The organism is Agromyces chromiiresistens (genome assembly GCF_029167465.1).
Taxonomy (GTDB): Bacteria; Actinomycetota; Actinomycetes; order Actinomycetales; family Microbacteriaceae; genus Agromyces; species Agromyces chromiiresistens.
Window position 1 is genome coordinate 1 of sequence record NZ_JARFNL010000001.1, and the last position, 112,533, is coordinate 112,533.

General features: G+C 71.8%; 107 protein-coding genes (1 of these 107 only partly in view). 66 read left to right on the forward strand and 41 right to left on the reverse strand.

The window, feature by feature from the left end; translation table 11 throughout:
• Positions 1–160: 160 nt before the first annotated feature.
• Complete coding sequence (locus PX701_RS00005; protein ID WP_275505131.1) at positions 161–1,078, reverse strand: DMT family transporter; 918 nt, start codon at positions 1,076–1,078, stop codon at positions 161–163.
• Between PX701_RS00005 and PX701_RS00010 the strand changes: the two genes are divergently transcribed.
• On the forward strand, positions 1,077–2,492 hold the full coding sequence (locus PX701_RS00010; protein WP_275505132.1) for an aminotransferase-like domain-containing protein: 1,416 nt from the start codon (positions 1,077–1,079) through the stop codon (positions 2,490–2,492). The genes PX701_RS00005 and PX701_RS00010 overlap by 2 nt on opposite strands.
• 50 nt (positions 2,493–2,542) lie before the next feature.
• Here the strand turns inward: PX701_RS00010 and PX701_RS00015 are convergent, their stop codons facing one another.
• The gene (locus PX701_RS00015) at positions 2,543–3,250 is read right to left on the reverse strand and encodes a YceI family protein (RefSeq protein ID WP_275505133.1); all 708 of its coding nucleotides are present in this window, start codon (positions 3,248–3,250) and stop codon (positions 2,543–2,545) included.
• 118 nt (positions 3,251–3,368) lie between these two features.
• Between PX701_RS00015 and PX701_RS00020 the strand changes: the two genes are divergently transcribed.
• On the forward strand, positions 3,369–3,902 hold the full coding sequence (locus PX701_RS00020; protein WP_231429509.1) for a hypothetical protein: 534 nt from the start codon (positions 3,369–3,371) through the stop codon (positions 3,900–3,902).
• Between the two features lie 2 nt (positions 3,903–3,904).
• On the opposite strand, the gene PX701_RS00025 is transcribed toward PX701_RS00020, so the two are convergent.
• Entirely contained in the window at positions 3,905–4,948 is a 1,044-nt protein-coding gene (locus tag PX701_RS00025) for an LLM class flavin-dependent oxidoreductase (RefSeq protein ID WP_275505134.1), read from the reverse strand.
• Positions 4,949–5,109: 161 nt separating this feature from the next.
• Between PX701_RS00025 and PX701_RS00030 the strand changes: the two genes are divergently transcribed.
• The 5 genes from PX701_RS00030 to PX701_RS00050 all read left to right on the forward strand — a co-directional run bounded on the left by PX701_RS00030 (position 5,110) and on the right by PX701_RS00050 (position 14,504).
• On the forward strand, positions 5,110–7,236 hold the full coding sequence (locus PX701_RS00030; RefSeq protein ID WP_231429511.1) for a M64 family metallopeptidase: 2,127 nt from the start codon (positions 5,110–5,112) through the stop codon (positions 7,234–7,236).
• 25 nt (positions 7,237–7,261) lie between these two features.
• Entirely contained in the window at positions 7,262–7,987 is a 726-nt protein-coding gene (locus PX701_RS00035) for a hypothetical protein (protein ID WP_275505135.1), read from the forward strand.
• Positions 7,988–8,154: 167 nt separating this feature from the next.
• The gene (locus tag PX701_RS00040) at positions 8,155–10,380 is read left to right on the forward strand and encodes an ATP-dependent Clp protease ATP-binding subunit (protein WP_420831031.1); all 2,226 of its coding nucleotides are present in this window, start codon (positions 8,155–8,157) and stop codon (positions 10,378–10,380) included.
• A gap of 288 nt (positions 10,381–10,668) precedes the next feature.
• Positions 10,669–13,914: a M36 family metallopeptidase gene (locus PX701_RS00045; RefSeq protein ID WP_275505136.1), complete on the forward strand. Its 3,246-nt coding sequence runs from the start codon at positions 10,669–10,671 to the stop codon at positions 13,912–13,914.
• A gap of 125 nt (positions 13,915–14,039) precedes the next feature.
• Complete coding sequence (locus PX701_RS00050) at positions 14,040–14,504, forward strand: aromatic ring-opening dioxygenase LigA (protein ID WP_231429519.1); 465 nt, start codon at positions 14,040–14,042, stop codon at positions 14,502–14,504.
• A 60-nt stretch (positions 14,505–14,564) separates the two neighbouring features.
• On the opposite strand, the gene PX701_RS00055 is transcribed toward PX701_RS00050, so the two are convergent.
• On the reverse strand, positions 14,565–15,857 hold the full coding sequence (locus PX701_RS00055) for an MFS transporter (protein WP_231432234.1): 1,293 nt from the start codon (positions 15,855–15,857) through the stop codon (positions 14,565–14,567).
• Between the two features lie 122 nt (positions 15,858–15,979).
• Here PX701_RS00055 and PX701_RS00060 point away from each other — a divergent pair, with 122 nt between their 5' ends.
• Complete coding sequence (locus PX701_RS00060; RefSeq protein ID WP_231429520.1) at positions 15,980–16,453, forward strand: heme-degrading domain-containing protein; 474 nt, start codon at positions 15,980–15,982, stop codon at positions 16,451–16,453.
• 43 nt (positions 16,454–16,496) lie between these two features.
• On the opposite strand, the gene PX701_RS00065 is transcribed toward PX701_RS00060, so the two are convergent.
• Positions 16,497–20,216, reverse strand: coding sequence for a discoidin domain-containing protein (locus tag PX701_RS00065; RefSeq protein WP_275505137.1), 3,720 nt, complete (start codon positions 20,214–20,216; stop codon positions 16,497–16,499).
• A 250-nt stretch (positions 20,217–20,466) separates the two neighbouring features.
• Here PX701_RS00065 and PX701_RS00070 point away from each other — a divergent pair, with 250 nt between their 5' ends.
• Positions 20,467–21,516, forward strand: coding sequence for a zinc-dependent alcohol dehydrogenase family protein (locus PX701_RS00070; RefSeq protein ID WP_275505138.1), 1,050 nt, complete (start codon positions 20,467–20,469; stop codon positions 21,514–21,516).
• 53 nt (positions 21,517–21,569) lie between these two features.
• Positions 21,570–21,980, forward strand: coding sequence for a TIGR03667 family PPOX class F420-dependent oxidoreductase (locus PX701_RS00075; protein ID WP_275505139.1), 411 nt, complete (start codon positions 21,570–21,572; stop codon positions 21,978–21,980).
• Between the two features lie 39 nt (positions 21,981–22,019).
• Here the strand turns inward: PX701_RS00075 and PX701_RS00080 are convergent, their stop codons facing one another.
• Positions 22,020–22,526, reverse strand: coding sequence for a MarR family winged helix-turn-helix transcriptional regulator (locus tag PX701_RS00080; RefSeq protein WP_231429524.1), 507 nt, complete (start codon positions 22,524–22,526; stop codon positions 22,020–22,022).
• Positions 22,527–22,668: 142 nt separating this feature from the next.
• On the opposite strand from PX701_RS00080, the gene PX701_RS00085 reads away from it, so the two are divergent.
• The gene (locus PX701_RS00085) at positions 22,669–24,027 is read left to right on the forward strand and encodes an MFS transporter (protein WP_275505140.1); all 1,359 of its coding nucleotides are present in this window, start codon (positions 22,669–22,671) and stop codon (positions 24,025–24,027) included.
• A 91-nt stretch (positions 24,028–24,118) separates the two neighbouring features.
• Here the strand turns inward: PX701_RS00085 and PX701_RS00090 are convergent, their stop codons facing one another.
• A complete protein-coding gene (locus PX701_RS00090) occupies positions 24,119–24,712 on the reverse strand; it encodes a nitroreductase family protein (RefSeq protein ID WP_231429526.1) in 594 nt (197 codons plus the stop codon).
• A 188-nt stretch (positions 24,713–24,900) separates the two neighbouring features.
• Here PX701_RS00090 and PX701_RS00095 point away from each other — a divergent pair, with 188 nt between their 5' ends.
• The 4 genes from PX701_RS00095 (at position 24,901) to PX701_RS00110 (ending at position 30,438) form a co-directional block, all read left to right on the forward strand.
• The gene (locus PX701_RS00095; RefSeq protein ID WP_231429527.1) at positions 24,901–26,628 is read left to right on the forward strand and encodes a S8 family peptidase; all 1,728 of its coding nucleotides are present in this window, start codon (positions 24,901–24,903) and stop codon (positions 26,626–26,628) included.
• Positions 26,629–26,726: 98 nt separating this feature from the next.
• Positions 26,727–27,272 (forward strand): TetR/AcrR family transcriptional regulator, encoded by a 546-nt coding sequence (locus PX701_RS00100; RefSeq protein ID WP_231429528.1) that lies wholly within the window; start codon positions 26,727–26,729, stop codon positions 27,270–27,272.
• 210 nt (positions 27,273–27,482) lie between these two features.
• Positions 27,483–28,982 (forward strand): APC family permease, encoded by a 1,500-nt coding sequence (locus PX701_RS00105; RefSeq protein WP_275505562.1) that lies wholly within the window; start codon positions 27,483–27,485, stop codon positions 28,980–28,982.
• A gap of 133 nt (positions 28,983–29,115) precedes the next feature.
• Positions 29,116–30,438, forward strand: a complete 1,323-nt coding sequence (locus PX701_RS00110; protein WP_275505141.1) for a flavin monoamine oxidase family protein — start codon at positions 29,116–29,118, stop codon at positions 30,436–30,438.
• A gap of 68 nt (positions 30,439–30,506) precedes the next feature.
• On the opposite strand, the gene PX701_RS00115 is transcribed toward PX701_RS00110, so the two are convergent.
• The 3 genes from PX701_RS00115 to PX701_RS00125 form a co-directional block, all read right to left on the reverse strand.
• Entirely contained in the window at positions 30,507–31,583 is a 1,077-nt protein-coding gene (locus tag PX701_RS00115; RefSeq protein ID WP_231429529.1) for a threonine aldolase family protein, read from the reverse strand.
• 180 nt (positions 31,584–31,763) lie between these two features.
• Positions 31,764–32,885 (reverse strand): ABC transporter permease, encoded by a 1,122-nt coding sequence (locus PX701_RS00120; protein ID WP_275505142.1) that lies wholly within the window; start codon positions 32,883–32,885, stop codon positions 31,764–31,766.
• Complete coding sequence (locus PX701_RS00125; RefSeq protein WP_231429531.1) at positions 32,882–33,766, reverse strand: ABC transporter ATP-binding protein; 885 nt, start codon at positions 33,764–33,766, stop codon at positions 32,882–32,884. Before PX701_RS00125 ends, PX701_RS00120 begins: the two co-directional genes overlap by 4 nt.
• Before the next feature lie 273 nt (positions 33,767–34,039).
• Between PX701_RS00125 and PX701_RS00130 the strand changes: the two genes are divergently transcribed.
• The 3 genes from PX701_RS00130 (at position 34,040) to PX701_RS00145 (ending at position 38,999) form a co-directional block, all read left to right on the forward strand.
• Complete coding sequence (locus tag PX701_RS00130) at positions 34,040–35,368, forward strand: MFS transporter (protein WP_231432236.1); 1,329 nt, start codon at positions 34,040–34,042, stop codon at positions 35,366–35,368.
• Positions 35,369–35,372: 4 nt separating this feature from the next.
• A complete protein-coding gene (locus PX701_RS00135; protein WP_275505143.1) occupies positions 35,373–36,032 on the forward strand; it encodes a M23 family metallopeptidase in 660 nt (219 codons plus the stop codon).
• Between the two features lie 261 nt (positions 36,033–36,293).
• Positions 36,294–38,999, forward strand: a complete 2,706-nt coding sequence (locus PX701_RS00145) for a CocE/NonD family hydrolase (RefSeq protein ID WP_275505144.1) — start codon at positions 36,294–36,296, stop codon at positions 38,997–38,999.
• 71 nt (positions 39,000–39,070) lie between these two features.
• Here the strand turns inward: PX701_RS00145 and PX701_RS00150 are convergent, their stop codons facing one another.
• From PX701_RS00150 to PX701_RS00175, 6 genes are all read right to left on the reverse strand, one after another.
• Entirely contained in the window at positions 39,071–39,649 is a 579-nt protein-coding gene (locus tag PX701_RS00150) for a dihydrofolate reductase family protein (RefSeq protein ID WP_231429534.1), read from the reverse strand.
• Complete coding sequence (locus PX701_RS00155; protein ID WP_275505145.1) at positions 39,649–40,161, reverse strand: SRPBCC family protein; 513 nt, start codon at positions 40,159–40,161, stop codon at positions 39,649–39,651. The genes PX701_RS00150 and PX701_RS00155 overlap by 1 nt, the downstream gene beginning before the upstream one ends.
• Entirely contained in the window at positions 40,158–40,496 is a 339-nt protein-coding gene (locus tag PX701_RS00160) for an ArsR/SmtB family transcription factor (protein ID WP_231429536.1), read from the reverse strand. Before PX701_RS00160 ends, PX701_RS00155 begins: the two co-directional genes overlap by 4 nt.
• Before the next feature lie 74 nt (positions 40,497–40,570).
• Positions 40,571–41,368, reverse strand: coding sequence for a response regulator transcription factor (locus PX701_RS00165; RefSeq protein WP_275505146.1), 798 nt, complete (start codon positions 41,366–41,368; stop codon positions 40,571–40,573).
• Positions 41,365–42,750 carry a sensor histidine kinase gene (locus tag PX701_RS00170; protein ID WP_275505147.1) on the reverse strand — a complete coding sequence of 462 codons (1,386 nt, stop codon included), beginning with the start codon at positions 42,748–42,750 and terminating at the stop codon, positions 41,365–41,367. Before PX701_RS00170 ends, PX701_RS00165 begins: the two co-directional genes overlap by 4 nt.
• Before the next feature lie 187 nt (positions 42,751–42,937).
• A complete protein-coding gene (locus PX701_RS00175) occupies positions 42,938–43,594 on the reverse strand; it encodes an HAD-IA family hydrolase (RefSeq protein WP_231429539.1) in 657 nt (218 codons plus the stop codon).
• Between the two features lie 242 nt (positions 43,595–43,836).
• On the opposite strand from PX701_RS00175, the gene PX701_RS00180 reads away from it, so the two are divergent.
• The 4 genes from PX701_RS00180 (at position 43,837) to PX701_RS00195 (ending at position 46,528) form a co-directional block, all read left to right on the forward strand.
• Entirely contained in the window at positions 43,837–44,352 is a 516-nt protein-coding gene (locus PX701_RS00180; RefSeq protein ID WP_231429540.1) for an EXPERA domain-containing protein, read from the forward strand.
• Between the two features lie 129 nt (positions 44,353–44,481).
• Complete coding sequence (locus PX701_RS00185) at positions 44,482–44,838, forward strand: PadR family transcriptional regulator (RefSeq protein ID WP_231429541.1); 357 nt, start codon at positions 44,482–44,484, stop codon at positions 44,836–44,838.
• The gene (locus PX701_RS00190) at positions 44,835–45,626 is read left to right on the forward strand and encodes a hypothetical protein (RefSeq protein WP_231429542.1); all 792 of its coding nucleotides are present in this window, start codon (positions 44,835–44,837) and stop codon (positions 45,624–45,626) included. Before PX701_RS00185 ends, PX701_RS00190 begins: the two co-directional genes overlap by 4 nt.
• Positions 45,623–46,528: a hypothetical protein gene (locus tag PX701_RS00195; protein WP_231429543.1), complete on the forward strand. Its 906-nt coding sequence runs from the start codon at positions 45,623–45,625 to the stop codon at positions 46,526–46,528. The genes PX701_RS00190 and PX701_RS00195 overlap by 4 nt, the downstream gene beginning before the upstream one ends.
• Positions 46,529–46,591: 63 nt before the next feature.
• Here the strand turns inward: PX701_RS00195 and PX701_RS00200 are convergent, their stop codons facing one another.
• Positions 46,592–46,978: a phage holin family protein gene (locus tag PX701_RS00200; RefSeq protein ID WP_231429544.1), complete on the reverse strand. Its 387-nt coding sequence runs from the start codon at positions 46,976–46,978 to the stop codon at positions 46,592–46,594.
• Between the two features lie 51 nt (positions 46,979–47,029).
• On the opposite strand from PX701_RS00200, the gene PX701_RS00205 reads away from it, so the two are divergent.
• From PX701_RS00205 to PX701_RS00215, 3 genes are all read left to right on the forward strand, one after another.
• Entirely contained in the window at positions 47,030–48,346 is a 1,317-nt protein-coding gene (locus PX701_RS00205; RefSeq protein ID WP_374201077.1) for an MFS transporter, read from the forward strand.
• Positions 48,347–48,453: 107 nt separating this feature from the next.
• Complete coding sequence (locus tag PX701_RS00210) at positions 48,454–49,116, forward strand: DUF4232 domain-containing protein (RefSeq protein ID WP_231429545.1); 663 nt, start codon at positions 48,454–48,456, stop codon at positions 49,114–49,116.
• A gap of 147 nt (positions 49,117–49,263) precedes the next feature.
• The gene (locus PX701_RS00215) at positions 49,264–50,007 is read left to right on the forward strand and encodes a hypothetical protein (protein WP_231429546.1); all 744 of its coding nucleotides are present in this window, start codon (positions 49,264–49,266) and stop codon (positions 50,005–50,007) included.
• 7 nt (positions 50,008–50,014) lie between these two features.
• On the opposite strand, the gene PX701_RS00220 is transcribed toward PX701_RS00215, so the two are convergent.
• Both PX701_RS00220 and PX701_RS00225 read right to left on the reverse strand, forming a co-directional pair.
• Positions 50,015–50,677, reverse strand: coding sequence for an SDR family NAD(P)-dependent oxidoreductase (locus PX701_RS00220; protein WP_231429547.1), 663 nt, complete (start codon positions 50,675–50,677; stop codon positions 50,015–50,017).
• Positions 50,678–50,789: 112 nt separating this feature from the next.
• Positions 50,790–52,241 (reverse strand): DUF6421 family protein, encoded by a 1,452-nt coding sequence (locus PX701_RS00225; protein ID WP_231429548.1) that lies wholly within the window; start codon positions 52,239–52,241, stop codon positions 50,790–50,792.
• A gap of 365 nt (positions 52,242–52,606) precedes the next feature.
• On the opposite strand from PX701_RS00225, the gene PX701_RS00230 reads away from it, so the two are divergent.
• On the forward strand, positions 52,607–53,170 hold the full coding sequence (locus PX701_RS00230) for a hypothetical protein (protein WP_231429549.1): 564 nt from the start codon (positions 52,607–52,609) through the stop codon (positions 53,168–53,170).
• 214 nt (positions 53,171–53,384) lie between these two features.
• The gene (locus tag PX701_RS00235; protein WP_231429550.1) at positions 53,385–53,882 is read left to right on the forward strand and encodes a hypothetical protein; all 498 of its coding nucleotides are present in this window, start codon (positions 53,385–53,387) and stop codon (positions 53,880–53,882) included.
• Positions 53,883–53,937: 55 nt separating this feature from the next.
• On the opposite strand, the gene PX701_RS00240 is transcribed toward PX701_RS00235, so the two are convergent.
• On the reverse strand, positions 53,938–54,444 hold the full coding sequence (locus tag PX701_RS00240) for a GNAT family N-acetyltransferase (RefSeq protein ID WP_275505148.1): 507 nt from the start codon (positions 54,442–54,444) through the stop codon (positions 53,938–53,940).
• Positions 54,445–54,500: 56 nt separating this feature from the next.
• Here PX701_RS00240 and PX701_RS00245 point away from each other — a divergent pair, with 56 nt between their 5' ends.
• Together PX701_RS00245 and PX701_RS00250 are read left to right on the forward strand one after the other, a co-directional pair.
• Positions 54,501–55,271 (forward strand): DNA alkylation repair protein, encoded by a 771-nt coding sequence (locus tag PX701_RS00245; RefSeq protein ID WP_275505149.1) that lies wholly within the window; start codon positions 54,501–54,503, stop codon positions 55,269–55,271.
• An 86-nt stretch (positions 55,272–55,357) separates the two neighbouring features.
• Positions 55,358–55,954: an NADPH-dependent FMN reductase gene (locus PX701_RS00250; protein WP_275505150.1), complete on the forward strand. Its 597-nt coding sequence runs from the start codon at positions 55,358–55,360 to the stop codon at positions 55,952–55,954.
• Positions 55,955–55,990: 36 nt separating this feature from the next.
• On the opposite strand, the gene PX701_RS00255 is transcribed toward PX701_RS00250, so the two are convergent.
• The 4 genes from PX701_RS00255 to PX701_RS00270 all read right to left on the reverse strand — a co-directional run bounded on the left by PX701_RS00255 (position 55,991) and on the right by PX701_RS00270 (position 59,593).
• Positions 55,991–56,809 (reverse strand): alpha/beta fold hydrolase, encoded by an 819-nt coding sequence (locus tag PX701_RS00255; RefSeq protein WP_275505151.1) that lies wholly within the window; start codon positions 56,807–56,809, stop codon positions 55,991–55,993.
• A gap of 70 nt (positions 56,810–56,879) precedes the next feature.
• Complete coding sequence (locus tag PX701_RS00260; RefSeq protein ID WP_275505152.1) at positions 56,880–58,178, reverse strand: serine/threonine-protein kinase; 1,299 nt, start codon at positions 58,176–58,178, stop codon at positions 56,880–56,882.
• Between the two features lie 57 nt (positions 58,179–58,235).
• On the reverse strand, positions 58,236–59,078 hold the full coding sequence (locus PX701_RS00265) for an exodeoxyribonuclease III (RefSeq protein WP_275505153.1): 843 nt from the start codon (positions 59,076–59,078) through the stop codon (positions 58,236–58,238).
• 41 nt (positions 59,079–59,119) lie between these two features.
• Entirely contained in the window at positions 59,120–59,593 is a 474-nt protein-coding gene (locus tag PX701_RS00270) for a DUF6328 family protein (RefSeq protein ID WP_231429557.1), read from the reverse strand.
• Positions 59,594–59,727: 134 nt separating this feature from the next.
• Between PX701_RS00270 and cofE the strand changes: the two genes are divergently transcribed.
• From cofE to fgd, 5 genes are all read left to right on the forward strand, one after another.
• The gene (gene cofE, locus PX701_RS00275; protein WP_231429558.1) at positions 59,728–60,525 is read left to right on the forward strand and encodes a coenzyme F420-0:L-glutamate ligase; all 798 of its coding nucleotides are present in this window, start codon (positions 59,728–59,730) and stop codon (positions 60,523–60,525) included.
• An 85-nt stretch (positions 60,526–60,610) separates the two neighbouring features.
• The gene (locus PX701_RS00280; RefSeq protein ID WP_275505154.1) at positions 60,611–61,351 is read left to right on the forward strand and encodes a GntR family transcriptional regulator; all 741 of its coding nucleotides are present in this window, start codon (positions 60,611–60,613) and stop codon (positions 61,349–61,351) included.
• 134 nt (positions 61,352–61,485) lie between these two features.
• A complete protein-coding gene (locus PX701_RS00285) occupies positions 61,486–62,484 on the forward strand; it encodes a TIGR03557 family F420-dependent LLM class oxidoreductase (protein WP_231429560.1) in 999 nt (332 codons plus the stop codon).
• Positions 62,481–63,305 carry a 2-phospho-L-lactate guanylyltransferase gene (gene cofC, locus PX701_RS00290; RefSeq protein ID WP_275505155.1) on the forward strand — a complete coding sequence of 275 codons (825 nt, stop codon included), beginning with the start codon at positions 62,481–62,483 and terminating at the stop codon, positions 63,303–63,305. The genes PX701_RS00285 and cofC overlap by 4 nt, the downstream gene beginning before the upstream one ends.
• Positions 63,302–64,330, forward strand: coding sequence for a glucose-6-phosphate dehydrogenase (coenzyme-F420) (fgd, locus tag PX701_RS00295; protein WP_231429562.1), 1,029 nt, complete (start codon positions 63,302–63,304; stop codon positions 64,328–64,330). The genes cofC and fgd overlap by 4 nt, the downstream gene beginning before the upstream one ends.
• Positions 64,331–64,439: 109 nt before the next feature.
• On the opposite strand, the gene PX701_RS00300 is transcribed toward fgd, so the two are convergent.
• Positions 64,440–64,922, reverse strand: a complete 483-nt coding sequence (locus PX701_RS00300; RefSeq protein ID WP_275505156.1) for a hypothetical protein — start codon at positions 64,920–64,922, stop codon at positions 64,440–64,442.
• A 283-nt stretch (positions 64,923–65,205) separates the two neighbouring features.
• Between PX701_RS00300 and PX701_RS00305 the strand changes: the two genes are divergently transcribed.
• Entirely contained in the window at positions 65,206–65,394 is a 189-nt protein-coding gene (locus PX701_RS00305) for a hypothetical protein (RefSeq protein WP_275505157.1), read from the forward strand.
• Positions 65,395–65,439: 45 nt separating this feature from the next.
• On the opposite strand, the gene ggt is transcribed toward PX701_RS00305, so the two are convergent.
• From ggt to PX701_RS00330, 5 genes are all read right to left on the reverse strand, one after another.
• The gene (gene ggt / locus PX701_RS00310; RefSeq protein ID WP_275505158.1) at positions 65,440–67,275 is read right to left on the reverse strand and encodes a gamma-glutamyltransferase; all 1,836 of its coding nucleotides are present in this window, start codon (positions 67,273–67,275) and stop codon (positions 65,440–65,442) included.
• A gap of 91 nt (positions 67,276–67,366) precedes the next feature.
• Positions 67,367–67,897 (reverse strand): hypothetical protein, encoded by a 531-nt coding sequence (locus tag PX701_RS00315; RefSeq protein WP_231429566.1) that lies wholly within the window; start codon positions 67,895–67,897, stop codon positions 67,367–67,369.
• Between the two features lie 566 nt (positions 67,898–68,463).
• Complete coding sequence (locus PX701_RS00320; RefSeq protein ID WP_275505159.1) at positions 68,464–69,318, reverse strand: ABC transporter ATP-binding protein; 855 nt, start codon at positions 69,316–69,318, stop codon at positions 68,464–68,466.
• Positions 69,315–70,451 carry a putative F420-0 ABC transporter permease subunit gene (locus PX701_RS00325; protein WP_420831033.1) on the reverse strand — a complete coding sequence of 379 codons (1,137 nt, stop codon included), beginning with the start codon at positions 70,449–70,451 and terminating at the stop codon, positions 69,315–69,317. The genes PX701_RS00320 and PX701_RS00325 overlap by 4 nt, the downstream gene beginning before the upstream one ends.
• Positions 70,451–71,461, reverse strand: coding sequence for a putative F420-0 ABC transporter substrate-binding protein (locus PX701_RS00330; RefSeq protein WP_231429569.1), 1,011 nt, complete (start codon positions 71,459–71,461; stop codon positions 70,451–70,453). Before PX701_RS00330 ends, PX701_RS00325 begins: the two co-directional genes overlap by 1 nt.
• A 276-nt stretch (positions 71,462–71,737) precedes the next feature.
• Between PX701_RS00330 and PX701_RS00335 the strand changes: the two genes are divergently transcribed.
• The 7 genes from PX701_RS00335 (at position 71,738) to PX701_RS00365 (ending at position 78,375) form a co-directional block, all read left to right on the forward strand.
• Positions 71,738–72,718 carry an alpha/beta hydrolase gene (locus tag PX701_RS00335; RefSeq protein WP_275505160.1) on the forward strand — a complete coding sequence of 327 codons (981 nt, stop codon included), beginning with the start codon at positions 71,738–71,740 and terminating at the stop codon, positions 72,716–72,718.
• On the forward strand, positions 72,715–74,145 hold the full coding sequence (locus PX701_RS00340) for a dihydroorotase (RefSeq protein ID WP_275505161.1): 1,431 nt from the start codon (positions 72,715–72,717) through the stop codon (positions 74,143–74,145). The genes PX701_RS00335 and PX701_RS00340 overlap by 4 nt, the downstream gene beginning before the upstream one ends.
• Position 74,146: 1 nt before the next feature.
• Entirely contained in the window at positions 74,147–75,139 is a 993-nt protein-coding gene (locus tag PX701_RS00345; protein ID WP_231429572.1) for an LLM class flavin-dependent oxidoreductase, read from the forward strand.
• A 126-nt stretch (positions 75,140–75,265) separates the two neighbouring features.
• Positions 75,266–76,102 carry an ABC transporter ATP-binding protein gene (locus tag PX701_RS00350; protein WP_231429573.1) on the forward strand — a complete coding sequence of 279 codons (837 nt, stop codon included), beginning with the start codon at positions 75,266–75,268 and terminating at the stop codon, positions 76,100–76,102.
• Positions 76,099–76,935: an ABC transporter permease gene (locus PX701_RS00355; protein ID WP_231429574.1), complete on the forward strand. Its 837-nt coding sequence runs from the start codon at positions 76,099–76,101 to the stop codon at positions 76,933–76,935. Before PX701_RS00350 ends, PX701_RS00355 begins: the two co-directional genes overlap by 4 nt.
• A complete protein-coding gene (locus PX701_RS00360) occupies positions 76,932–77,771 on the forward strand; it encodes an ABC transporter permease (protein WP_275505162.1) in 840 nt (279 codons plus the stop codon). The genes PX701_RS00355 and PX701_RS00360 overlap by 4 nt, the downstream gene beginning before the upstream one ends.
• A 355-nt stretch (positions 77,772–78,126) precedes the next feature.
• Entirely contained in the window at positions 78,127–78,375 is a 249-nt protein-coding gene (locus PX701_RS00365) for a putative antibiotic biosynthesis monooxygenase (protein WP_231429576.1), read from the forward strand.
• Here the strand turns inward: PX701_RS00365 and PX701_RS00370 are convergent.
• Positions 78,372–79,214: a MerR family transcriptional regulator gene (locus tag PX701_RS00370; protein WP_275505163.1), complete on the reverse strand. Its 843-nt coding sequence runs from the start codon at positions 79,212–79,214 to the stop codon at positions 78,372–78,374. The genes PX701_RS00365 and PX701_RS00370 overlap by 4 nt on opposite strands.
• Positions 79,215–79,500: 286 nt before the next feature.
• Between PX701_RS00370 and PX701_RS00375 the strand changes: the two genes are divergently transcribed.
• On the forward strand, positions 79,501–80,340 hold the full coding sequence (locus PX701_RS00375; protein ID WP_275505164.1) for a response regulator transcription factor: 840 nt from the start codon (positions 79,501–79,503) through the stop codon (positions 80,338–80,340).
• A gap of 21 nt (positions 80,341–80,361) precedes the next feature.
• Here PX701_RS00375 and PX701_RS00380 read toward each other — a convergent pair whose 3' ends face one another.
• The gene (locus PX701_RS00380; protein WP_275505165.1) at positions 80,362–80,982 is read right to left on the reverse strand and encodes a GNAT family N-acetyltransferase; all 621 of its coding nucleotides are present in this window, start codon (positions 80,980–80,982) and stop codon (positions 80,362–80,364) included.
• Positions 80,983–81,129: 147 nt separating this feature from the next.
• A complete protein-coding gene (locus PX701_RS00385) occupies positions 81,130–82,224 on the reverse strand; it encodes an ABC transporter substrate-binding protein (RefSeq protein WP_275505166.1) in 1,095 nt (364 codons plus the stop codon).
• A 212-nt stretch (positions 82,225–82,436) separates the two neighbouring features.
• Here PX701_RS00385 and PX701_RS00390 point away from each other — a divergent pair, with 212 nt between their 5' ends.
• From PX701_RS00390 to PX701_RS00415, 6 genes are all read left to right on the forward strand, one after another.
• Entirely contained in the window at positions 82,437–82,577 is a 141-nt protein-coding gene (locus PX701_RS00390) for a hypothetical protein (RefSeq protein WP_231429581.1), read from the forward strand.
• 203 nt (positions 82,578–82,780) lie between these two features.
• Positions 82,781–83,794: an alcohol dehydrogenase catalytic domain-containing protein gene (locus PX701_RS00395; RefSeq protein WP_275505167.1), complete on the forward strand. Its 1,014-nt coding sequence runs from the start codon at positions 82,781–82,783 to the stop codon at positions 83,792–83,794.
• Entirely contained in the window at positions 83,784–85,004 is a 1,221-nt protein-coding gene (locus PX701_RS00400; RefSeq protein WP_231429583.1) for a CaiB/BaiF CoA transferase family protein, read from the forward strand. The genes PX701_RS00395 and PX701_RS00400 overlap by 11 nt, the downstream gene beginning before the upstream one ends.
• Positions 85,001–85,864, forward strand: a complete 864-nt coding sequence (locus PX701_RS00405) for an amidohydrolase family protein (protein ID WP_231429584.1) — start codon at positions 85,001–85,003, stop codon at positions 85,862–85,864. The genes PX701_RS00400 and PX701_RS00405 overlap by 4 nt, the downstream gene beginning before the upstream one ends.
• A 10-nt stretch (positions 85,865–85,874) precedes the next feature.
• The gene (locus PX701_RS00410) at positions 85,875–86,714 is read left to right on the forward strand and encodes a DODA-type extradiol aromatic ring-opening family dioxygenase (RefSeq protein WP_231429585.1); all 840 of its coding nucleotides are present in this window, start codon (positions 85,875–85,877) and stop codon (positions 86,712–86,714) included.
• The gene (locus tag PX701_RS00415; RefSeq protein ID WP_275505168.1) at positions 86,714–87,061 is read left to right on the forward strand and encodes a hypothetical protein; all 348 of its coding nucleotides are present in this window, start codon (positions 86,714–86,716) and stop codon (positions 87,059–87,061) included. The genes PX701_RS00410 and PX701_RS00415 overlap by 1 nt, the downstream gene beginning before the upstream one ends.
• 10 nt (positions 87,062–87,071) lie before the next feature.
• Here the strand turns inward: PX701_RS00415 and PX701_RS00420 are convergent, their stop codons facing one another.
• The 3 genes from PX701_RS00420 to PX701_RS00430 all read right to left on the reverse strand — a co-directional run bounded on the left by PX701_RS00420 (position 87,072) and on the right by PX701_RS00430 (position 89,529).
• Positions 87,072–87,272 (reverse strand): hypothetical protein, encoded by a 201-nt coding sequence (locus tag PX701_RS00420; protein ID WP_231429587.1) that lies wholly within the window; start codon positions 87,270–87,272, stop codon positions 87,072–87,074.
• 80 nt (positions 87,273–87,352) lie between these two features.
• On the reverse strand, positions 87,353–88,327 hold the full coding sequence (locus tag PX701_RS00425) for an EamA family transporter (RefSeq protein ID WP_275505169.1): 975 nt from the start codon (positions 88,325–88,327) through the stop codon (positions 87,353–87,355).
• A gap of 113 nt (positions 88,328–88,440) precedes the next feature.
• Positions 88,441–89,529 carry a 2-phospho-L-lactate transferase CofD family protein gene (locus tag PX701_RS00430; RefSeq protein WP_275505170.1) on the reverse strand — a complete coding sequence of 363 codons (1,089 nt, stop codon included), beginning with the start codon at positions 89,527–89,529 and terminating at the stop codon, positions 88,441–88,443.
• A gap of 53 nt (positions 89,530–89,582) precedes the next feature.
• Here PX701_RS00430 and PX701_RS00435 point away from each other — a divergent pair, with 53 nt between their 5' ends.
• From PX701_RS00435 to PX701_RS00465, 7 genes are all read left to right on the forward strand, one after another.
• Positions 89,583–90,524, forward strand: a complete 942-nt coding sequence (locus tag PX701_RS00435; RefSeq protein ID WP_231429590.1) for a helix-turn-helix transcriptional regulator — start codon at positions 89,583–89,585, stop codon at positions 90,522–90,524.
• Positions 90,525–90,610: 86 nt separating this feature from the next.
• A complete protein-coding gene (locus PX701_RS00440; protein WP_231429591.1) occupies positions 90,611–90,946 on the forward strand; it encodes a DUF7882 family protein in 336 nt (111 codons plus the stop codon).
• Positions 90,947–91,066: 120 nt separating this feature from the next.
• Entirely contained in the window at positions 91,067–91,915 is an 849-nt protein-coding gene (locus PX701_RS00445) for a nitrilase-related carbon-nitrogen hydrolase (RefSeq protein WP_275505171.1), read from the forward strand.
• Positions 91,916–92,005: 90 nt separating this feature from the next.
• Positions 92,006–93,448: a dihydropyrimidinase gene (gene hydA, locus PX701_RS00450; RefSeq protein ID WP_231429593.1), complete on the forward strand. Its 1,443-nt coding sequence runs from the start codon at positions 92,006–92,008 to the stop codon at positions 93,446–93,448.
• Positions 93,449–93,506: 58 nt separating this feature from the next.
• On the forward strand, positions 93,507–94,538 hold the full coding sequence (locus PX701_RS00455; RefSeq protein WP_231429594.1) for a TIGR03842 family LLM class F420-dependent oxidoreductase: 1,032 nt from the start codon (positions 93,507–93,509) through the stop codon (positions 94,536–94,538).
• A gap of 22 nt (positions 94,539–94,560) precedes the next feature.
• Complete coding sequence (locus PX701_RS00460) at positions 94,561–95,886, forward strand: aspartate aminotransferase family protein (protein ID WP_231429595.1); 1,326 nt, start codon at positions 94,561–94,563, stop codon at positions 95,884–95,886.
• Positions 95,887–95,997: 111 nt separating this feature from the next.
• Positions 95,998–97,491 carry a CoA-acylating methylmalonate-semialdehyde dehydrogenase gene (locus PX701_RS00465; RefSeq protein ID WP_231429596.1) on the forward strand — a complete coding sequence of 498 codons (1,494 nt, stop codon included), beginning with the start codon at positions 95,998–96,000 and terminating at the stop codon, positions 97,489–97,491.
• 13 nt (positions 97,492–97,504) lie between these two features.
• On the opposite strand, the gene PX701_RS00470 is transcribed toward PX701_RS00465, so the two are convergent.
• The 4 genes from PX701_RS00470 to PX701_RS00485 all read right to left on the reverse strand — a co-directional run bounded on the left by PX701_RS00470 (position 97,505) and on the right by PX701_RS00485 (position 100,505).
• Positions 97,505–97,987 (reverse strand): CinA family protein, encoded by a 483-nt coding sequence (locus tag PX701_RS00470; RefSeq protein WP_275505172.1) that lies wholly within the window; start codon positions 97,985–97,987, stop codon positions 97,505–97,507.
• A gap of 1 nt (position 97,988) precedes the next feature.
• Complete coding sequence (locus PX701_RS00475) at positions 97,989–98,768, reverse strand: enoyl-CoA hydratase/isomerase family protein (protein ID WP_275505173.1); 780 nt, start codon at positions 98,766–98,768, stop codon at positions 97,989–97,991.
• A gap of 123 nt (positions 98,769–98,891) precedes the next feature.
• Positions 98,892–99,605: a hypothetical protein gene (locus PX701_RS00480; RefSeq protein WP_275505174.1), complete on the reverse strand. Its 714-nt coding sequence runs from the start codon at positions 99,603–99,605 to the stop codon at positions 98,892–98,894.
• A 36-nt stretch (positions 99,606–99,641) separates the two neighbouring features.
• Positions 99,642–100,505, reverse strand: coding sequence for a helix-turn-helix transcriptional regulator (locus PX701_RS00485; protein WP_275505175.1), 864 nt, complete (start codon positions 100,503–100,505; stop codon positions 99,642–99,644).
• Between the two features lie 69 nt (positions 100,506–100,574).
• Between PX701_RS00485 and PX701_RS00490 the strand changes: the two genes are divergently transcribed.
• On the forward strand, positions 100,575–101,171 hold the full coding sequence (locus PX701_RS00490; RefSeq protein WP_275505176.1) for a dihydrofolate reductase family protein: 597 nt from the start codon (positions 100,575–100,577) through the stop codon (positions 101,169–101,171).
• A gap of 51 nt (positions 101,172–101,222) precedes the next feature.
• On the opposite strand, the gene PX701_RS00495 is transcribed toward PX701_RS00490, so the two are convergent.
• Positions 101,223–102,146: a LysR family transcriptional regulator gene (locus PX701_RS00495; protein WP_231429603.1), complete on the reverse strand. Its 924-nt coding sequence runs from the start codon at positions 102,144–102,146 to the stop codon at positions 101,223–101,225.
• 138 nt (positions 102,147–102,284) lie between these two features.
• On the opposite strand from PX701_RS00495, the gene PX701_RS00500 reads away from it, so the two are divergent.
• The 9 genes from PX701_RS00500 to PX701_RS00540 all read left to right on the forward strand — a co-directional run.
• Positions 102,285–102,407 (forward strand): hypothetical protein, encoded by a 123-nt coding sequence (locus PX701_RS00500; RefSeq protein WP_255679833.1) that lies wholly within the window; start codon positions 102,285–102,287, stop codon positions 102,405–102,407.
• Positions 102,408–102,799: 392 nt separating this feature from the next.
• Positions 102,800–103,540, forward strand: coding sequence for a Type 1 glutamine amidotransferase-like domain-containing protein (locus PX701_RS00505; protein WP_275505177.1), 741 nt, complete (start codon positions 102,800–102,802; stop codon positions 103,538–103,540).
• Positions 103,537–104,892: an anaerobic C4-dicarboxylate transporter family protein gene (locus PX701_RS00510; protein ID WP_275505178.1), complete on the forward strand. Its 1,356-nt coding sequence runs from the start codon at positions 103,537–103,539 to the stop codon at positions 104,890–104,892. Before PX701_RS00505 ends, PX701_RS00510 begins: the two co-directional genes overlap by 4 nt.
• Before the next feature lie 19 nt (positions 104,893–104,911).
• Entirely contained in the window at positions 104,912–106,345 is a 1,434-nt protein-coding gene (locus tag PX701_RS00515; RefSeq protein WP_275505179.1) for a threonine/serine exporter family protein, read from the forward strand.
• Between the two features lie 10 nt (positions 106,346–106,355).
• Positions 106,356–106,916: an orotate phosphoribosyltransferase gene (pyrE, locus tag PX701_RS00520; RefSeq protein WP_231429607.1), complete on the forward strand. Its 561-nt coding sequence runs from the start codon at positions 106,356–106,358 to the stop codon at positions 106,914–106,916.
• Positions 106,916–110,494 carry a hypothetical protein gene (locus PX701_RS00525; protein WP_275505180.1) on the forward strand — a complete coding sequence of 1,193 codons (3,579 nt, stop codon included), beginning with the start codon at positions 106,916–106,918 and terminating at the stop codon, positions 110,492–110,494. The genes pyrE and PX701_RS00525 overlap by 1 nt, the downstream gene beginning before the upstream one ends.
• Positions 110,495–110,511: 17 nt before the next feature.
• Positions 110,512–111,471 carry a ribokinase gene (locus PX701_RS00530; RefSeq protein ID WP_275505181.1) on the forward strand — a complete coding sequence of 320 codons (960 nt, stop codon included), beginning with the start codon at positions 110,512–110,514 and terminating at the stop codon, positions 111,469–111,471.
• The gene (locus PX701_RS00535; RefSeq protein WP_275505182.1) at positions 111,468–112,400 is read left to right on the forward strand and encodes a nucleoside hydrolase; all 933 of its coding nucleotides are present in this window, start codon (positions 111,468–111,470) and stop codon (positions 112,398–112,400) included. Before PX701_RS00530 ends, PX701_RS00535 begins: the two co-directional genes overlap by 4 nt.
• Positions 112,401–112,438: 38 nt before the next feature.
• A protein-coding gene (locus tag PX701_RS00540; protein ID WP_374201079.1) for an NUDIX hydrolase crosses the window boundary here: on the forward strand, positions 112,439–112,533 show its 5' end (the start). It continues 601 nt past the right edge of the window; 95 of the gene's 696 nt are visible here — the first part of the coding sequence; it begins with the start codon at positions 112,439–112,441; its stop codon lies beyond the right edge, outside the window.

Genomic DNA, 112,533 nt, shown 5'->3' on the forward strand with positions numbered 1-112,533 from the left:
CGCAGCGCCGATGGTACTGCAGGGGGGACCCTGTGGGAGAGTAGGACACCGCCGGACATTCCTTCGAGAAGAGCCGCCAGCAGAGATGCTGGCGGCTCTTCTTGTTTAACGCCCCGTCTGCCCCGAGCCCACTGCTCGATTCAGTTCGGAGTGCGTAGCGCTACCGCGGAAGCAGTCGGGTGCGCACCGCCAGCGCTGCGCACGCGACGACCGCGAGCCCGCCGAAGAGGGTCGGCCAGCCGATCGGCTCGTTCAGGAGGAGTGCGGCCCACCCGATGTTCATGACCGGCTGTACGAGCTGCACCTGGCTGACCTGGGCCATCGGGCCGATCGCAAGGCCGCGGTACCAGGCGAAGAAGCCCAGGAACATGCTGACGACGGCGAGATAGGCGAAGGCCAGCCACTCGGCCGGTGTCGCCGCCGGCGGCTGCTGCGCGACCGAGACGCCGGTGAAGGCGAGCATGAGCGGCGCGGAGACCACGAGCGCCCACGAGACCGTCTGCCACGAGCCGAGCTCCCGCGCGAGCAGGCCGCCCTCGGCGTAGCCGATCGCCGCGGCGATGACGGCGCCGAACAGCAGCAGGTCGGACCACTGCAGCCCGCCGAGCCCGCCGTGCTGGAGTGAGGCGAACGCGATCGCCGCGATCGCCCCGAGGCCGGCGAAGAGCCAGAACGACCGCGCCGGCCGCTCCTTCGCCCGGATCACGGCTGTCACCGCGGTCGCCGCCGGCAGGAGGCCGACGACGACCGCGGCATGACTCGCAGGGGCCGTCGTGAGCGCGAACGAGCTCAGCAGCGGGAATCCGACGACGACGCCGCCCGCGACGACGGCGAGGCGAGCCCATTGCACGGCGGTCGGCCAGTGCTGACGCGTGAGCGCGAGGGCGGTCGCTGCCAGGGCGGCGGCGACGACCGCGCGCGCCGATCCGATGAAGAGCGGCGAGAGCCCGCCGACCGCGACGCGCGTGAACGGCAGCGTGAACGAGAAGGCGGTGACACCCAGGAGCCCCCACCAGAGTCCGGCGCGCCCTGAAAGCACTGTCGTCGAACGATGGATAACGCTACTCTGGCCTGTCATGAGTCAGAGTAGCACCGAGCGCATCGTCGCCGACCTGCGGGCATGGATCGCTGCGGCGCCGCCCGGGGCGCGGGTGCCGTCGAATCGGGCGCTCATGCACGAGTTCGGAGCGGGCCCGGTGACGGTGCAGAAGGCGATGCGGCAGCTCATCGCGCTGGGCCTCGTCGAGAGCCGGCCGGGCATCGGCACGTTCGTGCGTGCGACGCGCGCGGTTCGGCCCGCCGACTACGGATGGCAGACGGCGGCACTCGGCGCGCCGCCGTCGCGCACGGCCGCGCTGTCGGCGACGCACCGTCAGGTCGCACCCGACGCGATCGCGCTGCACTCGGGCTACCCGGCCCGCGAGCTGCTGCCCGAACGAGCCGTCCGCCAGGCGCTCGCCCGTGCGGCGAGGACCGACGCCGCCATGACCCGGTCGCCGGCTGCCGGCGTGCCGGAACTCAGGGCGTGGTTCGCGAACGAGCTCGCCGCCGCGGCTCCGGCCGGGGTCGCGCACGCGGCACCGCGCGATGCGCTGATCACTGCCGGTAGCCAGGGAGGTCTCAGCTCGATCTTCCGAGCGCTCGTGGGTGCGGGACGCCCGATGTTGATCGAGTCGCCGAGCTACTGGGGAGCGATGCTCGCAGCCGAACAGGCCGGCGTGGTGCTCGTGCCGGTGCCGACCGGGCCGGCCGGGCCGGACCCCGCAGCGGTCGAGCGGGCGTTCGCGGAGACCGGAGCGCGGGCCTTCTACGCGCAGCCGAACTTCGCGAACCCCACCGGGGCGAGCTGGCCGGTCGAGACCGGACGCGCCGTGCTCGAGACCGTCCGACGTCACGGCGCCTTCCTCGTGGAGGACGACTGGGCCCACGATCTCGGTATCGACGCCGGAGTCCGGCCCCTCGCCGCCCTCGACGACGACGGGCACGTCATCTACCTGCGCTCCCTCACGAAGAGCGTGTCGCCGGCGCTGCGGGTCGCGGTCGTGATCGCGCGCGGGCCCGCGCGCGATCGGATCGTTGCAGACCGCGCGGCGGAGGCGATGTATGTCAGCGGCGTCGTGCAGGCCGCGGCGCTCGACGTCGTCACCCAGCCGGGGTGGGCCGCCCACCTCCGCAGCCTCGGCGGGCAGCTCCGGGCGCGTCGCGACCTGCTGGTGCAGAGCCTCCGCGAGCACGCGCCCGACGTCCACGTCGAGGCGGTGCCCGCCGGCGGGCTCAACCTTTGGGCACGCCTGCCCGACGGCACCGACGTCGACGGTCTCGTCCGCGACGCCGAAGCCCGGGGCCTCGCGATCGCCCCGGGGCGCGAATGGTTTCCCGCCGAGCCGTCGGGGCCCTTCGTGCGGTTGAACTACTCGGGCGCGGAGCCGGAGCGGTTCCCGGAGGCGGCGCGGATCCTGGCCCGGAGCCTCGCCGCCACGACGTCGGCCTGAGCACGTGCTCCGGCGCCGGCGCCGGCGCTCGGCTCAGATGGCTCGAGGACTCAGGCGCGCTCGAGCTCGAGCGAGAACTCGACGAAGCCGTCGGGTTCGACCGAGACGAATCCGAGGTTCGGCGCCTCGACCCCGTAGTCGGCGAAGGTGATCGGGATGCTGCCGGCGACCTGCCCGGTCGCGCCGTCGAGCACGGCCTCGAGCTCGACGGTCACCTGCCGCGTCTCGCCGGCGAGGGTGAGTTCACCCGTGGCGGCGACCTGCTGCACCTCGCCGACGACCGGCGCCTCGGCGACCGAGATCGGCTCGGTGAGCGCGAAGGTCGCCGTCGGGAACTCGTCGGTGCGCAGCGCCGTCGAGCGGAAGTAGTCGTCGCGGTTGGCCGAGTCGGTCGCGATCGAGGCGACGTCGACCGTGAACTCGGCCCCGGTCAGGCTGAGCCCGTCGACCGTGAGCGTGCCGTCGACCTCTGCGGTGCGGCCGGTCACGGTCACATCGGTGCCGTTCAGCACCTCGTCGACGCGATAGCCCGCGTAGGAGCCGTCGGCCACGGTCCACTCGCCGCTGAGATCGGTCGTCGAAGCCGAGGCATCCGCGTCGCTCGAAGCGGTGGGCGCCGCGGTGACGCTGGGTGCTGCGTCGGCCTCGCCGACGATCAGGTCGCGGTAGACGATCGGGCCGGCGATCGCGGCGGTCGCGCCGAGGGCGAGTGCCCCGGCGACGATCGAGGCGATGATGATCTTCGTGCGCTTCTGCATGCGGCTCCTGCCGTGATGTCGTGCGTGCGGACTTCGAGCCTCGCGCATGAACGTATGAGAACGCATGGAATGGTCCGAGAAGGTTCCCAGATGACGGCGGATGTCGCAGACTTGCGCCATGAGCGATGACGCTGCCGTTGCGGGGCTCGCGAGCGACGACCCGACCGCCTCCGACCCGCACGTGCTCGGGCCGGGCCTCCTGCCGACGCCGTTCACGGCCGACGAGATCAGGGCGGCGAGCGGTGTCGGGAAGCTGATCCGACTGCTCGTCGAGCTTCCCGGCGGTGAGCGGTTCGAGCGCGTCAACCGGTTCAGCGGATGCGACCCGGAGGGCGCCACGCTCGAGCAGTGGCGCCTCGACGCCGCAGGCGACGTCGACGGGGCGGTGACGAACGAACGCGTGACGTGGCTCGAGCTGCAGGAGCATGCGGCGTTCCCGGCCGACCACACCGAGCGCACGACCGAGGTGATCGAGTCCCCGCTCGGCACGCTCGAGTGCCTTCGCTACGCCACGCGGCACGGCGACGCGGGATCGTCGGTGTCGGTCTTCTGGTTCGCGCCGGGCTATCCCGGCATGCCCGTTCGCTACGAGGTGCCGACGCCCTCCGGCGTCGTGCGCACGACGGTGGTGTCGGTCGAGGTCGAGCGCTGAGCTCAGCCGTCGGTCGTGGGCCGCCAGCCGAGGCTCGGGGCAACGTGCTCCGCGAACGCGGCGACGAGGCGCAGGTTGAACTCGACGCCGAGCTGGCTCGGGATCGTGAGCATGAGCGTGTCGGCCGACTGGATCGCGGCGTCGCGCTGCAACTGCTCGACGAGCTTGTCGGGCGTGCCGGCGTACGTCTTGCCGAACGTCGAGCGCAGGCCGTCGATGTAGCCGACGCCGTCGCCTTCCTCGCGGCCGCCGAAGTACAGCTCGTCCTCAGCGGTCGTGATCGGGAAGATCGAACGGCTCACCGATGTCCGCGGCTCGCCCGGGTGGCCCGCTTCGCGCCAGGCGGCGCGGAACGCCTCGAGCTGCTGCGCCTGCAGCTCGTCGAACGGGATGCCGCGGTCTTCGGTGAGCAGCGTCGACGACATGAGGTTGACCCCGACACGGCCCGCCCACTCCGCGGAGTCGCGGTTGCCGGCGCCCCACCAGATGCGCGAGCGCAGTCCGGGCGAGTACGGCTCGATCCGCTGCAGGCCGCCGGTGCCCGTGACGGGACCGGCGAACGGCGAGGAGCGGTCGGGCTCCGCGAGCCCCTCGCCCTCGATCGCCTGCAGGAACCGGGCGAAGTGGTCGCGTGCGATGTCCGCGCCGCGCGGGTCCTCCGAACCCGTGTACCCGAACGTCTCGTAACCGCGGACGACCGTCTCGGGTGATCCGCGGCTCACGCCGAGCGCGAGGCGGCCGCCGGCGATGAGGTCGACCGCTGCGGCGTCCTCGGCGAGGTGCAGCGGGTTCTCGTAGCGCATGTCGATGACGCCCGTGCCGACCTCGATGCGCGAGGTGCGCGCGGCGATGGCCGCGAGCAGCGGCATCGGCGACGCCTGCTGGCGGGCGAAGTGGTGCACGCGGAAGTAGGCGCCGTCGACCCCGAGCTCGTCCATGCCCTGCGCGAGGTCGATGGCCTGCAGCATCGAGTCGGCCGCCGACAGCTCGCGGCCGCCGCCGAGCGGGCCGTAGTGTCCGAACGAGAGGGTTCCGAAGCGTCGCATGTCAGAGCCAACGCGGTTCGGGGCGGGTGCATTCCGATGCATGGATGCCTCGGCTCAGGGCCATCCCCGATGCCGCGGTCCTGAATATCCCTCATGATCATCTCGTCAACTCAGGGAGCACGGCGGCGGAGTCCGCGGCTCAACGCGAAGGGCGGATGATCATGGCCGACAGCGTCACGGTCCTGCAGGACGTCGGATCGGGTGGGAAGACGCTCGCGATCCTCGGCGACGGGTTCGCCGCGGGCAACGATCAGACCGTCTACAACACGTACGTGCGCGACGTGGTGATGAAACAGGTGTTCGGCAGCGGCTACTACAACGAGGATGCCGCGGCCTGGAACATCCGGCGGGTCAACCTCGAATCGGTGCACTCGGGCGCGAGCACGCGCACCTGGAACCTCAACGGCACCCCGTCGAACCTGGCCGACGACACCTCCACCGAGAGCATCTTCGACACCGCGCTCGGCATCATCTCGAACGGCGAGTGGTGGCACAACTGGTTCGAGAACGGCGCGAACACGAAGAAGCGCATCGACGACGCCGTCGCGAAGTGGGCTCCTGGCGCCGCCTTCACCCTCATCATCGTCAACTCGACGCTGCCGGGCGGCCTGCGCACCGGCTCAGTGCTCAAGGTCACGACCCAGGAGGGCTGGGACACGATCGCGCATGAGATGGGACACGGCTTCGGCGACCTCGAGGACGAGTACAGTGCGACCGGCAAGGGGGCGTACGGATCGGGCGAGCCCGCTCGGGTCAACGTCACGATCGAGACGAGGCGCTCCCGCCTGAAGTGGAAGCAGTTCGTGGCGGGCACGACGCCGGTGCCGACCGGCACGGGCGCGGCAGCGGGCTGGACCGCGGGCACCAAGCCCGCCGGGTGGGACGACGCGTCGGACGCCGGGCTCTTCGAGGGCGGCGCGACGTTCGAGACCGCCATCTTCCGCCCCGTGATCGACTGCCGGATGAACAGCAACACGCCCGACTTCTGCCCGGTCTGCTACACCGAGTTGAAGGACACCTACCACGGCCCGGCGAAGCACAGCTTCACGCGAGCGGTGCCGGGGCGGTTCACGTCGAGCCTCGGTTCGGAGTTCATCGGCGTGGAGGACCGGGCCCTGACCGTGTACCGCGCCAACGGCACACGCTGGGCGCACAAGCGCACGACCGCCGCGATCGTGCCCGGCTCTTGGGAGATCAGGCCGGGCGACCGCTACTTGGCCGGCGACTTCGACGGCGACGGGCGGGACGAGCTCGTCGTCTACAACTCGACCGACTGGGTGTTCCCCTACCTCGCGCTGATCAAGGTCGACGCCGACGGGCGCATGCGCGTGCTCGCGCGCTACGACGGCGACATCCCCGGGTGGGGCGGGTTCGCGCGGCACGACGCGTTCCTCGTCGGCGACTTCGACGGCGACGGACGCGATGACCTGCTCGTCTCCAACTTCGACGACTGGTCGATGCCGTACGTGGCCACGCTCATCTCGACGGGCTCGGGGTTCTCGCAGTCGCACCGGTACGACGGGGACATCCCCGGTTGGGGCGGCCTCGCCGACCACGACGAGATCATGGTGGCGAACGTCGGCGGCACGAGCCGGGACGACCTGCTGATCTGGAACTCGCGCGACTGGTCGAGCGAGTACCTCGGCCTGTTCCGCATGCAGCGCGGCCTGTTCCGGTGCATCCGGATGTGGGAGGACGACCTGCCCGGGTGGGGCGGTTTCGCCGAGCACGACCGGTTCTTCGTCGGCGACTTCAACGGCGACGGCAAGGACGACCTCTACGTCTTCAACGGCTCGGACTGGGCGAACCCCTACCTCGGCATGTTCCGTTCGACGGGCAGCGACTTCGCGTTCGTGCGGATGTTCGACGGCGACGTCCCCGGCTGGGGCGGCATGCGCAGTCACGACCGCTTCCTCCCCGCCGACCTCACGGGCGACGGCAAGGTCGACCTGTTCGCCTGGAACATGGACGACTGGTCGCACGAATACGCGGGCCGCATGATCTCCAGCGGGTCGAACCTGTCGGCGGACTTCCGTGAGGACCGCGTCGGCGAGTGGCGACTCGGTTCCGTCGATCGGTTCGATCGCGTGCCCGAGCGCCACCGGATCCGGGTGACGACGGCGCTCTCGAAATCGATCGTGATCGGACCGTTCACGAGGAAGGGGCCGGACCGCATCCTGGCCCACAACGCCGACTGGACGTCGACCTTCAGCGGCACGGCGCCGCTGGCCATGGACTGCATCTACCACCGGTGGGTGCACGACTACCGCTTCGGCCGCAACTGGTGAGCCGGGCACGAGGAGGGGCGAGATCATGGACGAGACCAGCGAGCGACCGCGCAAGCGGCTCGATGAGGAACCCGGCGGCGCGCGGCGCAACGCCGCCCGCCGAGGGCGGCTCAAGGACGGCCGGCTGCTGTCGGCCGCCTTCAAGGAGCGGACCGGACGCCCGAAGCCCGGCGTCGAGGCATCCCTCGCGCTGTACGGTGAGAAGACGCGGCGCAGGGATTGGGGGCCGCAGGTGGCAGCGCGAATCGAACCGAGCCCGGAGGCGAGGAGCGTTCGACTGCGACTGGAGGTGGAGCGGGGCGAGATCCGCGTGCTCGACAGCACCGTCGTCGATGTCGCGCCGCCCGAGCAGGGCACGGTGCGCGGCACCGCGTTCATCGAGGTGAGGGCGGGCAAGGCCGTCGTCGCCCTGCAGGCCGTCGTCGACCCCGGGCTGAGCATCGGGATCCCGGACCGCACCGATCCCGACGACGCGTTCCGCGGGCACCGCGTCGTCGAGGAGGAGACGTGGGAGGCCGCGGTGCTCGTGCCCCTCGAGGCCGTCGCCGACCGCGACGCAGAGCTCTCGGTCTCGATCTACCGGGCGTCCGAGCGGTTGATCCTCGAGACGGCGTCGGAGTCGCCGCTCGCCCGCCGCTCGCGTCGGGTCGAGGAGCTCGCGGCGTCGAAGCCGATGCGCGCCGCCGACCTGCCGCACCTCAGGACCGATCGCGACGGCCGCAAGCCGGAGCCGCGGGCGAGCGCCGACTGAGCGCCCGCACGGCGGTGCGCCGCGCGACGGCCGCCCCTCGGGCTAGCCACCCCGAGGCATCCGGTCTAGCGTGAAGCGCGGGGGAGATTCCGCGCGATTCCGGAATACCGACCCCCTTCGCAAAGTTGAGTTCAGTAGACTCAAGTTTTGAACGAAGGGACCATCGAGTGGCAAACATGCAGGGCGCGCCGAACTCGCAGGAGGAGCAGAAGTCGGCGCTCGAACAGTTCGGCGTCAACCTCACCGACCTCGCGAAGGCCGGCAAGCTCGACCCGGTGATCGGCCGTGACGCCGAGATCCGGCGCGTGAGCCAGGTGCTGACCCGTCGTACCAAGAACAACCCCGTGCTCATCGGCGAGCCCGGCGTCGGCAAGACGGCCGTCGTCGAGGGTCTCGCCCAGCGCATCGTCGCGGGCGACGTCGCCGAGTCGCTGAAGGACAAGCAGCTCGTCTCGCTCGACATCTCCGCGCTCGTCGCGGGCGCGATGTACCGCGGCCAGTTCGAGGAGCGGCTGAAGGCCGTGCTCAAGGAGATCAACGAGGCCGAGGGCGGCATCATCACCTTCGTCGACGAGCTGCACCTGCTCATGGGCGCGGGCGGCGGCGAGGGGTCCGTCGCGGCCTCCAACATGCTGAAGCCCATGCTCGCCCGCGGCGAGCTGCACCTCATCGGCGCGACCACGCTCGACGAGTACCGCGAGTACATCGAGAAGGACGCCGCGCTCGAGCGCCGATTCCAGCAGGTGTACGTCGGCGAGCCGAGCGTGGAGGACACGATCGCGATCCTGCGCGGGCTCAAGGGCCGCTACGAGGCCCACCACGGGGTCACGATCTCCGACGCCGCGCTCGTCGCCGCGGCATCCCTGTCGAACCGGTACATCACGGCGCGCCAGCTGCCCGACAAGGCCATCGACCTCATCGACGAGGCCATGTCGCGACTCAAGATGGAGATCGACTCGTCGCCCGTCGAGATCGACCAGCTCAAGCGCCAGGTCGATCGCATGAAGCTCGAGGAGCTCGCCCTCAAGAAGGAGAAGGACGACGCCTCGAAGGAGCGGCTCGCGAAGCTGCGCGAGCAGCTCGTGTCGCTCGAGCGCGAGCTCGCCGAGCTCGAGGCACGGTGGGCGCGCGAGCGCCAGGGCCTCAACCGGGTCGGCGACCTCAAGAAGCAGCTCGACGAGGCGATCACCCAGCGCGACCTCGCACTGCGCGGCGGCGACTACCAGAAGGCCTCGCGGCTCGAGTACGAGACGATCAAGAACCTGCAGCGCGACCTCGAGGCGGCCGAGCAGGCGGATGCGTCCGGCAACGCCGGCGGCGAACCGCGCATGGTCAACGAGCAGGTCACCGACGAGGACATCGCCGCCGTGATCTCGGCGTGGACGGGCATTCCCGTCGGCCGGCTCATGCAGGGCGAGACCGAGAAGCTGCTGCACCTCGAGCAGGAGCTCGGCAAGCGCCTCATCGGCCAGAAGCGTGCCGTCGCGGCCGTCGCCGACGCGGTGCGCCGCTCGCGCGCCGGCATCAACGACCCGAACCGGCCGACCGGCTCGTTCCTGTTCCTCGGCCCGACCGGCGTCGGCAAGACCGAGCTCGCGAAGGCGCTCGCCGAGTTCCTCTTCGACGACGAGCGCGCCATGGTGCGCATCGACATGTCGGAGTACGGCGAGAAGTTCTCGGTGTCGCGCCTCGTCGGCGCCCCTCCCGGGTACGTCGGCTACGACCAAGGCGGGCAGCTCACCGAGGCCGTGCGCCGTCGTCCCTACTCGGTGATCCTCTTCGACGAGGTCGAGAAGGCGCACCCCGAGGTGTTCGACGTGCTGCTGCAGGTGCTCGACGACGGTCGCCTGACCGACGGCCAGGGCCGCACGGTCGACTTCCGCAACACGATCCTCATCCTCACCTCGAACCTCGGCTCGCAGTACCTCATCGACCCGGCGCTCAGCTGGAGCGAGAAGGAGCAGGCCGTGATGCAGACGGTGCGGCAGGCGTTCAAGCCCGAGTTCGTGAACCGCCTCGACGACCTCGTCGTCTTCTCGGCGCTCAGCGAGCAGGACCTCGCAGAGATCGTCAACCTCTACATCGACCGTCTCGGCGCCCGCCTGCACGAGCGCCGGCTCGAGCTCGGGGTCACCCCCGACGCGAGGGCCTGGCTCGCCGAGCGCGGCTACGACCCGCTCTACGGGGCGCGTCCGCTGCGCCGGCTCATGCAGCGCGAGATCGACGACCGGCTCGCCCGCGCCCTGCTCGACGGCAGCGTGCGCGACGGCGACGCGGTCGTGGTCGCGCTCGCGAGCGACGGCGAGTCGCTCACGGTGACGAGGGGCGAGAGCGCACCCGTCGCCGGCGACGCCGACGACGAGGTCGTCGAAGCCGAACTGCTCGACGACTAGCGCCGGCCACGAGGCATCCGTTCACCCGGGCGGATGCCTCGTGCCGTACGCCGACGCCATGCGGAACCGTCCTCGCACGGTCGCGGAGCCGTGCGCGAGGGCCGACGAACCTACCCCCAGTCCGGGGGAGTCGCGTGCCATCTGTCCCCCATTGCCGGGCGGCGCGTGTCCCCCACGAGTAACGTGACGGCCGGCTCGACCGAGGGCCACGCCGCGGGGCGACCGGGGGGATCGCTCCGCGGATCCCCGGGCGTCCCTCCGGAGGTCATCGTGTACCGTCTGACCGCCGTGGCTGCCGTCATCGCCGCGACCGCGCTCGTCATCAGCCAACCCGTCGCCGCCTTCGCGGCACCCGGCGCAGAGGCGCCGCCCGATCTCGGCGAGGAGTTCGGCGCCGCGCTCGTCACGCGCGACGGCGCGGGCGATGTCCGCTCGGTGCTCAACCCGACCGGCGCGCTCACCGGGCCGTCGGACGCGGACCCGGCCGAGCTCGTGCTCGGCTACCTCGCCGAGCACCGCGACGCGTTCGGGCTCGACGGTGCAGGGCTCGAGTCGCTCGTCGTCGACGACGTGATCACCGACCCGAACGGGGTCGCCTACGTGCAGCTGCGACAGTCCGTCGTCGGAATCCCCGTGCACCACGCCGTCGTCACCGCGAGCATCGACGCCGACGGGCGGCTCGTGCACGTCGGCGGCACGACCGCCGACGTCGCGCCCATCACGCCGGCGGCCCCCGAGGTGACCGCGGCGGAGGCGATCGCCGAGACGGCGGTCGTGGCCTCAGGCGCCGACGTCACCGCCGCCGACGTGCCGGCGGCCGCGCAGACCACCGAGCGCGAGGTCGTGGAGGTGCCGAACTCGATCGCCGTCGACGGGCTCGTCGAGCCGACCCCGCTGAAGGCGGAGCAGCGCTGGTTCATGGACGACGAGGGTCGCAGCCTGCGACTCGCGTGGGTCACCGACGTCGAGGTGTCGGGCGAAGTGTGGGTCGAGTCCGTCGTCGATGCGGCGACGGGCGAGGTGCTCGCCGAGACGAGCCGCTACGCCGAGGTCGGACCGGAGGGCGACGTCTTCGACGAGGAGCATCCCGAGGCGGCCGGCGCGTCGCGCGAGCTGCACCCGTTCTCGGGCATCAACGGCACCTGGGTCGACGACACCACGACGAGCGGCAACAACGTCGACGCGTACCGCGACCTCGACGACAACGACGCGAACGACGAGTACCAGCCGAACACGCCCGCATCGGGCGACCCCGGCTACCAGGTCTTCGACGCCGCGTTCACCGACGCGTGGGCGACGAACTCGGACGGCAGCCAGGCGAGCCTCGACGCCGACCTCGACGCCATCATCACGCAGCTCTTCTACTACACGAACGTGATGCACGACTACACGTACGAGCTCGGGTTCACCGAGGCATGGCGCAACTTCCAGGTCGACAACTTCGGCAACGGGGGCAGCGACGGCGACCCCGTGCTCGCCGAGGCGCAGGACGGCTGGGACTTCGGCTGCCAGGACAACGCGATGCCGCCCAACGACATCCGCTGCATGAACAACGCGAACTTCGGTACGCCCGGCGACGGGTCGAGCCCGCGCATGCAGATGTACATGTGGTCGCTGCCGTTCCGGGACGGCTCGCTCGACGGCGACGTGATCGCCCACGAGTTCGGCCACGGCGTCTCGACGCGCCTCGTCGGCGGCGGCAGCTTCGACTACGGCGACGACCAGACGGGCGCCCTCGGCGAGGGCTGGAGCGACGTGATCTCGTTCCTGAAGTGGAACGACGCCGTCGTCGGCGAGTACGTCACCGGCGACGCGACGACGGGGGTGCGCAACGTCGCCTACGACACGTCGCCCCTCGTCTACTCGGACTACAACCCGTACGTTCCGGGGCCGAACACGTCGCCGCACGGCAACGGCACGATCTGGGCGACGATGGTGTACGCCGTGCGCGCGTTGCTCGGCGTGCCCGTCACCGAGCAGCTCGTGATCGACGGCATGAAGAACACGGCGGGCGGCGCGAAGCCGACGTTCGTCGACGCCCGCAACGGCCTGCTCGCAGCCGACATCGCGACGAACGGCGGCGACCACGTCTGCGCCATCTGGTCGGCGTTCGCGCAGCGCGGGCTCGGCGAGGGTGCCGTCGCGGCCGGGGCGAACGGGCACGCCGCGCAGGTGAACGACGAGACCCTGCCCGCCGCGTGCGCGCCCACCGCCGACGCGGGCGGACCGTATGCGACCGACGAGGGCACGGATGTCGCGGTGACGGGTGCCGGCTCGAGTGCGGGCAGCGACCCGAGCGCGGGCGCGATCTCGGCCTGGGAGTGGGACTTCGACGGCGACGGCCAGTACGACGACGCCTTCGGCGTCAGCCCCTCGTTCGACCGGGTCGGCCAGGACGGCACGTTCACCATCGGGCTGCGGGTCACCGACCTCTACGGCAACACCGCGACCGACACGGCCGACGTCGGGGTGGCGAACGTCGCGCCGACGGTGTCGATCGACCCGGTCGCGCCGCTCGACGAGGCGACGCGCACCGCGACCATCACGGGCGTCATCACCGACCCGGGATGGCTCGACGACCTGTCGGCGACGATCGACTTCGACGACGGCGCCGGCCCGCATCCGCTGACGGGCGCCGAGGAGCACGCCCGGCCCGACGCGTCGCTCGCGTTCGAGACGAGCCACGACTACGGCGACAACGGGTCGTTCGAGGTGGAGGTCTGCGGCTCCGACGACGACACGACGACGTGCGGGTCGGTCGTCGTGGAGGTCGCCAACGTCGACCCGTCGATCGTGATCGACACCTCGGGCATGCAGACCTACGACGGCGTGCAGGCGTTCGTGCTCGATGCCGGGGGCAGCGCGACCGTACCCGTCACGACGACCGACCCGGGCAGCGACGACCTCACCGTCGTGTGGGACTGGGACGACGGCACCACGAGCGAAGCGACGTCGCTCGTGAACCCGCCGGTGCTCGATCCGCCGAAGTCGCCCACCGTGCAGCCGCGCGATGTCGACCTGTCGGCCGATCACGTCTACGCCGAGGCCTGCCTCTACGACCTCGTCACCGAGGCGACCGACGACGACGGCGGCTCGGATGCCGACGACGCCGCGATCGTCGTGGTCGGCGACGGCGAGAAGTCCAAGCAGCACGGGTGGTGGCTGGGCCAGATGCGCGTGAAGAACGGCAACGACTTCACGACCGCCGAGCTCGAGTGCTACCTCGACATCGCCGTGTTCTTCAGCACCGTGCTCGACACCCCGCTCGACCGCGACGACGCCGCGGCGATCTTCCACTCGCCGCCGAAGAACGACGCGGCCGGCCAGTTCGATCAGTTCCTGCTCGCGGCGTGGCTCAACTTCGCGAACGGGTCGGTCGACCTCGCCACACCGGTCACGGTGCACGGCGTGGCGACGACGTGGGGTGAGGCGATGCTCGAGGTCGAGACGATCCGCACGAGCGTCTCGTCGACGCCGCAGGAGATCCGGCAGGCGAAGGGCGTGCTCGCATCGCTCGCGACGACGAGCGGCTGACTCGTCGGATCGTCGGATCGTCGGCTGCGAGGCATCCGCACAGCGGAGCGGATGCCTCGCCGCCTCTGTCCACGCGGCCGGGGAATCGCTAGCCTTGGCACCGAACGCGGTTCGAAGGGGGCGACGTGACCGAGGAGTTCGAGACGGGCGGAGCGGTGCTCAGCCGTACGCAGGTGAACGTGGTGCGACTGACCGGCCTCGCGGGGATCATCGGGGGGATCCTGCTGATCGTCGTGGCCGTCGTCGCGTGGGTGGGTGTCTCGTCGCAGTTGCGCGCCGAGAACATCGTCATCCCCGATGACGCGCCGATCTTCGCTGGCAAGGTGGTCGACGGACCGATCGACGCGTACGTGCAGGCGGGGGTCATCGACATGCACGCCCGCGACATGGCCGACGGCAAGACCTACTCGGAGCTCGATCAGGACGACCCGCTGCGCACCACCGTGATGAACGCCTCGTTCCTGCGCGCGTCGCTGTTCACCTCGGTCATCGCCTTCGGCATCGCGCTGTTCGCGGGCGGCGTCGGCGTGCTGTTCCTGCTGTTCGGCTGGTCGCTGCGGGTGCTCGTGCCGCCCCTGCCGAAGCGGTAGCGGGTTCGGCGGACCGCGCGATGACGGGCCGCGTGCGCGGGTTCGCGGACCCCGCCGGGTTCAGCCCGCCGCCGGGCCGGCCGGCGACGCGCTCGGGTCGGTCGCCGGCTCGGGCGACGGCTCGGCGACGCCGTTCGCCGACGCGGGTACCCGGCGCTCGAGCGCGAGCGCGAGCACCATGATCAGCACGCAGCCGGCGACCATGGCGGCGATGAACCACGCGCCCTGCCCGACGCCGAGCAGCACGCCGGCGACGACCGGCCCCGTGATCGCGCCGCCCTGGAACGCCGCGGCGTTGATCGCGTTGTAGCGGCCGCGGTTTCGGTCGTCGGCGAGGTCGTTGTAGATCGCCGGCACGGTCGGCTGCAGCATCGTCTCGCCGAAGGCGAAGATGCCCATGAACGCGAGCACGCCGATCGCGGCGGCGAGCGAGTCGGGCAGCAGCCCGGTCGCACCGAGCACGAGCCACGAGAGGGCCCAGACCGCGGCCATCACCTGCATCACCCGGGTGCGGCGGTGGCCCGCGATGAGCTTCAGGACGGTGAACTGCAGCAGCACGATGACGGCGGTGTTGACGGCGAACGAGAAGCCGACGACCTGCGTCGACACCTCGGAGACCTGGCGCGCGTACGCGGGGAACCCCGCCTCCATCTGGCCGTAGCCGATGAACACCGAGATGAAGGTGACGAGCGTCAGCCAGAGCACGGCCGGGCGCTTGAGGATCTCGCGGTAGCCGCCGACCGGAGCCGCGTGCTCGTCGGGCTCGGCGTGCGTGCGCACGTGCCGCAGCGGCCCGAGCAGCAGCGCCATGGGGATGAGGCTCGTCGCCGCGTCGACGAGGAAGATCGCGGTGAACGTGTCGGGGTTGTCGACGTCGACGAAGAAGCCGCCGATGATGCCGCCCACGCCGATGCCGAGGTTGACGAGCGCGAAGTTGACGCCGAAGTACTGCTGGCGCAGGTCGCCCTCGACCACGGTCGCGATGAGGGCGTTGAAGCCTGGCCACGAGACGCCGAAGTTGATGCCGATGAGCACGAGCGCGACCGCGGCGACCGCGGGCGTCGTCGCGAAGGCGAGCAGCGTGCAGCCCGCGATCATCGCGACGAGACCCACAATGAGCACGATCTTGGCGCCGAACCGGTCGATGAGCGTGCCGCCGGGCCCCGTGACGACGAGCCCGGTGATGGCGATGAGGCCCATGAGCGTGCCCGAGACGCCGAGGTCGAACCCGCGCACCTCGTGCAGGTAGATGATCGTGAACGGCAACGTCAGGCCGCGACCGAGGGTCTGGATGGCGACGGTCGACAGCAGCCAACGCCCCTCGGTCGGCAGGGCGGCCCAGAACGATCTCATGCCGGTCACTCGGACATCTTGGCGGATGCCGCCGACATCCCGCGAACCCGGACTGCGGCAGGGCGGATGGTCGCGTCCCGCGTGCGGCTCCGGCACCGATCGGTCGGAGGTACGCTTCGAGCATGACTGCCCTGCTCGACCGCCTCGAGGCGGAGCACGACGAGTTGCGGTTCGCCGCGTTCACCCTCGACGACGCCTGGCGGCTCGGCTCCCGGCTGCGCACGATCGCGGCCGAGCGCGGCCTGCCGATCGCGATCGCGATCTGGTTCGGGCCGCAGCGCGTCTTCCACGCCGCGCTGCCCGGTGCGAGCGCCGACAACGACGGCTGGCTCGACCGCAAGCACCGCGTCGTGGAGCGCTACGGCAAGTCCTCGCTGCTGGTCGGCGAGGAGTTCCGCGCGAAGGGCGAGGACTTCGACACCCACGCCCGCCTCGACCCGCAGCTGTTCGCCGCCCACGGCGGCGTGCTGCCGCTGCGGCTCGTCTCGGGCGCGGTGATCGGCGCCGTCGGCGTCTCGGGGCTGCCGCAGCTCGACGACCACGAGCTCGTCGTCGCGCAGCTCCGCGCGATGCTCGGCGAGGCGCGCGAGCGGTGACGGCCCGGGCGGCGCACGTCGACGCAGCCCGAGCCGCCGACGGTCACCGACTCAGCTGCACGCCCCGAGGGTGGTCGACCGCCCCCGGAACGAGTGCGCGCAGTGCGACCAGACCGGGGTCGCCCTCGGCCCAATCGGTGGTCAGCGCGACGTACCGCGCGGTCGCATCGACCGCCACCGACCCGCGCGTCGCGCCGGCCTCGAGCGAACCGACCTCGCGGAACGTGATGCCGTCGTCGCTCACCGAGACGATCGCCGCCGGGGCCCCGTCGCCGTCCCACAGCGTGGTGACGGTGCCGATCTGGTGCGCCGAGCCGAGGTCGGCGACCATGCGGCCGTCCGCCCCCGGGGTCCACGCGGTGCCGGCGTCGCCGTCGACCGCGCCCTGCGGCGAGGTCATGCCCTCGGGCAGCACGGACGCCGGGAACGTGAGCGCCGCGAGCGCCAGGTCGGGCACCGGGAACGCGGTCGCGCCCGGGAACGACGCCGGCGCCGCGACCTTCGGCTTGCCGATCGGCAGCGTCCGCGTCTCGCCGGTCTCGACGTTCGTGACGTCGATCGTCTTCACGGCTCCCGCTCCGGCATCCCCGCCGTCGGGCCGCGCGACGCGGACCGTGCGGCCGTCGAGCACCGACACCGCGACACCGGCCGCCCGGACCGCGGCCGCGGTCTTCACCGCGGCTCGCGGAGCGAGCACGACCGCGTCGCCCGCGGGCACCGTGACGGTGAGGGTCGAGGCATCCGGCCCGAGCACCTGGTCGCCGGCGAAGAGCGCCACGGTGTCGCCGACGTAGGGGACCGCGACGTCGGTCGTGACGTCGGCCCCGGTGAGGTTGAAGGCGGTGAGGTAGCCGCCGAGCGAGCTCACGAGCAGTCCGTCGGCGCTCGGCTGCGGCGCGGCATCCTGCGCGGCCGTCGCGGCGGCGTCGCCCGGCACCATCTCGACGAGCATCGGACGGTCGCCGCCGCCGAGCCGAAGGGTGTTGATCCCCTCCTTCTCGCTCGACACGGTGATCGGCGCCTGCCCGCCGCGCACGACGTAGCCGGCCGCGCCTTCGACGTTGATCCACGACCCCTCGGTCGTGGCGACCTGGTCGCCCGTGTAGCGGAAGCTCGCGGCATCCTGCCACGTCTCGCCGTCCGCCGACACCTGGATGCGGTACTCGCGACCGGCCGATGCCTCCCAGCCCAGCTGCACCTGCGCGATCGCGGTGGGAGCGCCGAGATCGACCTGGATCCACGAGTCGGCCCGGGTGCGGTCGGCACGCGACACGGCCCAGCGCGAGGCCGGGTCGCTGTCGGTCACGCTCGACGGGGCACGACCCGTGTCCGAGCTCGATGCCGTCGCCGGCTTGCCCGCCGCCGCGTCGACGCCGGTCGCCGTCAGTGCGCGCATCGTGAAGAGGGAGTAGCCGTAGGCGGGGTCGCCCTGCACCCCCTGCATGCGCACGAACCTCGCCTCGACCGGAGCCGGGGCGGTCGCGCCCGCCGGCGTCAGGTCGACGGTGTCGAGGCGTGCGACGTTGGCGTCGGCACTGCCGGTGTAGGCGGTCTGCGTGGTCCAGGTCCGGCCGTCCGACGAGGTCTGCACGAGATAGCGCTCACCGGCGCTCACCTCCCAGGCCAGTCGCACCGAACCGACGCTCTTCTCCGCACCCAGGTCGACCTGGATCCAGGAGTCCGCACGCGTGCGCTCGGCGACGGCGACGGCCCAGCGGGTGGCGGGGTCGGCATCGGTGACCGTCGAGGCCCGACGGGCGGGGTCCTCGCTCGAGGCGGTCGCGAGGCGTCCGGCGGCCAGGTCGGTCGCGGCCTCCGCGCCCGTCCCGTAGGCGTGCAGCGAGTACAGCGAGTAGCCGTAACGGGCGTTGCCCTGCTGGCCCTGGATGCGCACGAAACGCGCCGACACGGGATCGAACGACAGGTCGTCGATCCGGGCGGCGTTCGCGTCGGCCGGGTTCGGCGGCGTCACGACGGGCAGGGTGTCGGTGGCCGACCCCTCGGCCGTGTAGTAGGTGCGCGACCCGTCGAGGCCGTTGTAGCCGCCGAGGTCGAGGTTGCGCACCGAGACGGTGCCGTCCTGCCAGCCGGCGCCGGTCGAGGCGTACAGTGCCGCCCCGTTCGGCAGCGTCACCTGGCCCGCGTAGCCGCCGCCGATCCGGAAGACGGATGCCGTGCCCTCGAAGCCGTCGCGCGGCGCGGTGTAGGTGCTCGTCCGCCGCTCGTCGACGGTCGCCGCCGAGTTCGGGTACAGGTACGGCGTCGAGCCCGACAGCGCGAACAGCCACGAGTCGTGGCCCGGAACCCAGGGGAACTTGAGGAAGCCCTTCTTGCTGGATGCCGCCGCCCACGCGTTCGCGGACTGCTGCACCGAGAGACCGGGGCCGGCGCCGAAGTCGCGCACCCCGGCGAGTCGGGCGAAGAACTCGTCCTGCGGCGCGGGCCGGACGACGCCCTCCGCCGATTCGGCGGCCTCGACGTGCAGCAGGTACGAGATCGCGATCTCGGCGCGCGCCTCGGGTTCGTACTTGGGCTCTCCCGAGAACTTGGCCAGCCGGTCGACCGGCGGGTACGCCTGGTAGGCCTCGAGCGACGCGGCCATGTTCGCCTCGGCGCGCACGGCGTCGGGGTCGCGCAGCACCTGACCGAGGAACGCCATCGGGATCACGTCGCGGCCGTAGAGGTACTCGCGGTCGTTGACCATCGGCATGAACGGCTCACCCTGATTCGACATCACCATCTTGATCGACCGCCAGAGCTCGGCCGAGTTCGGCTGGTGCTTCAGGTACTCGGGGATGGGCTGGTCGTTCAGGATGAACTGGATCGCGTTGCGCCCGCCCGAGCGCCAGATGTCGGACTGGTAGTGCGGGCCGAACGACCCGTGGTTCTCGACGAGGTACGTGTCGTAGATCGTCTGCATCGTGTTCGTCGACACCGGCTTCCCGGCGACGACGGCCGGGTTGTTGAGGTCGGCGGTGGGCTGGCCGGCGGCGTTGCGGGCCCAGTCGCCGAGCTGCTCGTTCCAGCGCGAGGCGTCCGCATGGTCGGGTGCCCAGGCGAGACCCGGCGCGAGCGCCTGGGTGTACACGCCCGCCTCCTCCTGCGCGGTGTCGCCCGCGTGCTTGCCGGTGGGCCAGTCGGCCGTCCACGAGCCCGACAGCGGGTCGTCGCCGTAGTCGAGGTCGGCGGTGTAGGCCGACTGCCCGACGGCGATCGTCTCGAGGTTCTTCTGCGTCGTGGCGTCGAGCCGATCCCACAGCACGCGGCCCGCGTCGAGGAAGTACGACTGGAACGTGGAGTCCCAGAACATCCGCTTGCCCCAGGTGCCGTTCGGGTCGACGAAGCGGTTCTTGGCGGCGTAGTAGCGGATCGTGTCGATCGTGCGCTGGGTGAGCTGGTCCTTCGAGATGCCGGCGATCTCGGCGTCGTAGTCTCCGTGCGTGACGATCACGGCGTTGCCGAGCACGACCGCGAAGTTGAAGTCCTTGGACTGGTACGCGTTGATCGCCGGATCCCACACCGAGTTCACCCAGCGCGTGTGGCGCAGCAGTGCGGCGTAGTAGTCGGCCGCGATCTCATCGGGGGCGCCGAAGGCGGCGGCGTTCGCGACGGGGGCGGCGGATGCCCGGGCTGCGGGCGCGAGGGCGGCGGGCGCGAGGGCGGCGAGCGGTGCGGCGAGGGTCGCCGCGACGGCGAGGGCGACGGTGCGGCGCCATCGGAGCGTCTTCGCGCGAAGAGCGGGTGCGGGGCCGGAGGGGGCCATGGGTGTCTCCTGGATTCAGCGGGCCTTCGGGGTGCCACATGCGGATTCGACAGGAGTCGCATCGTGAGAGATCTCGATATGACAACGCTGTCAGAGTGGGTTCGCTTAGAGTAGCCCGGGGTCGGCGGGGCGTCAAGACGTGCCGCTGTCTCGGTCGGGCGCCCCCCGGCGGATCGCCGGGCGGCGCTTCGTGCCGACGGGGCGGCCGGCCAGGGGTGCCCGGGCTCGAACCGGGAATAGGCTCGAGGGCATGCTCGCCACCGTCATCCACGCTCCCCGGGACATCCGCGTCGAGACCGTGCCCGACCCCGTCATCACGACCGGCGACGACGCGATCGTGAAGGTCGTCGCCGCGTGCGTCTGCGGCTCGGACCTCTGGCCGTACCGCGGCATCACGCCGACGAAGGAGCCGCGCCGCATCGGCCACGAGTTCATCGGCGTCGTCGAGGCCGTCGGCGACGACGTCGTGGGCGTGCAGGTCGGCGACTTCGTGATCGCGCCGTTCTACGTGTGCGACAACACCTGCGTGAACTGCCGCAACGGGGTGTCGACCTCGTGCCTGGGCGGCGGCTGGTGGGGCGGCGACGACCGCAAGGGCGCCTTCGCCGACGCCGGCCAGGGCGAGCGCGTGCGCGTGCCGCTCGCCGACGGCACCCTCGTCGTCGTGCCGGGGCCGGTGCGCGACGAGCAGGTGCCCGGCCTCCTCACCCTCTCGGACGTCATGGGCACCGGACACCACGCGGCCGTCTCGGCGGGCGTCGGGCCGGGCGACTCGGTCGCCGTCGTCGGCGACGGGGCGGTGGGCCTCTGCGCGATCATCGCAGCGAAGCGGCTCGGTGCCGGCACGATCATCGCCATGAGCCGCCACCCCGAGCGGCAGGCGCTCGCCCGCCGGTTCGGCGCGACCCACATCGTCGCCGAGCGCGGCGCCGAGGGCATCGCCGCGGTGCGCGAGCTCACGGGCGGCATCGGCGCCGACCGCGTGCTCGAGTGCGTGGGCACCGAGGAGTCGATGGACCAGGCGCTCCGCTCGGCCCGGCCCGGCGGCATGGTCGGCTACGTCGGGGTGCCGAACGGAGGCCCCGAGCTGCCGGTGCGCCAGCTCTTCAACACGAACGTCGGCGTGAACGGCGGCGTCGCACCCGTGCGCGGCTACATCGAGGAGCTGCTGCCCGACGTCCTGTCGGGCGCCATCGAGCCGGGCCTCGTGTTCGACGTCGAGCTCCCCCTCGCCGAGGCCGCAGAGGCGTACGCCGCGATGGACGAGCGGCGCGCGATCAAGGTGCTGCTGCGCCCGTAGGGCGCGGCGAGCAGATCGAGACCGGCCGCGAACGAGCCCGAGGAGAGGCATCCATGTCGAAAGAACTGAAGCTGAGCGACCGCGTCATCGAGCGCCTCGAGACGGAGGAGACCATCTGGCTCACGACCGTGAACCAGCATGGAACCCCCGTGCCGACGCCCGTGTGGTTCGTGTGGAACGAGGGTGAGCTGATGCTGCTCTCGAAGCCCGACACGCCCAAGCTCGCGAACCTCGCCCGCAACCCGCGCACCGCCCTGCACTTCAACACCGATGAGGTCGGCGACGACGTCGCGGTGTTCACGGGGTCGGCCGAGATCGGCGAGATCGGCGATCGGCCCGAGTGGCCGCGGTACGCCGAGAAGTACGCCGAGGCGATCGAGCGGATCGAGTACACGCCCGAGCGCTACATCGCCGAGTACTCGGTGCCCGTGCGGGTGACGGTCGAGCGCGTGCGCTCCTGGTAGCGGGTCTCGGGACGGCTCGCCGCCCGACCGCCGGTCGGGCTACGCCTCGACGTCGTCGAGGCGGGCGATCACGACCTCGAGCAGGCGGGCGAGCTCGATGCGCTCGTCGTCGCTCAGGTCTTGCAGCACGTCGGTCTCGACGACCGACGAGCCGCGGATCGCGAGGCTGAACAGCTCCCACCCCTCGTCGGTGAGGCTGATGTAGGTGCGGGTGCGGTTCTCGGGGTCGGGCGTGCGCTCGACGAGCCCGCGCTCGGCGAGCTTGTCGAGCCGGTGCGTCATCGACGAGGGCGCGACGTTCGTGAGGTCGGCGAGCTGGCTCGGCGTGAGCGCCTCGCCGGCCTTCGCGAGCGAGGTGACGACCGCCCACTCGCCGGCGGCGATGTCGAGGTCGGCGAGCTGGCGCACGTACCACTGGTCGAGCTTCTTGGTGAGGCTCTGCACGGCGGTGATGACGCGCTGCACCGACTCCTCTCCGCCCGCGGCGACGTACGTCGCGACCGCGCGACGGTGCAGTTCGGGGGCGCTCGGGGTTCGTCGGGGCATACGGGAATTCTCTCACGCATATTTCGGTTGCTAATATTTCGATATCGAATACTTCGCATTCGAAGGGTGAGGGATGCTTCGTCGCCGGCGTCGGCGCGAGGCATCCCTCTGCTCGTCGAGACCTCGGGAGGAGGACACCACCATGCGCGCGCGACTGCTCATTCTGGCCAGCGCCATCGGATCGCTCGGTTGGGGAGCGGTGCTGCCCTACCAGTACGCCTATGCGGCCGACACCCGCGGCTGGGGTGCCCTCGTCGCCGCCGGCGCCTCGTCGCTGTTCTCGATCGGCGCGCTCGTGGCGGCCCCGCTCGCCGGGCGGCTCGCCGACCGCTTCGACCCCGTGAAGGTCGCCGTCATCGCGCAGCTGATCGGCGCCGCGGGCGTCGCCTCGCTCGTCTGGGTCGACGTGCCCGCGCTCTTCCTCGCCGGCATGCTCGTGTTCGGCCTCGGACTCTCGGCCGCCGTGCCCGCCAAGCAGGTGCTCGCCCTGCAGTGGTCCTCGGGCGACGACCGGCGCAAGGTGTTCGCCTACAAGTTCACCGGCGAATCGCTCGGCATGGCCGCAGGCGCGTTCCTCGCGGGGCTCGTCGTCGACCTCGACCGGGCCGACGGGCTCGACGTCGGCTTCGCCATGGCGGCCGGCGGGTTCGTGCTGTCGTCGGCGATCATCGCGCTCGCCGGGCGGGTGCGGCAGGCGGGGCTCGTCGGTGCCGGCGTCGGCACCGCGACCGGTCGCGTGGCCGCGCACACGGGCGCGTTCTCGGCGCTCGACGCGGCGACCGGGGCGATCGCCGCGGTCGACCTCGACGGCGACGGGCACCCCGACGGCGCGGCGCGCTCCCGCGGGGCGCTGCGCAGGATCTTCGCCGAGCCCGCCATGCGCTGGACGGCCGTCGTCACGGTCGCCCTCGCGCTCGGCTTCTACGCCCAGTTCGAGTCGGGGCTGCCCGCCTACGGCATCACCGTGCTCGACGTCGACCCCGCCGCGATCGGCATGGCGGCGGCGGTCAACTGCCTCGTCATCGTCGCGCTGCAGGTGATCGTCGTGAAGCTCACGGCGAAGCGCAGCGCGCCGGTGCTGCTCATGGCCGTCGGCTCGATCTGGGTCGTGTCGTGGCTCATCCTCTCTGCGGCGCAGTTCGCACCCGGCATCGCCTCGGCGCTGTTCGTCATGACCTACGGCATCTTCGCCGTCGGCGAGACGATCTACAGCCCCGTGCTCAACCCGCTGACGGCGCAGCTCGCGCCCAAGGGCATGGTCGGCCAGACGCTCGGCACCATCGGCGCGATGCAGACCGCGTTCTCGGCGGCCGGGCCGCTCGTCGCGGGCGTGCTGCTCGGCGCCGGGCTCACCGACGTCTTCCTCGGCATGCACGTGGTCGTGAGCGTCGTCGCGGTGTTCGCGGCGTGGCGCATCAAGAAGGCGCTCGACCGCAAGCGCGAGCCCGCGGCACGGCGCGACCCGTCGCCGACCACCCCGGTCGACCTCGTCGGGGCCTGACGCGTCGGGGTGCGGCCGTACGCCATGAGGGGCGCAGACGACGGATGCCTCGGGGTCGATCGACCCCGAGGCATCCGTCTCGCTGCGGCGGTTACTCGCCGACCGTGACGAACTCCGCCAGCTGCATGCGGCGGCGCGGCGCGACCTCGCGCTCCCGGAGCACCTCGCCCAGCTGGTCGACGTCGCCGAGGGCGCCGATCGTGGTGATCGAGACGACCTCCTGGTTCTCAGGCAGGCCGAAGGCCTCGTGGATCGCGGCCGCGTCGAAGCCGCCCATCTGGTGGGTGTGCAGGCCCTCGTGCTGCGCCTGCACGGTGAGGTGGGCGACGGCCTGGCCGAGGTCGTAACGCGCCCACGGGCGCTGGCGGCCCTCGGCGTCGACGGTCTCGGCGATGTTCACGATGAGCACGGCGGCCGAGTCGGCCCACTCCTGGTTGAAGCCCGCCATCCGGTCGTGCAGGGTCGTGAAGGCGGCGGTGCCGCGCCGGGCGACGATGAAACGCCACGGCTGCGAGTTGTTCGCCGACGGCGCCCAGCGGGCGGCCTCGAGGATGGTCCGCAGGGTCTCGGTCTCGACGACGGCCTCGGGGTCGAAGGCGCGGGGGCTCCAGCGCTCGACGAGCGGGTCGATGAGGGGTGCGGCCGTGTCGGCCCTGCGGGACGTGAGATCGGTGACGAGCGTCATGGTGCTGCTTCCTGGTTCGTTGCGTTGAGCGGTGGTGCGGGTCGCCGTCGTCCCGATCGATTCGAACGCATGGAACCGCCGAGGTATTCCGGGAGCGTCGTCGAACACTTCGTGGACCCCCTATCGGCCTGGCTCGACCGTGTGCGAGCATGGCCGGGCAAGATCCCGTCAATGAGGAAGGATGCTTCATGCTGAAGATGCGATCCATCGCAGCAGCTTCTGCCATCGCCATCGGCCTGACCGCGCTCGCCGCAACACCTGCCGGAGCCGTCGGAGCCGATGCGGGAGCCGATCACGAGTACGTCGTGGTCTTCGCCCAGGGGGTGTCGAGCGCCGACGCGCTCGCCGCGGTCGAGGCCGCGGGCGGCACCGTCGTCTCGCAGAACGACGCCATCGGCGTCGCCACCGTCCGTGCGGGCGCCGGCTTCGCCGACGCCGCGGCCGACCAGTCGGTCATCGAGGGCACCGCCCAGAACCGCATCATCGGCGATGTGCCGGGCTCCGGCCACGCCGACGCGAAGAAGAGCGACGGCGTCGAGGACGAGGGGCACGCCGCCCCAGGCAAGGCGAAGTCGCACGCGCCGAGCTCGGCCGACGCCGAGCCGCTCGCCGACCTGCAGTGGGACATGCAGCAGATCGACGCGACGGTCGACGGCTCGTACGCCTGGCAGCAGGGCTCGAAGGGCGTTCGGGTCGGCATCATCGACACCGGCGTCGACGGCAGCCACCCCGACATCGCACCGAACTTCGACGCCGACCTCAGCCGCAACTTCACGGTCGACGTGCCCGTCGACGCGAACGGCGACGTGATCGACGGCGACTGCGCCGACGAGCCCGACGGCTCCTGCGAGGATGCCGCCGACGTCGACGAGAACGGCCACGGCACCCACGTCGCCTCGACGATCGGCTCGCCGATCAACGGCCTCGGCATCGCGGGCGTCGCGCCGAACGTGTCGCTCGTGAACCTCCGCGCCGGCCAGGACTCGGGCTACTTCTTCCTGCAGCCCTCGGTCGACGCGCTCACCTACGCCGGTGACCACGGCATCGACGTGGTCAACATGAGCTACTACGTCGACCCGTGGCTCTTCAACTGCTCGAGCCACCCGGCCGACTCTGCGGAGGACCAGGCCGAGCAGCGCACCATCGTCGAGGCGATGCAGCGCGCGCTCGACTACGCGCGCGGCCACGGCGTGACGCTCGTCGCGGCCGCCGGCAACGAGGCGATCGACTACACCAAGGCGGTCACCGACGGGGGCAGCCCCGACTTCGCGAGCGTGCCCGGCGAGGCCGCCTACGTGCGCGACCTGCTCGACCCCGAGTCGTGCATCTCGATGCCGGCCGAGGGCGACGGCGTGATCTCGGTCTCGAGCACCGGCATCTCGGAGCGCAAGGCGTACTACTCGAGCTACGGCAACGGCTACATCGACGTGGCGGCGCCCGGCGGCGACGTGTACGACACCCCTGCGAACACCCGGGACATCACGAAGGGCATCCTCGCCGCCTACCCGGCCTCGCTCGCCGAGGCCGAGGGCGCGATCGACGAGAACGGCGACGTGGTCGTCGACTGGGCGGTCGAGAGCTGCGACGACGAGGGCACCTGCGCGTACTACCAGTACCTGCAGGGCACGTCGATGGCGTCGCCGCACGCGGCCGGCGTCGCCGCGCTCGTCGTGAGCCAGTACGGCGCGGCCGACCCGCTGCGCGGCGGCATCCGGATGAACGCCAACGCGGTCGAGAAGAAGCTGCTGAAGTCGGCGGTCGACGAGGCCTGCCCGGTGCCGGCGGACTTCACCTACACCCGTCACACCCCGGCGGGTGCGACGCTCACCGCGACGCACACCTGCGAGAGCGCCAAGAAGACCAACGGCTTCTTCGGCGACGGCATCGTGAACGCGCTGCGGGCCGTCGGGCACTGACCGGCACGCAACACCTCGGGCGCGGCATCCGTTCATCGCGAACGGGTGCCGCGCCTTCGTGCGCCCGTCGTGTGCGTCCGTGCTCGTACGATGGCGTGGTGATCACCGTCGATGGCCAGGCCGCCCGAGTCCTCACCGCGTACACCGACCTCGTCGTCGAGCGGGGCCTGCGGGGGGCCACGCTCGAGGCGGTGGCGGGCCGGGCCGGGCTCTCGAAGTCGGGAGCGTTGCACCACTTCTCGTCGGTGAGCGCGCTGCGTGCGGCGCTGTTCGTCGAGCTGCGCGCCCAGGCGCGGCGCGACACCGAGCAGATGCGCACCTCGCCGGAGGGGGCCGTGCGGTTCTACCTCGTCTCGTCGCTCGATCGCGACAGCGAGCTCGAGCGACTGATCGAGGCGGCCTACCGCATCGCGCAGACCGGCGACGAGGCGGCGCTCGAGGTCCTGCGCGAGTGCCGGGCCGACTGGCTCGACGCGCTCGAGACCGCGACCGGCGAGGCGACGCTCGCCCGCCTGGTGCTCTTCGCCGGCGACGGCATCAACCACAACGCGCTCATGAACCTCGACGCCGGCGAGGACGTCGTCACGCGCGAGCGGGTCGAGGCGATCATCGCCGCGCTCGAGAGCCTCCGCGCCGGCGGCTGAGGCCGCCCGGCGACCCGGCCGCCTGGCGGGCCTGCAGCGCGGGGCGCGGCCGCGGTCGCGCGGTGGCGAACGCCGTGACCCACGCACAGACCGACTAGTCGGTCGGTCAGGTACACTGTTCGAGCCCCACCCACCCCTCGACGACGAGCAGGTACCACGTTGACGAAGCAGACCGCAGCCCCGGCCGCCTCCGCGCCCGGCGCATCCGCCATTCCCGCCCCCGGCGCTCCGGCACCCGGCACCCCCACGAAGGGCCTCGCCATCGGCAAGCTCGGGCTCTGGGGCTCGACGGTCATCGGCATCGCCTCGACCGCGCCGCTCTTCTCGCTCGCCGCGACCCTCGGCTACGTCGTCATCGCGGTCGGCGCGCAGGCGCCGATCGCCTTCGTGCTCGCGTTCGTGCCGATGCTCTTCACCGCCTACGCGTACCGCGAGCTCAACAACGACGTGCCCGACTGCGGCACCGTGTTCACCTGGGCGGCGAAGGCGTTCGGCCCGCGCACCGGCTGGATGGCCGGCTGGAGCATCGCCGTCGCCGGCGTGCTCGTCATGGCGAACCTCGCCGAGATCGCCTCGGCCTACCTGCTGAGCCTCATCGGCGACGGCTCGCTCGTCGAGAACCGCTTCATCGTCACCGCCTTCGGCTGCGTCATCATCGCCGTCATGACCTGGGTGTCGCTGCGGGGCGTCGAGATCGGCGAGCGCATGCAGCAGGTGCTGCTCGCGATCCAGTACCTCGCGATGGCCGCGTTCGTCGTCGGCTGCCTCATCGGCTACTTCACCGGTACCGCACCCGACCCCACCCCGGTCTCGCTCGACTGGTTCAACCCGTTCCTGGCCGACGGCACCGGCATGGTGCAGGCGATCCTGCTCGCGCTCTTCATCTACTGGGGCTGGGACACGTGCCTCGCCCTCACCGAGGAGACGAAGGACCCGCGTCGCACGCCGGGCCGCGCCGCGACCCTCACGACGGTCATCCTGCTGATCACCTACGTCGGCATCACCGTCGTCGCGATGATGTACGCCGGCCTCGGCGACACCGGCACGGGCCTCGCGAACGAGACCAACGCCGACGACGTGTTCTCCGTGCTCGCGGGCATGGCGATGGGCCCGTTGGGTTGGTTCCTCGTGGTCGCCGTCGCGATCTCGGCGCTGTCCTCCTCGCAGACCACCATCCTGCCGACCGCGCGCGGGACCTTCGCCATGGGCGTCTACAAGGCCCTCCCGGCTCGCTTCGCGAAGGTGCACGAGGCGTCGAAGACGCCGGCGTTCTCGACGATGCTCGTCGGCGTGATCGCGATCGTCTACTACGCCGGCATGAACCTCGTCTCGACCGACGTGCTCGCCGACTCGCTGCTCTCGATGGGCCTCGCGATCGCCTTCTTCTACGCCATCGCGAGCTTCGCGTGCGTCTGGTACTTCCGCCGCACGCTCTTCGCCAGCCGTCGCAACTTCTTCTACCGCCTCGTCTTCCCGCTGCTCGGCGGGGTCTTCATGGCGTGGGCGTTCGTGCAGTCGGCGATCGACATGCTGAACCCCGACTACGGCTACTCGCAGGTCGCCGGTGTCGGCGGCGCCTTCATCGTGGGCATCGGGTCGCTCCTGCTCGGCGTCGTGCTGATGTTCGTCTGGGCGATGTTCCCCGGCTCCCGCGACTACTTCCAGAAGCGCTCGCTCAACCGCGAGACCGAGGTGCTCGCCCCCGAGTGACCGATGCGGCGGACGCCTCGGCGCCGCGCCGCTCGCACGCCGGGTGCACGCGCCGCCCGTCATCCGCTCGCCGCCTGTCATCCGCTCGCCGCCTTCCGCTCACCCGCCTCCCTCTCGAATGGACCAGTAGCCCATGTTCGACACCGTCATCGTCGGAGCCGGCGTCGCCGGACTGACCGCCGCCCGGCTCCTGCACGCCGCAGGTCGCCAGGTCGTCGTTCTCGAAGCGCGCGACCGCATCGGCGGACGCACCTGGACCGACCGCTCGCCGGGCTTCTCCGTCGACCGGGGCGCCTCCTGGATCCACGGGCTCGACGGCAACCCCCTCACGGAGCTCGTCGCAGCGTTCGGCATGGAGACCGCCGAGTTCACGGTCGGCAGCTTCCAGGCCGGCGGGCGCCCGATCGCGAACTACGACGAGGAGCACCGCGAGCTCGACGCCGCGGCGACCGACGCGTGGCTCGACGACGTCGCGGCGGCCGACGAGCGCCTCGCCGCCGCGGTCGAAGCCTCGGAGCACGGCGAGAGCTACGCCGACGTCGTCGAGCGGGCGCTCGCCGGACTCGGCTGGGATCCGGAGCGCACCGAGCGGGTGCGCGCGTTCCACCGCCATCGCACCGAGGAGCAGTGCGGCGCCGACGGCGCCGAGGTCGACGCCCACGGGCTCGACGAAGACGCGATCGACGGCGACGAGGTCGTGTTCCCCGGCGGCTACGACGCGCTCGCGACGGCGCTCGCGGATGGCCTCGACATCCGACTCGGGCAGCCGGTCACGGCGGTGGAGTGGTCGGCGGCGGGCGTGCGCGTCACCACCGCGTCCGAGTCGTTCGAGGCCGGTCGGGTCGTCGTGACGGTGCCGCTCGGCGTGCTCAAGGCCGGGACGATCGACTTCGAGCCCGCTCTGCCCGAGGCGGTGTCCGGCGCGATCGACCGGGTGGGCATGGGCACGTTCGACAAGGTCTTCCTGCAGTTCCCCGAGCGCTTCTGGCAGGACGGCGCGTACGCGATCCGCCAGCTCGGCGCCGAGAGCGCGCCCTGGCACTCGTGGTACGACGTGTCGGTCGTCAGCGGCACACCGATGCTGCTCACCTTCGCGGGCGGCGAGTGGGCCCGCCGCATCGAGCAGATGGCCGACGACGAGATCGTCGCCTCGGTGCTCGAGGGCCTCCGGCGCAACTACGGCGACGCGGTGCCCGAGCCGACCGGCCACTGGATCACCCGATGGGGCTCCGACCCGTACGCACTCGGCTCGTACTCCTACGTCGCCCGCGGCGCCTCGTACGACGACCACGACGTGATCGCCACGCCCGTCGGCGACGTGCTGCACCTCGCCGGCGAGGCGACGTGGGGCGACTGTCCGGCGACGGTCAACGGGGCGCTGCTCTCGGGCCACCGCGCGGCCGAGCGCATCCTCGGCACGACGATCCCGATCGAGCGCCTCGCCGACGGCCGCTGAACCGGTCGGCACGACGACGAGGGCGCGGCATCCGCAGGGGATGCCGCGCCCTCGTGGCGTCGACGGGCCTACGCCGCCGCGAGCTCCTCGCGGATGCCGGCGACGAACGCGTCGATGTCGGCCTCGCTCGTGTCGAACCCGCACATCCAGCGCACCTCGCCGCGTGCGGCGTCCCAGTCGTAGAAACGGAACCCGCGGTCGCGCAGCTTGTCGGCGACACCCTGCGGCAGCGTCGCGAACACGCCGTTCGACTGCGTCGCCTGGCTGAAGCCGAGGCCCGGCAGCTCGCCCGCCGCGATGCCCGCGTCGAGCGCGTCGCGCAGGCGCGAGGCCATCGCGTTCGCGTGCGTCGCGTTGCGCAGCCACAGGTCGCCCTCGTAGAGCGCGATGAGCTGCGCCGAGACGAAGCGCATCTTCGACGCGAGCTGCATGTTGAGCTTGCGCAGGTACTTCAGGCCCTCGGATGCCTCGGGGTTCAGCACCACGATCGCCTCGGCGCCGAGGCATCCGTTCTTGGTGCCGCCCACGCTCAGCACGTCGACGCCCGCGTCGCGGGTGAACGCGCGCAGCGGAACGCCGAGCGTCGCGCCCGCGTTCGACAGGCGCGCGCCGTCCATGTGCACCTTCATGCCGAGCGAGTGGGCGTGCTCGGTGATCGCGCGCACCTCGTCGACGGTGTACGCGGTGCCGAGCTCGCTGGTCTGCGTGATCGACACGACGAGCGGCTGCGCCCGGTGCTCGTCGCCCCAGCCCCACGCCTCCTCGTCGATGAGCTCGGGCGTGAGCTTGCCGTCGGGCGCGGCGACCGTGAGCAGCTTGATGCCGCCGACGCGCTCGGGCGCTCCGCCCTCGTCGGAGTTGATGTGCGCCGTCTTCGCCGAGACGACCGCGCCCCAGCGGGGGAGCATCGACTGCAGGCCGGTCACGTTCGCACCGGTGCCGTTGAACACCGGGAACGCCTCGACGCCCTCGCCGAAGTGGTGCGCGAACACCTGCTGCAGGCGCTCGGTGTAGACGTCCTCGCCGTAGGCCACCTGGTGGCCGTCGTTGGCCGTCTGGATGGCGGCGAGCACCTCGGGGTGCACGCCCGAGTAGTTGTCGGAGGCGAAGCCGCGGAAGGTCGTGTCGTGGAGCGGAGAGTTCACCGAACCATCCTCGCATCCGCGGGCGGGCAGGCATCGTGACGCCGGGCGCACGGAATCGGCGCATTCGCGCCGACGACGCACGGATGCCTCGCGCCGGCGCACGACGTGAAGCGGGCGGATGCCTCGTGTCCCCCGACTCCGAGGCATCCGCCCGCGGCCTGTGCTGCGCGAGCGGGCCGGCTACCCGCGCAGGGCCTCGGCGAGCGGCACGCGGGCGCCCGTCTTGAGGAGGGAGTTGCGGTAGATGCGCTCGCCGATCGCGACCGCGAGCGCCGTCGTCGCGACGAGGATCACGAGCGACACGATGGGCTCCCACCACTCCGCCTGGCCGAGGAAGATGCGCACCGGCATGCCGACGGGCGCCGAGAACGGCACGTAGCTCATGATGCCGAGCACCGTCGGGTCGTCGAAGAAGAACACGACGAGGAAGTAGGGGATCATCACGAGCATCGTGACGGGGGTCGTCACCGACCCGATGTCCTCCGAGCGCGACACCATCGCCGCCGTCGCGGCGAAGAGGGCGGCGAGCATCACGAAGCCGATCGCGAAGAACACGACGAACCAGGTCACCGAACCGCCGAGCCCGCCGAGCAGCACCTTCTGGCCCGTGAGCATGAGCCCGAGGATCGCGAGCACCGCGATCGCGAGGATCTGCCCGAACGCGAGCACGCTGTTGCCGATCACCTTGCCGGTGAGCAGGGCACGCGCCGACACGGTCGACAGCAGGATCTCGACGACACGGGTCTGCTTCTCCTCGACGACCGACTGCGCGATCGTCGTGCCGAACGTGAGCGCCGACATGAAGAACACGATGCCGAAGCCGAAGGCGACGAGATAGGCGAGGCCGGGGTCGACGGCGGCCGGGTCGAGCAGCTCGACGCTCGGGTGCACCGAGAGCGCCTGGACCACGCCCGTCGGCGTCTGGTCGAGCCCGATGACGGTGATGCCGAGGGGGTCGACCGTCTGACCCTGATGAGCGCCTGGCTCGGGCACGACGATCGCGTCGACCTCGCCGTCGCGCAGCAGCTGCTCGCCGGCGGCCTCGTCGTCGACGGGCACGGCCTCGAGCGCGTCGCTGCCGGCCACGGCATCGGCGGCGGTGCCCACCACGGCGACCTTCGTCGGCTCGGACTGCCCGCCGAAGAGGCTGCCGAGCACGACCGAGGCGAGTACGGCGAGCATGAGCACGCCCGTCGAGATGAGGAAGGCCTTGCTGCGCAGGCGCATCGTGATCTCGCGACCCGCGATGAGCGAGACGCTGTCGACGAAGCTCGGCGCCGTCGGCCGGTTCGCGCCGCTCATCGCACGACCTCCTTGAAGATCTGGGCGAGCGTGGTGTGCTCGCGGCTGAAGCTCACGACCTCGCCGCGGGAGACGGCCTCGGCGAGCACGGACTGGCGCGAGGCATCCGAATCGGCCTCGAACACGGCCCAGCCGCCGTCGAAGTCGGCGACCTCGATGCCCGGCCGTTCGCGCAGCCAGCCGAGGTCGCCGCTCGTCAGCAGCTCCCAGCGCTCCGATCCGTGCGCGGTGCGGAGCTCGTCGCGCGTGCCCGACGCGGCGATGCGTCCGTTCGCGATGATCACGAGGTCGTCGCAGAGCCGCTCGACGATGTCGAGCTGGTGCGAGGAGAAGAGCACGGGCACGCCGGTCGCCGCGACGTCGGCCAGCACGGCCTGCACGGTCTCGACGGCCATCGGGTCGAGCCCCGAGAACGGCTCGTCGAGCACGAGCACCTCGGGGCGGTGCACGAGCGCGGCGGCGATCTGCGCACGCTGCTGGTTGCCGAGCGAGAGCGACTCGATCGTGTCGCCCTGCCGTTCGCCGAGGCCGAGGCGCTCGAGCAGCTCGACCGCGTTGCGGGTCGCCGCCTCGGTGCTCCAGCCGTGCAGGCGGGCGAGGTAGACGGTCTGCTCGAGCACGCGCATCTTCGGGTACAGGCCGCGCTCTTCGGGCATGTACCCGAATCGGCGGCGGTCGGTCGCGGTGACGGGCTCGCCGTCGAGCGTCACCGTGCCCCCGTCGGAGGCGAGCACGCCGAGGACGATGCGCATGGTCGTCGTCTTGCCGGCGCCGTTGCCGCCGACGAAGCCCGTGAGGCGGCCGTCGCCGACGGAGAACGAGACGGCGTCGAGCGCGAGGCGCTCGCCGTAGCGCTTGGTCACGTCGTGGAGTTCGAGCATGCCCTCACGGTACGGATGTCCCGGGGCCGGCGGCATCCGCCGGCCGACGGGTTTCCCGGCTCCGTCGCGTGGGGGAGGTCGTGCCGCGAGGGGGTTATGGATGTCGGCGGCCGCGGTTACCCTCGCAGGGTGGGCGAACGGCTCGACGGAACCGAGACGGACCGGCAGGCGACGGCGGCGGCGTCGCCGGCCGGCGAGATCACGCCTGCGGGGGTTCCGCCGCAGGCCGAGGCGCCGACGTCCGCGTCGCAGCCCGAGCCGCCGGCGAACGGCATGCGCACCTTCCTGCACGTGCTCGCCAACACGATGATCGCGAACGTGACGACGAGCTTCCTCTGGTTCGCGCTCACGTTCTGGGTCTACCTCGAGACGAAGTCGGTGCTCGCCACCGGCATCATCGGCGGCGCGTACATGCTGCTCATCGCCGTCTTCGCGATGTTCTTCGGCACGATCGTCGACCGGCACCGCAAGCACCGGGTCATGGTGTTCTCCAGCCTCGTCACGCTCGGCTCGTTCGGCATCGCCGGCGTGCTGTACCTGCTGCAGCCCGAGTCGGCGCTCGTCGACCTCGGCGGCCCGTGGTTCTGGGCGTTCTCCGGCATCATCCTGTTCGGGTCGGTGGTCGAGAACATGCGCAACATCGCCCTCTCGACGACGGTGACCCTCCTCGTGCCCGTCGAGCGCCACGCCAACGCGAACGGCATGGTCGGCACCGTGCAGGGGCTCTCGTTCATCGTCACGAGCGTGTTCAGCGGGCTCGCGATCGGCCTGCTCGGCATGGGGTGGACCCTCGCGATCGCGATCGCGATGACGCTCGTCGCGCTCGTGCACCTGATGTTCGTCCGCATCCCCGAAGAACGTCCGGTCGCCGAGGACGGCCGGGCCCCCGCGGTCGACCTGCGCGGCAGCATCACCGCGATCCGGGCGGCGCCCGGACTCTTCGCACTGATCATCTTCTCGACGTTCAACAACCTCATCGGCGGCGTGTACATGGCGCTGATGGACCCGTACGGCCTGACGCTCTTCCCGGTCGAGGCGTGGGGCGTCGTGCTCGGCGTCACTGCGACGGGATTCATCATCGGCGGGCTCGTGATCGCCAAGTGGGGACTCGGGCAGAACCCCATCCGCACGATGCTGCTCGTCGTGATCGGCATGGGCCTGCTCGGCGCCCTGTTCACGATCCGAGAGTGGTGGGTGCTCTACGGGCTCGGCATCTGGGCGTACATGTGCCTCATCCCGGTGGTCGAGGCGGCCGAGCAGACGGTGATCCAGAAGGTCGTGCCCTTCCGCCGGCAGGGGCGGGTGTTCGGCTTCGCGCAGGCCTTCGAGGCCGCGGCCGCGCCGATCACGGCGTTCCTCATCGCGCCGATCGCCCAGTTCTGGATCATCCCGTACATGGACTCGCCCGACGGGCAGGCGACCTGGGGCTGGCTGCTCGGCGACGGCGAAGCCCGCGGCATCGCGCTCGTGTTCTTCTTCGCGGGGCTCGTCATGGTCGCACTCGCGCTCGTGGCGTTCACGACCCGCTCGTACCGCATGCTCTCGGCCGAGTACCAGACCGGCCTGCCCGACGCGGCGACCGTGCCGCCCGAGCGGCGGTGACGCGGTGCCGCCCGTCGACCTGCGATATCCGTTCGAAGGGCGCTGGCTCACGCAGCACAGCCCCGCCGACCGGGTGCCGAGCCATGGCACCGCCGAGTTCGCCACGTCGTACGCGATCGACTTCGTGCCCGTCGGTGCCGACGGGCGATCGGGGGCGATCACGCTCGCCTCGCTCGTGCGGCCCGAACCGGCCGAACGCTTCCCGGGCTTCGCACGTCCGATCCTCTCGCCCGTCGCAGGCGTGGTCGTCGCCACCCACGACGCCGAACCCGATCACGACGCGTATCGCGGGGTGCCGTCGATCGGCTATGCACTGGGGCAACGCCGTCGTGCGAGCCTCGGGTGGCTCGCCCTGGCCGGCAATCACGTCATGATCCGGGCCGAGGGCGGCATCGTGGTGCTGTGCCACCTGCAGCGAGCGAGCGTGAGCGTACGAATCGGGCAGGCCGTGCGGCCCGGTGAGCAGGTGGGCCGGTGCGGGAACTCCGGCAACAGCACCGAGCCGCATGTGCACCTGCAGGTCGTCGACCGGCTCGACGTCGTGCATGCCCGCGCAGTGCCGATCACGTTCGGCGGCTGGTTGCCGCGCAACGGCGAGGTCGTCGACGCGGACCAGAGCGTTCGGTCCAGCCGATCGCGCAGGCCGACGACCCCACCGGGGTGACGAGCCGCCGTTCCACGTGCCGGTGTTCGTGCTCACGCGCGCACCGCGTCCGTCGATCGAGATGGCGGGCGGCACCACCCTCCGCTTCCGGGACGCGTCACCCGCGGAGGCGCTCGCCGAGGCGACCCGCGCCGCGGGCGGTGCCGACGTGCCCATCGGAGAGGCCGGGCACGCGTGCCGCGCCCGGCCTGCTGCAAGTTTGTTGAACATTCTCGGCCGAATTCCTAGCGCCGGCGTCCACCGCGACGGTAGACAGAGGGCATGTCACCGCTCACTACGGTTCAACTGCCGCCCGCGCGTCGTCGACGCCGGGCCGCCGGCATCGTCGCCGGACTCGCCGTCGCACTCGTCGGCACCCTCATGTTCCCCACCACGGCCGTCGCCGACGACGTGCCCGAATTGAGCATCGTCGACGGCGTCACCGCGCCGGTCTTCGACTACACGCAGGCGATCAGGGAGCGCGTGCTCATCCCGGTCGCCGGCGTCGACCAGGACCTCGACGGCGTCGACGACGTCACCGCGATCGAGATCATCCGTCCCGCCGAGAGCGACGCCGGCCTCAAGGTGCCCGCCATCATCGACACGAGCCCGTACTACACGACGCTCGGCCGCGGCAACGAGTCCCAGCTCATCGCCGACGTCGACGGCGACGGCCTCAACGACCAGTGGCCGCTCTTCTACGACAACTACTTCGTGCCCCGCGGGTACGCGATGATCCTCGCCGAGATGGACGGCACCGCGAACTCCACCGGGTGCCCGATGCACGGCGGGCCGGGCGACATCGAGAGCATGAAGGTCGTCATCGACTGGCTGAACGGCCGCGTCGCCGGCCACTACGCCGACGGCACCGCCGCCGTCGCCGACTGGGACAACGGCAAGGCCGCGATGATGGGCAAGTCGTACGACGGCACCCTCGCCAACGGCGTCGCGGCGACCGGCGTCGAGGGCCTCACGACCATCGTGCCGATCTCGGCGATCTCGTACTGGTACGGCTACTCGCGCACGGGCGGCATCGCGCACAACAGCAACTACCCGGCGAGCCTGTCGAACACGGTCACGAACCCCGATCGCCGCCCGCTGTGCGCCCCGGTGCGCGCGAACCTCAGCGCGATCGACGGCGATGAGACCGGCGACGTCAACCCGTTCTGGGCGGAGCGCGACTACCGGCTCGACATCGACGATGTCCGGGCGTCGGTGTTCCTCGCGCACGGCCTCAACGACGACAACGTGCGCATGAGCCAGGTGGGCGAGTACTGGGAGGCGCTCGGCGAGCACGACGTGCCGCGCAAGATCTGGCTCGCGAAGGTCGGCCACACCGACCCGTTCGACTACAACCGCGTCGAGTGGGTGTCGACGATCCACCGGTGGTACGACTACTGGCTGCAGGGCATCGACAACGGCATCATGGACGAGCCGGTGGCCACGGTCGAAACCGACCCCGAGGTCTACGAGGATGTCGCGAACTGGCCGGTTCCCGGGACGACCGGGGTCGAGGTGCTGCTCGGCGGGACGACCCCCGGGGCAGCCGGCGACCTCCGACTGCAGCCCGGTGACGGCGCCGCGACCGCGACCTTCACGGGGCCGTCCGGATCCATCTCGGAGGGCAACGCGATCAACGCGCCGGAGGGGTCGCAGGCGAACCGTCTCGTCTTCCTGTCCGAGCCGCTCACGAGCGACCTGCGGATCTCGGGCACGGCGCGGGTCGAACTGACCGCTTCGCTCGGCCAGTCGCAGGCGAACCTCAGCGCGCTCCTCGTCGACTACGGCACCTCGACCCGCACCTCCCGGAGCGGCGAGGGCGTCGTGAACACCACCGAGCGCACCTGCTGGGGCGCCGAGAGCGCGAGTGACGACGCGTGCTACCTCGAGGTCGACCGTCGTTCGCAGACGACCGACGTGTGGCGCGCCGCACGCGGGGCGCTCGACTCGTCGAACCGCTTCTCGCTGGCCGACGGCGAGGCCGTGCCCGTGACGCCGGGCGAGGCGACGGCGTTCGACTTCCCGCTCGAACCGTACGACACGACGTTCGCCGCCGGTCACCGCATCGGCGTGGTCGTCACGACGAACTTGTCGGGCTACAGCATCGGGGGGACGGCCAACGCGAGCGTGACGGTCGACACGGCCGTGAGCCGCATCGTGCTGCCGGTCGTCGGCGGGCCCGCCGCAGCGGCCGCGTCGGGCGCCTTCGGCGTCGTCGACCCGGTGTCGCTCGCGTTCGACCTCGGCGGCCACGGCGAGGCGATGCCGCCGCAGGCGGTCGCGTACGGCTCGGCGCCCGTCGAGCCGGCTGCGCCGAGCGAGCACGGGTGGGTGTTCCAGGGCTGGTTCGCGGATGCCGCGCTCACGACGCCGTTCGACTTCGACGCGGTGCTCGTGGACGACGCCGTGGCGTATGCGAAATGGGCGGACGTGGCATCCGTCGCAGTCTCGCTCGAGGTGACCCCGAGTGAGACCTCGGTCGACAAGGGCGACTCGGTCGAGCTGGCCGTCGAGGCGCTCGATGCCGACGGTGCGCCGATCGGCGACGTCTCCGACCTCGTCGCCGTGACGAGCTCGGTGGCGACCGACGTGGTCGACGGAGCCTCGGTCGAGCTGCCGGCCTATGCGGGCGAGCACGTGCTGACCGCGACGCTCGGAGCCGCGTCGGGGTCGGCGACGGTGACGGTGCGCCCCGGTGCGCCGGTCGCCGTCGAGGCGCCGTCGTTCACCGGGACTCCCATCCCGGGGGCGACGCTCACGGCCGATCCCGGCGTATGGGACGTCGACGGCGCCCGGTTCAGCTACCGGTGGACCGCCGACGGCCGGACCATCCCGTGGGCCGACGGCGCCGCCCTCAAGGTGAACCCGTCGATCTCGGGCAAGGAGCTCGTGCTCACGGTCACGGCACGCGCGCCCGGCCTGCCGGCCGGGACGGCGTCGTCCGAACCCGTGACGGTGCTGCCCAAGCCGCACGGCTTCCAGCCCTGAGCACGTTCCGCCCCTGAGTGCCCGGAGGTCGGGAGGCCCATGGCTTCCCGGCCTCCGTGGCGCGACGGCGCTCAGCGCACGCGATAGCGCAGGCTCACGACCCCACCGGGGCGTTCGGCGACGCGGTCGAGCGTCAGGCCCCGGTCGGTCATCGCGGTCGGCGTGAACGATCGACCGTCGCCGAGCAGCACCGGCACGATGCGCAGGTGGAGCTCGTCGACGAGACCGGCCGCGAAGAGGGCGTCGGTGAGGACGAGACTGCCCCACACGATGGTCGTGTCGAATCGCTGCTTCACCTCGGCGGTGCGCTCGGCGCCGTCGCCCGAGAGGATCTCGATCCGGCCGTCGCCCCACGGCGCCTCGGCCAGCGTGTTCGAGACGACGAGCTTCGGCAGCCGATCGATGAGCCCGGCGACGTGCTCGACGGCGGGGTCGGCCTTCGGCCAGTAGTCGGCGAACATGCGGTACGTCGTCGCGCCGAACAGGATCGCGTCGGCCTGCGAGACGTAGGCGAGCTGCTCGGCGTCGTTGAGCTGGGGCTCGCCGTCGTCCCCGGTCGGGATCAGCGCCTCGAAGAACCCGATGCCGCCGTCGGGGTCGGCGGCGTACCCGTCGGCCGTCACGACCTGTTCGACGATGAGGCGGCCCATCAGCTCGCCTCGCTTCCCGACGACGGGCCGGCCCCGTCGAGGTGTTCGGTGAGCACGTCGAACGCCGAGTCCCACCCGTCGTAGACGTTGTCGTCGCCCGCAGCGCCGGCGATCCCCATGAGGTGGAACAGCATCTCGGTGCGCTCGCCGGGGAGTTCGCGGAGGGTCACCGTGATGACCGGCGCGCCGTCGTCGGGATCGCCGGGCGAGCCCCAGGTCATGACGAGGCGCTTCGGGGCGTCGAGCTCGCGGTAGACACCGGCGGTGGGGTACTCGGTTCCGTCGGGCGCGACCATCGTGTACCGGTAGCGACCGCCGACACGTGCGTCGAGGTCGATGCTGCCCGGCTTGATCGTGACGTCGCGCGGGTGCCACCACTCGGCGGCGTCGGCGCGCTCGGTCCATGCTCGCCAGACGAGTTCGCGGGGTGCGTCGAACACGCGGGTGATCGTGAACTGCGGGCGTTCGGCGGAGCCGGAGGCATCCGTCGTCGTGGTCTGGTACTCGGTCATTCCGAATTCTCCTTCATGGTGCGGAGGTGCTCGGCGAGCAGGTCGAAGCGGTCGTTCCACTCGCCGCGGTGTCGTTCGACCCACGCGGACGCCTCGTCGAGGGGCTCGGTTCGGAGGGTGCACGTGCGCCACTGGGCCGTCGCGGTGCGCTCGATGAGGCCGGCGCGTTCGAGCACCTTGAGGTGCTGCGAGATCGCGGGGCGGCTCATCGTGAAGGGCTCGGCGAGCTCGCCGACGGTCGCCGGGCCGACGCGCAGGCGCGAGAGCATCGCGCGGCGGGTCGGGTCGGCGAGCGCCTGGAACACCGCGCTCAGCTCGTCGTTCGCCTCGACCAATGTAAGCAACTCCTTAATTAATGAATTGCTTAACCATAGGTCGGTCGTGGGCGTGCGTCAACCCCGATCCGCATTCAGCCGCGCGGGCGCACCACGCCGTGCTCGTACGCGTAGACGACGGCGTGCACCCGGTCGCGGATGCCGAGCTTCATGAGCACCTTCGACACATGCGTCTTCACGGTCGCCTCGCCGACCCACAGCCGTTCGGCGATCTCGGCGTTCGAGATGCCCTCGGCGAGCAGTTCGAGCACCTCGCGTTCGCGGTCGGTGAGCGTGAGCAGGGCGGGGGATGCCGCGGTCGAGGTGCCGGAGCGCGCCGCCGGCTGCCCCGCGACGCCGTCGCCGGAGGCGTCGCGGTCGGCGACGGGGTCTGCGAACGTCTCGATTCCGGAGCCCGGTTCCCCCTGAGCCGGTCGAGCGGTCGAAGGGTCGCCGCTCCTCGGCCGGCCGGGTCGTGCCGCCTCGATCACCCGCCGTGTGACGTCGGGCGAGAGCAGCGCGTCGCCCCGGGCGACGACCTGCACGGCCTCGATGAGCTGCTCGGGGCTCGAGTTCTTCAGCAGGAACCCGCTCGCGCCCGCATCGAGTGCGGCGAACAGGTAGTCCTCGCGGTTGAACGTCGTGAGCACGAGCACGGCCGCGGTCGTCGCCGCGTCGGCCGTGATGCGCCGCGTCGCCTCGAGGCCGTCCATGCCGGGCATCTGCACGTCCATGCAGACGACGTCGGGGGCGAGTTCCGCGACCCGGTCGAGTGCGGCCCGGCCGTCGGCGGCCTCGCCGACCACCTCGATGCCGTCCTCCGAATCGAGGATCGTGCGGAACCCCGCCCGCACGAGGCTCTGGTCGTCGACGACGAGCACGCGGATGCTCACGCGCCCACCTCCTCGACCCGCCGGAGCGGGAGATTCGCGCGCACGAGATAGCCGCCGCGGGCGCGCGGTCCGAGCTCGAGCGTGCCGCCGACGGCGGCGACCCGCTCGCGCATGCCCAGCTGGCCGAGGCCGGCCCCGGTCGAGGCATCCCCGCGTCGTGCATTGCCGGCGAGCGTGGTCGCCGTGCCCGTGTTCGTGACCTCGACCTCGAGCGCCGCGTCGGTCCAGCGCACCCGGACCTCGGCGGTCGCGGCGGCGCCCGCGTGCTTGCGCACGTTCGTGAGGGCCTCCTGCGCGATGCGGTAGGCGCTGAGGTCGACCATCTGCGAGATCGGTCGCGGCTCGCCGACGATCGACAGCGTCACCGACAGCCCGCCGTCGGACGACTCGGCGACGAGCTCGTCGAGGCGGGCGAGTCCGCGGGTGGAGGTGCTCGTGGCGGCCGCCTCGCCGCCGCCGCCGCGGTCGTCGACCCCGCCGGTGTCGCCGAGGTCGACCGGACCCGTGTCGCCGTCGCTGCGGAGCGTGCCGAGCAGCGCGTGCAACTCGTCGACGGCCTCGCGGGCGCTCGATTCGATCGTCGAGAGCGACGCGGCGGCCGCGGCCGGGTCCTTCGCGAGGACCCGGCGGGCGGCGCCCGCCTGCACGCCGATGACCGAGACGTGGTGCGCGACGACGTCGTGCAGTTCGCGTGCGATGCGCAGGCGTTCGAGCGCGACGGCCTGCGTGCGGGTGCGTTCGCGTTCGGCGGCGAGCTCGCCCGTGCGCTGCTCGAGCTCGGCCCGGGCGCGCGCCGACCGGTAGGCGTTGTCGCCGAAGTACCAGGCGCCACCGAAGAAGAGCAGGTTGGTCAGCACGTTGATGAGGCCGTAGGCGACGTACGGCGAGAGCAGGCCGCCCTCGCGGGAGAGTTCGGGCAGGTGGTCCTGCATGGCCGAGTAGAAGATGAGCCCCCAGAACAGCCAGCCGAACATCACGACGACGATGACCGCGCGCACGATCGTCGCGATGCGGCGGCTGCGGCTCCAGGCGCCGACCGAGTAGATCGCGACGAAGAGTGCGATGTTCGAGAAGAGCGCCTCGCCGACGCCGGTCTGCCCGCCCGCGATGAAGACCGCGGATGCCACGAGCGCGACCGCCTCGGGCCACCGGCGCCGCGCGGCCAGAGGGAGGTTCATGCCGACCACCCAGAGAGCAGAGGCCCACCACGGCGTTCCCTCGCCCCAGCCGGTGGCCCGGTAGAGCACGACGCTGGCGGCGGTGCCGACGGCGAGCACGAGCGCCAGGACGAGGTCGTTGCGGTACCCGCGTCGGTCGGGGCGCGGCCGCACCCATTCCGCGCCCGGCGCGACCGGTTGCGCGTTGATCAGGGATTCGGGCATCCCTCCACGCTAGCGAGCCGTGGTCGCGGCGAGATCCGTCGTGCGGCGGAGATGGGGCGGTCCGGTGCTGCGGTGGTGCGGTGGTGCGGTGGCGCGGTGCTGCGGTGCTGCGGTGCTGCGGTGGTGCGACAGTGGGCGCGGGGTGCGCCCCGTCGCGGTCATCCGCAGCGCGGCTCGTCGCGGTGTCTCAGCGCTGCGTCAGCGTGATGGTGAACGTCGGCCCGTCGACGGTGACCCGCACGGTCGAGAGGTCGGCGACGAGATGATCGGCCCCATGCCGTTCGGCGAGCTGGCCGACGCCGACGACGCGCATGCCGGCCCGGTGGGCGGCGGTGATCCCGGCTCCGGAGTCTTCGAACACCACGCAGTCGTGCGGTGCGACGCCGAGCGCGGCGGCCGCCGCGAGGAATCCCTCGGGATCGGGCTTGCTCTCGGTCACGTTCTCGGCGGTGACCGCGATCGCGGGCATCGGGAGCGCGGCGGCCGCCATGCGAGCGGTCGCGAGTGCGAGCGTGGCCGACGTGACGAGCGCATGCGGCACCCCGGCGAGTGCACGCAGGAGGCCGGCGGCGCCGGCGACGGCGACGACGCCCTCGGTCTCGGTGGTCTCGCGCTCGAGCATCGCGCGGTTGTCGGCGAGGTTCTCGTCGACGGCTCGCGCCGGCAGCAGGATCGCCATGCTCGCGTGCGCCTGCCTGCCGTGGATCACCGGCAGGACGTCGGCCGGATCGAGTCCGTGCTCGACCGCCCAGTCGGTCCACACCCGCTCGACCACGGCGGTCGAGTCGACGAGCGTGCCGTCCATGTCGAGCAGTACGGCGGAGGCGCGGATCACGGTGGTCACGTGGGGAGGCTACACGCGGCGGTCGAGCGCTCGCCGCGGCGCCGATGCCGAGGTATCGACTCCGACCGCCGCCGACAGCGCCGCTGCCGCTGCCGCTGCCGCCGTCGTCGTCGCCCTGCACAGGCAAGTGCTGCCGCGAGTCCTCCACAGGTGCTCGCTGCCGTCGCCGCACTTCGCCCGCGACCGGGCCCCGTGACGACACGCGTGCGCCACGAGGCATCCTCGTTGTACGCTCTCGACCCATGACGGCTGCCCCGACGTCCGCCCCGAACCTGCGCCTGCGCGAGCGCCCCTTCGACTGGTTCTTCATCGTGATCTTCTCGATCTTCACGATCACGAGCCTCATCAGCGACATGCTGCCGACCCTCGGCGTCGACATCTCGCAGCCGTCGTCGAACTTCTTCGTCAACTCGAACTACTGGTACGCGCACGACACCGATCCGCTGTTCGCCGAGCCGCCGACGTGGATGCGCATCGTCACGGGGCTCTCGGCGTTCGTGTACATGCCGTTCTACATCCTGCTCGTGACCTCGCTCATCAAGGGCTGGAACTGGATCCAGCTGCCGAGCGTCATCTACGCGACCATGATCTCGACGATCACGGGCATCATCGTGTTCGGCGTCGAGTTCTTCGGCGAGCCCGAGTGGCAGACGACGAACCCGGTCAAGTTCCTGGCGTTCAACCTGCCGTACGTGCTCGTGCCGATCGTGCTGCTGGTGCGCATGCGCAAGCCGCTGCCGTTCACGAGAAGGTTCTGACGGGGATGCCGCGGCGAGGTGCCCGAGGACGGCGAGGAGTGGGTCGACCTCGCCGCCCGAGGAGCGGGCGGTGGCCGTCGGCGCGACGGAACCCTTGACTATAGGAAGATATCTTCCTATTCTTTCCGCATGGCACGCAGACGTGAAGGGCGACTGTTCGACCTCGAGGTCGACATCCTCGCCGCAGGCATCGACCTGCAGCACGACGACGGCGACTTCTACGGCTTCGCCCTGGCGAAGCGCATCGCCGAACGCAACGAGGCGGCCGCGCTCACGGCGCACGGCACGCTCTACAAGGCCCTCGCCCGCATGACCGAGGCGGGGCTGCTCGAGTCGACCTGGGAGGAGGCCGTGCTCGCCGAGGCCGAGGGTCGCCCGCGCCGCCGCCTCTACCGCGTCACCGGCGCCGGTGAGCTCGCCCACCGCGCCGAGCTCGCCGCGCGCGAGCCCGCACCGGCCGCTCGACCGAAGGCGGCGTTCGCATGAGCGGCGACGGGCTCGACCTGGGCGACGCGTTCGTCGAACGCACGGTCGAGCCGCGCACGGGGGCCGATCGCGTCGACGCCGTCGTGCTCGGCTGGTGCCGCTGGTACACGCGCGACCTCGCGGAGCCGGTCGCGACCGCCCGTCGCGCCGAGCTCGCCTCAGACCTGTACGAAGAGCGCGCCGTCGCCGCCGAGACCGGAGAACGGGGGGTGTCGCGGTCGATCGTGGGGCGTCTGATCCGCGGCATCCCCGCCGACCTCAGCTGGCGGCAGGCGCAACTGCGACGGCTCGCGCTGACCGCGCCGCGCGGCACCTTCCCGCTCGCGATGCCCGCGCTGGCCCACCTCGCGACGGCGCTGCTCCTCGCGTGGGGCGTGCTCGTCGTCTGGCGGACGGTCGCGAGCATGGCCTCGGGCGACTGGGCCGGCGCGTGGGATCTCGTCGCGGCCGGTGTCTTCGGCCTGGCGATGGCAGTGCTCGGGGCGGTGCTGACGGCCGCGCCGCGGTTCCGGTGGCTCGGCGCGCTCTGGCTCGCCGCGGCGAGCTACGTGCTCATCAGGTTCGGCATGTACGCCCTCATCGCGTCGAGCACGACGCTCGGCGCGTTCTATGCGGCCGCGATCGAACAGGCGATGCTCGTGAACCGCGCCATGTCGGCGGCCGGGGTGCTCTTCTTCGTCGCCATGGCGGCGTGGTGGCTGCCGAGTGCCGGAGGCATGTGGGCGCGCCGTCGGCGAAGCGACCCTACCGTCGACGTCGCGCCCACCGGAGAGGAGGCGCGGGCATGAACCTGCAGCGCATCGCCGCGGTCGTCGCGATCTCGGGGGCCGTGATCGGCGGGGCGTCGATCGTCGCCCTGGGTGCGGCCGCCTACGCGGCGAACCAGCCGCAGCCCGAGCGGGTCGCCGAGCCGGGCGCCGGACCGGTCGCCGTGGGCGACGACGGCGAACCGTTGGACGCGACCGAGTCGTACCTCGCGTCGCTGCCCAAGGTCGAGCCGGGCGTGCCGACGCCGCCCCCGCAGGAGCCGAAGGCCCCGCCGAAGCCCGGCACCGGCACCATGGCGGCGAGCTACAACCCGTACCTCGAGCCGAGCGACCCCGACTACGTGACGATGGAGGAGCGGTCGGAGTACCTGGGCGTGCAAGAGCTCATCCGACAGTGCATGGCGGAGCGCGGGTACGAGTACCGCATCGCCCGGTGGTGGCTCGAAGAGGACTCCCAGCCGGTCGGACTCGATTTCGAGACATCCGTGCTGTGGGGTCAGGCGCTGCTGGGGCCCGACCACCCGTACAGTCTCGAAGGCGGGTGTGGCACCGAGGCCGAGGCGGCGGCCGAGGCCGCCCGGGCCGCCGGCACGCCGCTGTCGGCACCGGTGCCGCCCGACGACCCCGACCTGCCGACACCGCGCGAGAAGTGGCTCGGTTTCCAAGACGACGTCCGTCGGTGCATGGCCGACAAGGGCTTCGAGTACCTCTACTTCGAGTGGTGGAATCCCGCCTACCTCACGCCCGACCCGATGGATGTCGATCCCCAGGACGCGATGCCCGACGACCTCACCCCCGAGCAGGAGGCGGAATGGGCGCTCGCGGAGGGCGGCGACGCCGGAACCGGCTCCGCCTACCGCTGGGAGGACGCGGGCTGCTACGGCTACGCCGTGCACGTCAACGGCCGCGACGCCATGCACTGATGCACGACGAGACGGATGCCTCGGGGTCGACGCCGGACCCGAGGCATCCGCCTGCTCAGCGGTTCAGGCCCGCTTCTTCTCGGGCGCGATGCGCGGCAGCAGGTACTTGCCCGAGAGCCAGGCGGCGAGCGCGGTGATGATCCAGACGATGACGGCGGCGAGCACCCACGGCGCGACGCCGTCGAACGTGATGCCGTCGCCGAGGGAGGCGACGAAGAGGGCGACCGCGGTCGAGATGAGTCCGGCGACACCCGCCACCGCGGGGGCGCCGCGGTGGAAGAGGGTCTCGACGAGCCACTCGAGGAGCGCCTGCACGGCGGCGAACACGATGATCGCGACGAGGAACCCCGACCAGTGCAGGTGCATGCCCGGAACGAGCAGCGATGCGATGAAGAGGGCGAGGGCGGCGAGCAGGAGCGAGACGCCGAGCCGGATGAGGAAGCGCACCATGGCGTGAGCGTACCGCTTCCGTGCGGGGCCGGTCGGGAGGATGATGGGCGGGTGAGCGAGCCGACGGCGGTGACCCAGACGGCGCGACGGGTGCAGTCCGTCTACTTCACCCTGCTCATCGGCAACACGCTCGCGGCGTCGTTCATCTGGGGCGTGAACACGCTGTTCCTGCTCGACGCGGGCCTCTCGAATCTCGAGGCCTTCGCGGCGAACGCGTTCTTCTCGGTCGGCATGGTCATCTTCGAGGTGCCGACGGGGGTCGTCGCCGACACCCTCGGGCGACGCATGTCGTACCTGCTCGGCACCATCACCCTCGCCGCCACGACGGCCATGTACTACTGGCTCTGGGTGATCGAGGCGCCGTTCTGGGCGTGGGCCGTGGTCTCGGTACTGCTCGGCCTCGGCTTCACGTTCTTCTCGGGTGCGACCGAGGCGTGGCTCGTCGACGCCCTCACGGCGACCGGGTACACGGGCAGCCTCGAACGGGTGTTCGGCCGCGGCACGGCGCTGTCGGGCGCGGCGATGTTCATCGGCTCGATCACGGGCGGCGCGGTTGCGCAGGCGACCGACCTGGGCGTGCCGTTCATCATGCGCGCGGGCGTGCTCGTCATCATGTTCGTCGTCGCCGCCCTGCTCATGCACGACCTCGGGTTCACACCCGCGGGCCGTGCGCACCCGCTGCAGGCGACGAAGACGGTCTTCAAGGCGTCGCTGACCTACGGGCTCGGCCGCCCGCCGGTGCGATACCTCATGCTCGCGTCGTTCTTCACGACCGGCGTCGGCTTCTACGTCTTCTACGCGTTGCAGCCGTATCTCGTCGAGCTGTGGGGCGACGAGGAGGCGTACTCGATCGCCGGGCTCGCGGCGGCCATCCTGTCGGGAGCCCAGGTGATCGGCGGCTACCTCGCACCGTGGGTGCGGCGTCGTTTCCGCCGGCGCACGACGACCGTCCTGCTGAGCCTCGTCGTGAGCACGGGCGTGCTCGTGGCACTCGGCCTCAACCGGAGCTTCTGGCTCGCGCTCCTGCTGCTCGTGCTCTGGGGCCTCGTCGACGCGGCCGCGGGCCCGGTGCGGCGGGCGTACCTCAACGACATGATCCCGTCGGCCCAGCGCGCGACCGTGCTCTCGTTCGACTCGCTGCTCGGCAGCGCCGGCGGTGCGGTCATCCAGCCCGTGCTCGGCCGGTCCGCCGACCTGTGGGGGTACCCGGGGTCGCTGCTCGTGAGCAGTGCGTTCCAGGTGCTCGCCGTGCCGTTCATCTGGCTCAGCCGCCGCCAGCAGTCGCCGGCCGACGTCGCGACGGGCGTCCCCGACGAGGCGACGGCCGCCGATGCGGCCGAGCCCAAGGGCGGGCCGCAGGCCGACTGACCGGGACGCGTAACGGTTGGGGCGCATCAGGGCCATCCCTCTTCCCGGTGGATGCCTCGGGGGTTAGCCTGTGGCGTCGGCGACGTCGCCGCGGTGAGGAGTGGGACATGTCGGTCAGGGTCACACGCATCGTCGTCGCCCTCGGCGTGCTGCTGGCGGGTGCGATCGCCCTGAGCGGTTGCGCGGGTGCGACGTTCTCGGGCGACTCGAGGGGCGAGCCGACCGCCTCGAGCGCGCCGGCCGCATCCGACTCGGCGACGACGGCTCCCGGCACCGGCGCCGACGCCACCGGTTCCGCCGGCGACCCCGGCGTCGCCGAACGCGACCAGGAGCCGTTCTCGGACGACGCGTTCGCACTCCGTTGCCTCGACGGGCAGTTCGCGCTCGCGGTCGAACCGTTGCCCGACGAGTCGGGCGCCGGCTCCTTCGGGTTCAGCCTCGTCTTCACGAACATGTCCGACGACGCGTGCAGCTTCGACGGCTGGCCCGGCCTCATCGCGATCGCCGCCGACGGCGCCGAGGTGGGCATGCCCGCAGTCGCCGACGCCGGAACGTCGTCACTCGTCGTCGTGCCGGCCGGCGGCGTCGCGACCGCGCACGTCCGGGCGTCGCAGGCCGGCGCGTACGACTGCACGCCCGTCGACGCGTCTGGTGTCCGCGCCCGCCTCAGCCCCGACGGCGCCGACGCCGGGATCGACGCCGCGTACGCCATCACCGTGTGCGACGGCGACGTCTCGACGATGACGATCTCGCCGCTCGTCGTCGGCTGACGTCGCCGGTCTCGCCGCGCCCGTATCGGCGCCCTGCGGAGGCGCATGAAACCGCCTGAGGGGGGTTGTACCCCGTTCGGGGGTCACGTAGCATGGCCGGACGCCTGAGCGCCGACCGGTTGCCGCGGCGCGACGAGGAGGTGCCGAGTGCGCAAGGTCCTCCTGCTGTGCGCCGCGATGGCCGTGCTGCTCGTCGGCTCGGTGTCGCTCGGCGTGGCCGTCGCGCGCACCGGCGCACCCGTGCTCTACGACGCCCGCGTGCAACCGGGGGCGGTCGACGAGCTCGACCCCGAGACGGGCACCGGTCCGCGCGTCCCCGGGGCGGACGCCGGCGACACGAGCGGGGCCGGCGAGGCGACCGCGGGCGACGACGATGCAGGTGCGCGCGGCGCCGATGCGCCGGGCGGCCCGGGCGATCCCGGCAGCGGTCGAGGCCCGACCGAGCCGGTGCCGCGCCACTCGACGACGCCCGAGCCGAACGACCCGGCGCCCTCGCCCGGAACCTCGCCCGATGAACCCGGCGACGAGACGCCGCCACCCGCCGACCCCGTGCCCACGGCCGAAGAACAGGCGGCATGGCTGTCGTTCCAGCAGCTCGTGCGCGACTGCATGACGAGTGCCGGCTTCGAGTACCGCCACTGGAAGTGGTGGGAGGCCGAGTCGCCCGACCCCGAATCGCTCGCGCCGGCGATGCCCGACGACCTCACCGAGCCCGGACAGGCCGCCTGGCGAGAGGCGCTCTACGGCACCGAGGGCGGCGAGGGATGCCTCGTGGTCGCCGTCGAGCACGACCAGGAGGAGTCGGCGACGCCCCCGCCGAGCGATGCCCCCGACGCCGGCGCGCCCGACGCCGGCGCGCCCGACGGCGAATCGTCCGGCGCCGAGGGCTGAGCAGCAGTCAGGCGAGCGTCTCGACGCGCCCGTTCAGCTCCGAGGCATCCTTCGACCAGAGGGCGACGACCTCGTCGGCGAGCCGTTCCTCGAGGCCGGCGAGCCCCTTCACCCGGAAGGTGACGGCAGCACCTGCGGGCGCCTCCTTGGCGAGGCCGTGCGCGAGCGACTGCATCCACGACTCGCTCGCGGCCTTGACGGCCGTGTAGTTCGCACCGCCCGCGGTGGGGCGCTCGACGGTCGTCGAAGAGACGATGGCGATGCGGCCGGCGGGGGAGGCGATGAGGTCGTCCCAGAGCGCCCGGCTCACATGGCGCAGCGCCGAGAAGGAGCGCTCGAGCACGCGGTAGTCCTCTTCGGTCTGCCCCGGAATGCCTCCGCCGCCGCGCCATCCGCCGACGAGGTGGACGATGCCGTCGACGTCGCCCACGCGACCGTGCACGCGCATCGCGAGCGGCCAGACCTGCATCTGGTCGGTGAGGTCGGCGACCTCGGTCACGATGCCGGGCAGCTCCGCCGCCATCTCGTCGAGCCGGCCGCGGTCGCTGCCGACGGCGACGACGCGGGCACCCGCCTCGAGGAGCGCGCGGGCGACGGCCCGGCCCGAGGCGCTCGTGGCACCCGCGATGAGCACGGTGCGCCCTGCGGCGCCGGTGGGGTGGTCGGTCATGTGGGGCTCCTCGTCGAGCTGAGTGGAAGCGTGATCCAGGAGAAAGGAAGCTGCTCAGGACGAAACCGCAGATTCCGTCCTGAGCAGCGTACGTCTTCCTGAAACGGTGGGGTCAGACCTCGGTCTTGGCCGTGATGCCGACGGTCGACTCGATGACGGGCTTCATCTTCTTGTCGAGCGCCTCGAAGAACATCGAGAGCGGGAACTCGTCGTCCATCACGAGGTCGGTGTAGCCCTTGGGCGGGCCGGCGAGCACCTCGCGTGGCAGGCCCTCGGCCCAGACCGACGCCGGGTTCGGCGTGACGACCGACGAGACGAGCTCGTAGGCCTTGAGCCAGTGCACCGTCTTCGGGCGGTCGATCGACTCCCAGTAGAGCAGGTCGATCGCGTCGCCGAGCTCGACGACCGCGTCGGCGACCTTGTCCCAGTCGAAGCTGAGCTCGACGTCGCGCCATTCGAGCACGTGCTTCTTGTGCAGCCAGGCGAACAGCAGCTGGCCGCCGAGGCCGTCGTAGTTGCGCACGCGCGAACCGGTGATCGCGAAGCGGAAGATGCGGTCGAAGATGACCGCGTACTGCACGAGCTTGCCGGTCGAGCGCATCTGCTCCTCGACGTCGGTGAGCTCCTCGCCCTTGGCCAGGCGGGCGTCGAGCCCGCGCTGGATCTTCACCGACTCGCGGAAGGCGGTCAGGTCGCAGCGCAGCTCTTCCAGCGAGTAGAGGAAGAACGGCATGCGCTGCTTGATCATGAACGGGTCGAACGGCAGGTCGCCGCGCATGTGGGTGCGGTCGTGGATGATGTCCCACATCACGAAGGTGCGCTCGGTGAGCTCCTGGTCGGTGAGCATCTCGGCCGCGTCGGCGGGCAGTTCGAGCTTCGTGATGTCGCTCGCGGCGCGCACGACCTTGCGGTAGCGGGCGGCCTCGCGGTCCTGGAAGATGGCGCCCCACGTGAACGGCGGGATCTCGCGCATCGCGACGGTCTCGGGGAAGAGCACCGCCGAGTTGGTGTCGTAGCCGGGCGTGAAGTCGACGAGGCGCAGCGACACGAAGAGCTTGTTGCCGTAGTCGCCGGCCTCGAGGGCCGCGATGAACTCGGGCCAGATCGTCTCGACGACGAGCGCCTCGACGTGGCGGTCGAGCGAGCCGTTCTGCGTGTACATCGGGAAGACGACGAGGTGGCGGATGCCGTCGATGCGGTGACGCTGCGGCTGGAACTCGACGAGCGAGTCGAGGAAGTCGGGGACCTCGAGGCCCGCGGCCTGCCACTTGCGGAAGTCTGCCTGGAGCGCGGTGAGGTACGCGGCCTCGTGCGGGAAGCGCGGCGCGAGCGCGGCGACCGACTCGACGATGGCGTCGACGAGGGCGGATGCCTCGGCCTTGTCGGCCTCGACGGGGACGGAGCCGTCCTTCACCTGGAGCGACTGGAGCTTCGTCGCGGACTCCTTGAGGCGGAGCCAGGACGGGTCGTTCTCGACGCCGTCGGCGAGGGCGATCTGCTCGGGCGTGACGTCCTCGAGGACCTCGGGTTCGCCGACGATGGGGTCGATCGTGATGTTCGACATTGTGAACCTCCGTTCCTCGTTGAGGGATCAGATACTGCTGATGGGTGATGGCGTGCGGCATGAATCGCCGCACAACTCAAGGCTACGAGGCATCCGCTCGCGATTGATTGCGTCCCGACGCGGGAATGCTGCGTTCGGGCTCGATCCGGCGATCGAGATCGCCAAGTCGGCGCAACGGCCGCAGCCGAGCAATCATGAGAATACCTCAGCGCCTGCCCCGACCGCCCTCGGTGCCTGCACGCCTCCGGACCCGCGCCGGAACCGACCGCAGGTCCGGTGGGCGTCCTGATGTCGGGGGTCCCGCCGATCCGTAATTTGAGGATCGTTCAGATCCCCGTCAACCCCCGACAGAACAGGAGAGGACCATGAACATCAAGAAGGGCGGAGCCGCTGCGATCGGCGCCGCCGTGATCATCATCTCGATCAGCGGGTGCGCCGGAGTGCGTTCGCAGGTCGAGCAGGGCTCGGGCGCCGCGAGCATCACCTCGCTGCAGACCCAGCAGGACAGCGCCCGTCGCGAGGCCGCCCTGCAGCGGACCGCCGCCCACGGCGGCGTGCAGCAGCGCGCGACCACCTCGCTCGAGGCGCAGCAGGACGCCGCTCGTGCGGAATCCGCACAGCAGCGGGCCGCTCGTACCGAGAAGGGCGAACAGGCCGTGCAGCAGTCGTTCGACTCGCGCGCCTTCGACGCGGTGAGCCTGCAGCAGCAGGCGATCCGCGAACGCCTCGGAGAGCGTCGCGTCACGGTCTCGATCCCCGAACTCATGCGTCAGCAGAAGCAGGCCGAATCGGTCGGCGAGGCCGGCACGAACGCCGCCGACCAGCAGGGGCAGCGCCTCGCGCAGTACGCCGAGCAGTTCACCGCCCACGAGAACGCGACCCCGGTGCCCACCCCGTCGCCGCGACCGATCTCACCGCGCAATCGATGAGCCGCGACCGAGAGCGGGGCTCGTGCCTGACCGGCCGACCCCGCTCTCGTGCTGCGCTGAGGCAGCGGTGCTGATCGCACGATGCGTTCGTGGAGACGGGGCATAGCCGACCCATAGCCTTCACCCGTATCGTCGAGGCTCGGGTCGCATGCCGTCGGCCCGCGGGGCTCGCTCCCGAGCACCCGTCGTGAACGATCCGAATCGAGTCGCCCGCATGACCACTGCCCGTCCGTCCGCCCCCATTGCGCTGATCCTGCCCACGATCGCGCTCGCCGGCTCGGTGGTCGTCACCGTGATCGGCGCCCTCTCCACGAACTCGGCGACCGCGACCCTGAACGCCGCGCTCACGAGCCAGACCGGCACCGCGGCCGACGTCTACGGCAGCCAGTCGGCGATCGTCGCCTCGAGCGGCCTCGTCACCGCCGGAATCGTCGGAATCGTCGTGTCGCTCGCCCTCTTCGGTGCGCTGATCGGCTTCGGCGCCCTCTCCAAGCCCGCGGCCGAAGCGCCGGCCGACGAGGTCGAGTCGATCGACGACGACGAGTTCGACGCCGAGCCGGTCGCGGCGCCGGTGCTCGACGAGGCGACGGCCGCCGAGCCGGTCGCCGCCGCGCCCGCCACCGACGATGACGCCGCCGCCGAGCCGGTCGCCGCCGGGGCATCCGCACCGGCCGAGGCGCGCGACGCCGGAGACGAGCCCGCGCGAGCCTGACCGCTCCCTCCGTCGAAGGGCCCCCGCACGCCGCGCGTGCCGGGGCCCTTCGCGTTCAGAGGCTCTTCGCCATGTGCAGCGACGCCGCCTCGAAGCCGAGGCTCTCGTACAGCTCGATCGCGGGCAGGTTGTAGGCGAAGACGTTGAGGCCGAGCGTCGGAGAGCCGTGCTCGCGCGCCACCTCTTCGGCGTGCTGCATGGCGGCACGCCCCAGGCCGCGCCGGCGGAAGGGCTCGCGCACGTGCACGTCCCACACCCACCAGGCGTCGCCGCCCTCGGCCCACGGGCCGAGCCAGAGCCAGCCGGCATCCTCGCCGTCGACGAAGATCGCGAGCAGCACATGCCCTGGCTTCATCTCGCCGTCGGCGAAGAAGCGATTCGTCGACGCCTCGACGGCCGCCTTCGCCTCCGACGGGGTGTCGCCGGCGCGCAGCCGCGCCGCCTCGTAGTAGGCCATCGACTCGGGCAGCCACATGCGCAGGTCGTCGCCCGTGATCGGGCGGAATTCGACGACCTGGTCGTCGGCTGCTGCTGGCTCGGTCTCGGTGATCGCTTCGCTCATCGCTCCATCGTGGCCGATGCCCCGCCGAGAGGGAAGGGCCGCGGTAGCGTACCGGCATGACGGATGCCTCGCCCGCGGCCCAGGGCGCCGACGCCGTGCGCGCCGCGCTCGCAGAGGCGGCCGACCCCGACCGGGTACCGCAGCTCGCACGGTTCTTCAAGACCGGCCCCGGAGGCTACGCCGAAGGCGATCGCTTCATCGGGGTGACGGTGCCCGAGACCCGCGCGGTCGTGCGCCGCTTCACCGAGCTGCCCCCCGCCGAGGTCGATGAGCTCCTCGACAGCCCCATCCACGAGCACCGCCTCGCGGCACTGCTCGTCATGGTCGCGCAGTTCGGCCGCGCGAGCCGCACGCGCACGCGCGACGAGGCGGCTCGGCTGCGACTGCACGACGCCTACCTCGCGGCGGTGCGACGCGGTCGCGTCGACAACTGGGATCTCGTCGACAGCTCGGCCGAGGTGCTCGTCGGCGAGGTGCTCTTCACGAGCGCCCCCGTCGAGCAGGTCGAACCTGCGCTCGTCGTCGAGCTCGCGGCATCCCCTTCGGTGTGGCCGCGCCGCGTCGCGGTGCTCGCGACGTTCGCGGCGACGAAGGCGGGCGATGCCCGCCCGGCGCTCGCGATCTCCGAGCGGCTGCTCGACGATCGCCACGACCTCATCCACAAGGCGGTCGGCTGGATGCTGCGCGAGGCGGGCAAACGGGTGGACCGGGCCGAACTCACCCGGTTCCTCGACGAGCACGCGGCCCGGATGCCGCGCACGATGCTCTCGTACGCGACCGAGCACCTGACGCCCGACGAGCGGACGGCCTACCGCGCGATGCGCTGACCTCGCGGATCCCCGCCGGGTCGTGCCTCTGGCGGGTCGCCGCGAGCGGGTGCAGTCTGGAACCCACGAGACGAGGGGGTTCTCACATGCAGGTCGACATCATCCACCACGAGCCGCCCTATCGGGTCGGGGTCTTCATCGGCAGCCTCGCGAGCGACTCGATCAACCGCACGCTCGCGAAGGCGCTCATGCGAATCGCGCCCGAGGAGTTCACGTTCGACGAGATCGTCTACCGCGACCTCCCGCTCTACAGTCGCGACTACGACCCCGACTACCCGCAGGTCGCGCGCGACTACAAGGCCGCGATCCAGGCGTCGGATGCGCTGCTGTTCGTCACGCCCGAGTACAACCGCTCGGTGCCGGGCCCGCTCAAGAACGCGATCGACTGGGCGAGCCGCCCCTGGGGCGAGAACGCGCTGACCGGGCGGCCGTCGGCCGTCATCGGCGCCTCGCCGGGGGCGCTCGGCACGGCGGTCGCCCAGCAGAGCCTGCGCAGCATCCTGAGCTTCTGCAACGCGCCGCAGATGAACGCGCCGGAGGCGTACATCCACGTGACGCCCGGGCTCATCACCCCCGACGGCGAGGTGACGGTCGAGAGCACCGAGGAGTTCCTGCGGGTGTTCATGCGGCGCTTCCTCGAGTTCACGACGCGCGTGCTCACGGTGCTGCCGCGGCCCGACTGACGCGACGGGCGGGTCGGGCCGCGCGGGCGGAGTCGGCTAGAGCCCGTGCTCGTCGAGCCAGCGGCGGAGGGCTGCGCCGACCTCGTCGGCCCGTTCGACGCTCGGCAGGTGCGCGGTGCCCGCGACGCGGATCCCGGTCGCGTGCGGCACGGACTCGACGATCGCCTCGTACTGCACGGCGAAGGGCGTGAGGTCGTGCTCGCCCACGATCGCGAGGGTCGGCACGGCGATCTCGCCGAGGCGCTCGGCAGCGGGCGGGTCGAGCGGCACCTGCTCGCCGTCGTCGGCCACGTGCGCGATGTTCGGCTCGGCGAGCTCGTGCGCCCGGGCGAGGAACGCCGGGTCGAGGTCCGACTCGCCTCGCCCGGTGCCGACGGCGAACAGTGCCGTCTCGAGCCGGATGTACCCGGCCGGGTCGGCCAGCGGGTCGATCGCATCGACCGCGTCCATGCGATGCTGCTCGTCGGGCGTCGGCGCCACGTCGGGGTGGCCGCCGATGCGCGCGCCGATCGTGACGAGGCCGGCGACGCGGTCGGGAGCCGCGAGCGCGACGTCGATCGCGAGCGCCCCTCCGCGACTCGCACCGACGACGGTCGCCCGCTCGATGCCGAGGTGGTCGAGCAGCGCGATCGCGTCGTCGTGGTTGGCGAACGGCACCGAGAAGTCGTGGCTCGTGCCGCCGAACCCGCGCGGGTCGTAGCGCACCACGAAGTGCTGCGCGGCGAGGGCCTCGGCCTGCTCGTCCCACATGCGCAGGGTCGCGATGCCGGCCGGGATCAGCAGCAGGGCGGGGTCGGAGACGGCGCCGGCCGTCTCGTAGCGGAGTCCGGCGCCGGGGAGTTCGAGAACGGGCATCCCATGATGCTAGGGCTCAGGGCGTCGCCCCGGCGAACGGGCGCCGGGGGCGCAACGGCGTCGACCCCGCTCAGTCGTCCTTCTTCCCCTTGCCCTTGTCGTCCTTGTCGCCGTCGTTGCGGTTGCCGCCGCTGTTGCCGGGCCCGCTGTTGTCGTCGTCGGCCTCGGTCGGCGTCGGCGTCGGCGTCGCGGTCTCGCTCGGCGTGCTCGAGCCGGCCGGCGTCGTCGGCGTCGGACCGATGTCGGCTTCGCCGCCCGTGGTCACCGCACCGATGACCGCGTGCGTGATCAGCACGATCGCGACGGCGGCGATCGCGAGGGCGGCCACGACGAGGGCCGGTCGACGCCGACGCGAGCGACGATCGCCCTCGGGGGCATCGCGTTCGTCGGTCGGCATGGCCACGGTGGCCCCGGTGGCTCCGTACGCGCCGGACATGCCGGCAGCCGTCGCGCCGGCCGCCGCCGAGCCGGCCGCGACCGGCAGCACCCGCGTCGGACCCGTCGCCGTGCCGCCGGCGCCGTACGTGTCGAGGCGTCCGGCGGCGACGGCGACCTCGAGCGCCGAGGGTCGCGCCTCGGGCTCGCGCGCGGTCATCGCGCTGAGCAGCGCGACCCAGTCGGCGCCGAGCGCCTCGGGGATCTCGGGGTCGCGGACGAGCCTGGCGCCCGCCGCCTCGGCCGCGGGGCCGGGGAACGCGGTGCGGCCCGTGCGCGCCTCGAGCGCGAGCAGCCCGAGCGAGTACACGTCGGAGGCCGGGCCGGCCGGCGTGCCCCCGACCTGCTCGGGGCTGACGTATCCGGGGGTCCCGACGAGCAGCCCGGTGCGGGTGAGCCGGGCGTCGTCGATGAGCCGGGCGATGCCGAAGTCCGCGAGCTTCGCGTTCCACGTGCGCGCGGGCAGGTGAGCCGGTTCGAGCAGCACGTTCGCGGGCTTCACGTCGCGGTGCACGATGCCGCGGTCGTGGATGACGTGCAGGGCTTCGCCGAGGTCGGCGAGCATCCCGGCCGCGTCGGCCGCGTCGAGCGGCCCGTGCCGAAGCGCCTCGCGGAGGTCGCGTCCCTCGACGAGCTCCATCACGAGGTATTCGCGCCCGGTCGCGGGGTCGCGGGCGGCGTCGTACAGGCGGACGAGCGCTCGGTGCTGGAGGCTCGCCAGCAGCGCGACCTCCGAACGCCGTCTCGCGGCGTCGTCGATGCCCTCCGCGGCCTCGGCGAACAGCTTGACCGCGACGGCGCGGCCGAGCGACTCGTCGTGGGCGCGGTAGACGCTCGCCATGCCGCCTCGGCCGATGAGCGCCTCGAGCCGGTAGCGCCCGCCGAGCACCGCCCCGATGAACGGGTCGGCGCCGGGATGGTGCGTGCTCGTCACGTCTTCGAGCGTATCCCGCGCGCCTGCGTCATGACTGGGGGTTGCGGTCGGGGCGAGTCAGCCGAAGATCATCGGCAGGTCGCCGTCGTCGTCGCCGAGTTCGAGGTCGACGAGCACCGGCACGTGGTCGCTCGGGGCGTCGCCCTTGCGCTCGTTGCGGTGGATCGACGCGCCGGTCACGGCGTCGGCGAACGCCTTCGAGCCGAGGATGAAGTCGATGCGCATGCCCTCGTTGCGCGGGAACCGCAGCTGCTTGTAGTCCCAGTAGGTGAAGAGCCCCTCGGGCACGTGCGGCCGCACCACGTCGGAGAGCCCCGCGCCCTCGAGCGCGAAGAACGCGGACCGCTCTTCGGGCGACACGTGGGTGGTCTGGCCGACGACGACGGTCGGGTCGCCGTTGTCGACGTCGAACGGCGCCACGTTGAAGTCGCCCATGAGCGCGAACGGACGCTCGGGGTGGGCCGTCGTCTCGGCGCGGGTGTACTCGGTGAGCGCGGCGTACCAGTCGAGCTTGTAGGTGAGGTGCGGGTCGCCGAGCGCGCGGCCGTTCGGCACGTAGAGGCTCCAGAGCCGCACGTCGTCGACGGTGGCGCCGATCGCCCGTGCCTCTTTCGGCAGGTCGGGCCCGTCGTGGCCCTTCAGGAAGCCCGGCATGCCGGGGAACTCGATCTCGACGTCGCGGATCGGCGTGCGACTCGCGATCGCGACCCCGTTCCACTGGTTGAGCCCGTGCAGCGCGAGCTCGTAGCCGGCCTGCTCGAACGCCTCGTGCGGGAACTGCTCGGGCTTGCACTTGATCTCCTGCATGGCCAGCACGTCGACGTCTTCGCGCACCATCCAGTCGACGACACGGCCGACGCGGGTGCGGATCGAGTTGACGTTCCAGGTGGCGATGCGCATGGGTTCCAGCGTAGGTCAGGCCGGCGACACCACGAGCCGCGTCAGTCGCCGCTGCGCGCGAGCACCGGCACCACGATCCAGACCGCCGCGACGGCGATGAGCGCGACGGCGATCGCGATGAAGCCGGCCTCGCGGCTGACCGCGACGTCGAAGATGAGCCCGGCGACGCCGACCGCGAGCAGCGACACGACGCCGAGCAGCACGAACAGGATCCGGTTTCCCGTGCGCACGAGGCGATCCTTCTGGCGGCGCCCGTAGAGCATGCGGTGCAGGATCACGGGTGCGAGCCCGAGCACCGTGGCGAGGCCGGCGAGCCCGACGAGCGTCAGGTAGAGCACGAGCTCGTACTCGTCGAGGTCGGCGAAGCGGGGCTGGAAGGCGGCCGCCAGCAGGAAGCCCGAGATGAGCTGCGTGCCCGTCAGCACGGAGCGCAGCTCCTGCAGGATGTCCGCCCAGTTGCGGTCGAGGCGCTCGGTCGGCGTCTCGTTCCGCGCGGCGGAGGTGTCGGTGGCCATACGCGATCGTATCGCCGCGGCATCCGGTCGGTTCAGGCCCTTGCCTGTGACCCGCCCGCTATGGCAGGGCCGGTGAACTGCCAGAATGGTTGCGCCGCCACCCGGCGGCAGCGGAGTCCGATGGGGGAGCGTCCATGGCTGCAGGTTTCAGCGTCGAGGGCGTCGACGGGCTGCCCGAGATCTCGAAGGGCGACGACCTCGCCGCGCTCATCGCGTCGGCGACCGAGCTCGCCGACGGCGACATCCTCGTCGTGACGTCGAAGATCGTCTCGAAGGCCGAGGGGCGCGTCGTCGAGGCATCCGACCGCGAAGCCGCGATCACCGCCGAGACCGTGCGCGTCGTCGCGACGCGCGAGTACGACGGCGGCATCACCCGCATCGTCGAGAACCGGCAGGGCATCGTGGGTGCCGCCGCCGGGGTCGACGCCTCGAACGCGCCCGACGGCACCGTGCTGCTGCTGCCCGTCGATCCCGACGCCTCCGCACGCGATCTCGCGACCGGCCTGCGCGCGCTCACCGGGCACCGCGTGGGCGTCATCCTCTCCGACACGCTCGGCCGGCCCTGGCGCGAGGGGCAGACCGACCTCGCGATCGGCGCGGCCGGCGTGCACGTCTTCGACGACCTGCGGGGCGGCACGGATGCCTCGGGCAAGCCCCTCTCCGTGACGATGCCGTGCGTGGCCGACGAGATCGCCGGCGCCGCCGAGCTCGTGAAGGGCAAGTCGTCGGGGGTGCCGGTCGCCATCGTCCGAGGGCTCGACCGCTACGTCGGCGACCTCGACCTGCCCGGTGCGCGCTCGATCCAGCGGCCGAGCGAGCGCGACCTGTTCCGGCAGGGCGCCGACGAGGCGTACGACGAGGGGTACCGGGCCGGGTTCGACGAGGCCCAGGCCGAGGGGTCGCTCCGCTCCACCTCGGAGGACTTCGGGTAGGCCGCCGCCCCACCGGCGCACTGGCTTCGGCTTTTGGATCCAAGCCCTGTGCCCGCTGCCGGTTCTTCCGATACATTCGGTTGCCATGAGCGAACTCACCGCCCCGACGGGCCGGACCCCGGGCTCCGGGCTCGACGCCGACGCCCTGCAGCAGCTCGCCGGCAAGCACCAGACGGGCTATCGCTCGGTCGGCGTGATGGTCTACGACATCCTGCGCGATGCGATCCTCAACGGCACGCTGCCGCCGGGGCAGAAGCTGCGGCAGGAGACGCTGGCCGAGTCGATCGGCGTCTCGCGACTGCCGGTGCGCTCGGCGCTCATCCAGCTCGAGGCCGACGGGCTCGTCGAGTTCCACGAGCGGCGGGGCGCCGTGGTGAAGTCGCTCTCGGCCGACGTCGCGCGCGAGGTGTACGACATCCGTACACTCCTCGAGGTCGAGGCGCTGCGTCGCTCGATGGCCGAGATGACCCCTGAGCGCCTCGAGCGGCTGCATGCGCTCGGGCGCACCGCCGACGCCGAGGAGGAGGGCGCCGACTTCGTCGACGCGCGCACCGAGTTCTACGCCGAGCTCTACGACGCCGCCCGCCGGCCCGTGCACTGGGAGATGATCGAGCAGCTGCGCCTCAAGGTCGGCCGGTACGTGCTCGGCTGGCGTCTCGTCGACGGCGCGGAGCACGGGCACTCGCATGAGGAGCTCATCGCGGCCGTCGAGGGCGGCGACGTCGAGCACGCCGTCGGCGTGCTGCGCTCCCACCTCCAGCACGTGCGCGACGCGGTGCTCGAGTTGCTCGACCGCGAATCGGCCCCGGCGCCCGCGCGCCGCTGACGCGGACGGCGCGAGTGCGAGGCATCCGCGTGCTCTTGCTTTTTGGATCCAGTATCCGAAACAATGATTCACGACGCACACGAGGAAATGCCTCGGCGTGACGCCGCCCGGTCGACCCGCGAGAGGATGGAGGAGTGTCAGTGCACATCGGCTACGCCGCCATGCTCGAGCAATTCCCTCCCGCCGAGGCGGTCGCGCTCGCCGCGCTCGCCGAGCAGCACGGGTTCACCGGGGTCATGGCGACCGACCACTTCCAGCCCTGGACGCCTCGCCTGGGGCAGGCCTCGCACGTCTGGAGCGTGCTCGGCGCGCTCGGCGAACGCACCCGCGGCGACTTCGGTCCGGGCGTGACGACGCCGACCTTCCGCACCCACCCCGCGGTCGTCGCCCAGGCCAGCGCGACGCTCGCCTCGATGTACCCCGGCCGGCACTGGCTCGGCATCGGCTCGGGCGAGGCGCTCAACGAGCACGTCGTCGGCCAGTACTGGCCCGAGGCGCCCGACCGCATCAACCGCATGTTCGAGGCCGTCGAGCTCATCAGGAAGCTGTTCACCGCCTCGATCGCCGGCCGCGACGTGCGCCACGCCGGCCCGAGCTTCAAGCTCGAGACGACCCGGCTCTGGACGATGCCGCCGGTCGCCCCCGAGATCTACGTCGCGACCGCCGGGCCCGTCACCGCGCGCCGTGCCGGCCGCGTCGCCGACGGGCTCATCACGACGACCGGGCCGATGGACCGGCTCGAGGCGCTGCTCGCGCGCTTCGCCGACGGTGCGCGCGACGGCGGCCGCGACGTGCGGCGCATGCCGAAGATCCTGCAGCTGCACCTGTCGTGGGCCTCGACCGATGGCGACGCGATGCGCAACGCGCTCACCGAATGGCCGATCGCGGGCATGCGGTTCGGGCGCAGCGACATCCGTTCGCCGTTCGAGTTCGAGCAGCTCGCGCGCACGGTGCGCCCCGAGGACTTCGAGGGCCGTATGGTCGTGTCGGCCGACCCCGACCGGCACCGGGCCGAGATCCAGCGGTACCTCGACCTCGGCTTCGATCGCATCTACCTGCACAACGTCGGGCGCAACCAGGCCGAATGGCTCGAGGTCTTCGGCCGCGAGGTGCTTCCGGGGCTGCGCGCATGAGCGGGGCCGGCATGGATGCCTCGGCCGAGTCGCTCCCGCCGGCCGGGCCGACCGCGCAGGCGCGATCGGCCGACTGGACCGTCGTCGTCCCCGTCAAGGCGTTCGCCGCGGCGAAGACCCGGCTCGGGCCCGTCGTACCCGCCGAGGCGCGTGCCGCCCTCGCCAGGGCGTTCGCGCTCGACACGATCGCGGCGGCACGCGCCACTCGCAACGTCGGTCGCATCGTCGTCGTCACCGGCGAGGTCGACCTCGGGTCGCCGCTGCCCGACGGCGTCGAACTCGTGCGCGAACCGCAACCGGCACCGGCCGAAGGCCACGCCCCACCGGACGGCGCCCAGGCGGGCTCGCCCGCCCGCCCCGCCCCGACCGGGCTGACCGCCGCGATCGACGCGGGGGTCGACCACGCCCGCACCCACGGGCTCGCACCGGTCGCGGTGCTGCTCGGCGACCTGCCCTCCCTCCGCACGAGCGAGCTCGAGTTCGCGCTCGAGGCCGCCGCGAGGCATCCACTCGCCTTCGTCGCCGACGCCGACGGAACCGGCACGACCCTCGCGACCGCCGCGGAGGGCGTGCCCATGCGCCCCGCGTTCGGCGAGCAGTCGGCGGCACGGCATCGCGAGGCCGGCTTCGCCGACCTCGCGGGCAGCGCCCCCTTCGCGAGCCTCCGCCGCGACGTCGACACCGTCGAGGCGCTCGAGCGCGCCCTGCAGCTCGGCGTCGGCGGGCGCACGGCCGAAGCGGTCGCCGCGCTCGCCGAGGGATCGCTGCCGCACATCGGGTATCGACCGGCTCAACCAGCAGAAAGAAGGAGCACGACATGACCCTCACCCTCGGATACAAGGCCAGCGCCGAGCAGTTCGACCCGCGCGAGCTCGTCGAGATCGCCGTCGCCGCCGAAGGGCACGGCATGGAGTCGGTGTTCACGAGCGACCACTTCCAGCCGTGGCGCCACACCGGCGGGCACGCGCCGTTCTCGCTCGCGTGGATGGCCGCGGTCGGCGAGCGCACCTCGACCGTGAAGATCGGCACGAGCGTGATGACGCCGACGTTCCGCTACAACCCGGCGGTGCTCGCCCAGGCGTTCGCGTCGCTCGGCGTGCTCTACCCCGACCGCATCATCGCGGGCTTCGGCTCGGGCGAGGCGCTCAACGAGATCGCGACCGGCTTCCGCGGCGCGGGCGAGCAGGACTGGCCCGAGTTCCGCGAGCGCTACGCCCGGCTCCGCGAGTCGGTGCGCCTCATGCGCGCGCTCTGGAAGGACGAGGGGCAGGTCAGCTTCGAGGGCGAGTACTACTCGACGCACGACGCCTCCATCTACGACCGGCCGGATGTCGCGGTGCCGGTGTACATCGCGGCAGGCGGACCGCAGGTCGCGAAGTACGCCGGGCGTGCCGGCGACGGCTTCATCTGCACGTCGGGCAAGGGCGCCGAGCTCTACGTCGACCAGCTCATGCCGGCGGTTCGCGAGGGCCTCGCGGCGCGCGACGACGGTCGCACCTTCGACGAGTACGACCGCATGATCGAGATCAAGCTCTCGTACGAGGAGGACCTCGACACCGCGCTCGACAACACCCGGTTCTGGTCGCCGCTGTCGCTCTCGAAGGAGCAGAAGCACGACATCACCGACCCGGTCGAGATGGAGCGCGCCGCCGATGCGCTGCCGATCGACGTGATCGCCAAGCGCTGGATCGTGGGCACCGACCCCGACCGGGTGACCGAGCAGATCGGGCAGTACATCGACTGGGGCTTCAACCACCTCGTGTTCCACGCGCCCGGGCACGACCAGCGCCGCTTCCTCGAGCTGTTCGAGCGCGACCTGGCGCCGCGGCTGCGGGCGCGCGGCTGAGACGGGCTGCGCGGGCCCGCCCGCCGGTCGACATGTCGGAGGATTCGCTCGTTCAGCGCTGAGTTGAGCGGTTCGCGGCAGATTCTCCGACATTTCGGCCGGGGCGAGCTCAGCTGATCGGCAGACGCTTCGGCGTGAAGGTGGGCTCAGTCGGCTGGGCGCCGCGCCGGGGCAGCCTGGCGGCGGAGTTGAGATAGAGGAACGCGAGCACGCCGAACTCGACCAGGCTGAAGACGCTGACGACCAGGGCGGTCCTGGGGGCGGTCGGGCCTGAGAGTTCGAACACGAGACCCAGCAGGGAGGAGACGGTGACCACGGCGAACAACACGCCGAGGTTTCGCGAGAGTGTCCGTCGCGCGGTCATTTGCCACCACGGTCGAGGGGGCGCGATGGGCTCGCCGCGGCCACGGAAGATGCGGGCGCCGTAGAGCACGGCGACGATCGTCCAGACGGTACTGATCGTCATGAACCAGGCATCGCTCATTCCGATCGCTGTCGCTGCCGGTGCCGGAATCGGCAGCAGGTACGCGGCGACGACATACACGAGCTTCCAGCCCCAGCGGGTGATCCTGAGATCGAGGATTCGGCGCAACGGTGCTCCCTGCAGTGCGGTGGAGCAACGATAGCGTGCCTTCGGCTGAACGACGTGCAAGAATCCCTCGCGTGAGCAGCCACCCACCGCCGCCCGACTCCGTTCAGCCGGGTTGGTAGGCGGACCCCATCGCGGGCGACATGCTGCGTTGGTGGGATGGGGCCGGAGTGGTCGGAAACCGAGTTCAAGCTCGCTCGCCCGGTGATCCCGGCCCTGACGACACAAGTTCGACGGGATCCGGCTCGGCCCATTCGGCCGGATCGGTACGCTGTTCGACATCGCCATGTGCGGAGTGCTCGTCGTCGGCGGACTCGTGATCGCCCTGACGGCGCACCCGTTCGGATGGGGTCTGATGGCCGCCGGCATCGGGCTCGAGCTCGTATTCATCGCCGTGGCGATCGTGGTTCGTCGGGTCACGTGCCGCAGCGCCTCACGAGGGCGATCTGGGGTCGACGAGTCCGAGCGGCGCTGAATCAGCACGAACCGCAGCGATGAGTCCGCTGACGAGCCCCCGCGCTCACCCCGCCGGCTCGACCACCAGCCCCGTGCCGCCGCCGCGGCGCACGGGTTCGGCTGCCGCCGTCATGAGCCCGTCGGCGTCGACCTCGATCGCCGCGACGGCGCCGATCTCGGCCGAGGTCGAGAACGTGTGCCCGTACTCGGCGAGCGCCGCCTCGTAGGCCGCCCGGAACGCCGGCTCCGCCGCGACCGCCGCGGTGTTGCGCTGCGAGGCGCGCGGGGCTGCGACCGCCTCGGGCAGGGTCATGCCGAGGTCGATGCGGTTCACGAGCACCTGCGCGACGGTCGTGATGATCGTCGACCCGCCGGGCGAACCGACGACGTAGCGCACCTCCCCGCCGTCGAGCACGATCGTCGGCGACATCGACGAACGCGGGCGCTTGCCGGGCTCGACGATGTTCGGGTCGGCCGGGTTCGGCACGAAGCTGAAGTCGGTGAGCTCGTTGTTGAGCAGGAACCCGCGCCCGGGCACCGTCATGCCCGAGCCACCGGTCTGCTCGATCGTGAGCGTGTACGCCACCGCGTTGCCCCACTGGTCGACGACCGAGAGGTGCGTGGTCGAGATGTTCTCGGTGTCGAGCGGCTCGTCGAGCGCGGCCGTCGCGCAACCGGCCGCATCGAGCGGTGCAGGGGGAACGGGCTTCACCGACGCGGCATCCGGGTCGATCACGCAGGCCCGCGCGTCGGCGAACGACTGGTTCAGCAGCGTCTCGGTCGGCACGTCGACGAAGGCGGGGTCGCCGACGTAGGCGTTGCGGTCGGCGAAGGCGTGCGCCGTGGCCTCGAGGTACAGGTGCAGCGCCCGCACGGGGTCGGCGCCCGCGAGATCGAAGTTCTCGAGGATGTTCAGCGACTCGCCGACGGTCGTGCCGCCCGACGACGAGGGGGCCATGCCGTAGACGTCGAGACCCCGGTACTCGACGTGCGTCGGCGCCTGCTCGAGCACCTCGTACTCGGCGAGGTCATCGGCGGTCAGATATCCCGGGTAGACCGGCAGGGTCGCATCGGGGGTGGTGATCGGCGCCTGCGCGACGGCGGCCATCTCGTCGGCGAGTGCACCCTCGTAGAACACGTCGGTACCGCCGAGCGCGATCTGGCGCATGGTGCGTGCGAGGTCGAGGTTCTTGAAGACGCTGCCGACCTTCGGTGCGTCGCCACCCGGCAGGAAGAGCTCGGCCGTGGCGGGGAAGGCCGCGAACCTCGCCTGGTTGGCGAGCGTCTGGTCGCGGAACGTCTGGTCGACGACGAACCCCTTCGTCGCGAGCAGGATGGCCGGCTGGAGTGCGTCGCGCAGCGACGTCGTGCCGAACTCGTCGAGCGCGGCCTCCCAGGTCGCGAGGGTGCCCGGCGTGCCGACGGAGAGCCCCGAAGAGACCGCGTCGGCGAACGCGTAGGGCGCGCCCGTCACCGGGTCGATGAAGGCGTCGCTCGGCATCGCGGCGGGTGCGGTCTCGCGACCGTCGATCGTCGACACCTCGCCGGTCTCGGCGTCGAAGTAGACGAGGTACCCGCCGCCGCCGATGCCGGCGCTGTACGGCTCGGTCACCCCGAGCGCGGCAGCGGTGGCCACTGCCGCGTCGACCGCGTTGCCTCCGTCGCGCAGCACCTCGAGGCCGACGGCGCTCGCCGAGGCATCCACCGACGAGACCGCACCGCCGAACCCGGTCGAGGTCGCCGGGGCCGGTGGTGCCGGCCGCCCGGTGACGGCGGTCCCCGCTGCGGCGGTGTCGGCCGTCGCAGCGGTCGGTGCGGCGAACGCCGCGAGCGAGAGCGCCGCGGCGATGGCGATGATGCTGCGGCCGGCCGCGAAGCGGCCGCGATCGACGTTGACCATGGGGACCCCCCGAAGTGGTGACATCTGCGTGTTCGCCCTCACGCTAGACCCGGGGCGCGGGGGCGGCAAGCCCCTTTGTGTCTTCGCGGGGTCAGTGCAGGCCGGGCCGGTTCACGCTCGGCGGGATCGCGCAGTAGTCGTAGTAGTACCGGGTCGGCACGGCCGGATCGCTCACGTCGACGATGACGGACGCACCGGAGTGCGGCAGCTCGTCGCCCGCGAGCGTCCACACCGAGAAGTGCCAGACGCCGCGCACCGTGTCGTCGAGCAGGTGTCGGCCGTCGACGACGAGCACCACGTCGTCGCCCTCGGCGCCTACCAGCGTGCGGGCACGGAAGGGGTCGACGAGTTCGGCCCGCAGGGTCGCCTCGTCGACCGTGCCGACACTGCTGCGCACGACGGTCGTGCCGTGCCGGTGGCCCGCCGTGCTCGCGTCGGTCGGGCCGGGTGCGAGGGCGAGGCGGGCGGCGACCGCCGCCGCCAGTTCATCCGCCAGGCGAGCGGATGCCTCGGGGTCGGCGCCGTCGACCGCGATGAGGCGGCGCCCGCGGCGGGCGTTGTGCAGGAACTCGTCGGCGATCCACTCGATCGTCGGCAGCGGGCCGACCTGCATCGGGCTCATGCGCCAAGGCTACGCCGGTCGTTCGCCGCATTGCCGTGCCGTGCCGTGCCGTGCTCCTGCACGTGCAGCGGGGCCCCGCTCGACCCGGGCTGATGGTCGCCGAATTCGTGCGGTCGGAGATCCGGTAGCGGCGATGCAGCGGTCTCCGCCTCGGCGTGCTGAGGCGCGGTCGCTCCGCGCGCGGTGTGGATGTGTGGATGTGTGGACGTACGCGGTGTGGATTTGTGGACTTGTGGACGTGCGCGGTGTGGATTTGTGGATGTGTGGACGTGCGCGGTGTGGATTTGTGGACTTGTCGACATGCGCGGTGTGGATTTGTGGACTTGTCGACATGCACTGCGGGAGGTGAGGCCCCGCCCTCGGCAGGTCCGGGTTCTGGGCTCGAGGCTTGAGGCTCCGTGCTCGACGCTCCGTGCTCCGTGCTCCGTGCTCTGTGCTTGACGCTCCGTGCTCCGTGCTCTGTGCTCTGTGCTCTGTGCTCGACGCTCCGTGCTCCGTGCTCTGTGCTCCGTGACCTGGGCTCCGGGAGCGTGGTCCGAACGCGTGTGCAGCGCGAGCTCGTGGGTTCAGCCGAGACCGGCGTGCGCGCCCGAGCCGGCAGCGACAGGCGTGGCAGCATGCGACGACCCCGGCGCCGCAGCATGCGACCCCGGCGCCGCGACGGCGATGAGCGGGCGACCCGTGATCGGGTGCTCGACGACCTGCGCGCGCACCCCGTACACCCGCTCGACGAGCTCGGCGGTGAGCACCTCGCCCGGTGCGCCCGCTGCGACGACGCGACCGTCGGCGAGCACGATCACGTGGTCGGCGTACGCGGCGGCGTGCGAGAGGTCGTGCAGCGCCGCGACGACCGTGAGTCCCTCACGGGCGAGCCCGGCGAGCAGCTCGAGGGCGGTGAGCTGCGCCGAGAGGTCGAGGTGGTTCGTCGGCTCGTCGACGAGCAGCAGCTCGGGCTGCTGCGCGAGCGCGCGCGCGAGCACGACCCGCTGACGCTCGCCGCCCGAGAGCTCGGCGACGGAGCGCCGCGCGAACGCGGTCGCGCCGACCGCGTCGAGGGCCCGCGCCGCGATCTCCCGGTCGTCGGCGCCGACGGCGGCGAACGCACCGAGGTGCGGCGTTCGTCCGAGCAGCACGGATGCCTCGACGTCGAGCTGCGCGTCGACCTCGCCCTGCTGCTCGGCGAGGGCGACGAGCCGCGCCCGCTCGCGGCGGCGCATGCCGGGCAGCGAACGGCCGTCGAGGGCGAGGTCGCCCGCCGTCGCGCGTTCGACCGCGGCGACGAGGTGCAGGAGTGTCGACTTGCCCGCGCCGTTCGGCCCGACGAGCGCCGTGAGCGCGCCGCCCGGGAGCGTCGCGTCGATGCCGTCGATGATGGTGCGCCCGGCGCGGTCGAAGTGCACGCGGGACAGGTCGAGGCTCATGTCGTGCTCCTTCTGCGCAGCAGCAGCCAGGCGAACACCGGGCCGCCGATCAGGGCGGTGAGGATGCCGACCGGCAGCTCCCGCGGGTCGAACATGGTGCGGGCCGCGGTGTCGGCCCACACGAGGAAGATCGCGCCGGCCAGCATCGACAGCGGCAGCAGCGCCCGGTGGCCCGGCCCGACGACGAGGCGCACGGCGTGCGGCAGCACGAGCCCGACGAAGCCGATCGAGCCGCTCACCGCGACGAGCGCACCCGTGAGCATGGCGGTGCCGCCGAGCAGCAGCACCCGGCTGCGTGCGACGTTCACGCCGAGCGCGGCCGCGCCCGTCTCGCCGACCGCGAAGGCGTCGAGCGTGCGCGCGCTCGCGACGAGCGGCACGCCGACGACGACGAGGGCGACGCCCGAGATCGCGACCGACGTCCAGTCGGTGCCCGCGAGCGAGCCGAGCAGCCAGTTCAGGATCTCGCGGTAGCTGTCGTTCGTCGCGCTCCAGAAGATGACGAGGCTCGTGATCGCGCCGAACACGCTCGTCACCGCGACGCCGGCGAGCACGGTCGCCGTCGGCGAGAGCCGGGCGCCCGCCGAGCCGCCGGCGCGGCCGGCCCGGCCGGCCCCGAGCGCGAGTCCGAGGGTCGCGAGCAGTGCGACGATCGCGCCGGCGAAGGCGGCGAGCGGCAGCATGAGCGACCAGCCGAGCACGAGCACGACGACCGCGCCCACCGAGGCGCCCGACGAGAGGCCGAGCAGGTACGGGTCGGCGAGCGGGTTGCGGGTGAGCGCCTGCATGACGGCGCCGCAGAGGGCGAGGCCCGCGCCCACCGCGGCGGCGGTGAGCACGCGAGGCATGCGCAGCTGCCAGACGATGCCGTCGCGCAGCGGTGAGAGCGTCGACTCGCCGAACCCGAGGTGGGCGCCGACGCTCGCGAGCGCGTCAGCCGGCGACAGCGCCGCCGGGCCGATCGTGACCGCGACCACGATCGACACCGCCAGCAGCGCCGCGAGCCCGGCGCCCCAGAGGAGGGTGCGAGACGCGCCGCCCCGTCGAGTTGCCGAGTTCTGCGCTTCCCGAGCGGGGGAAGGACGGCTTTCGGCGACTCGACGATCGGTGCCGCGGGTGGCAGGCGCGGACATCAGCCCTCCAAAGCGTCCAGCTGGTCGACGATCGAGGCGACGGCGTCGACGTTGCGCACGCCCGCCTCGGTCGCGGGGAAGTCGACGACGACGTACCGCTCGCCCTGCACCGCAGGAAGCGACGCGGTCGCCGGGTTCTGCTCGAGCGCGGCGATCTTCGCGTCGGCGGTGTTCCACGGCGCGTCGACGAGCACGATCACGTCGGGGTTCGCCTCGACCACGGCCTCCCACGACATGGCCGTCCACGTGTCGTGCACGTCGGCCGCGACGTTCTCGAGCCCCGAGGCATCCATGATCATCTGCGGTGCGCCGATGCCGGCGCCCACGAACGGCTGGTCGTCGCCCGACGAGTACCAGAGCGCGCTCAGCCCGTCCTGCGAGGGGGTGATCGCCTCGAGCGCCTCGCGCTGCGACGCGACGAGGTCGGCCGCGCGGTCGGGCACGCCGAAGATCGCCCCGGCCTCCTCGAACTCGCGGAACACCTCGTCGAAGGTGAGCGGGTCGGGCATGTAGCCCTCGCCCTTGCAAGCGGCTGGGGCGACGTACGTCGCGACGCCGAGCGCGCCGAGGGCGTCGCGCTCGCCGGCGCCCTCGGCCGAGAGGTTCGACTCCCAGCCGGCGTAGACGAGGTCGGGCTCGACGGCGAGGGTCGCCTCCTGCGAGGGCACCTTGTCGCTCAGCACCTCGAGGCCGTCGGCCTGCGACGCGGATGCCTCGGGCACGGGCCCGTCGCTGAAGGCGGTGCCGACGATCTTGTCTTCGAGGCCGAGCGCGAGCATGAGCTCGAGCGTCGACGACTTGATGGTGACGACCCGCTCGGGGGCGGCGTCGAACGTGACCTCGGTGCCGCAGTTGTCGAGCGTGAGCGGGTAGGCGGATGCCTCGCCGCCTGCGCCGTTCGCGGCGTCGGCGGTGCTCTGCGAGGCGCCGGCGGGGCTCGCGCAACCGGCGAGCAGGGCGACGGCGGCGACGGCGGTGAGGGCGAGGGGCAGGCGGGCGTGGCGGTGCATGGGCAGAGTTCCTCCGGGATGGCGTGCAGGCGTGTCCGACGACGGTCGGCGACTCGCGGCCCAATCCCGGGCCACCACGACCGGGCAAGTCAGCCCGGTGGTCGCTTCGAAGCCTAACGCCGTGAGGACTTCGGAATCAATACTGGATTCTGGATCCAAAATGGGTCATGATGTCCTCGCGGGCCTCGATCGAGCATTCGATCAGGGCCGGGGCGACGGTTCGCCCGCCGTGTCCGGGTCCCGCGCAACGCCGCGTCGAGATCCGGGAGGACCCGCATGAAGAGCACCGAGGTCGAGTTCTACAGCGAAGGCGATCGCATCGCCGCGATCTGGCGGACGCCCGACGAGGTCGACGGCCCGCTGCGTGCGATCGTGCAGGGCCCCGGCTGGCTCGGCCTGAAAGACGCGAAGCTCTACGTGCGCTACCACGAGGCGCTCACCGCCGCCGGCTTCGGCGTGCTCGTCTTCGACTACCGCGGCTTCGGCGACTCGGCCGGCGACCGCGGCATCCTCTCGCCCGCCCGCCAGCTGCAGGACCTCGTGAACGCCGTCACCTACCTGACCACGCGCGACGATGTGGACGCCGACGCGATCGGTGCGTTCGGCACCGGCGGCACCGGCGGCGGCAACGCCGTGCTGCTCGCCGACGCCGACCCGCGCGTGAAGGCCGCCGTCAGCCAGGTCCCCGTCGCCGACGGCACCGACTGGCTGCACCGCATGCGGCAGGAGCACGAATGGCTGGCCTTCCTCGCCGGCCTCGAGGAGGACCGTCGGCTGCGCGTCGCGACCGGCGCCGGACGCCTCGTGCACCCCCGCGAGGAGATCATGGTGCCGACCCCCGAGCGCCGCGCCACGACCATCAAGGCCGACGTCGACGACAGGATCCCGAGCGCGATCCCGCTCTCGTGCGCCGACGAGATCCTCGCCTACCGGCCCATCGACGCGGCATCCCGCCTCGAGACCCCGCTCCTCGTGATCGGCGTCGAGGGCGACGCGACCACCCCGACCGATCACGCCGAGCGCCTCTACGCCGCGGCGAAGGGGCCGAAGCAGCTCATCATGCAGCGGCACACCACCCACTACGCGGCGTACGACCGCTACTGGACCGAGACCACCCCGCTGATCGTCGACTGGCTCGACCGCTACGTGCGGCCGAGCGACGTCGAGGTCCGCACCACCCGCTCGCCCGGCCAGGGCGAGACCGCAGAACGACTGGAGGCGCCCGTGGAGGCAACGCGTTCGGAGGCCGTGCGATGAGCATCGACCTGAGAATCTCCGGCGGCATCGTCGTCACCCCGTCGGGGCCCGTCGCCGCCGACCTGCTCATCGACGACGGCCGCGTGGCCGGCATCGTCGGCGCCGGCGTCGCGGCCCCGGCCGACCGCACGATCGACGCGACCGGCCGGCTCGTGCTGCCCGGCATGGTCGACGTGCACGTGCACACCCGCGAGCCCGGCTACGAGCACAAGGACGACATCCTCACGACCTCGCAGCAGGCCGCGGCCGGCGGTGTCACGACGATGTTCGGCATGCCGAACCTCAACCCGCCGACCGTCGACGTGACGACCCTGCGCGACGTGTTCGACCGCTACACGGCGAGCTCGATCGTCGACTGGAACCACAACCCGGCGCCGACGAAGTTCGACGACATCGTGCCGATGGCCGAGATGGGCATCTGCGCCTACAAGATCTACATGGTCGTCGACACGGGCCGCACCTACCCGCACCCGGCCGGCACCGGCATCCACGACCACGGCCACCTGCTGCAGATCATGGACCGCATCGCCACGACCGGCAAGCGCTTCATCGTGCACCCGCACGACCAGGCGCTCATGGACTACATCGAGGGCGAGGTGCTCGCCCGCGGCGAGAACACGCCGCAGGGCTACGCCTCGGCGTACGCCGCCCGCGAGGGCGTCATCTGGGACACGGCGATCGACGTCGTGCTGCGACTCGCCGAGGCATCCGGCTGCCCCGTGCACATCGCGCACATCCAGACGCGCCGCTCGATCGACGCGGTGCGCCGGGCGAAGGCCGCCGGCGTCGACGTGACGTGCGAGGTGAACCACTGGGCGCCGTTCCTCTCGACCTGGAACGACGTCGAGACGCTCGGCCCGTACGCGCTGAGCTACTGGGTGCCCGACGACAACCGCGCCGCGATCTGGGAGGGCATGCGCGACGGCACGATCGACATCGCGAGCTCCGACCACGCGCCGCACACGCGCGAGGAGAAGGAGATCGGCTGGACCGAGATGTGGAGCGCCCACACCGGCACCCCCGGCATCCAGTACTACTACGAGCTCATGCTCGACGCCGTCAACCGGGGCGAGCTCACCCTCGAGCGCGCGGTCGACATGGTCGCCCGCATCCCCGCCGAGAAGTTCGGCCTCGCCGGCGTCAAGGGCTCGCTCGAGGTCGGCGCCGACGCCGACATCGTGATCGCCGACCCGGCCCACGAGTGGACCATCACGAACGACGACGTGCTGTCGAAGATCGGCTGGACCCCGTACGACGGCCGCACCATCTCCGCCCGGATCGAGCGCACCCTCGTGCGCGGCCGGGAGGTCTACGCCGACGGCGTCGTCGTCGGCAAGCCCGGCGACGGGAAGCTCGCGGCCGCACGGGCCGAAGGACCAGCGGCGCACGCCGCCGTGGCGGCCGGCTCGGCCGCAGAAGGGAACTGACATGAAATTCGGACTGCTGCTGCCGCACTTCGGCGAGGAGGCGAGCCGCGAGAAGCTGCTCGAGGGCTCGAAGCTCGCCGAGGAGAAGGGCTTCGACTCGGTCTGGGTGCGCGACCACCTCGTGTTCGAGCCGCACGGCGAGATGGAGAAGCCGAACCGCACCTTCTACGACGCGCTCACGACGCTCACCGCGATCGGCGCCGTGACCGAGAAGCTCGAGCTCGGCACGGGCTCGCTCATCCCGTTCCGCCACCCGCTCGTGACGGCGCTCATGGCCGGCACGATCACCCAGCTCGTCGGGCCGCGGCTCATCCTCGGGTTCGGCGCCGGCACCTTCGACCACGAGTTCGAGGCCGTCGGCTGGGGCGACCTCAACCGCGTCGAGATGGTGCGCTCGAACGCCGAGATCCTGAAGCGGGTGTTCACCGAGAACGACGTCACCTACGACGACGGCATCTTCTCGTTCGAGAACGTGACGATCGAGCCGAAGCCCGTCGGCGGGCCGGTGCCGTTCTGGTACTGCGGCGCGACGCCCGCGTCGGCCCGACTTGCGGCCGAGTACGCCGACGGCTGGATGCCGGGACGCATCTCACTGCGCACGATGGAGAAGCGCATCGAGGTCATGAAGAGCATGACGGATGCCTCGGGGCGGCCGATGCCGACCGTCGCCGTGATCCCGCCGACGTCGATCGAGGACACCCGCGAGGAGGCGCTCAAGCACGTGAACATCCCGGGCCTGCTCGCGTGGGCGAACAAGGCGCGGTTCACGGTGAAGCCGGAGTCGGGCAGCTTCCAGACCGTCGAGGACCTCGAGGGCCAGCTCATCGTGGGCGACCCCGACCAGGCCGTCGAGGAGATCCGGAAGTTCGAGGCGCTCGGCGTCGAGCACCTCGTGTTCGACTTCCGGTTCAAGTTCGACCGCTTCTTCGAGCAGATCGAGCTGCTCGGCACGGAGGTGCTGCCGAAGTTCCGCCAGGGGCAGGCTGCGGCGTGACCCTGCCTCTGCCGGTCGAGTAGCGAGCGAAGCGAGCGTATCGAGACCATCACACGGGTCTCGATACGCTTCGCTCCTCGACCGGCGATGAAGCCATCGACACGAAACCTCAACGAGGAGGAGCGAATGACGACGACGACCGAACCACGCGTGCCGGAGGCATCCCCGTCGGCACCGTTGATCTCAGTGCGGGACCTCTCGGTCGCGTACGACGTGGCCCGCACCGGAAAGCGCCTCATCGCGATCGAGGGCGTCGACCTCGACGTGCACGAGGGCGAGTTCGTGACGGTGCTCGGGCCGTCGGGCTGCGGCAAGACGACGTTCATGAACGTCGTCGCCGGGCTCGTGAAGCCGTCGACGGGCACCGTGCTCGTCGACGGCTCGCCCGTCACCGGGCCCGGGCCCGATCGCGCCGTCGTGTTCCAGGACTACGCGCTGCTGCCCTGGCGCACCGTCTTCGACAATGTGAAGTTCGGGCTCGAGATGCAGAAGGAGCTGCGCGGCGACGGCTGGCGCGACCGGGTGCAGGAGGCGATCGAGCTGGTCGGCCTCGCCGGCTTCGAGTCGTCGTACCCGCGCGAGCTGTCGGGCGGCATGCAGCAGCGCGTCGGGCTCGCCCGCGCGTTCGTCGCCGAGCCCCGCATCCTGCTCATGGACGAGCCGCTCGGCGCCGTCGACGCCCTCACCCGCGAGGTGATGCGCGACGAGATCGACAAGCTCATCCAGAAGACCGGCAAGACCGTGCTCTTCATCACGCACTCGATCGAGGAGGCGATCCTGCTCGGCGATCGCATCGTGGTGTTCAAGAGCCATCCGGGTGCGATCAAGGAGGTCATCGAGACCGGGCTCGAGCGGCCGCGCTCGGAGCGCAGCGTGCAGCACGACCCGCGCTTCCTCGAACTGCGCGACCATCTCTGGGACGCCCTGCAGGGCGAGGCGACGGCGGCGGCGGTCTCGAAATGAGCGCCTTCCTCGCGAGCGGGCCGAACCTCGGCCGCGGTGGCGGCGTCGCGGCCTGGCTGGCGGGGCTGAGCCCGGCCGGCAAGGCGGGCGTGCTCGCGGCCGAGGTGGTCGTCATGCTGCTCGTCTGGCAGGTCGTCGTCGGCGTGCTCGGGTGGATCAACCCGGTCTTCCTGCCGCCGCCGACCGCGATCTGGCAGGGCTTCGTGCAGCTCGTCGCGTCGGGCGTGCTGTGGCCGAACCTGCTCATCTCGTTGCAGGCGTGGCTCATCGGCTTCGTCATCGCCGCCGTGATCGCGATTCCGCTCGGCCTGCTCATGGGCACCTCGCTGCCGGTCGACCGGGTCGTCGGCCCGATCGCGTGGACGATCTACGCGACCCCGTCGATCGCCTACCAGCCGCTCGCGAAGGCGTGGTTCGGGTTCGGTATCGGGCCGGTCGTCTTCCTCGTGGCGATCAGCGCCTTGTTCCCGATCCTGCTGAACGTGGCGGCGGGCATGCGCACGACGAACGCCTCGATCATCAGGGCGGGGCGCGTCTACGGCGCGACCCGGATGCAGCTCTACCGGTCGGTGTACCTGCCGTCGACCGTGCCGTTCCTCTTCGCCGGCCTCCGGCAGGCGGTCGTGCTCGCGACGATCGGCATGGTCGTCGCCGAGCTGTCGGGCTCGGCGATCGGCATGGGAGCCCTCATCATCAAGTCGGTCAACACCTACCAGACCGGCCAGGCGTACGCGGCGATCGCCATCGTCATGCTGTGGAGCGTCGGGATGGCGCAGCTCGTGACCCTCGTCGAGCGATGGGTCGCCCCGTGGACGAGGAAGGGCCGGCGATGAGCGTCACCAGCGCGACCGGAACCATGCGCATCGTGCGGCCCCGCCGGGTCGTGCGCCGAGACGAGGCGAAGTGGACGTGGCTCCTCATCGGCGTGGTCGCGGCGATCCTGCTCGTCTGGGAGGCGGCGGTCAGCTGGCTGCACCTGGTGCCCGAGGCCTTCCTGCCGCCGCCCACGGCGGTCGCGGCATCCTTCGCGCAGCTGATGGTCGACCCCGCGTTCTGGCAGGCGTTCGCCTACAGCCTGACGAACGTCGTGATCGGGCTCGTGCTGGCGATCGTGGTCGGCGTGGTGGTCGGCCTCGCGGTCGGCTGGTCGGCGGCGCTGCGGTTCACGGTCGCGCCGTTCCTGTGGCTGCTGTACTCGACGCCGAAGGTGGCGCTCGCGCCGCTGTTCATCCTCGCGCTCGGGCTCGGCAGCGCGTCGAAGATCGCGCTCGTGTTCCTGCTGGCGGTGTTCCCGATCATCCTCAACACGATGGAGGGCGCCGTCACGGTCGGCGGCTCGCTCGTGAACGCCGGCCGCGTGTACGGGGTCAACGGCCTCGCGCTCGGCTGGAAGGTCATCTTCCCGGCGACCCTGCCGTACAGCCTGTCGGGCATCCAGCGCGGCGCGGCGCTCGCCTTCACTGGCGAGGTGCTGGGCGAGTTCCTCGGCGGTACGGGCGGACTCGGCCACATGCTCGAGTTCGCGGCGTACCAGTTCGAGATGGCCGAGGCGATCGCGCTCGTCATCGTGATGGTGATCATCGCGAACCTGACGCTGCTGCTCATCTCGACGCTGCGACGCAAGCTCGCGCCCTGGTACGACGACCGCAAGATCGCGGGGGCGTCGTGACGCTGTCGCCGCCGGTCGAGTAGGCGTCTTCCGCCGATCGAGCAGCGAAGGGGAGCGCATCGAGACCGCTCCACCCGCAGGCCGCCGGCCCCCGCCTCATGCGCGACGACGGGGGCCGGCTCTCGCGCGTCGGCCGCGGTGGCGGGCGGTGCAGATGCGGAGTGCAGAGCTTCGGGGGTGTGCGCGGCGTGCCGCCGCATGACACGCCGCCGGCGCAGCAGGACTTCCTGCGGTGGGCCCAGCACCTGCCGCGAACGCCGAGTTTGCGGTTTCGGCAAGCTTCGTTGCGCCGGCGGAGGGGAACTCGACACTGTGGATTCTCGTCCCCACGTTCCACTCGCTCCGAGAGGCACCCTTGAGCATCGAGACTCCTGCGTCCACCCCGAAGCCGCCCAGCCAGCACGAACTCGCGCTCATGATCTGGCTCGCGGTGACCCCCACCTTGCTCGTCATCAATCTCGCGCTGGGCCCAGTGCTCGCGGTGCTGCCGGTCGTGCCGCGAACGATCGTCGTCGTCACGATCGCCGTTCCGATCGTGATCTACGCGGTCATGCCCACCCTCCACAGGCTCCGTCGGAGGCTCCTCGCACGCCGCACCGCCTAGGCCGCGCGGCCGGCGGTTCGCTCGCCCGCGCCGCCGGCCGGCGGTTCGGCGAGCGAGACGGGGACGGCGATGCTCATCACCTCGCCCGTCGCGCCGGTGGCGAAGGACGGCAGGTAGACCTCGCGGTTCGGGCCCTCGCGCTGCGGCCCGCAATGAGCGGTCAGGAAGTCGTGCACGCCGACCAGGAGCGCCTGATCGTCCGCGTGCACCTGGTCGAGGCTCACGAACACCTCGTCGTGCGCGGGGTCGAGCGTGATCTCCATCCCCTCCGGCGGTCGGATGGCTCCCTCGAACGGCGCGCACACTCGGAGGTCCGCGGGGTACGTCTCGGTGGCGCGAGACCGGAACTCGACGTACACCGGGCCGCCGAGCGGTGCGTCGGCCGCGGTGAGCGCAGCGAACACGCGGCCCGTCAGATCGCGGAGCACCGCACCCGTGTCGGCCAGCGAGGCCTCGCCCCGCACGCCGAGCACGGCCCGTTCGGGGATCGTGCGCCGTCGCACCTCGAGGCCGGCCGGGAGCGCGACCTCTCCCCGCAGCAGAGTCCGCACGTAGTCGAGCGCCTCGTCCGAACCGACCGCGTGTCGCCGATGCCGGTCGCGCATCGCGTCGAAGGCGGCGGCGGAATCGTCGGCATCGAGGACGGTCGCGACCTCGGCGAGCGACACGTCGAGGCTGCGAAGCAGCACCACCCGCCGTGCTCGCTCGACCTGATCCTCGGCGAAGATCCGCCGGTCGGCATCGTCGCGCCGTGAGACCAGCAGGCCGCGGTCCGCGTACAAGCGGATCGCCTTCTGCGATACCGAAGTGAGCCGTGCGATCTGGCCGGTCGTGAACATGGCTCCCACCGTACGAGCTGCCCCAGGGGAAGGCGCAACACCATCCGTGCGAAGCCCCGCCGCATGTGCGACGATGTTGCCGGCTTCTGGGCGCCGGACAGGGTCGCCTGGCCGAGCACCATGGTGCCGACCCGGCCACCCGCCAGGCTCCCGATCGACCTCTGCCAGTTCCGCCTCACGCTGAGGCGGAACTGACATTGCTCCTGTGGGCAATCGTCCTCCTCCTTCGGGAGGAAGGGCAGTCAACCGGCGCCTGAACGTCCAGCGAGCAGCGTAGCTTTGCGGCATGCGTGCAATGGGCCGGGGCAGGTTCCTTCTGGAGATCGCGGTCGGGGGAGTCCTCGTCGCATGGTGGTTGCAGGTCGAGTGGCACAGTCTCAGCACGTCCGTGCCGCTCCGCTCCGACACGTTCACCGGATCGCCGTACGCGACGATCACCGTGATCGGTCTGGGGCTGGTGTTCGCGTCGGCCCGATCGCGGCCCTGGGTCGCCGTTGCCATTCTCGGCGCCATCCTCGTCTGCCAGTTGCTGTTCTGGCCGGCACGGTTCAGTCAGACGGGATGGGTCGCGTATCTGATCCTGCTTCCCGTGCCCTACCTGCTCGCCGAGTCATCGCCGGTCCGTCATCGGCGCTGGCTCCTGGCGTCGGTGATCACCGGAGCGCTCGCGGTGGCGGCGCTCCTCACACTCCCGAGCCTCTCGATGTCGGGGGTGTGGGGAACGATCAACGGACAGCCGTGGGATGCACCGCCGCTCTGGCCCGATATCGCCACCTGGACGGTCGTCTGCGTCGCCGCGGCGCTCGGGATGTGGGCGCTCGGATCGCGCAGCGCACGTGCGCGGCGGGAAGATTCGACGTCGGCATCGCCGCTCGTGAAGACGGCTCCAGCAGCGCCGTCGATCGCCCCGCCGGAAGGCCTCGATCTGCTCTCGCCTCGCGAGCGGGAGATCTTCGTCCTCGTCGCGGCCGGCATGACCAATGCGGAGATCGCACGGCGCGCCTTCATCGCCGAGACCACCGTGAAGAGTCATGTGAGCAGCATCCTCGGCAAGATGGACGCGTCATCGCGGAGCGAGCTCATCGCTCTGGCGCACGCCGGCGGGCTCATCGGCACCGGTCGATAATGTGGGCGACCGGCGTCGATCTCAGCCCTGCGACCACGTGCTCGCGATCCGCTGCACCAAGCCGGCCTTCACAGCCGGCCACTCGTCGGCGAGTACCGAGTACACAGCGGTGTCCCTCCACGTGCCGTCGGCCCGCCTCTGATCCCGACGGAGTACGCCCTCGAATCGAGCGCCCAACCGTTCGATCGCGCCCCTGGAGCGGGCGTTCGCGCTGTCGGCCTGAATCCTCACTCGGCCGAAGCCTTGGTCGAACGCGAACCCCAGCACGAGCAGCTTCGTCGCAGCGTTGACCGCGGTGCCCCAGACCTCGGGGTCGAACGCGGTGGCGCCGACGTGCGTCGACTCATTGCGGAGGTCGAACTCTCCCAGCCACGTTGCGCCGACGACCCGACCGGCTGGGTCTCCGGCCCCTCGTACGGTCCACGCGACCGACGGCTGATCCTCGAGGTAGTACGACTCGATGAATCGCTCGAACGACGGCAGATCCTGCGGCAGCGCGGCGATCCCGCCGCCATATCCGTTCGTGAAGACCTCCTTGCGCCCGATGGCATGGAACAGCTCGGGGATGTCGGCGTGCGTCATCGGCGCGAGGGAGACGACCGGTCCCTCGAGTGAGACGGGGCGAGGCAGGACTGCGGTCATCCGACCAGTGTCGCATCGCGGTCCGCGCCCCCGGTCGACGTCGACGGCCCACCCGCGCGCGAGAGCCCCCGCCGTCATGCGCTGCGGCGGGGGCTCTCGGCGGAAGGTGCGAGTTGCGAGGTGGCGCGAGGCGCCGCGAGCATCAGCTCATTTCGACGCGTCTCCCGGGTACACCAGGTCGGCCGGCCCCTCGTTGGTGAGGCCGAGCAGCTCCTGCGCCTTCAGCAGGTACACGAGCTGCGACTCGTCGAACTCGAGCGGCTGCAGGTTCTGCGTCTCGATCGTCGTGTCCCACGCCTCGGTGTCGAAGGAGAGGTTCGGGCACGCGAGGTGGCCGTCGAGCACCCAGGGGCTCTCCGAGTCGCGCAGGTCGGCGACGTCGAAGTCGTTGGCCTCGTAGATGTCGAGCACGGAGTCGACGTTCTCGGGGAACTCGCCGGGCGCCGGCGCGGTCATGTAGTCGGTCGCCTTGATCGTCGCCCGCAGGAACCGCACGAGCGAGTTCGGGTTCTCGGCGGCCCAGCCGGTGCCCGCGACCTGCACGTCGTTGGCCCAGTTGCGCAGCGACTCGACGATGATGTTCGCGCCGTGCTCCTCGAGCGCGGGACGGTCGTCGGCGTAGAACGGCTGCATCGAGATCTTGTCGTTCACGAAGAACTCGGTCCACGACTCGGAGCCGGGGCCGGGGTAGACCACCTCGGTCTGCACCGTGTCGAGGTCCCAGCCCTCCTCCTTCAGCACGCGCTTGCGCTGGAACTCGGCGGGGTCGCCGGGGGTGCCCGCGAGCACGATCGACGTACCGTCGAGGTCGTCGACCTTCGTCACGCCCTGCTGGGCGGCGAAGTCGAAGTTCTGCCGGCAGTAGTGGCCTCCGACGAGGTCGACGCCGACCCCGCCGCGGATCGCCTCGATGACGGTGCCGGTCGACTCGACGCCGATGTCGGCGCTGCCCGACGCGACGGCCGCGGTGACGTTGTCGGCGGTGATGACCTCGACGTCGAGGCCCTCCTCCTCGTAGTAGCCGAGGTCGTTCGCGAGCACGTACATCGAGTACATCGTGATGTCGGGGAAGGGGATGGCCACCGTGATCTCGGTGTCCTCTGCGGCACCGGGCTCGCCGTCGGCGAGTTCGACCGGGTCGGATGACGCGCCGGGGCCGGCGGCGGCGCAGCCCGCGAGCAGCGCCAGTGCTGCCAGGGCGGCGATCGCGGCGCGGCCGGATCGGGGGATGGATGTGCGCATGACTCTCCATTTCTCAGTGGGATGCCTCGCGGCCGGCCCGGCGAGAAACGGAGGCCGCTCGCGAAGTTGTGGATACGGTATCCAAAAATGAGGGAACTGTCCATGGTCATCGCGAGACCACCGTTCGTCCGGTCCGAGCGAGGGGCGCACAGGTCGACCGCGTAGGGTTGCGCGCACGGGGCCGTTCGAGCTCCCGATCAAAGGTCGTCACCATGTCCGGCAAGTCCCCCAAGAATTCGTCATCGAAGACCGCAGCCACCCGCACGCTCAAGGAGAAGCGGGCCGACAAGAAGTCGAAGGCCGCCAGCCGTGCCGGAAGCGACATCAGCGACGTGACCTCGCGGAAGAAGTGAGGTAACGGCGGGGTCAGGGCGGCGCGCCGGCGCGCGCCCTCGACTCCCGCCGACGAGCTCCGAGTCATCCGTGACTTCGGAGCCTGCTTCGGCGAGCATGGATCGATGCCGATCCTGTCGATCGCTGGACGGCGGTGGCCAGTTTGGATACCGTATCCAGAAATGGGCCGAACGGCCCTCGAGCGCTCGACGAGGAGGCGACGGTGCGCGCAGCGGTGCTCTCGGCCCACGGCCTCGACGGTCTCGCCGTCGCCGAGCGCGGGGCGCCGGGCCTCGCGGCCGGCGAGGTGCTCGTGCGCGTCGAGACCGTGGGCGTCAACCAGCTCGACCTCAACGTCATCGCGGGCGTCGGCCCCGGTGTCGCGGCGAAGCTGCCCCGCGTGCTCGGCATCGACCCCGCCGGCGAGATCGTCGCAGTCGGCGACGGCGTCGACCCGGCCCGCCTCGGCGAGGCCGTCGTCGTGAAACCCAACATCGCCTGCGGCGGGTGCCCGGCCTGCGCGCGGGGGCGCGAGGCCGACTGCCCCGCGCAGGTCGTCGTCGGCGTGCACCGCGACGGCGGAGCCGCCGACCTCGTCGCCGTGCCGGCGCGCAACGCGTTCCCGCGCGGCGCGCTGCCGTCCGCTGTCGCGACGGCGGCCGTGCACAGCGTGCCGATCGTGCTCAACGCCATCGAGACGACGGGGGTCGCCGAGGGCGAGTGCGTGCTCGTCACGGGCGCGGGTGGCACGCTCGGCAGGGCGGCGACCGCGCTCGCCGCGCACCTCGGCGCCGACGTCGTCGCAGCCTCGCGAGGCTCGCTCGACGAGGCACCGCCCGGCGTGCGCACGATCCGCGCCGACGGGACCGCCCGACTGCGCGCCGCGCTCGCCGCAGAACAGCCCGGCGGCTTCGACGTCGTCATCGACGTCAGCGGCCACGGGCCGACGCTCGGTGCGGGCGTCGCGGCGCTCTCGTGGGCGGGGCGAGCGGTGTTCTGCGCCGCCTCGGTCGACCCGGGCGTCGAGCTCGACTCCCGCGACTTCTACCTCAGGCGCAAGCGACTCATCGGCGTCGCGAGCGCCGACTACGCCCAGGTGCGCCGTGCGCTCGACCTCGTGGCCGCGGGTGCGGTGACTCCCGCGATCGGCGCACGCTACGACCTCGGCGACGTGCGCGGGGCCTACCGCGACTTCTCCGACTCGCCGCCAGGAAAGGTGATCATCGATGTCAGCTGAACGTGAGGGTTTCGAGTCGGCTCCCTCGTCGCCTCCTCGAGCGGCGGGCCCGCTCGCCGGCATCCGCGTGGTCGAGCTCGGCCAGTACATCTCGGGCCCGTACGCGGCGAAGCTGCTCGCCGACCTCGGCGCCGACGTGATCAAGGTCGAGTCGCCCGACGGCGACCCGATGCGCCGCTGGGAGGGCCACGGCGCCATGAGCCCGCAGTTCGCCGCCTACAACCGCGGCAAGCGCGCGGTCGTGCTCGACCTCAAGGGCGAGCGCGGACTCGCCGAGCTGCTGCGGCTCGCGGGTGACGCCGACGTGCTCATCGAGAACTTCCGCCCCGGGGTCGCCGAGCGGCTCGGCTTCGGGCCCGACGTCCTGCGCGCGCGCAACCCGCGCCTCGTCAGCTGCTCGATCACGGGCTTCGGGGCCGAGGGCCCGTACGCGAAGCGCCCCGCCTACGACACCGTGATCTCGGCGGTCGGGGGCATGTACAGCCAGGTGGTGCCCGAGCACATCCTGCGGCCGATGGGGCCGGCGTTCTCCGACCTGCTCTCGGGCATGCAGGCCGCCCAGGCGGTGCTCGCGGCGCTGCACGCCCGCAACGCGAGCGGTGAGGGCGAGCACATCGAGGTGTCGATGGTCGGCTCGCTCATCGACTTCCTCACCGAGGCGGCGTCGACCTACCTCGAGACCGGCCAGGTCGCGGGGCCCGACTCTCGCCCGCGGCGGGCGCAGGCCTACGCGTGCCGCGGCTCCGACGGCCGGGCCTTCGTGATCCACATGTCGGTGCCCGAGAAGTTCTGGACCGGCCTCGTCGACGTGCTCGAGCACCCCGAGCTCGCCGAGGACCCGCGTTTCGCGACGCGCGAGGCTCGCGTGCGCAACTACGACGATCTCGACGTCGAGCTCAAGAAGATCACGGCGCGGATGCCTCGGCAGTACTGGCTCGATCGCCTGGTCGAGCACGACATCCCCCATGGGCCGCTCAACACCGTCGCCGATCTCTTCGACGACCCGCAGGTCGCGTCGATGGGCCTCGTCGAGGAGATCGCCGGGCACGAGGGGCCGCTGCGGGTGCCGGTGCCGAGCACCCGGTTCCACCGCAGCGGTCGCCCGGCGCTGCGCGCCGCCCCGAGGCTCGGCGAGCACGACGGGCGACTGCTCGGCGAGGCATCCACGATCATCGACGACGTCGCCGTCGCAGAAGGGACCCGCGCATGACCCGCACCGACGAGCTCGTCGCGATCGACGTGCACACCCACCCGCAGACCGAGGAGTTCCTCGCCGCCATGGGCAAGCGCCACCAGCAGATGGCGAAGCACTTCGGGCGCGAGCGCCCGGTCGTCTCGTTCGCCGAGCAGGCCGACCAGTACCGCGACCGCAGGATGATGGCGGTCATCGTGAACTCCGACTCGGAGACGACCTCGGGCATCCCGGGCGCGCCGAACGACCTGCTCGGCAGGGCGCAGGTCGACCACCCCGACGCGTTCATCGCGTTCGCGGGCATCGACCCGTGGAAGGGCGAGGCCGCGATCGCCGAGATCCGTCGCATGCATGGCGAGTACGGCATCAAGGGCGTGGGCGAGCTCAACGCCTCGCGGCAGAAGTTCCTGCCGAACGACCGCCGCTTCTTCCCGATCTGGGAGGCGTGCGCCGAGCTCGGGCTCGTGGTGATGTTCCACTCGGGCTTCCCCGGGGCGGGCGCCGGCACACCCGGCGGGGGCGGGTACCGGCTCGAGAACGCGCGCCCGATCCCGTACCTCGACGACGTCGCGGCGGAGTTCCCCGAGCTCAAGGTCATCAGCGCCCACCCGGCCTGGCCGTGGCACCTCGAGAACCTCGCGATGGTGTGGCACAAGTCGAACGTCTACCTCGACCTCTCGGGCTGGGCGCCGAAGTACCTGCCGCCCGAGGTCGTGCGCTACGCCGACTCGCTCATCACCGACCGGGTGCTGTTCGGCTCGGACTGGCCGGTGATGACCGTCGACCGGTGGTTGACCGAGTTCGACGACCTGCCGTTCAAGCCCGAGTCGCGGCGGAAGATCCTGCTCGACAACGCCCGCAAGCTGTTCGGAATCTGAGAGGCGAGACATGGCCGAACTCGTGCTCGCGGCGGCGACGCCGCACAACCCGCTGCTCTGGCGCGCGATGCGCGACCCGATGCCCGACGACCTCGCGGGGGTCGCGGCGAACTTCGCGCGCTTCCGGCGCGCGTTCGCCGAGCACGACGTCGACGTCGTCGTCGTCATCGGCACCGACCACCTGCGGCAGTTCTTCTACGACACGTCGCCGGCGTTCGTCGTCGGCAAGGCCGACTCATACCACGGCACGTGGGAGAACGAGGTGCGCACGTTCGGCATGGACGCCGTGGAGGTCTCAGGCCACCGGGAGCTCGCCGACGAGATCTCGGGACGCACCGTGCTGCCCGAGGCGATCGACTTCGCGGTGAGCCTCGAGTGGCGGCTCGACCACAGCTTCGTCATCCCGCTGCAGTACGTCAGGCCCGAGCTCGACCTGCCGGTCGTGCCGATCCACACGAACGCCTCGATGCCGCCGGTGCCGAGCGTGCGACGCTTCATCGCGCTCGGCGAGCACCTGAGCCGGGCGATCTCGTCGTGGGAGTCGGACGCGCGCGTCGCGATCCTCACCTCGGGGCACATGGCGAACGACGTCGGCGGTCCGCGCACGTTCGCGGGCTCGCCCGACCCCGCCTTCGACGAGGCGGCCGCCGCGTGGATGCGCGACGGCGACCTCGACGGGGCGATCCGGGTGTGCAGCGACTTCGAGCGCATCACCGAGGCCGGATGCATGACCTACCAGTACCTCAACGCGATCACCGCGCTCGCGGCGATGGGCCGCCCCGCCGACTTCGTCGACGTCGCCGAGTCGCGCTTCGCGTCGAGCCCGTTCTTCCTGTGGGGGAGCCGCTGATGACGAAGTACATGGTCGACAAGTTCATGCGGTACGTCGAGCTGAGCGACGCGCGCGTGGCGGCCTACGCCGCCGATCCTGCGGCCTACGTCGAGGGATGGCTCGGCGCCGGCGCCGGCGCGGAGGGCGCGACCGACGACCGTGTGCTGACCGAGGCGGAGCGCGCGGCCTTCGCCGCCCGCGACTACGCGGCGCTCTACGCGCTCGGCGCCCACCCCTACCTGCTGTGGCACTTCACCGAGGCGGTGCATGCTCACGAGTTCACTCCCGAGCAGGGATGGCGCGAGCTCGTCGAGCGGTATCGTGCCGGCGTGGCGCCGCAGGGGGTCGTCGACTACATTCCGTAGGGCGGTCGGTTCACTCCTCCACGCCGGGGTCGCCGCCGTCGAGCCCGCCGTCGGTCGAGTCGGTCATCGGCTCGGCGTCGTCGGTCGTTCCTCGCTCGTCGGAGGCGCGCTCGCGGTCCTCGACGTCGCGGGCCAGGCGCTCCGCCCGCTGGTCGCCCGCGCGCCGGGCCTCGGTGTCGGCGGTGGTCTCGGGATCGTTCATCGAGGTCATGTCGCCCTCCAGGGTCGCTCGTCCGGGTACGCGACCACGCTCGCAGCAGGCGGTCCGTCGGGCAACGGGCTTGACAGGGCTCAGGCGACGCCGAGCAGCACCGAGGCCGCGAGTGCGAGCAGCGCGCCGACGAGCTGCACGCGTGAGAGGTGCTCGCGCAGCACGATCCAGGCGAGCGCCATCGTCGCGAGCGGGTAGAGGTTCGTGAGCACGGCGACGACGGCGACGTTGCCCGCGTGCAGCCCGAGCATGAGCAGCACGTTCGCGATGCCCGTGAGCAGGCCGGCCGCTGCCGCGGACAGCATCGCGGTCGAGGCCAGACCGTGCGTCCCGGCCTCTGCAGGAGATTCGTCGCCATCCTCGGTGCGGGCGGGGGAGCGGTCGGATTCTCGAGCAGGAGCTGCGGACTCGAGCGACGCGGCGGGCGGGTCGAGCAGCGCGAGCAGGCGGCGGATCGGTGCGCTCATCGGCGCGAGCAGTGCGACGGCGAGCAGCACGACCGCGCCCGTGACCGAGTCGAGCAGCACCGGGATGAGCCCCGAGTCGTCGGGCACCCGGTCGAGGGCGACCGTCGCGAAGCCGAAGCCGAGGCCGGCCGCGAGCGTGAACACGACCGTGCGGGTGCTGAGGCCGCTGACGCTCAGCCGATGCTCCATGCCGATCAGCACCGAGCCGACGACGGCGGCGACGACGGCCACCCAGACCAGCGGACCGAGCGGATCGCCGATGATGAGTGCCGCCGCGACCGGCACCGCCGAGCTCAGCAGGGCGATGACGGGCGTCACGAGCGAGATCGGCCCGGCGGCCAGTGCCGCGAAGAACGCGAGGAAGCCGATGAGCGCGAGCACCCCGGCGATGAGCCCGCTCGTCACCGCCGGCAGCGACCAGACCCCACCGGTCGCCGACACCACGACGACGAGCACGAGCGCGGCGACCGCGTAGTTGACCGTCGTCGACGCGAACACGGTCGCGCGCCGCGCCGCGACGCCGCCGAGGAAGTCGGCGACGCCGTAGGCGAGCGCCGCACCGAGCGCGAGCGCCACGACTGCGATCATCGCCCAATCCTCCCGCGGCCGACCGACACCCTGCCATCGCACGACTGCCTGCCGTCGAGCACATCCGGTCGGTCGACCGGGTCGACCGGGTCGCCCGACCGCTCGCCCACGCGCTACTCGACGGTCGGCAGGGCGCCCGCGAGCTCGAGCGCGGCCTCGGCGAGCGCCGCCGAGGTGTCGACGTCGCGCATCCACAGCGGCACCGCGGCCGCGACCAGCCCGGCCTCGGCGAGCGGGCCCAGCGCCGAGGCATCCGTCTCGTCGACGAGCCAGCCGTCGATGATGCCGCCACCGGATCGCGCGCCGTAATGCCGGCCGACCGCCTCCGCGCTCGTCTCGACGCCGATGACCGGCAGGCACGCATCGGCCATGCCGCGCACGACGCGGCCGCCGATGATCGGCGAGACGCCGACGACCGGTGCGGATGTCGCGGCGAGTGCCTCGCGGATGCCGGGCACCGCGACGATCGTGCCGATCGACACGACGGGGTTCGACGGGGCGACGAGCACCACGTCGGCGCCCTCGATCGCCTCGACGACGCCGGGGGCCGGCCGGGCCGAGGCGAGGTTCCGCTGCGTGAAGGCGAGCGCGGGGACGGCGGCGCGGTGCCTGGTCCACCACTCCTGGAAGTGCATCGCCGCCCTCGTCGGCGCGCCGTCAGGCGGCGGTGCGTCGGCCGGCGCCCCGGCGACCGAATCGCCCAGTGCGGCGGCATCCACCGTGACCCAGGTGTCGACCTCGGTGTCGGTCGCGGGGACGAGTCGCGCCCCGAGCGGCCAGCGCCGCTGCAGGCGGTCGCCGACCTGCGACGGGGTGAGGCCCTCGCGCAGCCACGCGGTGCGGGCGAGGTGCGTGCCGAGGTCGAGGTCGCCGAGGGTGAACCACGGCCAGCTGACGCCCCACTCGCGCAGCTCCGCGGCGACGCGTTCGGTCTCGCCGGCGCGACCCCAGCCGCGCTCGGTGTCGTTGACGCCGGCGAGGGCGTAGAGCAGCGAGTCGAAGTCGGGCATGAGCCGCACGCCCGCGAGCCACACGTCGTCGCCGGTGTTCACGACGACGGTGATCTCGTCGGGGGAGGCGCCGCCGGGCCGCTCGCCGACCGCCGCCCCCGCCTGCGCGTCGGCACGACGCCGCACGGCCTCTCGCAGCCCGAGCACGAAACGGGAACCGCCGACGCCGCCGGCCAGCACGGTGATCTTCACCCTGACATCGTCCCATCGGCCGCGGCCCCTCGAAAACGAGGCAGGATGGTCCGATGGGCGAGGTGATGAGGCTCCGATCCGGAGACGTCGGCGTGGTCGAGCCGATCTGGCAGCAGTTCGCCCCGAGCGCGCGCATCAAGCGGGTCGAGCCCGCACGATTCCGGTTCGAGTGGGATTCGGCCTCGCTCGACGGCTTCTCGGTCGTCGAGTACCGGCTCGACGCCGACGTGGACTCCGTGGTCGACGCCGCCGACCAGCTCTTCGTCTGCCAGTTGACGACCCCCGGCGGCGGCGTGGGCACCGCACGCACCGCGTTCGACGCGGCGATGCCGTGGGCCTGCAGCCGCAGGCCGGTGGAGGCGAGCTGGCGGGGCGAGGCGCAGGTGCGGGCGTTCATCTTCGACCTCGCCGGCGCCGAGCGCCTGGCGCGGCGCATGAGCGGCGACGACGCGCTGCGGCTGCGGGTGCTCGACCCGCAGCCGAGATCGGCGGCCGCCGGACGCGCCTGGCTCAGCGCGTTCGACCACGTTCGTCGTTCGCTCGTCGACGACGGCGGGCACGACGAGCCGCTCATCGCGGCCGAGCTCGCCGCCCACGCGCTGCGGATCACGCTCGCCGCGATCCCGACGACCTACCTCGACACGATCGAGCGGTCGCCGCAGCGCGGCCCGGCCGACGCCACCGTGCGCCGTGCGATGGCCTACATCGACCAGCATGCGCGCGAGCCGATCACGGTCGACGAGGTCGCCGAAGCCGTGCACATCTCGACGCGCGGGCTGCAGTACGCGTTCCTGCGGTCGACGGGCGAGTCGCCGATGCAGTACCTGCGACGCGTGCGCCTCGCCGGCGCCCACGACGAGCTCGTCCTCGGCGTCGAGGCGGTCGCGGTCGTCGCCCGGCGCTGGGGGTTCGGGCACTCGTCGCGCTTCGCGCGCTACTACCGCGAGCAGTACGGCTGCACGCCGAGCGAGCAGCTCCGCCGCGCGCGTTCCTGACGTCGTTCGTCATCTGCAGCGAGTCGTTCGCATACCGGCTGCTTCCGCAGCGCCCCGGGGGCGACCGCGCTCCTACGCTCGATCGCATGGGCACCATCTACTACGGCAGCGGCTTGAGCACCCGCATCGAGGACCGCGCGCTCGCGCACCTCAAGGTCGCGATCATCGCGAAGCTGCGCCGCAACGAGAGCTTCACGCTGTCGTGGGCGCATCCCGAGGACCACCCCGAGGGTCGGAGCACTCTCTGGCTGCACCCCGCGATCCCGCTGCGCTTCGTCTTCGACGAGCCGGAGGCGCCCGAGCTCAACCGCGAGTGGCTCGAGCAGCTCATGCGTTCGGCGAACAGCACCGGCGGCATCCAGCTCGTGCCCGAGCACCTCGAGCCGCTGCAGCAGTCGCAGCCGCAGCGAGAGGTGGCCTGACCCGACCCTCCCTCGCGTGCTCATCCGAGCAGCCCATTGCCCCATCCGCGCCCCGGCGAGAGTATGGGTCGACAGGCACCATGAGCCACGAGAGCACCTCGAAGTGCGGCAGGAGGCAGCATGACCACCGTCCGAGCGGCCATCACCCAGACGACCTGGACCGGCGACAAGGCATCGATGCTCGACAAGCACGAGCAGTTCGCCCGAGACGCCGCAGCGCAGGGCGCGCAGGTCGTCTGCTTCCAAGAGCTGTTCTACGGCCCGTACTTCGGCATCACGCAGGATCAGAAGTACTACCGCTTCGCCGAGGCGGCCGACGGGCCGATCGTGCAGCGCTTCGCCGCGGTCGCGAAGGAACTCGGCACCGTCATGGTGCTGCCGATCTACGAAGAGGCCGAGACCGGGGTCTACTACAACACCTCGGTGCTGGTCGACGCCGACGGCGAGATCCTCGGCAAGTACCGCAAGCACCACCTGCCGCACCTCGACCGGTTCTGGGAGAAGTTCTACTTCCGCCCCGGCAACCTCGGCTACCCCGTCTTCGACACCGCGGTCGGCCGGGTCGGCATGTACATCTGCTACGACCGGCACTTCCCCGAAGGGTGGCGCGAGCTCGGCCTGAACGATGCGCACATGGTGTTCAACCCGAACGCGACGAAGCCCGGCCTCTCGAACCGCCTGTGGGAGGTCGAGGGCCCGTGCGCCGCGGTCGCCAACGGCTACTTCGTGCTGCAGCCGAACCGCGTCGGCCGCGAGGACAACGAGTACGGCGAGCTCGCCGTCGACTTCTACGGCACGAGCCAGGTCATCGACCCGCGCGGCAACTTCGTCGGCGAGCGCGGCTCGAGCGAGCACGAGGAGCTGCTCGTGCGCGACCTCGACCTCGACATGGTGCGGCAGATGCGCGACGACTGGCAGTTCTACCGCGACCGCCGGCCCGACTCCTACACGAAGATCGCGAAGCCGTGAAGTCGTCGATCGAGTAGCGAAGCGGATCGAGATCACGCAGGTTCTCGATACGGCCACCGGCCTACTCGACCGGCGGAGATTGGAGCATCAATGACCACGACCCTCATCACCGGCGGCACGGTCGTCAGCGCGACCGGTCGCGCCGCGGCCGACGTGCTCATCGGCGGCGAGCGCATCGTCGCCCTCCTCGAACCGGGTTCCGAACTGCTCGGCACGGATGTCGCGGCGAGCGCCGATCGCGTCATCGACGCCACCGGCAAGTACGTGATCCCCGGCGGCATCGACGCGCACACGCACATGCAGCTGCCGTTCGGCGGCACCGAGGCGAGCGACACGTTCGAGACGGGAACGCGTGCCGCCGCGCACGGCGGCACGACGTCGATCATCGACTTCGCCGTGCAGCGCTACGGCGAGCGCGTGCAAGACGGCCTCGCCGCCTGGCACGAGAAGGCCGCGGGCAACTGCGCGATCGACTACGGCTTCCACCAGATCGTCGGCGGCGTCGACGACGACGCCCTCGCCGCGATGCGCGCGCTGCCCGACGAGGGCATCTCGAGCTTCAAGCTCTTCATGGCCTATCCGGGCGTCTTCTACTCCGACGACGCCCAGGTGCTGAAGGCGATGCAGGTCTCGCGCGACACCGGCATGCTCACGATGATGCACGCCGAGAACGGGCCGGCGATCGACGTGCTCGCCGAGCAGCTCGTCGCAGCGGGCAAGACCGACCCGTACTTCCACGGCATCGCCCGAGCCTGGGAGATGGAGGAGGAGGCGACGCACCGCGCGATCATGCTCGCGAAGCTCACGGGCGCCCCGCTCTACGTGGTGCACGTGTCGGCGAAGCAGGCGGTCGAGCAGCTCGCGTGGGCGCGCGACAAGGGGCAGAACGTGTTCGGCGAGACCTGTCCCCAGTACCTCTACCTCTCGCTCGAAGACCAGCTCGCCGCATCCAGCGACCAATGGGGTGCCTTCGAAGGCGCCAAGTGGGTGTGCTCGACCCCGCTGCGCTCGCGAGAAGAGGGGCACCAGCAGGCGATGTGGCAGGCGCTGCGCACGAACGACCTGCAGATGGTCTCGACCGACCACTGCCCCTTCTGCATGAAAGACCAGAAAGAGCTCGGGCTCGGCGACTTCCGCAAGATCCCGAACGGCATCGGCGGCGTCGAGCACCGCATGGACCTCATGTACCAGGGCGTCGTGACCGGCGAGATCACCCTCGAACGCTGGGTCGAGCTCACGTCGACGACGCCGGCGCGCATGTTCGGGCTGTACGGCCGCAAGGGCGTCATCCAGCCCGGCGCCGATGCCGACGTCGTGGTCTACGACCCGAACGGGCGCACCTCGATCGGCTACGGCGAGGGACGCACGCACCACATGAACATGGACCACTCCGCGTGGGAGGGCTTCGAGATCGACGGGCACGTCGACACGGTGCTCTCGCGGGGCAAGGTCGTCGTCGACGGCGGCGAGTACCTCGGCGCCAAGGGCGACGGCCGGTTCCTGAAGCGCGGCCTGAGCCAGTACTTGAGCTGACGTCGTCGGTCGAGGAGCGCGAAGCGCGTATCGAGACCACGGCATGGAAGGAGACGAAATGGACTTCGGCGCAGTGCTGCAGACCAACCCGCCGTCGGCGCGGGCGATCCAGCTCGCCAAGCTCGCGGAGGACCACGGCTTCAGCCATGTGTGGACGTTCGACTCGCACCTGCTCTGGCAGGAGCCGTACGTGATCCACTCCCAGATCCTCGCCGAGACGCGCAAGATCACGGTCGGCCCGTTCGTGACGAACCCCGCCACCCGCGACTGGACGGTCACCGCGAGCGTGTTCGCCACGCTCAACGAGATGTACGGCAACCGCACGATCTGCGGGATCGGTCGCGGCGACTCGGCGGTGCGCGTGACGAACGGCAAGCCGACCACGATCGCCGAGCTGCGGGAGTCGATCCACGTCATCCGCGAACTCGCGAACTCGCGGCCGGTCGAGTACCACGGCTCGACCCTGCAGTTCCCGTGGAGCGAGGGGTCGAAGCTCGAGGTGTGGGTCGCCGCGTACGGTCCGCTCGCGCTCAAGGCCGCCGGCGAGGTCGGCGACGGCTTCATCCTGCAGCTGGCCGACGTCGACATCGCGGCGTGGATGATCCGGCACGTGCGCGAGGCCGCCGAGGCCGCGGGCCGCGACCCCATGTCGGTGAAGATCTGCGTGGCCGCCCCCTTCTACATCGGCGACGACCGCGCGCACATGCGCGACCAGTGCCGCTGGTTCGGCGGGATGGTCGGCAACCACATCGCCGACATCGTGGAGAAGTACGGCTCGAAGTCGGAGGCCGCGGGCGGGGCCGTCCCCGAGGCGCTGTCGTCGTACATCGCCGGTCGCAAGGGCTACGACTACAACGAGCACGGCCGCGCCGGCAACACGCACACCGACTTCGTGCCCGACGAGATCATCGACCGCTTCTGCCTGCTCGGCAACGCCGACGAGCACATCGAGAAGCTCGAGCAGCTGAAGGCGCTCGGCGTCGACCAGTTCGCCGGCTACCTGCAGCACGACAACAAGGAGGAGACGCTTCGCGTCTACGGCGAGACCGTCATCCCGGCGCTCGCCGACCACGTCACCGCGAAGCGCTGATCCGTTCGACGAAGGGCACCCCATGACCGACAGCCTCACCGACGGGCTCGACGAACTCGCGCGAGAGCTCGACCAGGCGCACGTGTTCCACTCCTGGTCGGCGCAGGCGGCGCCGCCGGGACTCGTCGTCGCGAGCGGTCGCGGCTCGCGGGTGTGGGACCACGCCGGACGCGAGTACCTCGACTTCTCGAGCCAGCTCGTGAACGTCAACATCGGGCACGAGCACCCGGCCGTCGTCGCCGCCATCCGCGAGCAGGCCGAGCTGCTCACGACGATCGCACCGTCGACCGTCAACCTCGCCCGCGGCGAGGCGGCCAAGCGTATCGTCGACCGAGCGCCCGACGGCTTCTCGAAGGTGTTCTTCACGAACGGCGGCGCCGACGCGAACGAGAACGCGGTGCGCATGGCACGCCTGCACACCGGCCGCGACAAGGTGCTCTCGACGTACCGCTCCTACCACGGCAACACCGGTGCGGCGATCGTCGCGACGGGCGACTGGCGGCGCATGCCGAACGAGTTCGCCCGCGGCCACGTGCACTTCTTCGGTCCCTACCTGTACCGCTCGGAGTTCTGGGCGTCGACGCCCGAAGAGGAGTCGGAGCGCGCCCTGCGTCACCTCTCCCGGGTGATCGAGTCGGAGGGGCCGCAGACGATCGCGGCGGTGCTCCTCGAGACGATCCCCGGCACCGCAGGCGTCCTCGTGCCGCCGCCCGGCTACCTCGCCGGGGTGCGTGCGCTGTGCGACGCGCACGGCATCCTGCTCATCCTCGACGAGGTGATGGCGGGGTTCGGTCGCACCGGCCGCTGGTTCGCGTTCGACGGCTACGACGTGCGCCCCGACCTCATCACCTTCGCGAAGGGCGTGAACTCGGGCTACGTGCCCGCCGGCGGCGTCGTGATCTCCGACCCGATCGCGGCGACCTTCGACGACCGGGTGTTCCCGGGCGGGCTCACCTACTCGGGCCATCCGCTCGCGATGGCGTCGATCGTCGCAACCCTCGACGCCATGTCGTCGGAGCGCATCGTGGAGCACGCCCGCGAGATCGGCGCCGAGGCGATCGCCCCGGCCCTCGGAGACCTCGCCGACCGGCACGACGTCATCGGCGAGGTGCGCGGCGAGGGCGTGTTCTGGGCCGTCGAGCTGGTCGCCGACCGCAAGACCCGCGAGCCGCTGCCGGCCGCGGCCATGGGCCGCATCAAGTCCGCGCTCATCGGGCGCGGGCTGCTGCCATTCATCCAGGACAACCGCATCCACGTCGTGCCGCCCTGCGTCGTCACGGCCGACGAGGTCGCCGAGGCGGCCGCGATCTACGACGACGTGCTGGCGACCGCACTGGTCGCCGACTAGCGGAGAAGGAGGTCGGTCGAGGAGGCGCGCAGCGCCGTATCGAGGCCACACCGGCATGCTGGTCTCGATGCGCTCCTTCGTCACCACTCGACCGGCGAGAGGAGAACGATCATGACCGACACCATCCAGCACTGGATCGGCGGGGCGCCTGCGGGCGGCGACGCCGCCCGCACCGGACCCGTCTACAACCCCGCGCTCGGCGTCGAGCAGAAGCGGGTGGCGTTCGCCGAGGCATCCGACGTCGATGCCGCGGTGGAAGCCGCGGCCGGCGCCTTCCCCGCCTGGCGCGACACCTCGATCGCGAAGCGCCAGCAGGTGATGTTCCGGTTCCGCGAACTGCTGAACGAGCGGTCGGGCGAGCTCGCCGAGATCCTCACGAGCGAGCACGGCAAGGTGCTCGGCGACGCGCAGGGCGAGATCTCGCGCGGCCTCGAGGTCGTCGAGCTCGCCTGCGCGATGCCGTTCGCGACGAAGGGCGAGTACTCCGAGAACGTGTCGACCGGCGTCGACGTGTACACGCTGCGCCAGCCCGTCGGCGTGGTCGGCATCATCTCGCCGTTCAACTTCCCGGCGATGGTGCCGCTGTGGTTCTTCCCGCTCGCGATCGCGACCGGCAACACGGTCGTGCTGAAGCCCTCCGAGAAGGACCCGTCGGCTGCGGTCTGGCTCGCCCGGCTCATGCAGGAGGCGGGGCTGCCCGACGGCGTGCTCAACGTCGTGCACGGCGACAAGGTCGCCGTCGACGCCTTGCTCGAGCACCCGACCGTGCGCTCGATCTCGTTCGTCGGCTCGACGCCGATCGCACGGTACATCTACGCGACGGCCACCGCGAACGGCAAGCGGGTGCAGGCCCTCGGCGGCGCGAAGAACCACATGCTCGTGCTGCCCGACGCCGACCTCGACCTCGCGGCCGACGCCGCGGTGAACGCCGGCTTCGGCTCCGCGGGCGAGCGGTGCATGGCGATCTCCGCGGTGCTCGCGGTCGAGCAGGTCGCCGACGAGTTCGTGGCAAAGGTCGCCGAGCGGATGTCGCGGCTCACGACCGGCGACGGTCGGCGCGGCTGCGACATGGGCCCGCTCATCACCCGCGAGCACCGCGACAAGGTCGCCGGCTACCTCGACGTGGCGGCGACCGACGGCGCGAGCGTCGTCGTCGACGGGCGCGACCCGCAGGTCGACGGCGACCCGAACGGCTTCTGGATGGGCCCGACCCTCGTCGACCGGGTGCCGACATCGTCGGCGGTGTACCGCGACGAGATCTTCGGCCCCGTGCTCTCGGTCGTGCGGGTCTCGGGCTACGAGGAGGGGCTCGGGATCATCAACGCGTCGCCCTACGGCAACGGCACGGCGATCTTCACGAACGACGGCGGGGCCGCCCGCCGGTTCCAGCGCGAGGTGACGGTCGGCATGGTCGGCATCAACGTGCCGATCCCCGTGCCGGTGGCGTACCACTCGTTCGGCGGCTGGAAGGACTCGTTCTTCGGCGACGCCAAGGCCTACGGCGCCCGCGGCTTCGACTTCTTCACGCAGGAGAAGGCGATCACCTCCCGCTGGCTCGACCCGAGCCACGGCGGGATCAACCTGGGCTTCCCGCAGCACGAGTAGCCGCGGGCGCGCCTCAGGCGATCGGGGCCAGGGCGTCGCGAAGCAGGCGCAGCGCGGCGCCCACCGTCTGGTGCACGACCTCGGACGGGTCGCCTTCGAACTGGAAGTGCACGTCGTGGATCTCGCCGCGCACGGCGACCGCCGCGAAGACGCTCCCCGCCGGTTCGCCGTCGGCCGGGTCGGGGCCGCCCACTCCCGTCACCGCGATCGCGGCGTCGGCGTCGAGGAGCCGGGCGGCACCCGTCGCGAGTTCACGTGCGCACTGCGCCGATGAGACCGATTCGGCGGTGACGCCGAGCACCTCGCGCTTGACGCCCTCGGCGTAGGCGATGATCCCGCCGCGGAACCAGTCGGATGCCTCGTGCCCCGCGCCCAGCGCGTTCGAGAGCGCGCCGCTCGTGAGCGATTCGGCGGCGGCCACGGTGAGACCCGCCGCCTGTGCGCGGTCGGCGACCTCCTCGGCGATGCGCATGAACTTCTCGGCCGGATCCTTCATGTCAGCCCCTTCGTGCGGTGAACGCCGCGATGCGTGCCTGCGCCTCGGGCGTCGCGAACGCGGCGCCGATCGTGCGCGCCTCGTCGTCGAGCGCGTCGCCGAACGGGCGGACGAGCCCCGATCGCACGAGCCGTTTCGCCTGCCCGAACGCGGCGGTCGCCCCGTCGAGCCAGGACCGCGCGACGTCGAGCGCACGCGGCGCGACCTCATCGGGCGCGACGACCTCGGTGACGAGACCCCAGTCGAGCGCCTCGGCGGCGGTGATCGTGCGCGGGGTGAGGGTGAGCTCGAGCGCGCGACGCGTGCCGATCGCCTCGGGCAGCAGCGTGCTCACCCCGCAGTCGGGCGTCAGCCCGACGTCGCTGTACCGGCTCGCGAACGTCGCCTGCTCGCTCGCGACGATGAGGTCGGCGACGAGCATGAAGCCGAGCCCGCCGCCGGCGACCGGCCCCTGCACGGCCGCGACGATCGGCTTCGCGCTCTCGCGCAGCGTCAGGTGGCCGTCGTGGATGCGGTCGGCGAGGCCCGTGATCACGCTCGCGGCGTCGCCGCCCGCGGCGGCGAGCTCCGACATCGCGACGACGTCGCCGCCCGCGCAGAACGCCCGGCCCGAGGCATCCAGCAGCACCGCGCCGACGTCGTCGCGCTCCGCGATCTCGTGCGCGATCTCCTGCCAGCGCGCGATCGCGCCGGGGTCGACGGCGTTGAGCCTGGCGGGGCGGTTGAGGGTGACGCGGGCGAGCCCGTCGGTCACGTCGAGGAGGATCGCGTCATCGGCCATGACGCCGGAGCCTACTCGTCTCGTCGGCTGCGCGCGCGGGCGTTGGCGACCTCCTGACGCGAGCACCCCGACCGGGCCGCACGGGCAGTGGCGGATCGCCAACCCGGGGGCAGCCGACCGGTGTCAGACGCCGAAGTCCGGAGCCGGTGCGTTGAGGCGGGCGATCTCGCCCGTGTCACCGTCGCTCAGCACGTTGACCGAGTAATGCCGCTCGCCGCTCGTGGCCGGGTTCGGCGGGATCGACACCGTGCCGATCTGCGAGACGACGGTGTTGAGCCCGGACGACGGATCGACGTACGGGGACCCGGAGGTGACGCCGATCGTCACCGTCGACAGCAGGTCGCCGACCTGCACGCCGTCGGCCGAGCCGATGCCGGGTGCCGAGCCGATCGGCAGGCCGCCCGCGGTCGCGGCGTCGACGAAGACCCAGTGGTTCGGGATGTCGGGCACGGTGCCGGGCGTGTCGGAGTCGTAGAGCCGCAGGCCGTCCCAGACGTGCTCGACCCCCGGCGGGGACTCGAGCCCGCCGGGGTGCGGTGTGTCGACCGGCGCCCCGAGCACGGCGGTGAGGCCCGCGACGACCTCGTCGGTCGGCTGGAAGTAGTCGTAACTCTCGATGATCGCGCCGCCTGCGTCGCGAACGGTGATCGCCTCGGCTGAGATATCGATGGATGCCGCAGCGGGAGCCGTGCTCTCGGTGGGCGGTGCGCTCGCGCTCCCGGTCGACGGGCCGCTCGGCGAGTCGGGCGACGACGCCGGCGCGCACGCACTGAGCGCGACGACGGCGAGGAGTGCGGTGGCGGCGAGCACGGCTACGCGTGCGGCTGGGCGCGACATGGCTGGAGCCTAGCGGTCGGCGGGGGCGCACCGATATCAGGGCGTGCCCTGATAACCGGGCCACCCGATGGCGGCCTGCGCGGTCGTCAGGTCGCTGCCGACGAGCGCGGTCGGGGTCCACCCCGCGTACCTCCGGACTTCGCGCACCAAGTGGCTCTGGTCGGAGAATCCGAGACGGGCCGCCACGTCGGCGGCGGGCAGCGACCGGAGGGCGACCGCAGCGCGCTCGAATCGCACGAGACCCGCGGCGGCCTTCGGCCCGATGCCGACCTGCTCGGTGAAGCGCGAGGTCACGTGGCGCTGGCTCCACCCCGTCTGCTCGACCAGGTCGCCGACCCTGACCCGCCCGCCGGAACGGCCGATCTGCCGCCACATCCAGCCGACGAAGGGCTCGACCGGCCGGCCGCGTCCGAGCAGGTCGAGCAACACGCGGTCGATGAGCGCGAATCGGCGCGGCCAGGTCCGAGCGGCCCACAGCTGCTCGACCAGCCGGTCGTCGAAGACCGGGACCGCGTCGGCGAGTTCCACCACGCGGGCCGCGAGCTCGCGGCCCGGCAGGCCGAGCAGTCGGGTGACGCCGAGCGGGGTCAGGTAGACCTGCAGGCAGTGCTGCTCCGCGTCGAACTTCGTCGTCGCGTGGCCGGGCATGATGCCGGCGACGAACGACATGTGGCGACCCGTGCCCTCGCCGGCCGAGAGGTCGACCACGTCGAGGGGCCGTCCGAACGACAGCACCAGCGGAATCAGGGTTCCCGCCACCTGGCGGCGTACGACGGGACGGTCGACGCGTTCGTGATGGCCCACGATGCCGGCCACGAGTCCGGCGAACTCGGGGCGCACGCGATGTCGCACCAGGACCGGGCCCGGTGCGGTCGTCTCGATCACCACGTCGTTCTTCATCGTCGGTCGATTTTCTTCAAGCCGTCGGCGGCTGCTGCCGCGCAGCATGGGTCATGGAAGGAGAACATGATGCGCAGACTGATCGCGATCGAATTCCTCTCGGTCGATGGAGTCATGCAAGGACTCGGGTCGCCCGACGAAGACCGCGAGGGCGGCTTCGAGCACGGCGGATGGGGAGCACCCTACGCCGAAGCGATCCATGCCTCCAGCGCCTCAGGCGGGCTCGGGGGCACGACCGCCTACCTCTTCGGGCGGAAGACCTACGAGAAGATGGCGGCCTTCTGGCCGTCGGTCCCCGACGGCAACCCGATCGCCGCCCACATGAACGCCACCGAGAAGCACGTCGCGACGGGCACCATGACCGAGTTCGGCTGGCACAACACGAGGGCACTGAGCGGCGACCTCGTCGACGGCGTCGAAGCGCTGAAGCGAGCCGGCGACGGTGCCATCGCGATCCTCGGCAGCGGCGTGCTCGTGCGCGCGCTGCTCGAGGCCGGGCTGATCGACGGGCTGCGACTGTTCGTGCACCCGCTGATCCTCGGGTCGGGCAAGCGACTCTTCGGCGACCTCGAGAGCCCGCGCGCGCTCGCGCTGACCGGCTGCGACACCACCCCCATGGGAAGCCTCGTGCTCGAATACGACGTCGAGCACGACGACGAGCCCTGAACGGCGAGCGGATGCCTCGTGGCGCGTCGCGACCGCGACGGGCGCCCGCGGCTACCGGTCGTTCTCGAGGTGCTGTCGCTCGAGCCGTGCCGACTGGGAGACGAGCACGTCGAGCACGGTGCGCACCGCGAGCCGCTCTGCGACGTCGGGTCGCACGAGCGCGACGATCTGCCGGGCGCTCGCGACACCGCGAAGCGGCTTCAGCACGATCGAGTCGGGCACGGCACCCGAGGTGTACCTCGGAACGAAGGCGATGCCGAGGCCGGCCTCGATGAACGCCTCCATGATGCGCATGTCGCTGAACCGCTGGCTCACGACGGCACGACGGCCGGCCTGCTGCTCGATCGCGTGCAGGATGCGTTCGAACGGGAACCCCGGCGGCACGCCGAGCCAGTTCTCGTCGACGAGGTCGGCCGGGGTGACCTGGGCGCGGCCGGCGAGCCGGTGATCCGCGGGCAGGCCGATGTCGAGCGGCTCGGTGAGGAGCGGCACGACGGTGAGGCCGCGGCCGCCCCACGGCAGCATGCCCGGCATCGTGTGCGCGAGCACGATGTCGTGGTCGGCCGTGAGGTCGCCGAACTCGGCGAGCTCGGGATCGAGGTCGGTGGCGTGGACGACGAGCCCCGCCACCTCGGAGAGCTCGATGAGCACCGAGGGCAGCAGGGTCGCACCGATCGTCGGGAACGTCATCAGCGTGACCTCGCCCGAGGGGTCGTTGCGGAACTCGTCCCACAGGGCGGTCGCGTGCTCGATCGCGATCGCGACATCGGCCGCGCTGCGCGCGAGTGCGTGCCCGGCGCTCGTGAGCACGACGCCGCGGCCGCTGCGTGCGGTGAGCGGCATGCCGGCTTCGCGTTCGAGCACCTTGAGCTGCTGCGAGACCGCCGAGGGGGTGCGGCCGGTCGCCTCGGCCACGGCCGTGACGCTGCCGCGTTCGGCGAGTTCGCGGAGCAGGTCGAGGCGTCGCACATCCATGAAGCAATACTACAACGTTGATGTAGCATTGTGAGCTTGTGCTGAATAGTTCGAGGCGAGAGAATTGTGACGTCGAACGGATGCAACGGTGCACGGTCGCTCGACTCAACCGCATCGTTCCACCCGAAGGGATCCATCGTGATCAGCGTCATCGTTCTGCTCAGCGTCGTCTCGGTCGCCGCCATCGCCGGCTCGATCGTCGTCACCGCGCGCGACGGCTACCGCCGCCAGCCGCGAGAGACGTTCGCGCGCACCGTCTGAGTGCCGCGAATCCCCGGAGGTCCGTTCTCCAGGGCATGCAGGGCCGCCGCGCGGGGGAGGGACACCCCTGTGAAGCGAGTGCGGCCCGACAGCAGGGCCGCCGCGCGGGGAGGGACACCCCCTGTGAAGCGAGCGCGGCCCGACAGCAGGGCCGCCGCGCGGGGGAGGGACACCCCCTGTGAAGCGAGTGCGGCCCGACAGCAGGGCCGCCGCGCGGGGGAGGGACACCCCCTGTGAAGCGAGTGCGGCCCGACAGCAGGGCCGCCGCGCGGGGGAGGGACACCCCGCGGGGCGGCCCTTCTGCTTCGACGGACGCTCCCGCCGCGCCTCTCGACACCGCTCGCCGCCGCCCGATAGCGTGACCGCAGGGCTGGCGCACGAGGGGGGACGCGATGGCGCATGTGGTGGCGACCGGGGCCGGCAAGGCCATGATGGAGCGGCGCAACGATCCGACGCACGACTACATCCTGGGGCTCACCGGCAAGGAGCGCCCGCGGGTGCTGTTCGTCGGCACCGCGACGGGTGACGAGCAGGCGTACACGCTGAGCTTCTACAAGACCTACGACTCCGACCGGTGCGCCCCGCACCACCTGACGCTCTTCCACCGCGATCTCGACGACCTCGCGGAATTCGTGAAGGGCTTCGACGTCATCCACGTGGGCGGCGGCAACACGGCGAACATGCTCGACGTGTGGAAGCGCCAGGGCCTCGACGACATCATGCGCGAGATGTGGCAGGATCCGGCCTCGAACGTCGTCTTCACGGGTGGCTCGGCCGGCGGCATCTGCTGGTTCGAGGGCGGCACGACCGACAGCTACGGTCCGACCCTGCAGGTGCTGCCCGAGGGGCTCGGGTTCCTGCACGGCAGCTTCTGCCCGCACTACGACGCGGAGGACCAGCGGCAGCCGCTCTTCCATGCGGCGCTCAAGAGCGGTGAGCTCGCCACCGGCTACGCGGTCGGCAACCTGCAGTCGCTGCATTTCGAGAACCAGGAGTTCGTGACCGCGATCAGCCCCGTCGACCCGCCGCTCGCCCTCAGGGTCGAGGCGGTCGACGGCGAGATCGTCGAGACTCCGCTCCCGGTGCGGGTGCTGGCGCCCACCGGGCCGATCAAGAAGGGGCCGAGCGCGTGAACGACAACGTCTGGATCCTCGTCGCCCAGCTGCTCGTCGTCGTCCTCGCGATCTTCATGGGCACCCGCACGAGCGGGATCGGACTCGGCGTCTGGGGTCTCGTCGGCGTCGCGGTGCTCGTCTTCGGGTTCCAGACGCCACCGGGCAACGCGCCGGTCGACGCGGTGTTCATCGTGCTCACGGTCATCACCGCGGCCTCGGTCATGCAGGCCGCGGGCGGCATCGACTGGATGGTGTCGGTCGCGGCGAAGGCGATCAAGTCGAGGCCGAAGAGCGTCGTCTTCCTCGCGCCCGCGATGTCGTTCCTCTTCACCGTCGGGGCGGGCACGGGCAACATCTTCTACCCGCTGCTGCCGGTCATCTACGACGTCTCCTACGACCAGAAGATCCGCCCCGAGCGGGCGCTGTCGGTCTCGGCCGTGGCCTCGCAGGTCGGCATCCTCTGCAGCCCCGTCTCGGCGGCGACCGCGTCGCTCGTCGTGCTCCTCGCGCCGAGCGGCGTCGACCTGGGCCAGGTGCTGCTGATCATGTGGCCCGCGTCGATCGTCGGGCTCTTCCTCGCGTCGCTCGTCATGGTGCGGCACGGCAAGAACCTCGAGGACGACCCCGAGTACCAGCGGCGCCTCGCCGAACACCTCATCAAGCCCCCGGCCGAGGACACCACCGAGCGCAAGCTGCCGAAGACCGCCGTGCTCTCGGCGTCGATCTTCCTCGCCGGCGTCGGGTTCATCGTGCTCATGGGCCTCTTCGAGGGGCTCCGCCCGATCATCGGCACCGACGACAACGGCGACCCGGTGCGCGTCTCGGTGACGGTCATCATCGAGGTCACGATGGGCGTCATCGCCGCGCTCATCTTCGTCTTCTGCAAGGTCAAGTCGGCCGATGTGCCGAAGCAGTCGACCTTCCCGGCGGGAATGGTCGGCGCGTTCGCGCTCTTCGGCATCGCGTGGCTCGCGAACACCTTCGTCGCGTACAACAACGACCTCATCGTCGAGGGGCTCGGCTCGCTCGTCGCAGGGTCGACGGCGTTCGTCGGAGCGCTCCTGTTCGCGCTCGCGCTGTTCCTCGTCGCGATGCTCACGACGAGCCAGTCGAGCGCGACGAACGCGATCGTGCCGATCGGCCTCGCGATCGGGCTGCCGGCCTCGCTCATCGTCGGCCTCTGGCCCTCCGCGATGGGCATGTACACGCTGCCCGCGAACGGGTCGCAGGTCGCAACGGCGGCCTTCGACCAGACGGGCACAACGCAGCTCGGCAAGTTCGTGTTCGACCACTCGTTCCAGCTGCCGAACCTCGTGTACGTCGTATCGGCGATGATCATCGGCGTGCTGCTCTCGTTCGTCGTGGTCTGAGGCGCCGGGGAGGCATCCGATGGTCGAGGCCGCAGACCGCACCATCCTCCGCACCTTCCTGCTCGGACTCGCGGAGGGGATGAACGCGGCCGCCGATTCGGTCGACCACATCCACGAGGCGCTCGTGCGCGTCGCTCGCGCGTACGGTCGCGACGACACCGACGTCGTCGTCATGCCGACGGTGATCATCGTGCAGACGGGTCACGGCGAGGAGGGCCACGTCGCGCTCCGCTCGGCCGTCAACGCCTCGTTCCGGTTCGACCAGATCGCCGAGCTGTACCGGCTCGTGGGCGAGGCGGAGCGGGCCGAGATCGATCCGCTCGACGGCATCCACCGCCTCAACGAGATCGGTGCCATGAAGCCGGCGCACGGCTGGCTCGTGCGCACGTTCGGGCATGCCGTCCTCGTGACCGGCCTGGCGCTGCTGCTGGCGCCGACCTGGCAGGGCGCGATCATCGCGTTCGGCCTCGGGGCGTTCGTCGGTCTGGCGAAGCTCGTGCGCTCGCCGACCCTGCAGCTCGTGTTCCCGGTCTTCGCCGCTTTCGCGTGCGCGCTGGTCGTGTTCCTGATCGCGCCGTACGTCGAGATCGGCGATCCGATCCGGCTGCTCATCGCGCCGCTCGCGACGTTCCTGCCGGGCGGCGTGCTGACGACGGCGGTCGCGGAGCTCGCGGTCGGGCAGATGCTCTCGGGAGCCTCGCGTCTCGTCTTCGGCATGGTGCAGCTCGCGCTGCTCGCGTTCGGCATCCTGGCCGCCGGCACCGTGGTCGGCGTGGCCAGCACGAGCTACTCGCCGCTCGAGGCATCCGCCCCGTTCCCGTGGTGGACCGCGATCCTGGGCGTCCTGCTGTTCGCGGTGGGCAACTACCTGCACTTCTCGGCGCCGCGCCGCACCTTCGGCTGGGTGCTGCTCGTGCTCGTGGTCGCCTACGCGGGGCAGGCGGTCGGCACCGCGTTGATCGGTTCGACCGTCAGCGGCTTCATCGGGGCGGTGGCGATGACGCCCGTCGTGCTCTGGATCGCGTCACTGCGCAACGGCGCGCCGTCGCAGCTGACGTTCCTGCCAGCGTTCTGGCTGCTCGTGCCCGGAGCGGCCGGACTCGTCGGCCTCACCGAGGCGGTCGGCACCGCGCACGGCCTCGAGGACTTCGCCGATGCGCTCACCGCGATCATGTCGATCGCGCTCGGCGTGCTCATCGGCACCGCCCTGTACCGGGTCGTGCATCACGGGGCGGAGGAGCTCGCCGAGTTCCACATCGACGTGCCCGCTGCGCTCGCCGAGGAGCGGGAACCGCCGTTCTGGGCGCGACTCGTGCCGGGCACGCCGCGCTCGCTGTGGGGCGGGCGGCGTTCGCGCCGCCATGGCGAGGGGCCGTCATCGGATGCCTCGGGCCGGGAGCGTTCGGAGGGGTCGTCCGATTCCACCCCTTCCTCTCAGGCAGGCGGGCCGTAAAGTATTGCGGGTGACCACGCACGACTCCGACACCCGCCGCAAGCTCATCGAGCACATCTCGGCCGATGCCGTGTTCCACGGCGACTTCACGCTCACGAGCGGCAAGAAGGCGACGTACTACGTCGACCTGCGCAAGGTGAGCCTCGACCACCGCGTCGCCCCGCTCATCGGGCAGGTCATGCTCGACCTGATCGCCGACATCCCCGACGTGGCCGCCGTGGGCGGCATGACGATGGGCGCCGACCCGATCGCGTCGGCGATCCTGCACCAGGGTGCCGCGCGCGGACTCGCGTACGACGCGTTCGTCGTGCGCAAGGAGCCGAAGGACCACGGCCGCGGCAAGCAGGTCGAGGGCCCCGAGCTCGCCGGCAAGCGCGTGATCGTGCTCGAGGACACGTCGACCACCGGCGGCTCGCCGCTCAAGGCCATCGAGGCGCTGCGCAAGGTCGGCGCCGAGGTCGTCGCCGTCGCCGTCGTCGTCGACCGTGCCACGGGCGCCCGCGAGGTCATCGAGGCCGAGGGCGTGCCCTACCTGTACGCGATCGGCCTGGAAGACCTGGGCCTGGCCTGATGAACGAGCGGCAGGGTTTCGACGACGGCGCCGACTGGCTGCTCGCGCAGCTCGCGGGCGGGGCAGCCGATGCGCCCGCGACGCCGACGGCGCCCATGCCGCAGGCCGCACCGCCGGTGCACGGCGCGCCGCAGGTGACGTCGGGCGCGCGTTCGGCGTTCGCACCGCCGCCTTCGCCCGTCGGTCGGGTGCCGCACGCGTCGGCAGCTCCGACGCCGCCCACCACCCCCGCCGCACAGGTCGCACCGCCGACGCCGACCGTGCCCTCGCGACACGACGAGGTGCTCGACTGGTTCTCGCTCGCCGAGCCGCCGGCGTCCGACACCGCGACCCGAGCGCTGCCCGTCGTCGGGTCGCCCGCCGAGGCCGCACCCCAGGGCCTCGCCCCCTCGCCTGCCGCCGCTTCGGCGCCGCCGACGTGGACGCCGCCGTTCTCGGTCGCCCCGCCGACGCCCACCGTCCATCTGACCGAGGTCGAACCGCCGGTCGGGAGCGCCCCGGCGACCCCGCCTGTCGCGCCGGTCGCGCCGGCGTGGGACGCGCCTGCGCTCCCGGTGGACCCCGCCGCCTCAGCCGCGCCGGCTGCGCCCGCGTGGGATGCGCCTGCCGCGCCCGCGTGGGACGCGCCTGCCGCGCCGACCGCGCCCGCATGGGATGTGCCTGCCGTGCCGGCTGCTGCAGTCGACCCGACGGTGCCCACCACCGGTTCCGTCGCACCCACCGCGTGGAACACCCCCCCAGCGCAGCCGGCCCCGCCCGCTGCGCCCGCCTGGGACGCGCCGGTGGCCGAGACCGCGTGGGGTGTCGCTGCGCCGGTCGCGCCCGGTCCGGCGTCAGCACCGGTCGAACCGCAGCGCCCGCCGGTGCCGCCCGGTCCGGTCACCCCGACCGCACCGTTCGCCCTGACCTGGGGTGAGCAGGAGGCGCGTTCCGAGGCGGAGCTCCGTGAGGCGTTCCAGCGCCTGTCCCAGGAGTCCGCGACCGTCGCGGCATCCCGGCCCGGCGAGACTTCCGCCCCCGAGGCCGGCGCTCCAGCGCAGCCGACCGAGCTCCCCGAGCCGGGGCCGGTGCCGACCGCCGAGGCGGACGACCCGTTCGCCGGCTACTCCGCGCCCCCGGTCGCCCGCAGCTCGTTCACCCCGGTCGGCGGCATCCCGGTGCAGCACCCGACGGCACCGCCCGAGGCGCCCGCAGGGTGGGGCGAGCAACCCGCGCCGCGGGCCGCCGCGAGCTACGACGCCGAACTCTGGGCGGCGCTCAACGATCCCGACGGGAATCAACCGGCCGCATCCGCATCCGCATCCGCATCCGCGTCCGCATCCGCACCCGCGTCGTTCGTCCCCGTGGCCGAGACGCCTGCGCCGGCTCCCGCACCCGACCTGTTCGCGCCTGCGCCTGCGCCTGCACCCGAGACGTCCGCACCGATGCCCGACGCGACCGCGGCGGAACAGGCGGCCCCTCCGGCGAGGAGCCGCTTCGACGCGTTCGCCGAGCAGCTCGAGCAGCCGTACGTCCGCGACGCCTCGGCCGACACGCGGACCGCGATGTTCCCGGCGATCGCGCCGGCCGCACCGGGCGTGCGGCCCGAACCGCCGGCCGACGACGCGTCGACCGCAGACACCCCGACCGTCGCCGCCTCGATCCTCGATGCCCCCTTCGCGCCGGTGCCGCCCACGCGACAGCCCTTCCCGGCGTTCGCCGCCGAGCCGCGGCGGCCGGCACCGACGCCTGCGGCCGAGCCCGTCGACGACCTGCTCGCCGCGCTCGGCGGAGCCTCGACGCCCCGGACCGAGGTCGACCCGCCCGCCGGCGCCATCCCGATCGTCGGCACCGCGGCCTTCGCCGCGGCCGCGGCGGCCGCAGCCGAGGCTGCGGCGAGCTCGGCCGCGGTCGCGACGCCGTTCGGCGCGCCCGCACCGGCCGCGCCGGCTTCGCCCGGTCCGTCGGGTGGGCTCGGCGAGCTCGGACTGTCGTTCGGCGACGACGCCGACGGTGCCGACCTCGCAGACGACGACACGGATGGCGACGAGCCCCGTGGCCGCCTGCGTCTCTTCGGCCGGCGCCGTACCGATGAGGCGGATGACGAGGACGAGGTCGACTCGCCGATCGCACGCGAGCTCGCCGAGACCGGATACTTCTGGAACCTCACGCCCGATCCGTCGGCGGAGGACCCGCGTGCCGAGGCGACGGGATCGGTCTCGGCGATCCTCGCAGCCGCGAACGACGCCGCGGCGACGGGAGCCCAGGTCTCGACGCCGGCGGTCGCCGGCGCGGCGGCGGGCGTTCCTGCGGCATCGCCGTTCGACGCCCCATCGCCCGGCTGGGACGACCGTGGCGCGGGCGACGTGGAGTCGTCGGTCGGCTTCGACCCCTCCTCCGCGAGCCTCGCCGGCCTCGCGGCTCCCGTGGCCTTCGCCGCCCTCGACGAGCCGGGCGACCTCGAGCCGGGCGACCTCGAGCCGGCCGACGTGCCCGCGTGGGACGAACCCGCCGGCTGGGGCGACCCTGCCGGTCGCGGCGAGCCCGAACCCGACGAGTTCGACCCGACCTCGACCGCAGCCGACGCCGCGTCGCACTTCGGCGCCGTCGCCTTCGACGATGATCCCTTCGCCGCGACGCCCGTCGACCCGTCGTCCGCGGAGGCGCCGGACGTCGCCGTCAAGCCCGTGACCGACGGAATCCAGGTGCTCTTCGGATTCTCGCCCGCGACCGCGCCGCAGCCGATGGTGGGTGCGTTCGCGCCGGCCGCCGCCCAGCCTGCGGCGACGGCGCTCATGCCGACTGTTCCGGTCGGCGCCGCGTCTGCGCCGTCCGCCGGCTCGACTGCGGGCGCCGGCCTGTTCGCGTTCGCCGGCGGCAGCGCCGGTGCGGGCGGTGCGACGGGCGGCGGCGGACCGATCCGCGGCGCCTCCGGCCCCGGTGCGGGCGGCTCCGGCACGGGCGGTGCGGGCTCCCCCTCGGGCGGGGGTGGGGGCCGCGGCGGATCGGGCTCCTCCGATCCCACCGGTGGAGACGGAAAGCGAGGCATCCGCCCCCTGGTCTGGATCGCCGGCGCCCTCGTCGCCCTCCTCGTGATCGCCGGCCTCTTCTGGCTCGGCACGCAGATGTCGAAGGGCGGCGGGGCTGCGGCATCCGGCACGCCGACCGCCGAGACGAGCGAGACGCCCACGCCCGAGCCGACCGCGGCGCAGCCCGCGGGGGTGCACGCGTGGGACACGCTCTTCGGCGGCGAGTGCCTCGAGCCGTACACCGACGCCTGGCAGCAGGAGTTCACCGTGGTCGACTGCGCGACGCCGCACGCGGCGCAGCTCGTCTACCGCGGCACGCTGCCGGGCGACGCGGCCGCCGCGTATCCCGGTGAGACCGAGCTCGCGTCGCAGATGAACCTGTTGTGCACCGCCGACGGCGTCATCGACGTCGCGGCCGTGTCGGGCATGACCGACCTGCAGGTTCAGGGCGCGTACCCGGCCGACGCCGCGCAGTGGGACGCGGGTGCACGGTACTACTACTGCTTCGCGAGCCGCTCGAGCGGCGAGAAGCTGACCGCCAGCATCGCCGGCCCCGGCCCGGCCGCCTGAGCCGGGGCGAGGTCGACATGGCCGAGGGAGGTTCGCGCGTGCTCGTCGTGGGCTCGCTCAACGTCGACGCGACGACGTACGTCGAACGATTCCCCGAGCCCGGCGAGACGATCGCCGCACACGCGTTCCAGACGGCGCTCGGCGGCAAGGGATCGAACCAGGCCGTCGCTGCGCACCTCGCCGGCGCCGACGTCGAGCTCGTCGCCCGCATCGGCGACGACGCGAACGGCGGACTCGCCCTGACCGTGCTCGACGGCTTCGGCCTGCCGACCCGCGGCGTCGAGCGCACCGCCGGGTTGCCGACCGGCATCGCCCAGATCACCGTTGCCGACTCGGGCGAGAACACCGTGATCGTCGCCGCCGGCGCGAACCACGAGCTGGGCCCCGACGTCGTCGACTCCGCACGCGAACGCATCGCGGGCGCGGGCCTCGTGCTCACGCAGGGCGAGCTGCCGGTCGCGACGATCGAGCACCTCGCGGCGATTTGCGACGCGCTCGGCGTGCGCTTCGTGCTCAACCTCGCGCCGCCCGTGCCGACCACGGCAGCGACGCTCGCCGTGTGCGATCCGCTCGTCGTGAACGAGCACGAGGCGCGTGCCGTGGGCATCCGGCCGGATGTCCCGGAGCCGCCGTCCCTCGACGACTGGCGCGACCTCGCGGCCGCGGCGGTCGGCCGGGTCGCCCGGTCGGTCGTCATCACGCTCGGTGCCGCCGGCGCCGTCGCCGCGACGCGCGCCGGCAGCTGGGCCCTGGCCGCGCCCGCCGTCGAGGCCGTCGACACGACCGGTGCCGGCGACTGCTTCACCGGCACGCTGAGCGCCTTCCTCGCGGAGGGACGTCCGATGCCCGACGCCGTGCGCATCGCCGTGGCGGCGGGCGCGCTCGCGGTGCAGCGGCGCGGCACGGTCGACTCGTACGCCCCGCGCGCCGAGGTGCTCGCCGCCGCGGGCCTCGACGACCCGGGCGGTGCCGCATGAGCCTGCCCGTCATCGTCGACTGCGACCCCGGGCACGACGACGTCTTCGCGCTCTGGCTCGCGGCGGGGCATCCGGCCCTCGACCTGCGCGCCGTGACGACCGTCGGCGGCAACGTGCCCCTCGAGCACACGAGCCGGAACGCGCGCGTCGCGCTCACGGTCGCGGGTATCGACGGCGTGCCGGTCGCCGCCGGCGCTGCGGGGCCGATCGCCCGGGTGCTGCAGACCGCCGAGTGGATCCACGGCGAGAACGGGCTCGGCGGCCCGGTGCTGCCCGAGCCGACCGTGCCGCTCGACGAGCGCACCGCGACCGAGCTCATGGCCGACACCCTGCTCGCCGCCGACGAGCCCGTCGCGATCGTCGCGACGGGTCCGATCACGAACGTCGCCGTGCTGCTGGGCGACCGGCCCGATGTCGCCGACCGCATCCGCGAGGTCGTCTGGATGGGCGGCTCCACCGAGCGCGGCAACGCGACCCCGTACGCGGAGTTCAATGCGCTCGTCGATCCCGAGGCGCTCGACCTCGTGGTGCGCAGCGGCGTGCGGTTCACGATGGTCGGGCTCAACGTGACGCATCGCGCGCTCGTCACCCCCGCCGTGCGCGAGCGGCTGGCCGGCGCGGGCAACCGCACCGCGTCGTTCGCGGGGGAACTGCTCGACTTCTTCTGCCGCACGAACGACGAGGTGTTCGGCATGCCCGACGGGCCGCTGCACGACCCGGTCGCCGTCGCGGTGCTCGCCGACCCCGATTGCGTCGCCCTGCGGCGCACCCGCCTCGACGTCGAGCTGCAGGGCACGGAGACGCTCGGCGCGACGAGCGTCGACTTCGACGGGATGCTCCGCCGCGAGCCGAACGCGTTCGTCGCGGTCGAGCTCGACGTCGACCGATTCTGGGGTCTCGTCGAGGCATCCCTCGCTCGTCTCGGCTGACGGGCGCGGCGTCGGCGGGGCGGGGTAGCCTCGGGAGGGTGACCGCAACTGGAGCCGCTCGCGACGAGCTGGCCGCGCTCGTCGGCGACGCGACGTTCCTCGACGACTGGCGCGACGGCGCCGAGTTCGGCGA

Excerpts from the sequence above, each read along its gene's own strand:
- PX701_RS00010 (WP_275505132.1), top strand. The coding sequence starts at position 1,077 with ATGAGTCAGAGTAGCACCGAGCGCATCGTCGCCGACCTGCGGGCATGG.
- PX701_RS00005 (WP_275505131.1), bottom strand. The coding sequence starts at position 1,078 with ATGACAGGCCAGAGTAGCGTTATCCATCGTTCGACGACAGTGCTTTCA.
- PX701_RS00015 (WP_275505133.1), bottom strand. The coding sequence starts at position 3,250 with ATGCAGAAGCGCACGAAGATCATCATCGCCTCGATCGTCGCCGGGGCA.
- PX701_RS00020 (WP_231429509.1), top strand. The coding sequence starts at position 3,369 with ATGAGCGATGACGCTGCCGTTGCGGGGCTCGCGAGCGACGACCCGACC.
- PX701_RS00025 (WP_275505134.1), bottom strand. The coding sequence starts at position 4,948 with ATGCGACGCTTCGGAACCCTCTCGTTCGGACACTACGGCCCGCTCGGC.
- PX701_RS00030 (WP_231429511.1), top strand. The coding sequence starts at position 5,110 with ATGGCCGACAGCGTCACGGTCCTGCAGGACGTCGGATCGGGTGGGAAG.
- PX701_RS00035 (WP_275505135.1), top strand. The coding sequence starts at position 7,262 with ATGGACGAGACCAGCGAGCGACCGCGCAAGCGGCTCGATGAGGAACCC.
- PX701_RS00055 (WP_231432234.1), bottom strand. The coding sequence starts at position 15,857 with ATGAGATCGTTCTGGGCCGCCCTGCCGACCGAGGGGCGTTGGCTGCTG.
- PX701_RS00060 (WP_231429520.1), top strand. The coding sequence starts at position 15,980 with ATGACTGCCCTGCTCGACCGCCTCGAGGCGGAGCACGACGAGTTGCGG.
- PX701_RS00065 (WP_275505137.1), bottom strand. The coding sequence starts at position 20,216 with ATGGCCCCCTCCGGCCCCGCACCCGCTCTTCGCGCGAAGACGCTCCGA.
- PX701_RS00070 (WP_275505138.1), top strand. The coding sequence starts at position 20,467 with ATGCTCGCCACCGTCATCCACGCTCCCCGGGACATCCGCGTCGAGACC.
- PX701_RS00075 (WP_275505139.1), top strand. The coding sequence starts at position 21,570 with ATGTCGAAAGAACTGAAGCTGAGCGACCGCGTCATCGAGCGCCTCGAG.
- PX701_RS00080 (WP_231429524.1), bottom strand. The coding sequence starts at position 22,526 with ATGCCCCGACGAACCCCGAGCGCCCCCGAACTGCACCGTCGCGCGGTC.
- PX701_RS00085 (WP_275505140.1), top strand. The coding sequence starts at position 22,669 with ATGCGCGCGCGACTGCTCATTCTGGCCAGCGCCATCGGATCGCTCGGT.
- PX701_RS00090 (WP_231429526.1), bottom strand. The coding sequence starts at position 24,712 with ATGACGCTCGTCACCGATCTCACGTCCCGCAGGGCCGACACGGCCGCA.
- PX701_RS00095 (WP_231429527.1), top strand. The coding sequence starts at position 24,901 with ATGCTGAAGATGCGATCCATCGCAGCAGCTTCTGCCATCGCCATCGGC.
- PX701_RS00110 (WP_275505141.1), top strand. The coding sequence starts at position 29,116 with ATGTTCGACACCGTCATCGTCGGAGCCGGCGTCGCCGGACTGACCGCC.
- PX701_RS00120 (WP_275505142.1), bottom strand. The coding sequence starts at position 32,885 with ATGAGCGGCGCGAACCGGCCGACGGCGCCGAGCTTCGTCGACAGCGTC.
- PX701_RS00125 (WP_231429531.1), bottom strand. The coding sequence starts at position 33,766 with ATGCTCGAACTCCACGACGTGACCAAGCGCTACGGCGAGCGCCTCGCG.
- PX701_RS00130 (WP_231432236.1), top strand. The coding sequence starts at position 34,040 with ATGCGCACCTTCCTGCACGTGCTCGCCAACACGATGATCGCGAACGTG.
- PX701_RS00145 (WP_275505144.1), top strand. The coding sequence starts at position 36,294 with ATGTCACCGCTCACTACGGTTCAACTGCCGCCCGCGCGTCGTCGACGC.
- PX701_RS00150 (WP_231429534.1), bottom strand. The coding sequence starts at position 39,649 with ATGGGCCGCCTCATCGTCGAACAGGTCGTGACGGCCGACGGGTACGCC.
- PX701_RS00155 (WP_275505145.1), bottom strand. The coding sequence starts at position 40,161 with ATGACCGAGTACCAGACCACGACGACGGATGCCTCCGGCTCCGCCGAA.
- PX701_RS00170 (WP_275505147.1), bottom strand. The coding sequence starts at position 42,750 with ATGCCCGAATCCCTGATCAACGCGCAACCGGTCGCGCCGGGCGCGGAA.
- PX701_RS00180 (WP_231429540.1), top strand. The coding sequence starts at position 43,837 with ATGACGGCTGCCCCGACGTCCGCCCCGAACCTGCGCCTGCGCGAGCGC.
- PX701_RS00185 (WP_231429541.1), top strand. The coding sequence starts at position 44,482 with ATGGCACGCAGACGTGAAGGGCGACTGTTCGACCTCGAGGTCGACATC.
- PX701_RS00190 (WP_231429542.1), top strand. The coding sequence starts at position 44,835 with ATGAGCGGCGACGGGCTCGACCTGGGCGACGCGTTCGTCGAACGCACG.
- PX701_RS00195 (WP_231429543.1), top strand. The coding sequence starts at position 45,623 with ATGAACCTGCAGCGCATCGCCGCGGTCGTCGCGATCTCGGGGGCCGTG.
- PX701_RS00200 (WP_231429544.1), bottom strand. The coding sequence starts at position 46,978 with ATGGTGCGCTTCCTCATCCGGCTCGGCGTCTCGCTCCTGCTCGCCGCC.
- PX701_RS00210 (WP_231429545.1), top strand. The coding sequence starts at position 48,454 with ATGTCGGTCAGGGTCACACGCATCGTCGTCGCCCTCGGCGTGCTGCTG.
- PX701_RS00220 (WP_231429547.1), bottom strand. The coding sequence starts at position 50,677 with ATGACCGACCACCCCACCGGCGCCGCAGGGCGCACCGTGCTCATCGCG.
- PX701_RS00225 (WP_231429548.1), bottom strand. The coding sequence starts at position 52,241 with ATGTCGAACATCACGATCGACCCCATCGTCGGCGAACCCGAGGTCCTC.
- PX701_RS00230 (WP_231429549.1), top strand. The coding sequence starts at position 52,607 with ATGAACATCAAGAAGGGCGGAGCCGCTGCGATCGGCGCCGCCGTGATC.
- PX701_RS00235 (WP_231429550.1), top strand. The coding sequence starts at position 53,385 with ATGACCACTGCCCGTCCGTCCGCCCCCATTGCGCTGATCCTGCCCACG.
- PX701_RS00240 (WP_275505148.1), bottom strand. The coding sequence starts at position 54,444 with ATGAGCGAAGCGATCACCGAGACCGAGCCAGCAGCAGCCGACGACCAG.
- PX701_RS00245 (WP_275505149.1), top strand. The coding sequence starts at position 54,501 with ATGACGGATGCCTCGCCCGCGGCCCAGGGCGCCGACGCCGTGCGCGCC.
- PX701_RS00250 (WP_275505150.1), top strand. The coding sequence starts at position 55,358 with ATGCAGGTCGACATCATCCACCACGAGCCGCCCTATCGGGTCGGGGTC.
- PX701_RS00255 (WP_275505151.1), bottom strand. The coding sequence starts at position 56,809 with ATGCCCGTTCTCGAACTCCCCGGCGCCGGACTCCGCTACGAGACGGCC.
- PX701_RS00265 (WP_275505153.1), bottom strand. The coding sequence starts at position 59,078 with ATGCGCATCGCCACCTGGAACGTCAACTCGATCCGCACCCGCGTCGGC.
- PX701_RS00270 (WP_231429557.1), bottom strand. The coding sequence starts at position 59,593 with ATGGCCACCGACACCTCCGCCGCGCGGAACGAGACGCCGACCGAGCGC.
- cofE (WP_231429558.1), top strand. The coding sequence starts at position 59,728 with ATGGCTGCAGGTTTCAGCGTCGAGGGCGTCGACGGGCTGCCCGAGATC.
- PX701_RS00280 (WP_275505154.1), top strand. The coding sequence starts at position 60,611 with ATGAGCGAACTCACCGCCCCGACGGGCCGGACCCCGGGCTCCGGGCTC.
- cofC (WP_275505155.1), top strand. The coding sequence starts at position 62,481 with ATGAGCGGGGCCGGCATGGATGCCTCGGCCGAGTCGCTCCCGCCGGCC.
- fgd (WP_231429562.1), top strand. The coding sequence starts at position 63,302 with ATGACCCTCACCCTCGGATACAAGGCCAGCGCCGAGCAGTTCGACCCG.
- PX701_RS00305 (WP_275505157.1), top strand. The coding sequence starts at position 65,206 with ATGTGCGGAGTGCTCGTCGTCGGCGGACTCGTGATCGCCCTGACGGCG.
- ggt (WP_275505158.1), bottom strand. The coding sequence starts at position 67,275 with ATGGTCAACGTCGATCGCGGCCGCTTCGCGGCCGGCCGCAGCATCATC.
- PX701_RS00315 (WP_231429566.1), bottom strand. The coding sequence starts at position 67,897 with ATGAGCCCGATGCAGGTCGGCCCGCTGCCGACGATCGAGTGGATCGCC.
- PX701_RS00320 (WP_275505159.1), bottom strand. The coding sequence starts at position 69,318 with ATGAGCCTCGACCTGTCCCGCGTGCACTTCGACCGCGCCGGGCGCACC.
- PX701_RS00325 (WP_420831033.1), bottom strand. The coding sequence starts at position 70,451 with ATGTCCGCGCCTGCCACCCGCGGCACCGATCGTCGAGTCGCCGAAAGC.
- PX701_RS00330 (WP_231429569.1), bottom strand. The coding sequence starts at position 71,461 with ATGCACCGCCACGCCCGCCTGCCCCTCGCCCTCACCGCCGTCGCCGCC.
- PX701_RS00335 (WP_275505160.1), top strand. The coding sequence starts at position 71,738 with ATGAAGAGCACCGAGGTCGAGTTCTACAGCGAAGGCGATCGCATCGCC.
- PX701_RS00340 (WP_275505161.1), top strand. The coding sequence starts at position 72,715 with ATGAGCATCGACCTGAGAATCTCCGGCGGCATCGTCGTCACCCCGTCG.
- PX701_RS00345 (WP_231429572.1), top strand. The coding sequence starts at position 74,147 with ATGAAATTCGGACTGCTGCTGCCGCACTTCGGCGAGGAGGCGAGCCGC.
- PX701_RS00350 (WP_231429573.1), top strand. The coding sequence starts at position 75,266 with ATGACGACGACGACCGAACCACGCGTGCCGGAGGCATCCCCGTCGGCA.
- PX701_RS00355 (WP_231429574.1), top strand. The coding sequence starts at position 76,099 with ATGAGCGCCTTCCTCGCGAGCGGGCCGAACCTCGGCCGCGGTGGCGGC.
- PX701_RS00360 (WP_275505162.1), top strand. The coding sequence starts at position 76,932 with ATGAGCGTCACCAGCGCGACCGGAACCATGCGCATCGTGCGGCCCCGC.
- PX701_RS00370 (WP_275505163.1), bottom strand. The coding sequence starts at position 79,214 with ATGTTCACGACCGGCCAGATCGCACGGCTCACTTCGGTATCGCAGAAG.
- PX701_RS00375 (WP_275505164.1), top strand. The coding sequence starts at position 79,501 with ATGCGTGCAATGGGCCGGGGCAGGTTCCTTCTGGAGATCGCGGTCGGG.
- PX701_RS00380 (WP_275505165.1), bottom strand. The coding sequence starts at position 80,982 with ATGACCGCAGTCCTGCCTCGCCCCGTCTCACTCGAGGGACCGGTCGTC.
- PX701_RS00385 (WP_275505166.1), bottom strand. The coding sequence starts at position 82,224 with ATGCGCACATCCATCCCCCGATCCGGCCGCGCCGCGATCGCCGCCCTG.
- PX701_RS00390 (WP_231429581.1), top strand. The coding sequence starts at position 82,437 with ATGTCCGGCAAGTCCCCCAAGAATTCGTCATCGAAGACCGCAGCCACC.
- PX701_RS00400 (WP_231429583.1), top strand. The coding sequence starts at position 83,784 with ATGTCAGCTGAACGTGAGGGTTTCGAGTCGGCTCCCTCGTCGCCTCCT.
- PX701_RS00405 (WP_231429584.1), top strand. The coding sequence starts at position 85,001 with ATGACCCGCACCGACGAGCTCGTCGCGATCGACGTGCACACCCACCCG.
- PX701_RS00410 (WP_231429585.1), top strand. The coding sequence starts at position 85,875 with ATGGCCGAACTCGTGCTCGCGGCGGCGACGCCGCACAACCCGCTGCTC.
- PX701_RS00415 (WP_275505168.1), top strand. The coding sequence starts at position 86,714 with ATGACGAAGTACATGGTCGACAAGTTCATGCGGTACGTCGAGCTGAGC.
- PX701_RS00420 (WP_231429587.1), bottom strand. The coding sequence starts at position 87,272 with ATGACCTCGATGAACGATCCCGAGACCACCGCCGACACCGAGGCCCGG.
- PX701_RS00425 (WP_275505169.1), bottom strand. The coding sequence starts at position 88,327 with ATGATCGCAGTCGTGGCGCTCGCGCTCGGTGCGGCGCTCGCCTACGGC.
- PX701_RS00435 (WP_231429590.1), top strand. The coding sequence starts at position 89,583 with ATGGGCGAGGTGATGAGGCTCCGATCCGGAGACGTCGGCGTGGTCGAG.
- PX701_RS00440 (WP_231429591.1), top strand. The coding sequence starts at position 90,611 with ATGGGCACCATCTACTACGGCAGCGGCTTGAGCACCCGCATCGAGGAC.
- PX701_RS00445 (WP_275505171.1), top strand. The coding sequence starts at position 91,067 with ATGACCACCGTCCGAGCGGCCATCACCCAGACGACCTGGACCGGCGAC.
- hydA (WP_231429593.1), top strand. The coding sequence starts at position 92,006 with ATGACCACGACCCTCATCACCGGCGGCACGGTCGTCAGCGCGACCGGT.
- PX701_RS00455 (WP_231429594.1), top strand. The coding sequence starts at position 93,507 with ATGGACTTCGGCGCAGTGCTGCAGACCAACCCGCCGTCGGCGCGGGCG.
- PX701_RS00460 (WP_231429595.1), top strand. The coding sequence starts at position 94,561 with ATGACCGACAGCCTCACCGACGGGCTCGACGAACTCGCGCGAGAGCTC.
- PX701_RS00465 (WP_231429596.1), top strand. The coding sequence starts at position 95,998 with ATGACCGACACCATCCAGCACTGGATCGGCGGGGCGCCTGCGGGCGGC.
- PX701_RS00470 (WP_275505172.1), bottom strand. The coding sequence starts at position 97,987 with ATGAAGGATCCGGCCGAGAAGTTCATGCGCATCGCCGAGGAGGTCGCC.
- PX701_RS00475 (WP_275505173.1), bottom strand. The coding sequence starts at position 98,768 with ATGGCCGATGACGCGATCCTCCTCGACGTGACCGACGGGCTCGCCCGC.
- PX701_RS00480 (WP_275505174.1), bottom strand. The coding sequence starts at position 99,605 with ATGTCGCGCCCAGCCGCACGCGTAGCCGTGCTCGCCGCCACCGCACTC.
- PX701_RS00485 (WP_275505175.1), bottom strand. The coding sequence starts at position 100,505 with ATGAAGAACGACGTGGTGATCGAGACGACCGCACCGGGCCCGGTCCTG.
- PX701_RS00490 (WP_275505176.1), top strand. The coding sequence starts at position 100,575 with ATGCGCAGACTGATCGCGATCGAATTCCTCTCGGTCGATGGAGTCATG.
- PX701_RS00495 (WP_231429603.1), bottom strand. The coding sequence starts at position 102,146 with ATGGATGTGCGACGCCTCGACCTGCTCCGCGAACTCGCCGAACGCGGC.
- PX701_RS00505 (WP_275505177.1), top strand. The coding sequence starts at position 102,800 with ATGGCGCATGTGGTGGCGACCGGGGCCGGCAAGGCCATGATGGAGCGG.
- PX701_RS00515 (WP_275505179.1), top strand. The coding sequence starts at position 104,912 with ATGGTCGAGGCCGCAGACCGCACCATCCTCCGCACCTTCCTGCTCGGA.
- PX701_RS00525 (WP_275505180.1), top strand. The coding sequence starts at position 106,916 with ATGAACGAGCGGCAGGGTTTCGACGACGGCGCCGACTGGCTGCTCGCG.
- PX701_RS00530 (WP_275505181.1), top strand. The coding sequence starts at position 110,512 with ATGGCCGAGGGAGGTTCGCGCGTGCTCGTCGTGGGCTCGCTCAACGTC.
- PX701_RS00535 (WP_275505182.1), top strand. The coding sequence starts at position 111,468 with ATGAGCCTGCCCGTCATCGTCGACTGCGACCCCGGGCACGACGACGTC.